This window comes from Novosphingobium sp. BF6 (assembly GCF_058273105.1).
On the sequence record NZ_CM177775.1, the window covers coordinates 1,168,360 to 1,279,342 of the forward strand.

Below are 110,983 nucleotides of genomic sequence, written 5' to 3' on the forward strand. Positions count from 1 at the left end.
GCCGAAGATTTCGCCGCGATCGCTGCGCCCGCCGCGAGCCGGACGCTCATCCCGCGAAACACCGTCGCGAGGACCACGGCCACGTCCGCCGTTCTCCTCCCGGCGACCGTCCTCGCGCCCGGCTCCGTCGGCGCCGCGCCGACCTCCGGGGCCTGAGCTGGCGTTATAGCGGCTGCCGGAGCCGGTGCGGTCGGGGCCACGGGAAGAGCCGCCATCGCGGTAGGAGCCGCCGCGCTTCGGGCCGCCGGACTTGAAAGGAGGTTTGGACATTCGCCCGCCCATACCTGTTGATCGCCGCTTCATCCAGCCTTCCCTTCGGGAAACCATGCGTTAGGGTCGCCGCCGGTTCGCTCACGATGGAGAAAACGGGATGTCTGAAGCCACTGCTGCCCCGAAACCCGGCTGGGGGGCGGTGATTCGCGCTTTGGGCAATCGCAAGACCGGCTTCATGGCTGTCTTCGGATTCGCGGCGGGTCTGCCCTATTCGCTGCTGCTCGGCACGCTCTATGCCTGGCTCTCCGACGCGCATGTCGATCTGGAGACGATGGGCGTGTTCTCGCTGATCGGGCTGGCCTATGCCTTCAAGTTCCTCTGGTCCCCGGCGCTCGACCGCATCGACCTGCCGGTGCTGCGCCGTCTCGGGCGGCGCAAGCAGTGGATCGTCACGGCGCAGGTGCTGCTGGGGATCATTCTGGTGACGCTGTCGCAGCTCGATCCGGTCGCAGCGCTGGGGCTGTTCTCGCTGCTTGCCGGGATCGGGGCTTTCGCCTCGGCCACCCAGGACATCGCCATCGACGCCTGGCGCGTGGACGTGGCGGACGAAGTGGCGACGATCGACATGCTCTCCACGGTCTTCCAGATGGGCTACCGCATCGCTGCACTGGTCGGCGGCGCGCTGGCGCTGATCCTGGCCGAGCGCATCGGCTGGACGGCGGTGTTCCTGGTCATGGGCCTGATCCTCGTGGTGGCGGGCGTGGTCTGCCTCTTCGCGCCCGATGCCGACGCCACCGCGCCGAGTGCCGAGGACCGCGACGAACTGCTCGAACTGCGCGAGGCGGGCCAGCTCAGCCCGCGTGTCCGCACGATCGCGCTGGCGCTGGTGGGCCTGCTCTGGGGCTGGGCGCTGGTGACGGTCGGCCTGTTCATGGTGCGCTCGCTCGGCAGCGATCCCGGCGCGCGCCCGGATGCCGTGGACTTCGTAGCGAAGACCGGGCCGCTGATCGTCGTCGCGACGATCATCCTGCCTGCCGCGATCGCCGCCGTGCTCGTCTATCTCCAGCGCAGCGGGCGCCATCTCCTGTCGGAGACTACTCCGCACCGGGGCACCGGCTCGCGCGCGGCGGACCATCTATACCGCGCGTTGATCCTGCCGCTGACCGAACTGGTCGGGCGCATGGGCTGGGGGCTCGTGCTGGCGCTGGCGCTGGTGCTGACCTACCGCCTTTGCGATTCGATCTGGGGCACGTTCGCCTATCCGTTCTATCTCGGCGAGCTGAAGTACACGAAGGACGAGGTGGCGATCGCCTCCAAGTTCTTCGGCGTCGGCGCGATCGTGCTGGGTCTGGCACTGGGCGGCACGCTGCTGACGGTGGTGGGCCGCATGGCGACGCTGACGCTGGGCGCCGTGCTCGCCGCCGCGACGAACCTGCTCTATGCCGACCTCGCGCTCGGTGGGGCACGCATGGCGGTGATCAGCGACGTGCTGGGTGTCAGCTGGCTGGTCGAGCAACTGGGCGGCCAGCCGCGTCTCGGCACGCTGATGGTCACGATCGGCATGGAGAATCTTGCGACCGGCATTGCCGGGGCGGCCTATATCGCCTGGCTCTCGTCGATCGTCTCGAAGGGCTACAGCGCCGTGCAATACGCCCTGCTGTCGTCGCTGACGCTGCTGGTCGGCACGCTGGGGCGCGGCGCGCTGGGCCAGCTCATCCAGGAGCAGGGCTATTACCGGATGTTCGTGCTCGTCACCTGGATCGGCACGATCGCGATCGTCCTGTGCCTGCTCGAATGGTGGCGGGTGGCCCGGAAGAAGCCCGTTTAATCCGGCACTTCGTCGTTGGCCTCAAGGACCACGCCCGAGAGATAGAGCGATCCCGCGATCAGCACGGGTAGCCCATCGTCCGGCAGGTCTGCGAGCGCGTCCGCCACGCTTTCGGCTGCAAGCGCTTCGGGGCCGAAGCTGGCCGGACCGTGGCAGTCGTGGCCGGGCACAGGCACTGCGCGGATGCTGGCGATGCTTGCAGCGAGAGGAGCGGTGAGGGCGCGCGGGTCCTTGTTCGCCAGCATGCCGATCACGAGATGGAGTTGCTTCCCCGCGAAATGGCGGGCGATGGCGAGGCCCGCGTCGGGATTGTGGCCGCCGTCGAGCCAGACCTCGCGGGCGCCGGCATGGCGGGTCAGCGGACCTGCGGAAAGGTGCTGAAGCCGGGCGGGCCAATGCGCGGTACGGATGCCCTCGGCCATGGCTTCGGGGGAGACCGTGACCCGGTCCTGATGGCGCAGGATGGCGACGGCCAGCGCGGCGTTCTCGGCCTGATGAGTGCCGGGCAGACCGGGCAGCGGCAGCGCGAGTTCGCCGTGACGGTCCGAATATTCGATCACGTCACCGACAGCCGCATCCCAGTCGCGCCCGCGCATGTGCAGCGGGGCTCCGGTATTGAGCGCGGCGCGCTCGATTTCGAGCGTGGCGCTTTCCGGATAGGCCAGCGTGACGAGCGGCGCCGGGCCGCGCACGATACCGGCCTTCTCGAAAGCGATGCGGGCGAGCGGTTCTTCCGGGGCGCCGTCCTCGGGGCGCAGCAGGAAGGCCTCGTGGTCGATGCCGAGCGTGACGATGCCGCAGGCCGCGGGATGGTCGAGGACATTGGTGGCGTCGAGTCGCCCGCCGAGGCCGACTTCGATCACGCAGGCATCCGCCGGTTCGCGGGCGAAGGCGAGGAAGATCGCCGCCGTCGTCACTTCGAAGAAGCTGGGGCCGAGGTCTTCGCCCGCGTCGAGCACTTCGCGCAGCAGGTCGGCCAGCATCTCGTCGGAGATCAGCTTGCCGCCGAGGCGGATGCGTTCGTTGTAGCGGACCAGATGCGGCTTGGTGGCGGAATGGACCTTCAGACCCTGCGCTTCGAGCATGAAGCGCAAGTAGGTGCAGGTCGATCCCTTGCCGTTGGTTCCGGCGACATGGAACGTCGGCGGCAGGCGCTTGTGCGGATCGCCGAGCCGTTCGAGCAGCGCGTGGATCGTCTCCAGCCCGAAGCGGCCCTGGGGAAGCGAGAGCGCTGCGAGGCGGTCAAGCTGGGCCTGAACGCGCGGGTCTTCGGAAACGGCGAAGTCTTTCATGGCATCCGTCCGGAAAAAGAACATCGCGGCAAGCCTTGGCGGCTGCCGCGATGTACGGAATTGCTGTGTCGTCATGCTTTGCGCAATGACGAAGTGGGATCAGCGCTCGGCGTGAACCGCTTCGGCCAGAGCCGAGGTCAGCGTGCGCAGATGCGCGGGCGCTTCGGTGCCGTGCTGCTTGACCAGATCGACCAGCGCCGAGCCGACGACCACGCCGTCCGCCACCTTGGCGATCGCGCTCGCCTGCTCGGGCGTACGCACGCCGAAGCCGACCGCGACGGGGATCGTGCTGGCCGCCTTGAGCTTCGCCACGGCGTCCTCGATCGAGCCCTGCGCCGCCTGCTGCATCCCGGTCACACCGGCGACCGAGACGTAGTAGAGGAAGCCCGAGGAGCCATCGAGCACGGCGGGAAGACGCGCGGCATCGGTGGTCGGGGTGGCAAGGCGGATCAGCGAGACGCTCTTGTCGCGCAGGGCGGGGCCGAGTTCGGCATCTTCCTCGGGCGGGATGTCGACGCAGATCACGCCGTCAACCCCGGCCTTGGCGCATTCCTCCGCGAACCAGTCCGCGCCGCGGGCGATCATCGGGTTGGCGTAGCCCATCAGCACCAGCGGCACTTGCGGATGGCGGGCGCGGAATTCGCTGGCCATGCGGAAGATGTCGGCGGTCTTCGTGCCCGCGTCGAGGCTGCGGATGTTCGCTTCCTGAATCGCCGGGCCATCTGCCATCGGATCGGTGAAGGGCATGCCGAGTTCGATCACGTCGGCGCCGCCTTCGACCAGCGCGTCGAGATTGGCGGCGGTGTCGCCGTCACCACCGGTGATGAAGCAGACGAGTGCAGGGCCTTTGGCGAATGCGGTTTCGAAGCGGGTCATCGATTAAAGCTCCACGCCCAGCGCTTCGGCGACGGTGAAGATGTCCTTGTCGCCGCGGCCCGAGACGTTGACGACGAGCAGCTTGTCCTCGTCCATTTCCGCCGTCAGCTGCGGGAGCGCGGCCAGCGCGTGCGAGCTTTCCAGCGCCGGGATGATGCCTTCCAGTTCGCAGCAAAGCTGGAACGCTTCGAGCGCCTGGGTATCGGTGATCGGCACGTAGTTCACGCGGCCGCTTTCATGCAGCCAGGAGTGCTCCGGCCCAAGCCCCGGATAGTCGAGACCGGCAGAGATCGAGTGCGCCTCGGTGATCTGGCCGTCCTCGTCCTGCAGCAGGTAGGTCTTGTTGCCGTGGAGGATGCCGGGCTTGCCGCCGGTGAGCGAGGCGGCGTGCTTGTCGGTGTCGATGCCGTGGCCCGCCGCTTCGATGCCGGTCATCCGGACTTCGGGATCGTCGAGGAAGGGGTGGAACAGGCCGATCGCGTTCGATCCGCCGCCTACCGCCGCTACCAGCATGTCGGGCAGGCGGCCTTCCTTTTCCAGCATCTGCTCGCGCGTTTCCTTGCCGATGATCGACTGGAAGTCGCGCACCAGTTCCGGATAGGGATGCGGGCCGGCAGCGGTGCCGATGATGTAGAAGGTGTCGTGGACGTTCGCGACCCAATAGCGCAGCGCGTCGTTCATCGAGTCCTTGAGGGACTGCGAGCCGCTCTCGCAGGAGATCACTTCCGCGCCCAGCAGCTTCATGCGGAACACATTGGGCTTCTGGCGCTCGATATCCTTGGCGCCCATGAAGATCTTGCAGGGCAGGCCGAAGCGCGCGGCGACGGTGGCCGTGGCGACGCCGTGCTGGCCCGCGCCGGTTTCGGCGATGATCTTGGTCTTGCCCATGCGGATCGCCAGCAGAATCTGGCCGATGCAGTTGTTGATCTTGTGCGCGCCGGTGTGGTTCAGTTCCTCGCGCTTGAAGTAGATCTTCGGGCCTTTCCCGACGGGGGCCTTGGCGCGGAAATAGTCGGTCATGCGCGGGGCGAAGTAGAGCGGGCTCGGGCGGCCCACGAAGTCCTTCATCAGCGCATCGAATTCCGCCCAGAACACCGGGTCCTGCTGTGCCTTGCGGTATTCCTTCTCGAGATCGAGAATCAGCGGCATCAGCGTTTCCGCTACGTAGCGCCCGCCGAACTGGCCGAAGTGGCCGGTCTCGTCGGGGAGCGTGCGAAAGCTGTTCACGGGCGTTTGGCTGGTCATGATCCGGCCGATTGGCAGAGCCGCGCGGTCAAGTCCAGCGCCTAACATCCGTTGGGATCGCCATGCCCTTTTTCAATTGCAAAGCTTGCAACAGGCATAACTGCATTGGCAAGATAGTGTCTGTAAGTGGCAGTTTCGTGACGTTTTCTCGTAATTATAAAATTTTCGTTCATCTGGGCGAAAGGTTTGGGGGAGCAGCGGGGCCTCCCCGGTGAGGGCCGGGAAAATACTGGAGTTTAAGAATATGCGTATTGCACTCGTTTCGCTCGCCGCGGTTGCTGCCGTGGCCGCCGCCACCCCCGCTCTGGCCAACGAAGCGCGCGTCGAAGCCCGCACCGGCATCATCTGGAACGGCAGCGACAGCGAAGCAGTCGGCGGCGTTGCAGTCGGTTACGACTACGACCTGGGCGAAAAGTTCTTCGTGGGCGTTGAAGGTTCGGCAGACAAGATCCTGGCCGACAACTACCGCGTTTCGTGGGGCGTCGGCGGCCGCGCCGGCTTCAAGGTCACCCCGACCACCAAGCTCTATGCCAACTCGACCTGGCAGTCGAAGTTCAGCAAGTACGGCAACAGCGCCGTTGCTGTCGGTGGCGGCGTTGAGCAGGCCCTGAACGACCGCTTCTACGGCAAGGTCGAATACAAGCACCTGCTGATCGGCGACCACACCCCCGACGCAGACGTCGGCCTGGTTGGCGTTGGCGTGAAGTTCTGATCGGATTTCGGCCCGACGCAGCTACCGAGTTCGTCGGGCCGAAGCCCGAATAAGGAATCCGCTCTGCAAGGAGCGTAAGCCAGGGAAGGGCGGTCTATGAGGGGCCGCCCTTTCTTGTTGTATAAGAGCCTCTCAGAAGTCCGAGGCGCTGCGCACGGCGCGGGCGAAGGCTTCGATACGGTTCAGGTCCTTGATCCCCGGTGCGCTTTCGACGCCCGATGAGGTGTCCACCAGCGGCGTGCCGGTAAGCCGGATGGCCTCCGCGACGTTCTCCGGGTTCAGCCCGCCGGCCAGTCCCCAGGCCACAGGGCCTTTCCAGTTCGCCACGAGCTTCCAGTCGAAGCTGAGGCCCATGCCGCCGGGCAGGGTTCCCTTGGGCGTCTTGGCATCGAACAGCACGAGATCGACGGCGCCCGCATAAGCGCTCGCCCGGGCAGCATCCTCCGCCGTCGCGACCGAGAGCGCCTTCCACACGGGAATGCCGAAGCGGGTGCGAAGCTGGGCTGCGCGTTCCGGCGTTTCGCTGCCGTGAAGCTGGAGCGTGTCGAGCCGGGCGCTGGCGACGGCCTCGGCAATCGCGGCATCATCGGCATCAACGAAGAGGCCGACCCGCCCGATCCGGCCTTGCGCGCGCTGCGAAAGCACGGCGGCCTCGGCGGGGGTGACGTTGCGGGGGCTCCTCGGAAAGAACACGAAACCGGCATGGGCGGCGCGCGCGCGAATCGCGGCTTCGAGGGATTCGGGAGTGCTTATCCCGCAGATCTTGATCGCCGCAGTTGGCATGGCGTGTTTCCGGCCTAGATTGCGATCCCGATGCAAGGGGACCGATGATGAACAGACTGGGCCGCTATCTAGTGCCATTTGCCGCCGCCGCAATGCTGGCGGGCTGCGGGGTGAAGGAGTCGTTCAAGGACGCCGAGGTCGAAGTCGGCAAGTTCCACCAGGCGCTGGACGCCGGTGACTTGCCCGCGATCTGGCAGCAGGCCGATCCGGAATTGCGACAGGGCGCACAGCGGGCGTCGCTTGAGAAGGTGCTGGATGCGGTGCACCGCAAGCTCGGGAAAGTGAAGGAAGCGAAGCAGGTGGGCTGGAATGCCAATGCCACCACCGGCGGGACCTTCGTCACCCTGACCTATCAGACGGCATTCGAGCACGGCTCGGGCGTCGAACAGTTCGTCTATCGCAAGGGTGACGAAGGCAAAGTTACCCTGACCGGATATGATATCCAGTCACAGGACATGATGCTCAACTGAGCGGGGGCGTCACGGCGCCAGTTCGAACTGGACCGTGACGTTGACGTTGGTTTCCAGTTCCCCGGCGGCGACCGGCGGAGCGGAAGCGAGCGAATCCATCGCGGCCTTGGCGCGGTACATGACCGGCACCGGCGCATAGCCGCCGCTTTCGCTGATCGAGACGATGCGGGTGACGTGCATTCCGGCGGCGCCTGCATAAAGGTCGGCGCGGGCGCGGGCGTCCTTGATCGCGGCGACGCGCGCTTCGTTCTGGGCAGCGTCGGGCTGGGACAGCGAGAAGTTGGGGCCGTTTACCTGATTCGCGCCGGCCTTGACGAGGGCGTCGATCACTTTGCCCATGTCGTCCAGCTTGCGCTGGCGCACGCCGACGGTGTTGCTCGCCTCGTAGCCGACGATCTCGCGGGGGCCATCGACATAGCTGCCGTCGGGCTGGCGCTTGGGCTGGGCATAGACCGGGTTCAGGCTGAGATTGCTAGTCTGGATGTCCTTGTCGGCCACGCCAGCGCGCTTCAGCGAGGCGATCACCTGGTTCATCCGCGTGGAATTGGCATTGAGCGCCTCGCTGGCCGTGGTGCCCTGCGTGGTGACGCCTGCCGAGAAGCTCGCCATGTCGGGCGTGCGGGTGGAGGAACCCTGGGCATTGACGGTCAGCAGGGTGTGCCCGGCGGCGATGGCGGGAACCAGGCCGGAGTCCTGGGCCATGGCCGGTACGGCCGCTGCCGAGACGATCGCGGCCGTGGTAACGGCAAGCAGGTTCAGGGAATTCATGAGGTCGCACTCTCCATTCGGCCATCCATTGGCCGGATCAACGATCTGGAGGGCGCGAGGTTGCCCGGCGCTGAACCGTGCATTTTGCGCTGTGAAAGGTTTGACCGACCGTCTTGCTGAAATAGCGACGGCAAAACCTTTCCCGTGATCCCCGCGAGGGCGGAAATCCGGCTTTTCTTGCACCGGACGCGAAGTCGCCAAGGCAGCGAGGCCCCCGCTTTCGCGGGGGCGACGATAATTGGTTTGTGTGCTTGAGTTTCGATTTGCCTGAGCGGCTAAGGTCAAAGCGTCGCTTCGATGGCGCGGGCAGCGGCCAGCGGGTCTTCGGCGCGGCTGATCGGGCGGCCGATGACGAGCACGCTGGCACCGGCATCGCGTGCGGCGCGCGGAGTCATGATGCGCTTCTGGTCGCCGTTGCCATCGGTGTCGGGACGCAGGCCGGGAACCACGAAGAAACCGTCCTTCCACTGCCGGTGCACCGCGCCGACTTCATGACCCGAGCAGACGATGCCGTCGAGACCTGCCGACTGGGCCAGTTCGGCCAGGCGCAGTGCCTGTTCGTGCGGCTCGGCCTGAACGCCGATGGCGTTGAGATCGCCGCCGTCGAGGCTGGTGAGCACGGTGACCGCCACGACCTTGGTGTTCTCGCCCGCCGCGGCCTTGGCGTCTTCCATCATCGCGCGGCCGCCCGCGGCGTGGATGGTGACGATCGAGGGTTCGAGGACGTGGATCGCCTGCATCGCGCCCGCCACGGTGTTCGGAATGTCGTGGAGCTTCAGGTCGAGGAAGATCGGCAGGCCCAGCTTGTGCAGTTCGTGCACGCCGTGATGGCCGTGGGCGCAGAAGAATTCGAGGCCGAGCTTGATCCCGCCGATATGCCCGGAAACCTTGCGGGCCAGCGCCTCGGCGGCATCGAGGCGGGGAAGGTCGAGGGCGAGATAGACGGGATTGCTGTTCATGGTCTCAGGATTCCGGGGAAGGTTCGGGAGTGGAGAGGGGCACCGAAACCGGCGCCTCGGGAACGGAGGACGGCACGCTGTTGGCCCGCAGCGAGTTTTCCAGGCTGGCGATGCGGCGCTGGAACCGCCAGCGCAGGGCGCGCAGGTAGAGCCAGACCGGCGCCATGCCGAGCACGAAGAAGACCAGCGCGACGAAGCCTACCGGCCACTGGAAGTGCATGTAGTTGGCACCGTCGAGGGGCCAGAAGTTCACGTCGACCCAGGTCCAGTTCATGACGATGAATGCGACCAGGATCGCGGTGATGGCGACCCACAGCACCGTGCGGACAATATTCATGTACCCTCCGGCAATTCCTGCACAATGGGTCGTGCAGCAAGACCTCGCAATCACGCCTGATGCTAAGCGCGATTGCGAGGCATGGGAAGTGTCGGAAAGGCGCTTAGTTCCCGAAAACGCGCGCGAAGATCGTGTCGACCTGCTTGAAGTGGTAATCGAGGTTAAACTTGTCCTCGATCACTTCGACCGGCAGCGCGGCGGTGACTTCCTCATCGGCCTTGAGCAGTTCGAGCAGCGAGAGCTGGCCGTCCGATTCCCAGACCTTCATCGCATTGCGCTGGACCAGACGGTACGACTGGTCGCGGGTCAGGCCGGCCTGGGTCAGTGCCAGCAGCACGCGCTGCGAGTGGACGAGACCGCCCATGCGGTCGAGGTTCTTCTGCATGCGCTCGGGATAGACGAGCAGCTTGTCGACCACGCCGGTCAGGCGGGCGAGTGCGAAATCGAGCGTGATCGTCGCGTCCGGGCCGATGAAGCGTTCGACCGAGGAGTGCGAGATATCGCGCTCGTGCCACAGCGCCACGTTCTCCATCGCCGGGGTCACCGACGAGCGGACGACACGGGCAAGGCCGGTCAGGTTTTCGGTCAGCACCGGGTTGCGCTTGTGCGGCATGGCCGACGAGCCCTTCTGGCCGGGCGCGAAATATTCTTCAGCCTCAAGCACTTCGGTGCGCTGCAGGTGGCGCACTTCGATGGCGAGGCGTTCGATCGAGCTGGCGATCACGCCCAGCACCGCGAAGAACATGGCGTGACGGTCGCGCGGGATGACCTGGGTGGAGACCGGCTCGACTTCGAGGCCCATCTTGTCGGCGACGTACTGTTCCACCGCCGGATCGACGTTGGCGAAGGTGCCGACAGCGCCCGAGATCGCGCAGGTGGCGATTTCCTCGCGGGCGGCGATCAGGCGCTTCCTGCAGCGCGCGAATTCGGCATAGGCTTCGGCCATCTTCAGGCCGAAGGTCACGGGCTCGGCATGGATGCCGTGGCTGCGGCCGATGGTGGGGGTGTACTTGTGTTCTTCGGCGCGGCGCTTGATCGCGGCGAGCAGGGCATCGAGGTCTTCCAGCAGGATGTCGGCAGCCTTGACCAGCTGGACGTTCAGCGTGGTGTCGAGCACGTCGGAGCTGGTCATGCCCTGATGCATGAAGCGCGCTTCGGGGCCGACCTGCTGGGCTACCCAGTCGAGGAAGGCGATGACGTCATGCTTGGTCACGGCTTCGATGGCGTCGATCGCGGCGACGTCGATCTTCGGGTTGGTGCCCCACCAGTCCCACAGCGCCTGTCCGGCGCTGGCGGGCACGGTGCCCATCTCGCCCATCTTCACGGCGGCGTGGGCCTCGATCTCGAACCAGATGCGGTAGCGGGCTTCAGGCTCCCAGATCGCGGTCATTGCGGGGCGGGCGTAACGGGGGACCATGTTCGACTCCTTGAGTGACCTTGAGGGGACCGGCTACTGCCTTGGCCTCTTGCCGAGAGCCGCTAGGGCGGGCTTGCGATAAAGGCAAGGGCGGGCAGGCCCGACTCGGCTGGAATCATCGCGCCGCGACGCGCTCGTTCTTGCGCAGGTTGACACGGTTTACACAGTACAGGGGACAAAAAAGTTTGCTTCTCTTCACGTCCTCCGACGCTTGCGAAAATCGGAACAGGACGGCGATAGGTTCTGTGCATGCGTGGCAGAATGTCAGGGCTAGCTGTTGTAGGAAAACGATTTTCCGTTTCTAAGGAGCCATTCGAAGCCTCACGCGCTTATCCGTGGACGGCCGAGGGGAGGCCGCACCGGCTCTCTTCGCAACAGAAAGGACCGCGATGCGACGCGCTCTTCTGACAATTCTCGCCATGACCCTGCCCCTGAGTGGCGCTCATGCGCAGGACATCAAGCTGGAGGAATTCGGCACCGACCTCGAACGTTTCCCCTATCCTTGGCCCGTCGCGCGCATGGAGGTGAAGCTGGGGGCCGAGGAAGCCTCGATGGCCTATATGGACGTCCAACCGGAGCAGCCGAACGGTCATGCGGTGGTCCTGCTCCACGGCAAGAACTTCTGCGGCGCCACCTGGGAGGATACTGCGAAGACCCTGCTCGCCGCGGGTTACCGGGTGCTGATTCCGGACCAGCTCGGCTTCTGCAAGTCCTCCAAGCCCGCTTCGGCGCAGTACAGCTTCGCGATGATGGCGGAGGTGACGCATCGGCTGATGGAGAAAGTCGGGCTGGAGAAGGCGATCGTGCTCGGCCATTCGACCGGGGGCATGCTCGGCCTGCGTTTCGCGCTGATGTATCCGCAGGCGGTCGAGCGGCTGGTACTGGTCAATCCGCTGGGACTGGTCGATTCGATGGCGGAGGGCGTGCCCTATGTTCCGCTCGACAAGCTGCTCGCCGCCGAGCGGGCCAAAGACTATGCCGCCATGCGGCAGTATCAGCTCGACACCTATTATCATGGCGACTGGAACCCGCGCTATGACCGCTGGGTGAAGATGCTCGCCGGGCAATATGCCACGCCGGATCAGGACGCGGCGGAATTGGCGCAGGCGAAGATTTCCGAAATGATCCTGACCCAACCGGTCAGCCACGAGTTCGGCAGGCTGGCGGTGCCCGTCACCCTGATGATCGGGATGAGGGACACGACGGTCTTCGGCAAAGGCCAGGCACCCGCCGAGATTCGCGGCAAGCTGATTTCGGTTCCGCAAGCCGCCCCGCAGGCAGCCGCCGCGATGCCCTCGGCGCGAATCGTCGAATTTCCCGATTACGGCCATTCGCCGCAAGTCGAGGCGCCGGAAGTCTTCGGCGCGAAGCTGCTGGCGATCCTGGCCTCGCCTGCGCCGTGATGGGCCTGCGCCGTGAAGGTGGGCCTCAGCGGCCCGCGACCAGCGCTCCCGGTATCGGGCTGCAACCGGGGCGGCGGGTGTCGGAGGCTTTCCAGCTGAGTTCGTAGGTCACGAGAAAGCCGTCGTGGTCGGAAAGCCGCGGGCTGCCCGGCCTGCCGTCGAACAGCGCCTCGACCCGGATCGGGCGAATCTGGACGCGGTCGCCGCTCCACAGGAACTGGAGGTCTTGGGTGTCCATCCACGGTTCGTCGCCGTCCCACGACATGCGCACGTCGCAGCCCGAGGCGGGGTCCTTGCAGATGCGATGGACCAGTTCGAGCGACTGATAGCGCGAGAAATTCTCCCAGCGCGGCTCGGAATGGCGCATGTTGAAATCGCCGCCGAAGATCACCGGAGTCGAGTCGTCATGGGTGCGGTCGATGAATTCGGAGGCTTCCAGCGCCTGCCGGTCGTGGGCGGCGAGGTTGCGCGGGGCGGGGGCCTTGGAAGCGCCGCGCGAATTCATATGGGTGTCGTAAACGTCGATCAGCGTGGGCACACCGGGAATGTCGATGCGGGCCAGCGCGATGCCCTTGTTAGCTAGGCAGTCGAATCCGGCGCAGGACTTGCGCCCATAGGCGCGCCGGTCGGTATCGACGATGGCATAGCGCGAGGCTATGGCAAGGCCGCTGCCGTAGACGTGGAGGCCAAGTTCGCCGCGCTTCCACCGGGACACGCCGGGCAGTTTCTCCTTGGTCGAACCGCGCGCGCGGGTGGTGCGATGCGGGCCGGATTCGATGGCGGGATAGCCGGAGGACCGCACTGCCTTCTTGGCCGGGTCTCCGAACATCTCCTGGAACAGCACAACATCGGGCGCGGTGCCCGCCCCGTGCATCTCGGAAAGGTGACGGCCGATTTCCATGAGTGAAGGCTTCCGGCCGCTGCGCGCGGGCCAGCCGAGGCCCTCGATATTGTAGCTCAGCACCGAAAGCGTGGTCGTGGCGTTCTGGCCGTCGGCGGAAAACGTGACCTTGGGGGGCAGCGCGGCATCGCAGGCAATACCGCGCGAGGGCGGGGAGACCGTGCTGCATCCCGCAGTCACGAGCAGGAGGCAGCCGCTGAGCAGCTTTGCGGCAGTGGGGAAGGCCCTTTTTACTCGATCGGTCGGTCGTCGTCGCATCGCGCCGCTTATACAGCGGTTTGCGCGGAAAGGGACGGGGGAATGGGCGAGGCGAAATCGATGCGGACTTCGCCTGTTACCTCACCATCCGGCGCGAAGCTGCGCTCGGCGATCAGGCCGCCGCCGCTGCGATGGACGGCAATGACCGTGCTGCACCGGGTGCCGTAGACCGGATTGCGGATGAAGACCGGGGCGAATCGCGGCTCCGGGCCATCCTCCGGGCGGGCCAGGCGAGGATCGGGCGTTTCGGCGCGCAAGGTATCCAGCAGCGAGACCGGATCGTCGGAACCTGCCGCGAGCCAATCCGCGACGGCCTGCTCGACTTGCAGGGTCTTGGGCCAGGGCAGGTCGAAGCCGCCGTTCGACAGGCCGTGGATGCCGGGCGTGAGAGGGCGCGATTCGATTTGCGGATAGTTGGTCAGGAACCGCGCCTGACCGGAGGCCACTTCGACGAGATTGAACGGGTTCATCGCTGTAAGCGATTCGGAGGTGCGGCTTTGCAGCAGGTCGGTGACGAGCTTCCCGCGCGAGGGTCTGCCCGGAACCGAGCCATCCGGCACACGGTAATTGGTGACGAGCACCATGCGACCTTCTGTCGAGACGCCCAGCCATGTCCCGCCGCCGAGGAGGTCGCGTCCGGCGATGATCGCGCTGCCGTCCTGCCATTGCGCGAGCGGCGCGGCGGGCCGGGCGTGGAACTCGTCGCGGTTTCCGGCGACGACGAGCGGCCAGTCCGGATGGGCTTGCCAGGCGACGGCGGCCACGCACATGTCAGATCAGGCCCTTGGCGCGCAGGCTGATATGGCCCTCGCGGCCGATGACGACATGGTCGTGCACGGAGACGCCGAGCAGGCGTCCGGCTTCGGCGATGCGGTTGGTCACGTCGATATCGGCACGGCTGGGTTCGGGGGAGCCTGAGGGGTGGTTGTGGAACATGATTACAGATTCGGCTAAGTGCTTTATAAACATTGGCTTTTTCTGTAATTGGCTTTGCCTTGGTGCCGGTTGTTGGTGGCGGTTTCAAATCGAACTCAGCCACGTTCCCGATAAGCCCCCGGGCGATTCGCCTCGTTCACTCTCGTACACTGGCAACGCACTTCACCGTATTCCGATCGTCCCATGCGTCAAGCTCCCGTTCCTCATACAGGACCGTCTTGCCAATCTTGGTGAACTTCGGGCCGATTCGCAGGCTCCGCCAATTCGCCAAGGTCCGGACCGAAACCAGCCCCCGGTACCGTTCGGCAACCTCGTCCTGAGTGAGGTAGTTCTTCTTGCTCATGCGACGCTCCATGCGCTTCCGTGTTGTCAATCTGACAACAGCACTAACAGGAACGCAACAGAACGAAAAGGGGGAGTCCGTGAACTCCCCTACAAACCTACTCCTGTTTGGAGCGCGCCAGCTCCTGATCGAGTTTCAAAATCAGCCCCATGTTCCGGTACTGGTTCAGGGTGCGCCAGCTGTCTCGCTTACCGGCGACGACAACCTTGTATTGCCAAGCGCCGCCCCGGCTCCGGCGATACTCCCGGCCGTTCAAGGCCAGCTCCACATAGAAGCCGGTCATGCGTCGAACCGCCCGTCCCATTCCCGGCGCAGGATGGGATCGGAGCGCGTCACGCCCGGCGCGTTGCCCATCGCATGATGTATGTCCTTCAGCGCGCTCCCCAGCGCGTTCTCAGCGGCCCGCAAGGCTGTTTCGCCCTTGGGATCGCGGCCGGTGGTGTGGAGGGCCATAGCCGTCTTCCCGGTAGTGAAGTCGTGGGACAGGTCCAGCAGCTCTTGGACGCCTGATTCGGTTTGCACGGCAACGCGCACGATGATGGCTTTCGGCTGGTGGCTCATGCTTCACCTGCCTTAGGCGCTGCCAGCAGCTCCGCGCGCAGCGCTTTGACAACCTTCAGCACGTTCGCCGGTACCGTCGCCTTCAGATGGCGCGTGTAGCGGTCCTGTGCTTCCTGATCGCTGACTGACAGCGAGCGTGGGCACTCTTCGGCCGCCGCCTCCATTTCCGCCAGCAGGTCCAGCACATCGAAATCAGGCTTGTCACCGGCTGGTGGCCGCCAGCGTTCCGCGCCGTCGTTGTGGGTATAGCCCAGCTGCTCCAGCGTGCCGATCGCCGCCCGCTCTCTGCTGATGCCCTTCACCGGCCAGACGCCCACCGGCGTGAGCGACAGAATGTTCACCGCCTCCTTCTTCACGTTGCCGTCCCGGGCAATCTCGTCCTGAATATGCAGGTAGTCCGTCATGTCGCGGACGGGGTGCAGGCGCTGCACGATGCCGCTCCACTCGTTGCGGCCGCGCGGGGTGTGTGCCCATGCCGCGTAAGCGAAGGTGTGCTCCAGCTCCGGCGGCGCAGCCTCGTCTGCCGGTACCGGCTCCAGCCGTTCCTCACGCTCTTCAACCTGACGCGGGACGATATGGGTGATGTCCACCGGCGCGGTGCCGTCCTTCAGGCGAACGACGATCACCGGCTGATTGCGCAAATCATCGAAGCTCGCCAGCTCCGGATTGCCGCGCGTCCACGATTCGCGGCGCATCGAATCCTTGCCCAGCACCGGGTAATACCAGACCGGCGTGTTGTGGGGGTATTGCTGGGCCGCGTAGGCCAGTGCTGCTTGTGGATCGTTACGTTGTGCCATTTCCTTTCCTCGGAAGTATGCGGCCGGTCGCGACGTCCACGTAGACGTCACTCTCAAACGGCCGGATTGTGTGTTTCGGTTTGGTCGGGCGCTCTTTCAGGTACGTGAGCTTGCCCGGAGTGTGGATCGCCACGTCTGACAGGTCGAACACGGCCGCAATCCGCTTGATGTCGTCCTGCAACCCCGCTTCAGCGGCGTGCTGCCAGACAGCCTCGCGGCCGCGCTCTTCCTTCATCGCTCGATTTTCTCCAGCAGCTGCGATAGCGCTGGCAATGTTTCATTGAGTGCGGCCACCAGCTCGACCTCGTTTAGCACGCGGTTCATTCGGCTGCTGTTGCGGCCCAGCTTGAACAGCACGCCTTCCAGCGCGCCCATGATGGCGCAGCGCTCTTTCCATGCGAGGATTTCGGCGGCTGGTGTAGCCTCCATAGGGGTAGGATCCACGCCCCAGCCATTCCCGTTCATGTAGCCGACCGGGTAGGCGTGACCACTGTAGGCTTGCCCGCCGACCTCGCGGCCGCTTTCCAGCATGAAGCGCTTGCCGCAGGTGGTCGCAAACTGCGACTTCATCACGCGGTCAACGGTTAGGGGGAGGATGGCGCGGCGCTCGTATCGCCAGCCGCCGTCGAGCTTCGTTTCCACCAGCACGGTGTCACCGGCCTTTAGGCCCGGGAAGCGTTGTTCGCTCATGTGTATTTACCGGATTGTGGGCGCTTGAAGCGCCTAAAAAGTTGCCAGCTGACTCCTGCAACAGCTGGCCCGTCGCTCCCTGTTTATATGGTGAGCGGTCAACATATCGACAGCGTTTATCTCGCTGCCGTTTTCATTTTAGGATTAGCCGTTTCTAAAATGCAAACGGTTTTTATCAGTGAATTGTGAGGATGCAGCGCCGCGCCCATTCCAGCCGGGCGTTCTCAATCTTCATCCCGTTGTTGCCGTGCAGATTGTACGTGCCCGGTTCATAGCCTCTCCGGATAAGCGCAAACCGCATCGGCCCGTCCACGATCTTGATGCCGCAGTACAGGCCTATCACCTCTGTGGGATCGCGCCTTGGACCAAGGAATGTGACCCAGCCATCCGTAAACGAGAGGGGGCTATCCGACGTGATGTAGCGAACCGCGATAGAGTCGTCCGGCACGCTGTCCGGGCAGGCTACGCGCTCCGCTTGGCCCTCCGGCACATACTCGATCAATCCTTCGCCGGTGTAGTAGGCAATGACGTCGCAGCGGCGGCCCTTCACCTTGGTTGGCTCGATACCGGCGTTCGCCAGCACCTCTGTGATAGGAAGGCTCAGGACGCGGGCCAGATTGGCCGCCTCTTCGAGCTGCATCTTACGTTTGCCGTCCAATGACCGGGACAGCGCGGCGGGCCAAACGTCCATTTGCTTGGCGACTTCACGGAGACTCAGCCGCTTATCGGCCATGTGATCCATGAAAAACTGTTTGTTTACCGGCACCTGATGCTCCTGCTTCGTGTGCTTCTGCACACAGGTCTATGACCCATGTTGTCAAAATGCAATCACCGTTGTTGATTTATGGTTCCTTTTTTGCGAACCTTGTTTTCATAATCACAACAGAGGCGCAGGTATGGAGATTGAAAATCTCGCGGAAATCCGGAACCCCGGGGCAATCAGCGGTCGCTCGCTGCGTGCCCTGAGGGAGGTACGCGGGGAACGTCTGGAAGATTTCTGGGGCGCGGTTGGCTACTCAACCTCACGCGGATCCGCCTACGAAACGGGAAGCCCGATTCCCGAGCACGTTAGACGGCTAATATTTCTGCATTATGTCGTTGGTATTCCAACTGATTTGCAAGGCTCCGGCGTGAAAGACCTCGCCACCGCTGTGGAAAACGGCAGCGCCCGGCGGCTGGAAGAAGCGCGCACGCTGATCGAGCAGCAACAGGAACTATTGGTTAAGAGCCTGACCGTACTGGGGGGAGGCAACGCGGTGCAACTATCTGAAGAGGATCAGCTTTTGGCTGATGTGAGAGGCTGGATTATCGAGCAGGAGAACGGCACAACGCTGGCCGCTGCCGCTCGTCAGTTCAGCGTCAGCCGCCCGCAGGCGCGCCGCGTGCTCAATCAACTGGTGTCCGAGGGGCTGCTGGAGAAGCCAGCGCGCGGCACCGACCACTACCCGGGGGTTTGATATGTCGTTTCTCGCGATCGTCTGTGTCGTCGGTGCCATTGGCACTCTGGTGTTCAACCTGTTCCCGATGGGCAAGCCAACGCATTCCGGTACCGCCCACGGCCGCCACGAGCCGCCGACCAAGTGGATGCAGGAGGCTTCCTTCTGGCTGGTGGTCCTGAACCCGGTGCGCATCGTGGGAGACGTGCTTCGCGGGTATTGCAGCTTTGGGGAGGCGTTCTGGCGCCTGTTCATGCTGGGCTTTGTTGGCGTGACCTTGTGGACCGCCGGTATTCTGATTTGGGTGGCGTCCAACGCCTAAGGAAGTTCGTGGCTGTACGAGTTATCTGGCGTGACGGGATGCAGCATCCGATCGTCACGCCGAGTATGCGGCAGTTGCCGAAAAAGGCCGTCATCTGGTGGGGTGACGCGATTATTTACATGAAGGACGGCTCGCGGCTGGAAAGCAGCTGGCACAGCCGCCGACCTATCACCACCGAACAGGCCAAAGAGGCCATGCGCGCCGTTGCGCGAGACATGATCGCAGATTTGGAAAACCCCGACGACGCCGCTGATGCCGGTTTCGTCATGCAGTGCCGATAATCACACAACCGAGGAAAGGAAATTGGAAGCTACCAAGCACACGTTCGTACTGAAAAAGACCGTCGCGATGTTCAACAAGCTGACAGGCAAGCGCCTGACAGAACGCGAGGGCGATACCTTCCTTGAGCTTTACGATTTCGTGGCCGGGTACGACGCGCCGGAGACGCCTGAAGAGCAGGCCGCCCCGATCGAGCTGACGCCGTGGCAGAAGGCCACCACCGAGACAGCCCAGCCCGAACCAGCGCCAGCAGCCCCAGCCGAGCCAGCCGCCGTATGGGTGCCGACTGAACCCGCCCAGCGCCCGGCAGTATGGGTAGATGGTCCGGAGCCGATTGCCTCTGCCGAAACTCTTGCCGCCGTCGCCAAAGCCGCGAACGCCAATCCCGAGCTGGTGGCCCAGCTGGTCGCCGTCGAAACCGCGCCAGCGCATCGCCCGCGCTTCACGTTCGAGCCACCAGCCGAACCGGCACCGGCACCGGCGGCTGGTCCGAAGTACGCGCCGCCACCGATCCGCACCGCCGACCGTGACCACATCCAAGGCTACGACTGGCAAATCGTGGTGCTGTGCCGTGAGAAGCGCGTGGACAACAGCTATATCGTTCACTTCGCCCACAAGCCGAAACAGGCGGAATTTAACGAGCATTACGGCCTGTTCGAGGCTCGCACGCACTACGTTCACCTCAACGAGCTGCGCGGCCGTGAGTGGGTAGGGATCACCCACAACTACAGCAGCCACTACGGCAAGCCGAACCCGAACCAGCAGCCCGGCCGCGACGTGTCCCAGCCGGTGACGTCGGACCCATGGGAAGAGCCGGAGAAGGGTTTCCGCATCCGCTACTACTCCGACGCGATCGGGGCGGTGCGCTTCCAGTACGTCGATAAGAAGCCGTCCGGCAGCGAAATGATGCACTTCCACCACACCAAATGCCTTGCCGTGGTTCAGGCGCGGCCAGTGGGGGACGCATGACCGAGCTACAGACAGAAGCCCGCGAAGCCGTGCTCTCGGCGCTGCGCAACGGCACATGGTTGGACGTGCCGTGGCTATCCGACCTCGTGAAAGAGCATGGCCTTACCGCCCTGTTGCAGGATCGGCCGGCCGATGACAAAACGACAACAGAAGCGAGTGTTGCGGCCGAGGAAGAAGGCCCGGGCTGGCCGGAGTGGGCGACGTGGCGACTGATTATGCCGTCCGTTCCGGACACTGCCGTTGTGTTCTTCACTCGCAGGCCCACGCGCCGGGAGCTGCTTGCCTTCGCGGCGGCCGCCCGGGTGGACGTGGACACATGCCGAGTTGAGGAACGAGTTTGAGTAATTGGACGGAGGAGCAGCTCGCAGCGCTGCAAACCAACCTGAAGAAGCGCAAGGAGGGGGCCGCCGCCCCCAAGCCCGACGGAAAGCAGAAAATGCAGGCGTTGGGCAGGCTGAAGACCGGCGAGAAGAACAAGACCGAACAGCGCTATGAGGACCATCTGGAGTGGCGAAAGCACAAGAAGGAGATCCTCTGGTACAAGTTCGAGGGCGTGAAACTCCGGCTGGCCGACAACACGTTCTACACCTGCGATTATTTCGTCATGCTGGCGAACGGCCAGCTGGAGGCCCACGAGGTTAAGGGCTTCTGGACGGATGACGCCCGGGTGAAGATCAAGGTGGCGGCCGAGCTATACCCTTTCCACTTCATCGCGGTGAAGGCGCAGACCAAAAAAGAGGGTGGCGGCTGGGAGTTGGAGTCTTTTTCGTGATTCGAGTGTTGTCAAAACAACAACGCTTCGTGCAGTATCGCAACGAGCGAATCGGTACCACCGGTTTGCAAAGGCATTGGCCGGGAACCAGCGTGAAGTAATTCTCACGCGGCAGGACGTGGAACTCCTGACCGGCAGGTGTTAATATCGACGGCAGCAACCGCCTTGCTGCGTAGTGTCCCTGTTCGTCTGGCTAATCGCCGTCGAACGAATGAACAGGGAGTTCCACCACTACGCAGCTTGGCGGTTTTTTATTGTGAGCTAATCATGAAAGGACCATGGGACGACATCTTAAAACCGGGTTTTCGTTGCCCGGAAGGCATTACACCTTTTCCGCTTGAGGCCCGGCTTATCCCGGTCGCAGGCGATCCCTCTGGCCTTCTCGATCCCGCGCCGCGCGTTCATGCCTACATGATAGCGGTCTACGCGGAGACGGGTCAGCCGCTCACCGTGAGCCACCTCATCCGGACACTGGGCAAACATCAGCAGCTGCACGGCGATAGCCCATGGGTTTACCGCTTCCGCAACTGGCCGCTGGAAAACCTCTATGACGCCTCGCTCCTGTACGAAGCCCCAGCCGGGGAGGTGCAGTCATGAGCGGCCCGTATCAGCTCGTTTATGCCGATCCGGCGTGGTCCTACGACAACAAGGGCACCCGGGGCAAAGCCGACAACCACTACCCGACCATGACGCTGGCGCAGATGAAGCGCTTGCCTGTCTGGGATCTGGCCGCGCCTGACGCCGTGCTCGCTATGTGGTGGGTGGGGCCGATGGAACGCGAAGCCCGGGCGCTGGCCGAGGCGTGGGACTTCAAGGTCAAGAACATGAAAATGTTCACATGGGCCAAGCTCAACCAGATGGCCGAGCGCGATTTCAACAAGGCGCTGGCCGCCGGTGCCGTTCCCGACTTCGCTGCCCTCATGCAGCTGCTGAACGCCAAAACCAAAATGGGCCTTGGCAACTACACCCGCGCCAACAGTGAGGACGTGCTGGTGGCCGTTCGCGGCAATGGGCTGGAGCGGCTGGCCGGGAACGTCAAACAGATGGTTTACGCCCCGATCGGCGCGCACAGCGCCAAACCTGACGAAGTGCGCCAGCGCCTCGATCGGCTCTATGGCCCGGACGTTTCCCGCATCGAGCTGTTTAGCCGCGGGGATGCGCCCGGCTGGCACCACTGGGGCAATCAGAACCCACGCAACGACGTCGAGCTGGTGATCCCATCGGCTCGCATCATCACCCATCACAATGACAATGCGCCGGTCGTCGCCGGTAAGGAATCTGCATGAGCAAGAGATTTGGCCGCAATCAGCGCCGCCGCGCCCGGGAAGAGGTTGCCAGCTGGAAGGAACAAAGCCGCCTGAAGGCTGGCTACCTGTTGAACGCCCGCCAGCAAGCCGACGAGCTGCGCGACACGATCCGCAAGCTGGAGCAGCGGCTGGACGACGCCAAGGCCGTGCTGGGCCAGAACCATCCGGTATTCGCGGCTGGCAGTGCGCAGCATCACCGTAACCCACCGGCGCTGACCTACCAGCACCGGCTACCCACCGGCCAGATTGCCAACATGGCGGTATTCGAGCTGGTGGCCCGGCCGGACGACGTGCGCGCCCAGATTCACCTGCACCTGTATGCCGGTAAGGCCCACGTCGGTTACGCCATCAGCGAGCACGCCTTGCACTCTGTGCCTGAGTACATCCTCGTGCGCCGCATCACCGAGGAAATGACCATGCTCGCCCTGTCCGAGATCCGGAGGGTCAAAGCATGAAGACGCTGATCCTTGGGCTGGTGCTGTTCGGTTTGGCTTGGCTCATCGGCCAGCCGCATCTGGTCTACGCATTTCTCGATTGGGCAACGGAGGCGCGGCTATGAGCCTGCTATTCAAATTTCGGCCGCTGGTCATCAATCCCGAGCTGGCCGAGCGCATTGGCCTGAATGAGGCGATCGTGCTCCAGCAGCTGAATTACTGGCTGACCGAGACAGAGAGCGGTGTGGAGTTTGAGGGCCGCCGGTGGGTCTATAACACGCACGAACAATGGGCGAACCAGTTCCCATTCTGGTCCGTCGATACCGTGAAACGCGCTCTCACCGTGCTGACGAAACAGGGCATCGTGATTGCCGAAAAGCTCCAGAAATCCCAGCGCATTCACACGAATTTCTACACCATCGACTTCGAGCATCCTGCACTCACCGATGAGGGCAATCTGCCCTCATCGAAGAGGGCAAAAGTTACCCCATCTGAAGAGGGCAAGTTGCCCTCATCGGCGGGGGCAAATTGCCCTGATGTGAAGAGGGCAAATTGCCCTGTTCTTCTTACAGAGATTACAACAGAGACTACTACAGAGATTACAACAGAGACTTCTCAACAAGGCGGGCGTGCGAAAAGCGTGCCTGCGGTGTTGTCAAAATCGAAACAGCCAGTTCAGGACGTCACTGCGGAGCTGGGCGATTTACCCAAATGGATCCCGGTCGAGGCTTGGGCCGCGTTCGTCGCCATGCGTGACGGCATGGGCAAGGCTGGCAGGCTCACCCCATACGCCGCCAAGCTCATCGTGAAGAAGCTGGAGCAGCTGCGCGATGCAGGCCATCCGCCCGGTGCCGTGCTGGAGCAATCCGTCATGAGCAACTGGAAGGGCGTCTTCCCGCTGAAGGGCGAAGCGGCTGGTGGTCGCCAGCAACAGCTCGAAACCCGCAACCGCGCCGCGATCGATGACTTCGTGAACGGAGGCCAAGGCTGATGGTCGAGGCTGACAAGCGCGAGTTCGCTGAAATCATGGGGGCCGTCATGGCCCTTTACGGCCGCGACGCCACCAAGCCGCTGCTGGGCTTGTACTTCAGCGCGCTGGCCGCTCACACCATGGAGCACATTCGGCAGGCCTTGGACCGGTGGGTGCGGGATCCCCAGCACGGCCAGTTCATGCCCAAGCCCGCCGAAATCATCCGGACGATCGAATACACCCACGGCAGCAACACGCCCCGCTGGCTCTCCGCAAACGAGGCATGGGCGCAGGCAATCCCGGCCATCAACGAGGCCGCCACCGTCGTGTGGACGCCGGAAACCGCGAAGGCGTGGCAGGTTGCCCGGCCGCTTTACGAGGACGGCGACAAGATCGGCGCGCGCATGGCGTTTATCCCGGCTTACGAGCGGCTGGTGGAGCAAGCCCGCATCGAGGGGAAAGAACCACAGTTCGAAATCAGCGCCGGTTGGGATCCCCAGCTGCGCATTGCCGCCGTCGAGAAGGCCCGCACGATCGGCCTGTTGCCACCGGCACGGCCTGAGCCGGTGCTGGCGCTGACCGGCCCGGAAGGGGAAGCCTTCACGCCGGAGCAGATGGACGAGAACAAAGCCCGCATGGCCGCCAGCCTGCGTGAGCTGGCCGAGAACCTGAAGGCGGCCGGAGAGCGCCGGGAACAGGAGGCGGCCGAGCGCCGCGCCCGGGAACGCCAAGAATTTGAGGATCGCAAGGCGGCCATGGTGGCCGAGGCCTTGGCACATTTCGAGAAGGAGCAGACGAACGATGCAGAAGGAATCGCTGGCGCAGATGAAGTTTCGCCACAAGCGGGAACAGGTGGCGGCGGCCAATCAGCACGCCATCCGGATGCAGGCCATGCGTGAAAGACATTTCAACGAGCTGATGCAATGCCCTGACCAAGCCGGGCGGAGCGGATAGTAATCACCGAACTCACAGGAGCGCCGCTAAGGCGCTCTTTTTGTTTTGCCGTGTGGTTGGGTGGGTACAGGCGAAAAAAAGCCGCTGCGGCCCGGAGGCTTCGCACAGCGGCGTGTTCGGTCGGTCGGCCTGGCCCTACTTCCGGGCGTGGCGCTCGTGGTATTCCAGAAGCGCCTTGCTGATCAGCTCGTCCTTGGAGAGGTCGGTCTGGGCCTTCAGCTCATCAAGCGCCTGCGCGGCTGGTGCCGCAAGCCACGTCTGTAGCGGTCTGTCACCGGCGGCGATGCGCTTGGCGCGGTAGGTCTTAACGTAATCGTAGTCGCGGCTCACTGGGGAACCTCAAGCACCGGCCGTCTGATCTGCACGTCGATGCAAATCGCGTCCGGGTCGGTGGTCTTCGCGCCGCTGATGCGTTCGCAGTCGGCCTTGGTGTTATGGATAATCATGTCCACCGGCTCGTCGCGGCAATCTTCCTCTGCCACCGGCCCACAGATGGCGATGACCAACATCCAGCCTGAAATTATCTCCATCATGCCGCGTTCCTCACTCGTTCCGGGTTGCCCAGCACCATGACCGGGCGACGGAACGCCATCGGGTCGTGCATGTTCACGCGCTTGGTGACGATACGGCGGGTGCGCGGCTTCAGCTGGTCATTGCTGACGCGGGAGCTTTCCCGGGAGCATTCCAGACAGGTGTTGTTGTTGGTCCGGCGGATCGTGCCGTGCTTCGGGTTGATGCTGCATACGCTGCCGTTGAAGTGCTTCATCCCAGCCGCAAGCGCTTCCTCGCGGGCGATGCCGATTTTCGTCTTCTGGCGGCCTTGGTTGTGTCGATTAGTCATGCTCACCTCGTGGGGCGGTCTGGATAAGGGTCCGGGCGGCGCGGGCCATGATTGCGTTCTCGCGTGACATATCGCCTGCTACCGCGTGGCACAGGTCGATCGCGTCGTTCAGCCAGCTCTGTTCACCCTCTGGCGCCGCAAAGCTGTCAGTGCCGAACAGGTTAGAGATTGCGTCGCACAGCTCCTGTGCCGATGGCTCGTCTTCCGGAGCGAGGCCCAGCGCCATGGTGACGCGGTTCAGGGTGTTATTGAGCTTGTTGCTCCGCGAGGCGGCCGTGCGGTGGCTCTCGACAAGGGCGCGGATTGTCTGCGGCAGATCGTCCGAATCCTGACCGTCTACACCGGCGGCGTCCAGCGCATCGTTGAACAGCTGGGCGAACTTCTCGACGGCGCGCGGCAGCTGGTTGAAGCGAATGCCCGGGACGGTGCTCTTGTCGCAAATCTCATCGAGCAGGGTGTGCAGCTGGGCATAGCCCTCTTTGGCGTTCTTGGTCGCCTCGTTCGCCGTCACCAGCTCCTTATCCAGCGTCTCGATGGTGCTATCACGCTCCCGCACTGCCAGATCACGGCCGGAGGCGAACTGTTGCAAGCCCACCATGCGCGGCTTCAGGTCGTCATAGCGCTCGATGCCGAAATGCACGCACAGCTCGTCCACCAGCTCGCGGAAGTTCACCTTAGTGCCCGGGTACTCGTGGCCCGCCACGTCGTCCGGATCCACCGGCGGTTGCGGCTGGTCCAGACGGGCGGCCACCAGCTCGAACAGCGCATCGAGGGACAGCTCTGCCGCTTCCGGGGCGAACTTGTCACGCAGGCTCATGATGAACGCGCCGCACTCGCCCAGCTGGGTTTCCAAGTGCGAAATCTGGCCGTTCTGGTCGCTCCACGTCACGGCGGCGCGTGCCAGCTCTTCAATCTGCTGGGCGGCCTGCATCATCATCTTGAGGGCCGGTGCCGCTTCAGGCGCGACGTTCTGCTGGCGCACGTAGTCACGCAGCTGGTGGGCGGAAATGATAGGGGTCTGGCTCATGGTTGCTCCTGTGCCCCCTTGCGGGGGCGGTTGTGTTGTTATGCGGACAATACTGCTGTCAAAATCGCAACAGCGACGACAAGCCAAAACGCGGCGCAGCCACCGATACAGGCCAGCCACATGTCACGTTTGATGTCTACGCGGTCGGGGTCGGCCCAGTTCTTGAAGCGCTTCAGGGTCAGTACGTTTTTCATGGTAGCTCCGGATTAGATTTTGTGTGCCCAGACTGCGATTGCGTCGCCTTCAGCGTTGGTACGGATGTCCCACAGGAACCAACCGTTGCCCGCTGGCTGGCGCAGCTCCCACAGGGCGAAGTGGTCCGGCTCTCCGTCGCGTTCGTCCGTCTCCGGGGCAATCAGGTAGTTCATGGTGTAATCGAGGCCGTTGGCGGCGAACCACTCGTTCAGCTCCGCGCCGTTCAGCTCGTCCGGGTGTGCCGGGTGCGTCCAGAAGCCAGCCGCGTCACGCTCCACCGTCACTGGCCCGATCGCCTCTTCTGCATCGAGCAGGCCCACGGTGGAAACGCGGGTCATCAAATCGGCCGGCCACATCAAAACCGCGCCGTGGTTCCAGCTGCGGCCAATCTCAATTTTCTTCACAGCAACGCTGGTACGCTGCCCCACAAAGCCCGGCTGGTGGCTGTCGATCGTCAGCACGTTCTGGCCGTGGCCTTTCGCTACTAGGTCGCGCAGCACGGACAGGGCGGTTTCTACGGTCATACTCATGGCAATATCCTTCAATGGGCCGCGCACCGGCGGCCGGGGGTTAGTCTTCTTCTTTGATGAAATCGCGGTACCGGGCTTTCACCTCGGCGGCCTCGCGCTCGTTCAGCTCGCGCACTTCAACCGGCTTGTACTGAAGCGTGGTGTAGTTGCGGCTATGCACCGTCAGGATGCGCAGCGGCTGGCCCACCTGAGGCTTCGCGCACAGCTTGGTTCCTACCCACACACGTTGCTGGCACGGCTGGCAGTCAATCACGCGGCCGTTCAGCACGAACCACGTCGTGAAGTCCTGCCCTTGGTCCTCCAAATCAATCAGGATGATTGGAGCGGGCTTCTTGGCGCGGCTCATTGGCCGTCACCCCAATGGCGAACGCGGCGGCTGTCCACGCAAATCTCCAGCATGGTTTCCTCGTCCTCACGGCCACGGCCAGAGGCCATCACGCCGACGCGAAGATCCACGATGTCATGGCGGTAAGGATTGCTGGCGTTGCCATCGGCCTCGTTCGGTACCGCGACCGCCAGCACTTCAGTGACAATCATCAGCGCGCCCTGAGAAGGCAGGCTGCGGTTACACAGGCCCGGCTTCCATTCGAGCACGTCATAGGCCTTGAACGGGCGGCTGGCCGGTTGCTCGAACAGGAACAGCGAGTGCGCGAGGCCGGTGGCATTGGACAGCTGTAGCTGGTGGGCCTTCTCTTCAGGCGTTGGCAGCTGGGCCAGCACGATGGCGCTATCCACGTCGAAGAAGTGCGCGACGTTCTCGCTGATCAGCGTGTCGAGGCCGTTGTCATCGTTGGCCTTCAGCTTGCTGCCAGCCGCGATAGCTTCGTACTGCTGGCCGGAGGTGAAGCCGTTCCAGCCTTCGCGGCAGATCAGGCTGATTGAGTTGAAACTCATTGCGTGCGCCAAGGCGCGGGCGAAAATGTGCTTATCCATGGGTGTTTACCTTCTGATTGTTGGCCCCGGTCGCCCGGGGCAGGGTCTTATTTCTGGAGAACGACGAGCTGGCCGCGCTCAAGCGCAATGCCGCGTGTCTGGGGGAGCTGGTTAAGCGCCCGCTGCGCGTCTTCGCGGTGGAAGTAGGAGCCGTGCTTGATGAGCTTGCCGTCTTCGCTCGCCATGCGGATCCCGACGACGTAGCGCTTGCCTACCGCGTGAGCGTCACACAGCGCATAGTGGTCTTTGAACAGCTTGCGCGCCTCGTTCAGTGGAATTGCATCAACTTCAGGTGCAAGAAACTCAACCACCACCGCTTGCAGCGCTTCAGGCGCGTCCTGAAAGCGGTATGTCTTGCGGTCCCACTCAACAAAGCGCGTGCCGTTCCAGTCAGCAATTGCAACTGGCTTACCGTCGTGGCGGGTGAACGAGTAATCCTTCACCAGCACTTCGTTGCGCTGGATGGCCGCGAAGAAGTCGGCCTCTTCCTGTGTCAGGAAATCGAACCGTTCGCCGTGGATGGCCTGCGAACCCGGGCGGAATACATCGACCACGAAGTTACGGGCATCGTCTGCGGCGTTGAAGAAAGGGCGCTCTGCCTTCTGGTGCTGGGTTGTCAGCGTGATTTCGAAGTGAGCGGCAGCGGCGCGGACCTCTGTAGAGGTGTGGAGGTACTTCGACGCCAGATAATTCAAAAGGGTTACTACAGCTGCGCGGTCTTGGACATTCATCAACCTTTCCTCGGTTAGTGCTTGTTTGTCTGTTTAACTACTGAGACACAATCTTATCATGTAAGAATCTTATCATGCAACTTTAGTTTGTATTTTAGGAATTACTTTAGAGGTGAGGGGCGGCAAATTGCCGCGCCGATCACGAGGTATTGCCTATCCAAGCACAGAAGCAGGTGCGCATGGCTCATTCCACGAGCATGGCGATGATGCGCGAAGCCGGTTCAGCGGAAAGGGCAAGCCCCAGCCAGAACCCGGTCATGTGCCGCCCGAGGATTCGGTGAGCTGTGCTCAATTCGTCGGCGAATTGCTCATCTGATGTGCAGTCGTTATAAGCAGTTAGGTCCGGCAGGTTATCCTTACCTAACCGCGCGTTCGAAAGCCGATAGCCGCCATGTGGCAGGCTTTCACGGTCCCATCGGACCACTTCGAGCGCGGTGTCAGCCAGTGTTTGCAATCTGGAACTCCCGTTTCTACAATCGCAACAGCGCGATCCGGGGCTTTAACTCCATGCGGATCGTGGGAGTCAACCCACCCACTTGTGAACAAGCCTATGCCAACTAAAAAAACGCCCTCAACGGCTAAGAAGCCGGGAGCGGCAAAGAAGAGATCGACAGCCACACCGAACAAGAAGGCGCTCACAGCGGACCAGCAGCGCTTTGTCGATGAATTACTATCCGACGACCATATGATTGGCTGGCGTGCTTACCAGCGCGCTTACCAGTGCTCTAGCCGCCGCTCCTGCGAACAGTCTGCCTCTCGCCTGTTGAGTTTGGTCAAGGTGCAGGAGGCCATTAGGAAGGGCATGGCCGAGCGCTCAGAGCGTATCAAGTACGGTCAGGATGAGCTGCTACGCCGTCTGGTGTTCATCGCCACCGCTGACCCTAACGAGATCGTCCACTACCGCCGCGATTGCTGCCGGTGCTGCCATGGCATCGAGCACAAGTACCAATGGCGCGACGAGGACGAATACGCACAGGCGCTCATTGCCGCCACCGAGAACGCGGACGAGGAAGACGACCGGCCTATCCCGACTAACGAAGGTGGCTACGGCTACGACCCCAAGCTCGCGCCGCATCCTGATTGCCCTAAGTGCGATGGCGATGGCTTCGGCCACATGCACGTCAACGACACGCGGTTCCTCTCTGGGCCTGCGCGCTTGCTCTATGCGGGCATGGAAATGACGAAGGAGGGCATCAAGCCCAAGATGCACGACCAGATGGCGGCCGCGCAGATGGTGGCGCGCCACCTTGGCATGTTCAACGACAAGCTGACGCTGAAGGGAGACGCGGAGAACCCGCTGGTTGCGCTGCTTCAGTCTCTACCCGGCGCAACGCTGAAGCCGGTGGACGACTAACGATGACGCGCGATCGTGCTTATCCTCTTCAGCTGCTTGCCGATGTCCGGCCACAGCTCGCGCAGCGTCAGCTGTCTGGTTGCCAGCTCCACCAGCCGCGATGTGCCGTCCTGTTCCCAGCTGTTGTACGTCTTGCGCGATACGCCCAGCTCTTCGGCCGCGCGCTCCTGCGTCCAGTTCAAATCCTTGCGCCACAGACGCAGCTCGTAACCGCCCATACCTACCCCCTTTCGATCTGGAAGAAATTGCACATCGTTCCCGGGGATTGTCGCACAGAAAGTAACGAAACTACTCATTTTGCACGTTTTGCGGGGGCATTCGATCATGGCTCTAGCGCTTAGGGAGGCTCCCCCAGCTCCGCAGCACACCCACGTACAGGCACAGGACGCACCGGCGACGGTATGCGTGCCGGTGCCGCTCGACTTCATTCCACAGACGCCCGCCGACCTGAAGGTGTGCCTCTCTGACCCGATGTGGCGCATTTGCTCCGGGCAGCTCTACAAAATCATGACCAAGGGCGACGACAACGACGACGACGACGATACGCTCGTGGTCCCGTTCAAGCCCAACCGTGCCCAGCGCAAGCTCCTGAAGCGGATGCACAGCCGCAATATCATCCTGAAGGCGCGCCAGCTGGGTTTCACCACGCTAATCTGTATCTTCTTCCTCGACTGCGCCTTGTTCCGCGCCGACATCCGCGCCGGTATCATCGCCCACGAAGAGGATGCGGCTAAGGCCATCTTCCGAGACAAGGTGAAGTTCGCCTATCTCAACCTCCCGGCCCACCTGCGCGCCGTCATGCCGCTGGCGCGTGACTCAGCAGAAGAACTGAAGTTCGGGCACAACAACAGCTCGATCCGCGTCTCCACCTCCATGCGTTCGGGCACCATGCAGTACCTGCATATCTCCGAGTTCGGGAAGATATGCGCCAAGCGCCCAGACAGGGCCGAGGAAGTGGTGCGAGGCTCTATCCCTGCCGTTCCTACCCGAGGCGGCATGTTGTTCATTGAGAGCACCGCAGAGGGCCGCGACGGGCATTTCTACAAGATGACCACCAAGGCCGAGCAGCTCGCAACGCTTGGCCGTCGTCTCACGCCTAAGGAGTACCGCTTCCACTTCTTCCCATGGTGGCAGGAGGCCAACTATCGGCTGGATCCTGAAGGCGTGGTTATCTCCCATGCCGACCATGAGTATTTCGACAAGATAGAAGGCATCATGGGGTGCTCAATCGACATCGAGCAGCGCGCATGGTGGATCAGCACCCGCGATAACGACTTCTCCGGCGAGGAAGAGTCGATGTGGCAGGAATACCCGTCCACACCGGCCGAGGCGTTTCAGGTGTCCAACAAGGGCTGCTACTATGCGGTCCAGATGGCGAAGGTGCGCAAAGACAAGCGCCTTACGCGGGTACCGTTCGAGCCGGGCTATCCGGTCAACACCTTCTGGGACATCGGCAACAGCGACGGTACCGCCATCTGGTTCCACCAGCAGGTTGGCGTGCAGCATCGCTTCATCCACTTCGAGGAAGGCTGGGGCGAGCCGTACTCCTATTTCGTGCGCAGGATGCAGGACTTCCAGCAGCAAACAGGCTGCATCTGGGGACGTCACTACCTACCCCACGACGGCAACCACGAGCGGCAGGGCGAGACGAACAACAACAGCCCACGCACCATGCTGGAGAACCTTGGCCTGCGTAAGATTGAGATCGTGCCGCGCGTCGAGGAGATACAGCACGGCATTCAAGCGACCCGCGATTACCTCGCGTCGTGCTGGTTCGATGAGGCGGGATGCAAGGAAGGCATCACCCATATCGAGAGCTACAAGAAGAAGTGGAGCGCACAGCTCCAGTGCTGGATGGATGAGCCGCTTCACGACGTCCATTCCGAAGCATCGGACGCCCTCAGGCAGGCCGCGCAGACCTTCACCAACACGCAGCATTCCAAGTCGCCAGCGGGCAAGCGCCCGAAGCGACGCAACACAGGCGGCATGGCCGCATAATGAGAGGTAGGCATGAGTTATCAGAGCAAATCAGGGCGACAGGAAGCGCAGAAGGGCATGGCAGGCGGCGCGTTCGTCATTGTCGTGGACACAGAGGGCAATCCGGTAGCGTTCGGCGGTGGCGGTGGCAGCACTGACCTTACCCCGCTTCTCGATCGCTATGGCGCTGTCAGTGGCAACCCGGCGGCCAACACCGTGCTGGGGCGTCTGTCCGACATCACCAAGGCAGTGAGCGCGCCCAAGTTCACCTATGTGCAGGCCCGCAGCGTCACCACGGCGGCAAACGGCACCGACTTCATCGCTTTCCCGAACCTTGGGGCAGAGATGCTGGACATCACGAACGACACAGGCGTGGACCTCGAATACAAGCGCAACAACGCCGCTGACACGTTCCCCATCCTCGCCGGGCAGTCTCGACTGATCACCGGCATCAGCAACGCCAATCAGGTGAGCATTCGCCGCACCGATACGGGCACCGCGCCGGTGAAAGTGAAGGGGGAGGTGTTCAAGCTATGACGATAGACGCCGTGAGAGGGCGATCCTTCACATCCAGCCATTCAGCGACCCGGGGCCGCGTAATCCCCTCGATCGACTTGCTGGCCGATGTGCTGGACCCACGCCTAACCTACACGCGCGCCGGTAATCTGATGTACTGGGCTGGTGACGGCAAGCTGAAGCAGGCGGCCGCGAACGTCTGGCCCATTGAGTACGTGGACGGGAGGAAGGCAGGACGCCACCAACCCGAGCCTGAGGCTACCAACTATCAGGTTTATGGCCGCGCTATTGGCGTGGAAGGCGGTACCCATGTTGTTCGCACCACACCCATGGACCCGGCAGCGGCTGGGGCACCGGACGGCGGGGCAATCGCACGCCTGCCGCTGGAGTGTGACAGCTTCTGTATCTCGCAGGACGTCGGTTCCGTGGATCTCGTGCCGGTCACGCTCTACCCCGGGCACCCGGCCAAGTGGTCGCGCATGGTGTTCCCTGTCACCACGACGCGGGAAAGCCGTCTGCGCACATGGATGGGCCGCAACAAGGCGAACGGGCCGCCGGTGGTGTATCTGACGCAGGGCGGCGCGATGAGCGTCAACGACTGGGCTATCTCGTATTTCACCAAGGCATATGACGATACCTCGTTCGTGGGCGGCCTCGTGCAGCTGGAGCGCGGGAAGGTGGCAACATCGCCTATTATCACTGAGGGCAGTGCTACAGCGGCGCGTTCAGCGGCCGCGCTGACGATTGCCACGGCGGGCGCCAGAGGTTGCCGTGTGGTCTACAGCAATGGCGATGTGGAGCCGTACTGGTTCGCGGCTGGGGCGACGTTCACGCTGCCCACCAGCACGCGCCACTGGGCCGAGCGGTATATGACCCGCATCGAATACTTCTGATTTCGTGGCTAAAGTGTTGTCAAAACGGCAACATATGGTGCATGACAACAACATAAGCGGTGACTTTATGGCTCATTACGATCTGGACTTAACTCAACCGGCCTTCAGCAAGGCCCGGGGCGAGCTGACTATCTACGGCGCGTGGCATGGCAAACGCCTGCGCCCATGCCTTGCTGTGCTGCCCACCTACCGCGCTGGCACGCCGCTGGTGATCGAGGTGGACGACGCTTGGCAGTGGAACCCGGACGACCCGGACGCAGACCCACGCCGCAATCTCCATCTGACGGCCGCGTTTCTGCGCGCCAATGGCATGGACGCCGCCAACCCCTTCACGGCCATGAAGGTGGCCTCGCTTGTTCACGACTACCTTGGCGACCTCCTGCGCATCCCTCCGAAGCCGGGCGAAACCATCGTTGTTGCCGATGCCATCCAGACCGACCGCAACAGCGGCAAGGTCACGCACCGGGAGATCATCCAACGTGTTTGATGACGAAATCAAAGCCAGCGGGATGGATTTTGCAAATGGCCGAGTAGACAGCACAGACCCCTATACCCGTATGCCGCAGCAGGACGGCAGCACGCGCGGTACCGATCGCCACAAGCTAGATAGTCCGGCCATGGAAGGCGCGCACCGTCGCCTTATCCGGCTCTATGAGGATGAGCTTGATCGCCAGTCTGAGAACCGCACGCAGATGGCGACGGACGAGGACTTTTACGACAACATCCAGTGGCGTGAGGAAGACGCCCGGGCGCTGAAGGACCGGGGGCAGGTGCCCTTGGTGTACAACGTCATCGCATCGAGCATCAACTGGGTGCTGGGTACCGAGAAGCGCGGCCGCACCGACTACAAGATCCTTCCCCGCCGCAAGGACGCGAGCAAGCCAGCCGAGCGCAAGACGCAGCTCATGAAGTACCTGAGCGACGTCAACATGACGCCGTTCCACCGTTCCCGCGCGTTCGAGGATAGCGCCAAGGTAGGTATCGGCTGGATTGAAACCGGCGTGCAGAACGAGGACGACGGCGAGCCTGTCTTCTCGCGCTACGAGAGCTGGCGCAACCTGTTGTGGGATAGCGCCTGCACCGAGAAAGACCTTAGCGACTGCCGCTATATCTTCCGCGTGAAGTGGGTGGACCTCGACATTGCAGAAGCGATGTTCCCCGACCGCATCGGCACCCTGCGCGCATCGTCTGCCGGTAATCAGGCCTATGGGCTGGATGAGCAGGGCGACGAGGCCATGGATAGCATGGAGAACCAGCTCAACGGTTACGCCTCGATCCGCAGCTACAACGACGGTTTCGAGCGTGGCCGCGTGCGTCTTATCGAGGTGTGGTACCGCAAGCCCTCGAACGTGAAGCGCATGGTGGGCGGTGACTTCTCCGGCGATCTGTTCGATGAGGCCAACCCATCGCCCGGCCACCAGCAGAGCATTGACGACGGCGAGGGCGTGCCCATGGATCGCCAGCTCATGCAGATGCACGTCGCCATCATGTGCAACGTGGGGATGCTCTACCACGCGCCGTCACCGTACCGGCACAACCAGTTCCCGTTTACGCCTATCTGGTGCTACCGTCGCGGCCGCGATGGCCTTCCCTACGGCATGATCCGTGGAATGCGCGACATGCAGGAGGACATCAACAAGCGCGCCTCCAAGGCTCTCCACATCCTGAGCACCAACAAGGTGATCATGGACGAGGGCGCGGTGGAAGACCTCGACGAGTTCGCGGAGGAAGTCTCCCGGCCGGACGCCATTCTCGTGAAGAAGAAGGGCTACGAGCTGACCATCAACGCCGAGCGCGAGCTTGCACCGGCGCACCTTGACCTGATGGGCCGCTCTATCTCGATGATTCAGACGCTCTCCGGAGTGACTGACGAGAACATGGGGCGCAGCACGAACGCCACCAGCGGACGGGCAATTACTGCGCGACAAGAGCAAGGAAGCATGACCACGGCGGGGATTTTCGATAATCTACGCTTCGCCGTACAAATCCACGGCCAGAAAGAGCTTTCGCTAATCGAGCAATTCTTCACCGAGCGTAAGCAGTTCCGTATCACCAACGCACGCGGCACCCCGGAATACATCGAGGTGAACGACGGTCTACCCGAGAACGACATTGTGCGTTCGAAGGCTGACTTCATCATCAGCGATGCAGACTGGCGCGCCAGCGTGCGGCAGGCCCAGACAGAAGAGCTGTTTGCTCTCCTTCAGCAGCTTGCACCGGTGGCCCCTCAGGTGGCGCTCGTGATGCTCGACCTCATCGTAGAGGGAATGGACATCACCAGCCGCGACGAGATCGTGAAGCGTATCCGTCAGGTTACGGGAATGCGCGATCCGGACGCCGAGGACATGACGCCGGAAGAGAAGGCAGCCGAGCAGGCCAAGCAGCAGGCCGAGCAGGCACAGGCAGAGCTTAACCAGCGCGCCATCATGGCGAAAATCGCCCTTGATGAGTCCAACGCCCAGAAGAACATGGCGGGCGTGGCTAAGGCGCAGGCAGACGCCAAGAAGGTGCTTGGCTCCCTTGCAGGCGAGAACGTCGCCACGCAGCTGGCAGCGCTTCAGGCAGCTATCGCGGCAATCTCCACGCCGGGCGCGGTGGGCGTTGCGGACGGCATCTTGCACGAATCTGGCTTTGTCTCCCGCACCGAAGAGGACGCGGCGACACAGGCGGCCGTCGAAGAGGCCCAGATGCAACAGCAGCAGCAACAGGAGCAGGCAGCACAGCAGCAACAACAGCAGCAGGCCGAGCAGGAACAGGCGGCCCAGCAGGAACAACAACCCGAGCAGGCGCAGGACGCAGGCTTACCCCAATTCCAACAGTGAGGACTAACTAATGGCACACGGATTATCACCTGAAGAGCTGGCAATGCTCACCCCTGAAGAGCTGGCAGGCCTCGAAGAGGACGACGAGGACGAAGAGCACGAAGAGGAAGAGCTGGACGAAACCCAGCCCCAGCCCAAGCCGGGCGAAGAGCAGCAGGAAGAAGAGCAGCCGAAGCCGGGCACCAAGCCGCAGGCCGAGGAAGAGCAGCCCAAGCCGGGCGAGCAGGAAGAGCAGGACGCACAGGCCGAGCGCCAGCGTACCCGCGTGCAGATGTTCCGCGCCGACGTGCCCGAGGACATCGAGACGCAGCGTACCGCCCTCGATGCTCGCTGGGATGAGCTGGCGACCAAGTTCGATGACGGTGACATCACCTTTGCCGAGTACAATCGCGGCATTCGTGACCTGAATACCGAACGCGGCAAGCTGGACCGTGCCGAGCTGAAGGCAGAGCTGGCGGCCGAGGCGAGCCAGAGCCGCACGCAGGAGGACTGGGCGAACCTGTGCGAGGATTTCGTGGGCGCCAATCCTATCATCGGCAAGAACGAAACCATGTGGAACGCCTTCGACGTCAAGCTGCGTCAGGTGACGGCTGCGACCATGGAAGCAGGCGGCCAGATCGGCCAGCGCGACTTGGAGAAGGCCTTCAAGCTCATGCAGGAGGATCTGGGCATCACCGTGCAGGAGCCAGCCCCGCAGCCGGGCAAGAAGAAGACGCCGGTGGACGTGCCGCCAACGCTGGGCAAGGTACCAGCCGCGCAGCAGAACGAAACCGACGACGGGAAGTATGCTCACCTCGACCGCTTGGCCGAGACGGATCCCGAGAAGTACGAGGCCGCGCTGTTGCGGATGTCCGACGCCGAGCGCGATGCTTACATGCAGGCGGGCTAAGGGGACATCATGCTGAAACACGACTTGCGCGTTGGTGAGACAATCGAGATTGGCGGGGCGAAGGTGACTTTGCAGCGCAAATCAGGGCAAAACGTGAGCCTTGTGATAGACGCGCCCCGCGACGTCCTGATCAAGCGTTCCCCGAAACCTCAATCAACACAGGAGGATATAGCGCCACAGCCCTAGCCATTAGCCGTGTGAACAGTGTTTGCATTCTGACAACACACGGCTGATAATCACAACACATAGCAGTGCTGCGCATGACGTGCGGTTTCAATCCCAACCACACCGCACGTTTTGAGGACTTAGCACTATGGGTCAAACCGTAATCCCCTTCGGTGATCCGAAGGCACAGAAGAAGTGGTCCGGCCAGCTCTTCGTGGAAACCACCAAGAAGAGCTACTTCGACCGTTTCGAAGGCACCAGCGACAACAGCGTCATTCAGCGTAAGACGGAGCTGGAATCCGATGCTGGCGACAAAATCCAATTCGACCTGTCCGTGCAGCTGCGCGGCAAGCCTACGGCCGGTGATGACCGTCTGAAGGGCAAGGAAGAAGCGCTGAAATTCTTCACCGACGAAGTTGTTATCGACCAGCTGCGTAAATCCGTTTCCGCAGGCGGTAAGATGACCCGTAAGCGTACCGCGCATGACCTGCGTAAGGTCGCCAAGGATCGTCTGTCCGACTACTGGGCGCAGTACATTGATGAGCTGAAATTCATCTACATGTCTGGCCTGCGCGGCGTGAACGAAGACTTCATTGAAGATTTCGATTACACCGGCCACGCAACCAACCCTCTCCGTCAGCCCGACGCACAGCACCTGCTGTTCGGTGGCGCTGCCACGTCCAAGGCGTCACTGACTGCCGACGACAAGATGAGCCGTACCACCATCGAACGTGCCACCACCAAGGCCCGTATGATGCGTGCGCGCGACCCGAAAACCGCGAACCTGCTGCCGATCACCGTTGGCGGCGAGAAGCACTACGTGGTGCTGATGTCTCCGTATCAGGAGTACGATCTGCGCAACGAAATCGGCGAGCGCGGCTGGCTGGAAGTGCAGAAGTCGGCGGCATCGGCTGAAGGCAAGGCTAACCCGATCTTCAAGGGCGGGCTGGGCATGATCAACAACGCCGTCCTGCACTCGCACGAGAGCGTTATCCGCATGAATGACTATGGCGCAGGCCAGAACACTCAGGCGGCGCGTGCGCTGATGCTTGGCCGTCAGGCAGCTGTCATTGCCTACGGTACCGCCGGTGGCCTTCGCTTCACTTGGAAGGAAGAGACGGACGACTTCGGCAACGAGCCGACCGTTGCAGCCGGTACCATCCTTGGAATCTCGAAGACCCGCTTCAACAAGCGCGATTTCGGCATTCTGACCATCGACACCGCAGCCAAAGACCCGAACGAGTAAGGAGGGTAGCTTAGATGGCACTCATTTCTACGCAGTACGCATCGGGCGTTAAGCCCACTTTCCGCCCGCAGACGGCAGGTGCAACCCACACGCAGCTGTTCATCGTGCCGATCCCGGCCGGTGGCTTCGCGCAGTACGACATTCTGGAGCTGGCCCAGCTGCCTCCGTATGCCCGTATCGTGGACGCACAGCTGATCTGGGTGGGCGCGCCGGTCGCCGGTGCAACCGCTGAAGTTGGCATCCTGTCCGGTGAGCCGGGCGAGCCTACCAACGAAGACGGCACCGTGCGCACCATGAGCAACGAGCTGTTCGCCGGTGGCTCTCTGGACGGCATTCAGCGCCTGTCCCGCACCGACGCCCTGCTGATTAAGAAGAGCGACCGCCCTCGTTCTATCGGCGTGAAGTTCAACGCGGTGATCCCATTCGCTGCGAATAAGCAAATCGGCCTCCAGCTGTCCTACGCACAGTAACGGCCTGCAACGGAAAGAGGGGCGCAAGCCCCTTTTTCTTGTCTCCATTGTTCCCGAGGTTTTCTCATGAAGATTGAATGCCTAATCATTCGCCCTACCGGCACCAAAGTAGAACTGGATGCGCCTAAGCGTACCTACCACTTCAAGCCCACCAGCGACGATGTACGCCATATCGCTGAAGTAGGCGAAGCCAGCCACGCGGCGCTGTTGCTGCGCATCCGTGAGGCCTATCGCGCGATCGACGGCGAAGCGGTGGCGCTGCCGGGCGAAGACGACACCAACCTTCCTACCCGCGTGCTGAACGGCTCGCAGGTGCATGATGCGCGCTACACCATCCACGGCGGCGACGAAATCGAGCTGGACGACCTTGTAGGCATGGCGTTCGATGATTCCGGCCTGAGCGAGGATGAATGGAACGAGCTGCCGGATCAGGAGCGTTACGAGTTCATCGACGCTACCCTTGTGGAGCTGCGCGGCGGCGAGCGCGAAGAGCAGAACCCACCAGCGCCAGAAGCACCGGCACCGGCTCCGGAAGCCCCAGCACCTGAAGCGCCAGCACCTGAAGCCCCGGCACCGCAGGGCCAGGCCGAGCAGCCAGCACCGGCACCAGCCGCACCGGCAGCGCCAGCCGCGCCAGTGACCCCGGCAGAGCCGACCAGCGAGGATCTGGCAAAGCTGCCGGAAGACGAGCTGCGCGAGCGCTTCAAGGCCAAGTTCGGTCGCTACCCGTCCAAGCAGATGAAGCCTGAGAACATCGTGGGCGCACTGGCCGAGGACGACGACTGATGAGGACGGCGCGCAAACTCTTTGAAGCAGCGGGCATCCTGCTGAACGATACAGGCGAGTTCACCGCGCGCCGCACTCCTTTGAGCGAGCTGTGCGACTGGCTGAACGACGGACTGACGGCGATCGTGCTCCAGAAGCCGAGTGCCACCGCACAGACCGTTACCCTTACCCTGAAGGAAGGCACGCTCCAGCAGCTGCCTGCCAAATACACCAGCATCTTGCGCCCAGTGCGCAACGTGCGCGGGGAGGCGTCCGATCGTCGCCCCCGCAAGGTGGTCACTGTGACCGCTGGCGAAACCATCAACGCGATTAAGCCAGACTGGCACGACAGTTACAGCGTTCCCTTCGCGCAGCAGGTGAAGCACTTCATCTACGACGAGGCGAACCCCAAGGCGTTCTACGTCTATCCCGGCAACGACGGCACCGGCTACCTCGAAGCGGTCCTGTCTGCCGTTCCCGCTGAAGTGAAGGCCACCGGCGACGTTCACGAGCTGGCGAGCTACGACGTGGCGATCCCGCTCGATGACGTCTATTTCGGCGCGCTGCTGGATTACGTCATGTACCGCGCCCGATCCAAGGATGCGCAGGAATCCGGCAACGCCCAGCGTGCAGGCCTCCACTACCAGCAGTTTGCCAACGCCCTTGGCATCAATGTGACCGTCGAAACGAACATGTCGCCTAACACCAAGGCGGGCGTGGGCGGCGGCGCTGTTGGAGTTACCCAATGATCCGCGACATTGAAGACCTTCTCCCCAAGCTGATGCAGTGGGCACCCGGATTGCCGGAGCCGACCGCGACAGAGCACGTCCGGGCCGCTGCCGTGGAGCTGTGCAAGCGCACCCGTTGCTGGCGCGACAACGACAAGTTCGAGGTTGCTGGCCGCTTCAACGATATTCCGGCCATCATGCCGTTCTCTGCCCTGTTCGAGATTGAGAGCCTGAGCTTTGACGGCATCACCCTCGATCCGCTGCCGTTCGACATCGAGCAGATGCGCGACGAGGACGCAGAAGGCCAGCCGCAGGGCTATACCCAGATGTGGCCGAACCGCATCGCGCTCTACCCGGGCGCGACCGGCACCGTGCGCGTCTCGATGTTCCTCGTGCCGTCCGACAACGCCGAGCAGCTCCCGCAATGGATGTTCGACCAATTCAGCGACGTCCTGACGTGGGGCGCGCTCTCTACCGCGCTTCTGTTGCCGAACCAGCCATTCACGAACCCGCAGCTGGCCGTGATGTTCGACGGCAAGTTCCAGCAGGCGCTCGATCGTAATTTCGCATTCCACAAGAAGGGGCAGCAGCGTGCGCGAGTCCGAACGAAACCCAGCTACCTCTGATGTAATCAGGGGTGTGAAGCTGGGGGCCGAGGATTTGCCCCTTTCTCAATACCGTTACGTGATCGACCTTGGCGCTACGCTCATGCAGCGCCGGTACAAGGCCACCACGGACGTTCTCGACTACAAGATCGACCTCATGGACCAGCTGGGCGAGGGCGAGGACGTCATTGCCTGCCGCGCGTGGGCTGATGCTGGCCCGCTGGCTCCAACCCGTCTCCTGTTCAATGACTACATCATGGTGCTGTGGCTCGCTGGCGGCGCTGGTGGAGCTGCGCGCGCGGCTGTCAGCATCGAAGCGACCACCAGCAAGGGCCGCGTGCTCATGCTGCACTTTGCCGTCGTGACCGATGGCGTCACCGTCTGGGTGGCGCGTATGACCGTCAGCGCCCCGGAGCGCGCCGTGGTGAGCGTGCGCACCCTTGGCGACAAGCCAGCCGACGAGAGCGAACCGGCCATCACCGTGACACCGGCGGCGCTGGCGTTCCCGGGCTTCTACTACGGCGGCGTAAGCGACCCGCAGACCGTCACCGTCAAGAACACCGGCAAGGTGCCCGTCCGTTTCTTCGGGATCACCGCCAGCGGCCGGTACCGCCAGACCAACGACAGCGATATGCGGCTGGAACCGGGCCAGAGCCTCACCATCAGCGTGACCTTTGCCCCGCTCTTGGGCGCGCCCATGAACGGCCAGCTGGAAATCGACATCGGGAACGGGCCGCAGAGCTACGTCACCCTGACCGGCTCCGTCACCACCAGCTCACGCCTGCACACCAGCGGCTCGCAGATCGTGGACGCCAACAACAAGCCGGTGCGCCTGCGTTCGGTGAACTGGTTCGGGGCTGAAAGCGACCTTTACATGCCGCATGGCCTGTGGGCGCGCGGGTACAAGGAAATCATCGACCAGATCCGGGCCATGGGCTTCAACTGCATCCGCCTGCCGTTCTCCGGCGACGTCTGCAACACGACCCAGATGCCCAAGCCCAACACCATGCAGGCGGCGGGCAATGCCGACATCATCGCCGCGACCGCGATCGGCGTGCTTGATGCCATCATCGGCTACTGCGCGGAGAAATCCGTTTACGTCATCCTCGACCACCACCGGCGCACAGCTGGCAGCGGCGCGGACGGCTCGCCGGTGGATGCCACCTATACGCTGGACAAGTGGCTTGCGAGCTGGCGCTTCATGGCGAACCGCTACGCCCTCAACGAGTGGGTAATCGGGGCCGACGTCCACAACGAGCCGCACGATCTGGAGTGGGACCAGTGGGCCGGGTACGCGGAGCAGGCAGGCGATGCCATCCACGCTATCCAATCGCAGTGGATCATCTTCGTGCAGGGCGTGGCGAGCTATAAGGGCGTGGGCGCATGGTGGGGCGGCCAGCTGGCAGGCGTTGCCGATCGGCCGGTGAAGCTCAAGCAGCGCGACCACCTCGCATACTCCCCGCACGAGTACGGCCAGAGTGTCGGCAAGCAGTCGTGGCTGGCCGACACCAGCGGCACTTACCCGGTGGGCTGGCCCTTCAACCTCTACGCCATCTGGCGCGAGCGCTGGGGCTTCATCTTCGAGCAGGCGCTGGCGCCAATCTGGATCGGTGAGTTCGGCGGGCACTTCGGCGTGGACGGCAACGGCAAGCTGGGCGTGGTCGCGAACGCGGAATACGAGGCCCAGTGGCTCTATCACCTTGAGCTGTACATGAACGGCGACTTCGAGGGCGACGGCCGCAGCCACCTGCAAGCCGGGCAGCAAGGCATGTCCTTTGCCTATTGGTCCTTCAACCCCAACAGCGGCGACACCGGCGGGCTTGTCCGTGACGACTGGAAGACGCCGCAAACCTTCAAACTCAGACTACTGGAGCCATTAATGGCGGGAATTTCACTCGACTATCTGACGTCGCTCGATCCCTTGGCGGCGGGCAGCGTGGGCGATGCGGATCTGACCCTCATCAACCACGAAGGGAAGGACTTCTCCATGCGCATCAGCGAAGTGGTGAAGTTCATGCAGGGCCGCATGTACGCGGTGGACTCGATCCACTGGTTCCGCACCAAGGTTGACCCGAACACCATCTATCCGGGCCAGAAGTGGATGCGCGTCAATCTGCCGAACCGCACCGTGAGGCTTGCGGCCAACGACGGATCGGACGTCGGCACCACCGGCGGCAGTGATAGCATTCAGCTGGCGGCCGGGCAGATGCCGCAGCACGGCCACTCTGTGAACATCAACACCAGCTCAACCGACCTTGGAACCAAGCAGACATCGGACGACGGCCAGCACGCCCATGGCGGCGTTCCGAGCCGTGCCGGTCCTTGGCAGATCGGCGGGAACCAGAACACCAAGTTTAGCTACAACACGCTTGGCGAAACTGACGCAGCAGGCCAGCACCACCACACAGTCTACATTGGTCCGCACGCCCACAACGTGAGCGGCGTAACCGGTAATTCGGGCAACGGTCAGCCCATTGATGTGACCAACTCATATGTAAAATTGGCGGCTTGGTACCGCGTTTCTTAAAAAGGAAAATCTATGTCTCAAAACTTAACCGGCTCTACTACTGCGCTGTTTGTTGTCAAATTGTCAGCGCCCGTTGCTGAACCGGTAACTGTGGCTTGGCAGACGGAAGATGGCAGCGCCCGCGCTGGTATCGACTATCAGGCCGCAGCTGGCACCATCGTGTTCGCCCCGGGCGAGACGCAGAAGGGCATCGACGTTGTTGTGTTGGGCCGCGAAGATGGCTCCACCGGCGACGGCCTGACCTTCTATGTTCGCGTGAAGCCGCCGGTGAACGCCGTGCTGCTGGATGAGCTGAACGAGTGCCGCATCACCGTTGAAACGGACGACGGCGTTGTTACCACTTCGCTGGTGGTCGCAACCGGCCCACGCGGCAAGAAAGGCGATCCGGGCCTGTCTGCCTACGAGCTGGCGAAGAGCCAAGGCTATCAGGGCAGCTTGACCGACTGGCTGGGCGCGGCTGGCGTGCAGGCGGTTGTCATGGCTTCACAGGCCGCCGCGAACGCTGAAGAGCAGCTCGATCGCTCATTCCGCTTTGCGCCGGGTAACAAGGTTCCCGAGTTGCCTCCGATCGAGCAGATGGAGGGCAAGGTAGTCGTAATTCAAAACGGCCGGCCGATGGGTATGGAGGCAAGCAACAACGATGCGCTGGGCCTCGCGACCAACCTTGGCAAGGCTACCGGCTCCGCAATGGTGGGCCATACCGACAAGCTCGACGGCAAGGCCAAGACCGTTGCCGAAACCCTCGACAACACCGCAGACGCCCTGAACGCGACCCTGCAAGCGGCTGGCACCTTCGAGGCTGGCGTGCAGGAGCTGGCACGCTCCAATCAGGTTGTCTGGGACGAAAGCACCCAATCATATTTCTACTGGACGGGCGCTTTCCCTAAAGCGGTTCCGGCCGGTTCTTCCCCTACCAGCGCTGGCGGTACCGGCGCGGGCAAATGGATGTCGGTAGGCAGTGAGGTGCTGCGCGCTGCGCTCTCCCACGCAACCGGCCTTAGCCAGATCGGCGGCTTCGAGAGCTTTGCGGACCTTCGCGGTACCCAGCCTGCCTATGACGGCCAGATCGTCCAGCTCATCAGCTGGAACGAAGGCCAATACGCGGGCGGCGACCGCTTTGTTGGCCGTCTCACCAAGCTGGCCGACGACGGCGGCATGGTGGCCTCTGCTGGTGGCAACTGGCACTGGAAGCGCCTGAAGGACATGCACGAGCTGGACGTGCTCGACTTCGGCGCGGTGATGGATGGCAAGACCGATGACATGCCCGCGGTTAAAGCGATGTACGCATCAACCCGCGCGATCGCAGTCGCCAACCCTGTAGGCATCCGCCTGCCAGCTGGTGAAATCGGCCTGTCCGGCACGCTGGACCTGTCCGCAGCGGCCGAGCAACCCATGTTCCGCCTGAAAGGCCCGGACATTGATTTCGGTGTGGTACCGCTGACGAAGATCCGCCCGCTCGATACCACCAGCACCGTGCCGCTGTTCCAGCTGAACGCGCGCCGTCTGGAAGTGACCGGCCTTCACATCGACACCGGCAGCAATCTCGCCAACACCAAGCCGTTCCTCAAGAACGTGTGTGGTCGCGGTGAGTACGTGCGCGTGAAGTGTATGCGCGTGAACAACTCCGCAGGCCTGACCTTCAGCCTGCTGGACACCATCGACACCAAGTTCGAGCAAATCTACTGCTACGGCATTTCCGCTGGCTTCCTCCAGACCGGCTGGACCAACGGCGAGCCGGGCGCGTGGGACCATCCGACCGCTATCGAGATTGCCAACGCCAACTTCTCCGGCACCAAGAACGTGGAGCCGCTGCGCATGGTCCGCGCCGCGCAGTCGCTGATGCGCAACGTGTGGTTCTCTGAAAACGACTACTCGTTCGACATTTCGCAGGGCGGCTGGGTGCTCGATACCGTCATCCAAGAGGCCAGCAAATACCCGGCCAAGACCAAGTACGCGAAGATGATCCGCATCAACTGCCGCTTTGCGCAGGGCGCGGGCCTTGATGACGAGGGCACCACCTTTGACCCGGCCATGGACCAAGGCAAGCCGATCCCGTCGTGGGTTACGAACGCGATGGATCAGGGCGTCATCAAGATTAGCGAGTTGGGTAGCTCCTTCACCGGCCTGTCTACCGCCTTCAACTACTCGGACACCGTGCTGACCAACACCACCGGCGCGGCCAAGTGGGTAGAGATTGGCCGTGTGACCTTGCAGGAACGCGGACGCACCTGCCGCATGAGACTGCTGGGCACCTCAGGCTGGGACAACGCAGCGGGCAATCTGCCGGTGCCGGGCGCTACTGCCTTCGGCGGCGGTGAGGCGGAAATCTTCATTGAAGCCAAGAACACCGCATCAGCGGACACCTCCGCTATCGAGCTGCACTGGTTCGGCACCGGCGCTTGCCCGATCTCCGATGTGAAGTACGTGCGCAGCTGGTCGAACTACACCGTGTACGTGAAGATGGCCCCGTACTGCGTCACGGCCGCGCTGTTCATCGACAGCAACGGCAAGCCACGCGAAACCACCGGCGCGCCGTTCTATACCCGCATCACCAATGCCGACGTCGCAGACATCAACGCGGTGGCAGGCATCAAGACGGCCGCCTCGCGCTGGAACATCAGCCGTGGCGACTACAACAACAACGGCCTTGGCATGGACCTCGATAACGGCGAGCTGCTGATTTACACCAAGGCCAAGGCGACCACCGGCGCGGCCACGTTCATCCCGGTCATGCTGAACGGCGAGCAGTATTACCTTCAGGCGACGGACAAATTCGCGACCCGTACCCCGTATTACAACTTCGCTGATCTGCCACGCCCGCAGGATTACGTGTATTGTCAGGTGCTATGCCCGAACACGGCAAAAAGCCCATCAATGCAGATGCTTTATTCCAACGGCTACCGCTGGATTTACGCCTCTGACCCGGGCACCGCTGTTGCGCAGATCGCAGATGGCGCGGCGCTCATCCACTAACAGGAACAGATAATGACTATCTCAATTCATCAGGCGCTCAACACCTCGACCCAGTTTGGCGACTTCGGCGTCAGCTCCGGCGCAGTCGAGCAAAGCCAAGAGGTGAGCTATACCGTTCGCCGGATCGAGGACTTCGACAACAAGATGGCTACGGCCGTCTTTTCGGTGGTGATCGGTGAGCTGGCCGTGGCGGAGCCTTACCGCTTCATGTTTGCCTATTCGGGCGAGGGCAACCCGTTCGAGCAGGCCGAACCGGCGCTGAAAGCGTTCTTGGAAAAGCAGGCCAAAGAGGCCGCGATGCAGGGCGTTGAAGTGACCGAAAAACAGGCGGCGGAAACGTCTGAACCCGCGTCCGAAGCCGCGCCTGAAGTGTTGTCAAATTAGTAATGCAGGTTCGCAAATAGCAACATATAATCAATCGGCCGGGGTGGTCCCGGCCCTCTAATGGAGAAAGGAAAATGGTTGCAGCAGTTAACGTAACAGTGAGCGCGATTGACGACATCCCAGCTGGTGATCTGCAAGGCGTCCTGAACCAGATTTACGGCAAAGCGCAGTACGCTGCGAACACCGTAGGCGCGGTACAGGGCACCGCTCAGTGGGCAGCTGACACCGCTGGCGCGCTGTCTGGTACCGTTCAATATGCCGCCGATAAGGCCGGTTTCTTGGACTACCATCTGCGCCAGATCGCAGCTGCGGTTGGTTACACCGTCCCAGCTGAAGACGCGGCCGCTAAAGAAGCGCCAGCGTCGTAATCGGTAGTCGTTCCCCTTTCAGGCAACACCACAAGCCCCCGTTTGGGGGCTTTTTTCTATCGGAGCACTTATGGCACGTAATGCAGTCTTTACGGTCACGCTCTCTGAACCTTCCGCGAAGCAGGTAACAGTTGATTACCGCACGGTCGATTTCACAGCCACAGCGCCGGAAGACTTCACCGCGCTATCTGGCCGCCTGATTTTCGAGCCGGGAGAAGTGAGCAAGACCGTATCAGTACCCGTCAATGACAACATCGCCGGTGAACCCGCCGAGCGGTTCATTCTCACGCTATTCAACCCCCAGAACGCCGACGTGGCGCGCATTGATGGCTATTGCGACATCCCCGCTGGTGGCAACGCCGAGGGCGAAACCGGCAACGGCCCGCTGGTGCTCGCAGGCCTCATCACTAACTCGTTCCACAACGAAATGGGGCGAGGGGGCTACTTCCACGCCTATTCCGGCACCTCCGAAGGCCAGAGCATCGGGATCGAGGGATCCTTGCTGGCCGCGCGCCTGCTGGCGACCGGCACCGAGGAAGAGACGAAGGCGGCCGCATGGTACCGCCAGAACGGCCTCAACATGCTGGATGCCATGGGCAACGGCTCGCCAAACGGCCCCATGCTGCGCCAGCCGATCCCGTCTGACGTGAACACCATCACCCTGTTGCACTGGCTGTTCGCGGCGCGCGGCGATTTCCAGTCGCAGACCATCCACTACGATACGAAGGCGTCACCGGTTGGTGGCAAGCTGACGATCGCGGCCAAGGACGTGTTTCGCGTCTGGATGGTTTACCCGGCCACCAGCTACCTGCTGTACAACTCGCCGTTCTCCCCGACTTACGACAACACCGCACCGGCCGGTGACACCTCCGTGCGCCTCACAGAGGCCAACTGGACCAACAAGGACGGCCAGCTGGTGATCACCTTGCCCGCCGGTGCCGACAACACCGTGCCGAGCTGGAATGTCGTCTACGGCACGCAAAACGGCCAGATCATCAAGCAGGGCCAAGCCTATGAGGCCTATCCGGACTGGACGGTCATCGAGCCGAGCTATTCCGCGTGCGCGCCTGATACCTTCCGCTGGTTCGAGTACGCGATGTCGCTGGCGATCAGCGCCGATACGCGCGGCGGCAAGGCGGCCGACTGGAGCAAGCTGCGCGCGGCCATGCGCCGTACAGCCGTTCGCGGCCAGTCGATCACCGACCTTCGCGAAATCATCAAGCCAATGCCCCAGTTCGACGCGATCCCCCTGCGCGGTGAGCCGTCCGGCATGTTTTGTTGGTCCGACCATCCCGACGCCCAGCCGCCAAGCGCAGAGCAGCAGGCCAAGGGCGCTAACTCGGAATGGATCGGCTATAACTTCTGGACCCGCGTGGGCGGTACCGGCGGTGCAACGCGCCCGGGCGAGTTCGCTTGGTCGCCTGAGGTAATCGGGCAGGCGTCCCCAGCTGGTGACGTGTTCAACGGCGGCTTGCGTGCCGTGGTACCGGCCGTAACGGACGGCAAAGGCAGACGACAGGTGCAGATCGGGCGCGGGTTTAACGACTCGTGGCGCGTGAAGACGGCCTATCAGGATGCCGACCAGTTCATGTTTCTGGCGATCTCCCTGAAGGCGCAGCGCATTCTGAACAAGCTGGTGGGCAAGCTCTACGTCTACGCCTCTTCCACCAAGTTCTATGACGGCCAGACCCGCTGGTATGCCGACGTCACCGACTATGCCGCGCTGAAGTCGGACGGCTCCCTTTGCTATCTCCTGATCCCGCGCACGGACTTCAAGCGCAAGGACAGCGACAACGCCGTGCTGCCCGCCGGTACCACGTTCGAGAGCTTCGGTATCTCCAGTGACCTCTCACTGGGCTACGAAATGACGATCGTTGCCATGCGGCTGGTGGGTGGCGCCAGCGAGGCGGCCGTTAAAGCCGACATGGCCCGGGCGGTGGCGGGCGCGCCCATGCCGTTCTTCCCCGGCGCGATGCCCTTCGCCATCAACGCGGACACCGCCAAACAGCAGTTTGTGGGCTGGAACGGTTCGCCCTTCCACGGCTACCAGCTGCCGGACTTCTGGTACTTCATCAACGATGACGCCCAAGCCGTTCACCCCGGGCTGAAGGCCGACCGTCTGCCGGTGGCCGGAGCTGACGGGGCACTGAGCTACCCCATCAAGGGCACCACCTACCTGAACACCGTCAAGACACCGGCGGCCATGCTGTGCGAGCAGCAATTGCTGTTCCTGAAGGCGGCGGCCGACAAGTGGGTAGCGGACGGCGGCACCCGGGGCGGCTTCGCTCACACCTTCGTGCTGAACACCCCGGCGCGCCAGAGCATCGGCAACCCGACCCCGCACACTTGGGTGTACACGAACGACGATCCCAACACCCGCTGGGCTGGCTACATGCTGCGCGTCGTGGAGAGCTGCGCGCGGCTGGTTCACCTGTCCAAATCGCTCCCCGCGTTCGAGGACGCCAACCAGCTGGCGCTGACGCTCGCCACCGATAGCGTGGCCCTCATCAACGGGATTTGGCCGGACCTGAACGGGCAGCGCGTCGTGACCGCCGGTAAGGAAACGATGGTCTACGGTTTTGCCACCGACTTTGACGATCCCCGCAAAGGCCCACCAGCTCGCCTCTATGAGGAACCGCATTCCGCCGCGCTGCTGCTGCGCGCCTGCATGTGGCTGAAGCTCTCCGGCAAACTGTCCGCTGCGCAGGCTATGATTGTGAACAGCGTGGGCAAGCGCTGCTGGGACTATCTGGAGCTGGTTTACCGCCGCGACGAGGGCGACGCCATGCGCTTCACTTGGGCGACCAAGAACGCGACCACCGAGCAAAACTGGTTCGGCTTCTGGCATTTTGAGATCGTCGCCTCGCTCTCCTACCTGCTTCAGAACCCCGGCGGCCTGCCGGACGGCGTAGACGCGGCCACCATGCGCAAGCGGCTGGTGGAAACCCAATCATGGCTTGAGAAAAACGTGAGGTAACAATGACTGTCCTATTGAAAAACAACGCCCGCAGCACGCTCGCGACCGCCATTTCATCGGTGGATACGCTGATCCGCGTGCGCGTGGGGCACGGCGATATGTTCCCCAAACCCGCCACCGAGGAAGAGTGGTTCCCGCTCGCGATCGAGGACGAGAGCGGAAACATCGAGATTGTCCGGGCCTTCGCCCGCAATGGCGATGCCGTCTCCGTCCAGCGTGCGGCCGAGGGCACACAGGCCCGCTCTTTCATCGCCGGTGTGGCCGTCGAGCTGCGTCTGACCGCTGGCGCGCTGGCTGACCTGAACGGGAAGGGCGCAGCCTCCAAGGTGCTCGTGTCCGTCCATGACGCGAATCTGGAGGGCTGATGATTCGAGTTTCATCTTTCGCGGGAGAAATCCCGCGCCTTATCCCCCGCCTGCTGCAAGAGAACTACGCGCAGGTGGCGCAGAACACGAAGCTGGAGAACGGCGCGCTGTTGCCTATCAGGCGCGGCCGGTTCGTCACCACAATGCCGACCGACTGCAAGGCGGTCTACAAGGCTGGCGATGACTGGCTGGGCTGGCCGGTGCGCGTCAACGTCGAGCCGGGACCGGTGGCAACCGATCGCCTCTACGTCACCGGCGACGGCAAGCCCAAGCTGCTGGTGGGCGGCCTGACCTACGACCTTGCGGTACCGCGCCCGGCCAACAAGCTGACGGCCACCGTCACCGGCACGCCGAACAATGACCTCTCATCCACGGTGATCTTCTCGTACACCTACGTCACCGAGTTTGACGAAGAGAGCGAACCGGCCGACCTCGCGATCGGCGTGCTGTGGTCGCCGGGCCTGCCGGTCACGCTGTCCGGCTTCCGGTTGCCGGTGGCCGGGCGCGCCATCAACCGCCAGCGCATCTACCGATCGCAGACGTCGAGCCTTGGCGATACCACGCTGTATTTCGTGGCAGAACGGCCGGTCACGGCGGCGAACTTTGCCTATACCGATACCAGCTACCCCATGAGCGAGCCGCTTGCCGCAGGCGACTACAACGCCCCTCCGGACGGCCTCACCGGCCTGACTTCGCTTCCCAACGGCATGATGGCCGCATTCGTCGGCAAGAAGGTCTACTTCAGCGAGCCATACCGCCCGCACGCATGGCCGGAAAAGTACATCCTGACCGTGGATTACAACGTCGTGGGCCTCGCCGCGTTCGGATCCTCGCTGGCCGTGCTCACCGATGGGATGCCCTACGTCATGCAGGGCACCGCGCCCGACAACATGGTTTCGGAGCGTATCGAGGTGAATCTGCCGTGCCTCACCGCCGCTGGCATCGTGGATCTGGGCTATTCGGTGGCCTACCCATCGACCAACGGCCTTGTGACGCTGGGCAGCTCCGGCGCGGCCGTCGCGTCCGGCCAGCTCTTCACGCAGGACCAATGGCAAAGCATGTCGCCCGCCTCGTTCGTGGCCGGGCAGTTCTCCGGCCGGTACATGGCAAGCTATGACTACGTGGACGCGCTGGGCAAGCAGCAGCGCGGGATGCTGATCATCGACCTGTCCGGCTCCCAGCCGTTCCTCGTGCGCGCCAGCGACGACGCCGACGCCATGTTCTACGAGCTGGGCACCGGCAAGCTGTTCATCGTGCGCAACAAGCGCGAGGTGTACGAGTGGGACGCTATCAGCGAGCTGTTCGGGGAGCAGCTTTGGCGCTCGAAGCAGTTCATCCTGCCTACCGAGACAAACTTCGCCGTCATCATGGTGGAAGGCGAGGACGCCTTTACCGCCGACCAGCGCGCCCAGATTCAGGCCAAGAACGCGGCCATTCGTGCCCGCAACCGCGCCCGCATCGAGCAGGGCGAAACCGGCGGGGCAATCAACGACATGGCGCTCAACGCGCTGCCGCTGGCCGGGAGCTTGCTGGAGCCGGTGCAGAGCGACGAACCCACGTTTTCCGCGACCGTTTACGCGGACGGCCGGGCAGTCGCGACCGTGTACCACCTGAACCGCGTGCTGCCGCTGCCGGGCGGCTTCACCGCGCGCCGGTGGGAAATCGAGATCCGGGGCAACCAGATGGTGACAGGCATCAGCATTGGTTACTCCGCAACTGAATTTGCAGGGGGCTGATATGGCGCAGTACCTGACCACCAGCGAGTTCCAGCGCTGGAAAGAGATTATCGAAGTGCTGGCCGGGATGCGCGGCGAGGCAGGAAAGCACGCCCTGAGGCAAGGGACCGTCGCCAACCTGCAAGAGCTGATTTCGGGCCTGCGCACGTCGGCTGGCTCGCTCACCACGTCCCTGAAGGGCATCAGCGATGCGATTTCAGCGGCGGAAGGCTCGATCGTCGGCACGCAGGACAATATCAACGACCTCCAGCAGCACGCCGGGCGGCTGGATAGCGGCCTCTCCGGGCTGTCGCAGGAGCTGCAAACCGCCTTGCAGCAGCTGGGCCAGCTCAACCGCGAGCTGGACGCGGCCGAGCAGAGCATCAACACCACCAAGCAGCAGGCACAGCAGACCGCGAGCGCGCTTCAGGAGATCCGCTTGGGCGCGGTATCGGTCAACGTGCCTACCCAGACCTCCGGCCAGATCTCCGGCGCGCCAACGGCCGCAGACTTCAACAAGCTGGTGGCTGACATTGCCGGTGCGCTGGCCGCGATAGGCCAGTTAAAAAGCGCCGTGGACTGACCTTCTGCCTGTTTATCTGTTGCCGTTTTATCTATGATGTTGTCAGAACGGCAACAGAGCGAAATGGGCATGAATGGTTTGGTTTACACCGAGGAAGATCGCCTAGTGGCGTGGGCTTCCGAGATTATCGGATTTGAACCGCGCGACGACGTAAAGGCGATGGGCTGGCAGGTAGACGGTGCTTTGCGCGCCGTGTGCCTCTGGGACGGCTTCTCAAAGTGTGACTGCAACATCCATGTAGCGAGTGACGGGGGAGCCAATTGGCTCTCTCGTTCCTTTCTGGCCCACGCCTTTCTGCATCCGTTCGTACAGTGGAACATGCGGCGCGTAACCGCCCTCGTTCCCGCAAAAAACGCTGATGCGCTGCGCTTCGACCTGCACCTTGGCTTCACGCAGGAGGGCGTCATCCGTCATGCACTCCCCAACGACGATATAATCCTTCTCGGGATGCTGCGCGAGGACTGCCGCTACATTCCACAGAGATACAGGAGATAACCATGCACGCAGAGATCCCTATGGTTCTCACGGTGCTGGCGGCCTTGTTTCTGCTTTCGCGGCCCCAGTTCCCTCAATTCGCGCTCGCTTTCGCGGGCTTTGATGATTTCCACCAACCACACGAACCCGAGCGCAAGCCTTGGGAAGAGTTCATGCTGTTCAAGAAGGGCAGCTCCAAGGCACCCGCGCCCGATCCCAACATCGGTAAAGCCGCGCTGAAGGAGGCCGAGCTGGGCGAGGAATGGCTCAAGTTCGCCCGGGAGCAGTACGGCGTTGCCAACGACCGGCAGGCCGAGCAGGACAAGATTGCGAACGAAGTCACCAACCAGCAGCTGACCAACTCGCGCACCGCCCAGCAGTGGGCGACCGAGGACCGCGCCCGCTACAAGGACACGTTCCAGCCGCTGCAAGATGACTTCATCAGCACGGCCAAAAACTGGGACAGCAAGGAGCGGCAGGACAAGCTGGCGGCCGAGGCGAAGGCCGACGTCATCAACAATGCTGCACAGCAGCGCGGCGCGTCACAGCGCAACATGGCATCCATGGGCGTCAGCCCTACCAGCGGCCGGTTCGCTGGCGTCGATCGCGCCGGTGAGAACGCCACCACGCTGGCCGCAGCCGGTGCCGAGAACCAGTCACGCAACGCTGTCCGCAAGGAAGGCGTAGCGATGAAGGCCGACGCGGTGAACATGGGCAACGGGCTGGCGGTGAACCCGGCCAACTCGCTGGGCATGTCCACGTCCGGCAGCGCGGCCGCGATGGGTACCACCAGCGGCAACAACGCACAGGCGGCTGGCAACGCGCAGATCATGGGCAACGGCTATCAGGCGGCGATGTCCGGCTATGGCAATCAGGCCTCGATCCTGAACCAGCAGTACAGCAATCAGCTCTCCGCATGGCAGACCCAGCAGCAGGCGAACGCGGCATCGAGCGCGGGCCTGTTCGGCGGGATCGGCAACCTTGCGGGCATGGGCCTGTCTGCGTGGATGTCGTCTTCCAAGGACTTCAAAGAGGACAAGCGCGAAGCGGGCAGCGGCCTCGATGCGATCAACTCGATGCCGGTGGAAGAGTGGAAGTACAAGGACGGTATCGAGGACGGCGGCCAGCACATCGGCGTCTACGCCGAGGACTTCCAGAAGGCGACCGGCAAGGGCGACGGCAAGACGATCCCGGTTGTCGATGCCATGGGCGTGACCATGAAGGCGGTGCAGGAGCTGTCTGCCAAGGTCGATAAGCTCGCCGGTGTGGGCATGTCCCCGCGTACCCGCCCCAAGGCCAAGCCTAAACTGAAGGAGGCCGCCTAATGGCTGACGCAGGGGCAGGACTGGGCGCGTTCGCCGGTGGCATGGCGAACGGCTACAGCATGGCGAACCAGATGCGCGCAACCCGCGAGGAAGAGCGCCGGATCCGCGAAGACAGCGAGCGCCGTCAGGAAGAGGAACGCCGCAAGCGCGAGGAAGAGGCGGCACGACAGCAACAGCAGCAACAGCAGCAGCCCAGCCTTAGCCCAAGCCAAGGCAAATCGCTGTTCGACAAGTTCAGCGGCAGCGGTTCGGCAGCTGGTGGAGAGAATGCCGGTACCGCGTTGTCCGGATCCTCTGCCGCAGCCGGAGAAGGCACCGGCGCTATGGGAATGCCCACCAGCTATACCGCCTACGCGGGCGGCGCTGGTGCGGCTGGCGCTGGCAGCGCTGCCGGTGCCGGTGCCGGGGCTGGCTCGTTCGCTGGCAGTTCGGCGGCCCTGAGCGCTGGCGGCACCGGCGCAATGGGCATGTCCACCGGCTACGGCGCTTACGCGGCTGGTACCGCAGCGAGCAGCGCGGGCGGCATCAGCGCAGGGATGGGCGCTGGAATGGGTACGTCGGTTGGCGCTGGCATGGGCGGAAGTGCGGCAGCTGGTGGGGGCGCGGCGGCCGGTGGCCTGTTCGGCGGCGGTGCCGCTGCCGGTGGTGGTGCCGCAGCTGGCGGCGCGAGTGGATCGACTGCCGCAGCTGGCGGCGTGGCCGCGTCTGGCCCTTGGGGCTGGATCGCCGCTGCCATCGCTTCCAACGAAATCTCTGCACACAACGGCGGGTACCGTCGCAACGGCTGGCAGGGCGCGAAGGATCTGATTGGCGGCAAGGTCATGGAGCAGGACGCTAACCAGCGCTTCTCCAAGTATCTGGGCGGCTATGACGACGACAAAACCGGCCTGATGCACGACGCGGGCGCGTTCCAAGAGTTCAACACGCTCGATTTCAAGAACGGCTCCAAGAAAATCACAAACGGCGGCACCCCTAACCGCATCATTCACGGCATCAAGAAAATCTTCAGTTGAGGTAACAATGGCAAATTTCGGGATCGGATTGGGGGCGTTCCTCAATGGCGTGTCGAACGGCGCGAAAGTTTATTCTGATATTCAGGACAACGTATCGAAGCAGGAGCTGCGCCGCGCGCAGATGGATGATTACCGGCAGGAACGCGCCGATAAGCAGGCATACCGCCAAACCGCGCAGCAGGGCATGGACGAGGCCAAGGCGAACACCGACGGCCAAGTCGATAACGTCATGAACTACTACATGCGCAACACCGCGCCCAAGCTCCAGCAGCACTGGATGGAGACGGGCGACGTCCAGAAGGCCGAGGTATTCGGCAAGTGGATCCAGAGCGAGAACGTGCAGCAGGGGATGCGCTACAGCGCTGGCATGATGCGCGCCGCCTACACCGGTGACGCGGACAGCTTCGCCAAGAACATGGTCGCGGCCTACAACCAACCGGGCTACTTCGATGACGGTTTCGAGGCCACCGGCGCGCAGGTGCTGCGCGATAAGTCGGGCAACGCCTCCGGTATGGAAATCAAGCTCAAGAACCAGAAGACCGGCGAAGAGACGACGCACACCTTCAACAACATGGAGGACGTCTACAAGATGGCGCAGCAATTCAGCTCGCCGGACGCCGTGTTCACGCAAGGCATGAACGAGCTGAAGACCGCGCAGGCCACGCGCGCCGAATTGGCGAAGGAGCAACGGGGCTGGGGGATGAAGGTCGCAGAGAAGCAGCTCGACCACGGCTACCGCGTGCAGGAGAAGTCAACCGACCACAATTTCCGCGTGGCAGAAGACAACAACAACTCGCAGCTGCGACAGGCTGAAGAAAGAGTGAAGGCAGAAACCGGCAGCGGCAGCACCAAGATTCGCGATGCACAGGCCACTATTACGATGCTGCGCGCGAACGGCTGGACTGATGACGACGTGCGCAAGAACATGCCCGCCATCCTTGGCGTTGAGAACCGTACACGCCCAGATAGCTCTCGTGTCGATGATTACGTTAAGATGATGGGCGCCAACGACCCTAAGTTCCTGCGCCTTTCGCAGGATGAGCAGATCAAACAGGCGCGTCAGTACATCAAGAAAGTGGATAGCCTGAACGACACCGGCGGCGGCCAAGGCCTGCCGACCCGCAGCGGCGGCGGGCAACCCCAGCAGGGCGCGGGGATGCCGTTCTACGATCGCAAGACCAACCAAATCATTTACCGTTGAGGACGAAACGTGCCACGTAACTCTCTCCAGTCTCCGCTTGAGACGGTTCTCTCTGAGACGCCGACCTACGGATTGCCTGCCGGTTTCGAGGAAGCCACTCGAAAAGCCGAACAGTCAGCCTTCACCAGCCCGGCAGCTTCTGCCGGTGCCGGTGGCGGCCGTCGCGGCACCGCGGATTATTCCAAGGGCGTGCCCTTCCAGTCGGAATTTGAAGCAGCCTCGCGCCGCTATGGCGTGCCCGTCAATGTGTTGATGGGCTTTGCCGAGCAGGAATCGAGCTTCAACCCCACCGCGCTTGGCTCGCCTACCGAGTGGGGCCGCGCGAAAGGCCTGATGCAGTACCTCGACAGCACCGCGTCAGCCATGGGCATCAACCCCTATGACCCGGCCCAGTCGATCGACGCCGCTGCCCGCCAGCTGCGCGACCGCCTGAGCAAGGGCTACTCCATGCAGGAAGCCGTTCAGGCACACTTCGGCGGCGACGATCGCCGCAAGTGGGGACCAAAGACCCTAGCCTATGGCCGTGAAGTGCTGGCCCGCGCCGATCGCTTCGGCGGTATCAAGGTGAATGCGGCCCCAACCGGCCAGCAGCAGCCGCTGCCGGGCGGTGACTATCCACCAGCCCAGAGCGCCATGGAGAACATGGGGCAGTCGGAGCTGCGTTCTAACGCCATTCGCCGCCAGCACGTCCTGAGCGAGCTGAACGCCGACGAGAAGGACCGCTACCGCCCGCTTTCCGCTGAAGAAATCCAGCAGATCCAGCAGGCACAGGCCGCCGGTAAGTCAGAGGTGAAATTCAACGGCAACCCGACCGCGATCCGCATCCCGGGCGTGGAAGGGCTGGCAGGTGCGCAGCCGCAGGCCAAGCAGCCGGAGAAGAAGAGCGAAAGCTGGTGGGATTGGGGCGTCAACGTCGCAACGGACGCCGGTACCGCGCTTTCGGCTGGTTTGAACACTGCCGCGATGGACGCCAAAGAGCTGGTGAGCCGCATCCCTGTAGTGGGCAAGCCGATCGTGAACGCGGCCGACCGCTTCGACCGCTGGAACACCGGCAAGAGCAGCGACCAGCTGTTCAAGGACTGGGAGCACGCCGACGAGAAGCGCTTCACCCCGTCCATGGTCGCCGCGCGCAAGAAGTCGTGGGTGGTTGAGCCGGGCGACGATCTGGGCGACGGCACCAAAGCCACCGGCTACAGCTTTGGCCCGGCATGGTCCGACCCGCGCGCGTACATGTCCGGCATCCTCGAAAGCCTGCCGGAAATGGCGATCACCATGGGCGGTTCCGGCCGTCTGGCGACAGCTGCCTACAAGGGCGCACTGCGCCGTGGCGCGACCCGCGAAGCAGCTGCCCGCGTTGCAGCCCGCACCGCTACCGTTGCCGGTGGCGTGCTGGAGGGTGGTTTGGGCGGCGCGGCATCGGCTCGCCAGATCCGCGAAGAAATCAACGGCATGACCAAGGAGCAGCTGAAGGACAGCCAAGCCCTTCAGGACATCATGCACGCTGACCCGTCCAAGACGTTCGAGCAGGCCCGTTCCGAGCTGGCCGAAAGCTCCGCATCCAAGGCCTTCGTGCTGGCGGGCGTGGGTACCGGCATGTTCGGTGGTATGGGCGACCGTGCCCTCGCGAAAATCATCACCAACGGCGCTGGCGGCCGTCTGAAATCAGCCCTTACCGGCGCGATCGGCGAAGGCCTGTTCGAGGAAGTTCCGCAGTCTGCCCTTCAGCAGATGGGCGAGAACTACGCCATGCAGGACGCGGACCCGAGCCGCCGCCTGATGCAGGGCGTTGCCAACCAAGCGGCTGGTGGTTTGGCCGTGGGCGGCCTCATGGGTGCAGGCATGGGCGCAGCTGCCCCGCATGTCCGCAACAGTGACGAAGCGGGGGAAGGTGCCCCGACTGACGAAGCGCCGCCTTCAAGCGGTCCAGACATTCCGACTGTCAATTTTGGTGATGACGGCCCGCCTCCGGGTTACGAGGGCGAGTGGGAGAACGGTAGCCCCATCATCGAGATCAAAAGCGGTTCAGACCGTCCCGCCCAGACCGGCGAACGGACCCCGGACGCGCCAGCCCCCTCCGGTCCTATGGGCCGCGCAATGCAGAGCGCAGCGCCGGAAACGGCTGTTGATACCGCTCATCCGGCCGACGTGGCCGACGCAGCCGCGCAGCAGTGGCTGGGCGCGCCGGGCGACATCGCCACCTTCAGCCCGGCCGAGGATCCGGAAAGCCACTACACCGTGACGATCGAACGCTATCAGGGCGGTGACGTCATGGCGCGTGGTGAAGACGGCTCGCTGATGCAGCTGGGCCGCGACGAGGTTGTGCCGCACTCAATCCAGAAGCCGGATCAGGCCTCAAATGAGGGAGCAAAACAGGAAGTAGCCCCGCAGGATGACCAACTTGCGCAGGTGCAGGACGCCATCGACCAGATGCCAGCCGCCAAGAAGGAAACCCCGGCACCGGCGCGCGCACCTGTTGTGCAGGAAGAGCGCCCGCAGGAGCGGACCCTTGCCGACCTGAGCGAGGAAGAGCTGCGCGGCCGCATGAAGTATCTGGCCCAGCAGGCTAAAAATAGCGGCTGGGATAAGCGTCTCACCCAAGAACGTCGCCGCGTGGAGGCGGCAATCAATGCCAAGGTCAACGAACGTGAAAATGCCACCGGCGCAGGCCTCGAACAGCCAGCTTCTGAAGTTCCTGTTACGGGCGAAGCTGATCAGCAACGACCAGTACATAGCAGCGTGGAAGGCACTGAACGCGCTGAAGCGGAACCCGCAGACGCAGCTGCCGGACGAACTGACGGACGTGTGGGAGAAGATGCACCTGCTACGCAGGCCGGTCCTGTCAACGATGCTGCACTGACCGGCGCGGACAACAAGCCCAAGTGGTTCACCACGGCCGAGAAGGCCGAAGGCCATATCGCCAAGAAGAAACTGACCGGATACCGCGTCCAGCAGGTTGGCCCGCAGCGCTTCGAGATCCACCGCGAAGCCGCCGCAGAGCAAACCCCTGTGCAGCGCCAGGCCGAGCAGCAGGAAACTCCGGCCGGTGACGTTGGCCAAGCACCAAAAGCAGCGAAAAAATCTACCACGCCATTCGCGAACCGCTCGCGCAAGCTGGTGGGCGCTGAAGGCTCTACCGTGTCGCCATCCGGTGACGTGGGCTATGCCAAGGGCGGCGAGCAGTACCGCATCACCCAGATCGAGAAGAACGGCACCGTTCATCTTGAGAACGTCGCCACCGGCGGCGGTACCTCGATCACCCGCGCCGAAATGGAAAGCGGCCGCAGCCGTAACCTGAGCTGGAACACTCCGGAGGCCGCGCCGTCTTCTGTTGCCCCGAGTGTTGCTGAAACAACAACGCCAGCGGCGCCAGCGCAACAGTCTGGCCGTGATTGGCAGCGCTTCGACGATGAGAGCGGCACGCTGTTGGTTCCGCGCGAGCAGATGCCGCAGATTAAGGGCGAGCACCGTGGCGCGATGGTCAACTTCCTGAACGCGCGCGGCATCGAGCACGAGGAAATGACCGTCAACCCGGACACCCTCAAGCCGACGCAGGCCGACTACTCACAGGCCAAGGTAGCCGCAGCCGTCGAGCGCAACAGCGACCGCGCGATCCTCGTGGCCGACGACGGCCAGATTATTGACGGCCATCATCAGTGGCTGGCGAAGAAGGAGCTGGGCGAGCCGATCCGCGTCATCCACCTGAAAGCGCCGGTGCTCGATGTGCTTCAGGCGGCGCACGACTTCCCAAGCTCCACGGTCGATACCACCAGCGCGACAGAACCGGCCAAAACCGAGATAGAAGCGCCAAAAGTTGCACCAAAAGCGCAAGAAACTGCACCGGAAGCCGCGAAAACCGAACCACAGCGCGACGAAGCCGTGCAGGCGAAGGATTCCGAGCGCTTTGCCGAGAACAAGCTGTTCACCACCGATCGCGTGGCGGCAGCGCGTGCCCGCATGAAGAAGAAGTTCGGCCAGCTCAACAGCGGCATGGACCCGGAAATGCTGATCGACGGCATGACCATCGCAGGCGCGTACATCGAGAGCGGTATGCGCAAGTTCTCCGACTACGCGAAAGCCATGGTCGAGGACTTCGGCGGCGGCGTGAAGCCTTACCTCCTCTCCTTCTGGGAAGGTGCGCGTAACTACCCGGGCCTCGAAACCGAGGGCATGACCAGCGTTGCCGACAGCGCGGCCGAGCACAAAGCCCTGCTGGCACCGGCAGACACCCAGACCCCGGAAGTTGGCGAAGTGGCGAAGGCTCCAGCCAAGCGCACCCGCAAGACCGGCAAAGCGGCCGACATGGCGCTGACCGATGATTGGGGCGTCGATCACATCGACGGCTACGGCGAATCCACCAGCGGCCGCGAAACCGGCAGCGATCTGAAAGACGCCTTCCTGAAGGAAACCCGCCAGTACCTGAATGCGGTAGCGGACGCGCTGGAGAACACCGGCTTTACCCCGACCAAGAACGCCAAGGGCAAGTTCGTGGGCGCGGTGAACGTGAACGCGGGCGGCGATGCTGTCTCCGGTGACGTCTCGCTGGCGATGGATGGCCCGAACGGCCACGGCGTTTACGTCACGATCGGCGGTAGCTCGCTGCGCGGCGCGGTGCCGACCACCATCAGCGGCGTGGGCATCATGTACCGTGCGACCACCGCGCAGGATCGCACCGGCGCGCGCAACACGAACCAGTGGGCACCGGTCCACATGTCGGCAACCGACCTTGCCAACATGGTGCGCGAGCACGTCGAGCAGGTTGCCGAGCGCGATACCGCTTATGCCGAGCAGACTGCCCGCAACGAAGAACGCCGCCGCATGGCGGATCAGGCTCGCAATACCGGCGGCCTCGATGATATGGTTTCGCAATTCGACAGTGAGGTAACACCGAATGAATCTCGACAACTGGGTGAGCCAAGCCAAGGCGCACTGGAAGGAGCACCAGCCGACAGCGTACAGCCAGCTTCAGGCCAGCGGGCAGCTGAACAAGGCACTGAGGGACGCGGCGGAAACGACGCACGAGGAAATGACGCAGCTGGAAGAAGCGGGCCTGAGCAATCAGGAAGCGTGGGAAATGGTGCGCGAGAGGTACCTGTTTCCGCCGGAGGAAGCCGGACTGCCGGACAGCGAGCCGATGGAGAGCGGGCGCGCGATGCAGGAAACGATGCAGATCCTCAACCAGCAGGACGAGGACGAGCTGACCGCCTGAAGCCTGCCGCCGGTACCCCGGCACAGGAACGCGCCGCTGCGCTCTTCACGATCGACCCGGAGAGCATCGGCAAGGGCGGCGCTAAGACCAAGTACCGCAACAACGTCGCGGCGATCCGCCTCCTGAAGGATCTGGAAACCTCCGGACGACAGGCGACCGCCGCAGAGCAGCAAACCCTTTCGCAGTACGTCGGCTGGGGCGGCATTCCGCAGGCCTTCATGCGCGACGACAAGACCAGCTCGAAGGGCTGGGAGAAGGAAGCCGCCGAGCTGCGCGAGCTTCTGACCGATGCCGAGTACGACGCGGCCAGCGCCTCCACCCGTAACGCCCATTACACCAGCCCGCAGATCGTCGCGGGCATGTGGAAGGCTATGGAGCGTCTGGGCTTCAAGGGCGGCCGCCTGCTGGAGCCATCCGTGGGCGTGGGCAACTTCTTCGGCCTGATGCCGCAGGGCGTGCGCAGCGCGTCCCAGCTGCATGGCGTCGAGCTGGACCACATCACGTCCGGCATTGCTGCCCAGCTCTACCCGGAGGCGAAGATCGCCCGCATGGGCTATCAGGAATACACCATTCCAGATGGCTACTTTGACGCGGCGATCGGCAACCCGCCGTTCGGCTCCGAAAAGCTCTATGACGGCAAGCGCAAAGACCTGTCCGGCTTCTCCATTCACAACTACTTCTTTGCCCGTACCGTGGACGCGCTGCGCCCGGGCGGCATCATGCCGATGGTTGTCACGAACCGCTTCCTCGATGGGGCCAACGACAAAGCCCGCCAGTACATCGCAGACCGCGCCGATCTGGTGGGAGCTATCCGCCTGCCTAATGACGCCTTCGCGGCCAACGCCGGTACCGAGGTAACGACGGACATCATTATCCTGCGCAAGCGCGCGCCGGGCGAAGCCTCCAACGGCGTGAAATGGCTCGAAACCAGCGATTTCAAGGACGCGCAGGGCAACACCGTGCCGCTGAACGAGTATTTCCACGGCAACCCGGACAATATGCTGGGCGAGTTCGGCGCGTTCGGCACCATGTACCGCAAGGGAGATACGGCGCTGGTGGCCCGCGACGGCCAGAACACCCAGCAGCTGCTTGATGCAGCAATCGCCCGCCTGCCGGAGAACATCATGTCACCGGCCGTCGAGCTGAAGCCGGAAACCCGGGAGACGGTGAAGGCAGAGCACGCCCGCGTAGGCTCCATGTTCATCGACGCCGAGGGCCGCGTAATGCTGCGCGGTGAGGACGTCATGGGCGAGCGCACCGGCGAGGCTGTGAACTTCCCGAGCGTGAAAGCACAGGAGCGCGTCACCGGCATGATCCGCGTGCGTGATGCCCTGTCACGTCTGCGCCAGTCGCAGCTCTCCAACACCGCCACCGATGCCGCGATCGAGCAGGCCCGCAGCGCCCTGAACAAGGTCTATGACAAGTTCACTGCCGCCCATGGCCCGCTTAACCTCGACGTCAACAAGCGCCTGTTCCGCGACGATCCGACGTGGCCGCAGATTTCCGCGCTTGAAGACGGTTTCGACCGTGGCATTTCCCCGGCCGTCGCCAAGAAAACCGGCGAAGAGGCCCGCAAGCCATCGGCCAAGAAGGCGGCCATCTTCTCCAAGCGCACCCAGCAGCCTTACGCGCCGGTGACGTCTGCCAGCACCGCGAAAGACGCGCTGGTAGCATCGCTGGCCGAGCGCGGCCGCGTGGATATGGACCTCATGCGCGACCTGTACGGCAAGACCGAACAGGCCATCACCGGCGAGCTGGGCGATCTGCTATTCAACGCCCCGGGCAGCGGCTGGCAGACCCGCGAAGAGTACCTGTCCGGCAACGTGAAGAAGAAACTGGCGCAGGCCCGCGCGGCCGCCCAGACCGATCCCGCGTTTGCCCGCAACGTCGAAGCGCTGGAGGCTGTGCAGCCGAAGGACATCGAGGCGGTGGACATCAACGTGAAGCCCGGCTCCGCGTGGGTACCGGCCGACACCATGCAGGCGTTCGCCAACCACATCACCGAAGGCACCGGCGCGAAGGCGTTCTTCAACAAGCTCACCGCGCGTTGGTCCTTCCCGGGCCTGACCGCCAGCAGCTCCGCGACCGCCCGTTACGGCACCGGCCGCATGGGCGTTGGTGCGATCCTCGAAGCCGCTGCCGCACAGAAGGCCGTGCAGGTTTACGACCAGCATCAGGACGGCTCTCGCACGCTGAACGAGACGGAAACCCAGCTCGCCAACGACAAGGCCAATCTGGTTAAGCAGGAGTGGGACCGCTGGATCTGGGGCGACGACGCGCGCCGCCAGAGCCTGTCCCGCCTCTACAACGACCAGTTCAACACCGACGTGCCGCGCGAGTTCGACGGCGCACACCTGACCTTCCCGGGCAAGGTGAGCGACGACATCGTGCGTCTGCGCCCGCACCAGAGCAATTTCGTCTGGCGCGTAGTGCAGGGCGGTACCTCGCTGGCCGACCACGTTGTTGGTGCCGGTAAGACCTTCTCGCTGGTGGCCTCCATCATGGAGCTGCGCCGTCTGGGCCTCGCCCGCAAGCCGGTGCTGACCGTGCCGAACCACCTTGTCGGCCAGTGGGCCGCCGACTTCCTGAAGCTCTACCCGGGCGCCAACGTGCTGGCCGCCTCCAAGGCTGACTTCGAGAAGGGCAAGCGCCAGCGCCTGTTTGCCCGCATCGCCACCGGCGATTGGGACGTGGTGATCGTCGCGCACTCATCGTTCGGCAAGGTCCAGATGGACCCGCATCTGGAAGCCGACTTCATCAAGGAGGAAATTCGCGACCTGACCGACTCGATCCAGCAGATTGAGCAGGCCGAGGGCAAGCGCACCCGCAACGTGAAGCAGGCGCAGGACCGCAAAACCCGTCTCGAAGAGAAGCTGAAAAAGCTCATCGACGCGGAGCGCAAGGACAACAGCCTCTATTGGTCCGAGCTGGGCATTGATGCGCTGGCCGTGGACGAGTTCCACGAGTTCAAGAACCTCGCATTCACCACCGGCATGAGGAACGTCGCTGGCCTTGGCAACCCGACTGGGAGCCAGAAGGCCATGGATATGTACATGAAGATCCGCCACGTCCTGAGCGTGACCGGCGGGCGCAACGTCATCACGGCCACCGGTACGCCAATCAGCAACACCATGGCTGAGATGTACACCATGCAGCGCTACATGGATTACGACACCCTCAAGGATCAGGGCTTGTCGCACTTCGATGCGTGGGCGCGCATGTTCGGGGAGGTAGTGACCGATTGGGAGCTGTCCCCGTCCGGCCAGTACAAGATGAACAGCCGCTTCGCGAAGTTCGTCAACATGCCGGAGCTGATGCAGCGCTACACCTCGTTTGCGGACGTCGTGAACCGCGACGACATCAACCGTATGTTGGCCGCGCAGGGCAAACGCCTGCCGGTGCCGAAACTGGCCGGTGGCAAGCCGCAGAACGTCGTGGTGCCGCGCTCGAACGAACAGGCCGAGTACATCGGGGAGCCGACCACCGACGCGAACGGCATGGAGGTTTACCCGGAAGGCTCGCTCGTGTGGCGCGCCGAGAACCTGCCGAAGAAGCCCGAGAAGGGCGCGGACAACATGCTCAAAATCATGTCGGACGCCCGTAAGGCAGCGCTGGATATGCGTCTCATCGACCCGAGCTACCCGGACAACCCGGATAGCAAGGTCAACCACGCGGCTGGCCGCATCAAGGCTATCTATGACGAGTGGCACGCCGATCGCGGCACGCAGCTGGTGTTTATCGACCTCTCCACGCCTAAGGGCGCGAAGGCGGCCGAGAGCGCCCGTATTCGTGACATCATCGCCCGTTCCGAGAGCGACGACGTTGCGGTGGCCGAAGCCGCGCAGAGCGAGCTGGATAAGCTGTCTCCGGATGAGCTGCTGGCGCTCGATGGCGATTTCTCGGTTTACGATGACCTGAAGCAGAAGCTGATCGACCGTGGCATTCCGGAGGCCGAGATTGCCTTCATCCACGACGCCAACACCGAGCTTCAGAAAGAAGAGCTGTTCGGCAAGGTCCGCACCGGCCGCACCCGCGTCCTGTTCGGCTCCACCGCGAAGATGGGCGCAGGCATGAACGTGCAGAACAGGCTGGTGGCTCTCCACCACCTCGACGCGCCGTGGCGTCCGTCCGACCTCGAACAGCGCGAGGGCCGTATCATTCGACAGGGCAACGAGCTGTACGACCGCGACCCGGACAACTTCGAGGTGCGCGTGAACCGCTACGCCACGAAGCAGACTCTCGATAGCCGCATGTGGCAGACCATCGAGAGCAAGGCGAACTTCATCGAGCAGGTGCGCAAGGGCAACACCGGCACCCGCGAGATCGAGGACATCGGCGGCGAAGCGGCCAACGCGGCAGAAATGAAGGCGGCCAGCTCCGGCAACCCGCTCATTCTGGAAGAAATGACCCTGCGCCAGAAGGTGAGAACGCTGGAAAACGAGCGAGTCGCACACGACCGCGACCAGTTCCGGATCCGCGACCGCATCGGCATGGAAGAGGGCAACGTGCGCACCATCGAGCGCCACTTGCGCGAGCTGCGCGAGGACGCCGCGCGCGAGCTGCCTGCCAAATTCGCCGTAGAGATTGGCGGCCAGACCTTCGACAAACGCGCTGATGCCGGTGAGGCCATTCTGGCCGTTGCCGCGAACATGGAACGCGAAGGCATCAACGACCAGCCGATCGGCAACTATGGCGGCTTCAGCCTGCACCTTGACCGCGTATCGGCCGAGCGCTTCATTCTGTCCGCGAACGGCGCTGGCAGCTATGAGACGAAGCTGGAGCTGGGCAACGACGCCCAAGGCCTCGCCACCCGTCTGGCAAATTCGGTTCGCGACCTCGACGCCGCGATCGAGAAGATGGAGACGGCCAAGGCGACCGCCCAGAAGGCTATCCCGGCCCTGAAAGAGCAGGTGAAGGCATGGTCGAAGGTCGAGCAGCTGGAGGACACCGCACGCCGCCACGGCGAGGTGATCGAGCAGCTGAAGCCGAAGAAGCAAACGGCTGACCAGAGTGTTGCTGAAAACGCATCAGGCAAGCCAGAACAGCAATACAACGATCTGACCGAGGAAACCGGCGGCGAGTTCGCGGCCGCGTTCCTCAACGAGCTGGCCGCTCATGACGATCTGTTCCAGTACCCGCGCTCTACGGCATATACCCTGCAAGGCGTGCTGGATGAAATCGCCCCGGGCGCGAAAGCCGGTCCGTTCATGGAGATCCTGAACGATGACACGGCAGAGCCGACCGGACAGAGCATGGCCTATGTCAACGTAGAGGGTGGAGCGCGCGCCAAGATTTTCCGCGAGGAAAAGCAAATCTGGCTTGATGTTTCCGACTTGAAGGAAGGGCAACGCGGCGCAGCGATCTATCAGGCCGTGGCGGACTACGCTTATAACCACCACCTGACCTTCATTGGCGACCCGGAAGGCCTGACCGACGTGGCAGCTCGCCGCCGTACCGAGGCTATGCTTTCGTCTGCACTGAAGCACGGCACGACCCGCCACCTTGCGCCTCATGAAAAGCAGCTGAAGGGCGTTCCAGCCGAAGGCATCCCACCTTTGAAGTGGATCGAGGGCAACGACTTGGGTAACATCGTGAGCCTGATTGAAACCTCAATCGCCAATATCATTAGCCAGACGCCGAGGATTGAACGTGCTCGCTACGATTTCAGAACAAGAACCTTCCGAAACGGTGAAGGCCAGCCCATTTCTGATGCAATGTTTGCAAGCTGGGCTTCCCATCCAAGAGCTAGAGCGGCGCGTGCTGGGAGCACAACGCTTAAAAGAGCGGTATTGCTCAATACCCTTTTACGCACGGAAAGCGGAGCGCGACCCGGATTATTGGCACAAGTTCTTCACGAGTGGCGTCAACCTCTAAACGCCTCTCTCGTAGACACGTTCTACGACTGGACGAACGACCAACCTTACCAACGCCTCCCACAAGGCAACCGCATCCAGCTGGCCGCGCGTCTGCGCAAGCTGGAGCAAATGCACGCCCTTGGGCAGATCACCCCAGAAGAGTACAGCCAGCGCGTCGGTGACATTGCCGACTGGCTGGAAGGCCGCACCATGGAGAACGCTGCAAAGCGTGCCTTCGCGGAGCGCCAGCGCGGCACCGACCTTGTACTGGAACGCCTGCACCGTGCCCGCCGTCGTGGCGAGCTTTCTGAGCACGCCGCCGACATCGCGATCTGGGCGCTGAACCAGAACCCGCAGCTGGCCGACGAGCTGGGTATCTCGATCCGCGAGAAGGGCGGAAGCCGCTACGACCGCGCCGAGCGTATCGCTCACCTGATGTCGGGCAACATGCGCGACACCACGCCTATCCATGAAATCCTTCACCACACCGAACGCATGATGCCGCCGGAAGTGCAGGAGGGGATCGCGGCCGAGTACAACAAGGCTTGGAAGCGCGCCTATGACAAGGCTTCTCCGGAGCTGCGCGCCGCCCTCGATGCTATGCGCCTTGCCGCGTTTGGCGATCGTGCGGCCCGCGAAGCGACCATGAAGAACTTCGCCAACGGCACGCTGGATTACCACCAGCACTATCAGCTGACCAACGCATCGGAATACTGGGCAGTGAACGCCGCCGAAATCATGGCCTCGCGTTTCGTGGCAAGCCAAGGCGGCTGGATCGCCCGCGCTCGCCAGTGGTTGCGTGAGTTCGCCCAGAAGGCGCGCGGCTGGTTCGGCCTGTCTTCCAACGCTGCTGTGATTCGCGGATTGCAGGCTGTGACCAACGGCGACGGCACGTTCCAGAGCCGTGACATGCTGGGCATTCACCCGACCGCCGATCGGCCGGCCGATTTGAACGACTATGCCGACATGCCGAAACACGACAGCGGAATGCCGCCTCGTCCTAACATTCCAACGCCAAAAATGGACCGCGAGAAGATCCGCAGCTGGTGGGATGGCTTCAAGGATGCAGTGAAGAACGCCCCGAGCGACCTCACCACGCAGGCGATGCAGAAGGGCTTGGGTGCCTTGCCTATGCGGCCGCTCATCACCGAGCTGGGCAAGAACATGCCAGCCGCGCTGGATTACATGCGCCTGAAGCAGAGCATGGATGCCATGCGTTCAGACTGGCACGCCAAGACCGATAAGGTCGCGCAGAGCTGGCTGAAGTACCGCGTGCGCCATCCGATCGAGAACAGCGAGCTGATGGACCTCATGCACGAATCTACCCGCGCGCAGGTTGATCCGTCCGAGCGCTTCGCCCCGCTGATGTCCGACCGCGACCGCGACGCCCTGCGCGTGGCCGCGTCCGGCAGCGACAAGGAAAACCAGCTGCTGAAGAAAGCGGCCAGCGATAAGAAGCGCCGCGAGGCCTACCGTTCGCTGGAGGCACGCTTCAAAAAGCTCTCTCCGCAGGCGCAGGAAATCTTCACGCAGGTTCGAGACAGCTACACCTCCATGGCCGACGCCTACGAGGCCGTTCTCATGCAGAACATGGAAAAGGCCATCAACGTGCGCATCACGAAGGCCGAACGCGACCACAAGCACGAGATGGAGCGGATCCGAGACGAAGCGCTGGAAGGCGAAGAGCTGGAACAGGCCGTGAAGGAGGCCAACCGCGCGCTGCGCGCTGCCAAGACCAAGATTGCTTGGAACCGCAAAGCCCGCATCACGCAGCTGCGCCAGCAGTTCGAGACGGAACGCCTTGCCGGGCCGTATTTCCCGCTGGCTCGCTTCGGCAATCTGTTCGTGACCGTGCGCGAGAAGGAAACCGGCCATGTTGTGTCGTTCTCCCGCTTCGAGCACGCCCGCGACCAGCGCCGCTTCACCAAGCTGATGCAGGCCAAGCCGGAGTACGACGTGGAGATCGGCGCGCTGGACGACACCGCAGCCGTCCGCAAAGCTATCGATCCGAACTTTGTGGCCGACGTTGAAGACATCCTTCAAGACCTCCCGGGCGCCGAGAAGGCCAAGGATGAGGTGTGGCAGCGCTACCTTGAGAGCCTGCCGGATATGTCCGTGCGTAAAAACCGCATTCACCGTCTGGGCCGTGACGGCTTCGACGCTGACGCCCTGCGCGCGTTCGGCTCCGGCATGTTCCACGGCTCGCACCAGCTGGCCCGTCTGGCTCACTCCTTCGATATGCAGGAGGCTATCGAGCAGGCCCGCGAGGAAGCCCGCTATGCAGGCGATCCGACCCGTGACGCGCTGGTGGTGAACGAAATGGCGAAGCGCCACGAGTTCGTAATGAACCCGACCGGCGGCCCGATCTCGCAGACCGTCACGCAGGCGGCCTTCGTCTACGCGCTGGCCGGTTCACCTAAGGCGGCTGTCATGAACCTGTTCCAAACCGCGATCATGGGCGTGCCGATGCTGGCGGCCTACGACGGTGCGCGCCTGAACAGCTTCGCCCGCGCCGCTACGGAGCTGAACAAGGCGCTGCTGGACTTCACGCGCGGCGGTGGCTTCGCGGAGCGCTCCAAGGGGCTGACCCCGGACGAGCAGGCGGCCATGAAGCAGGGCTACAACATCGGGATTATCGACCGTACCCAGTCACACGATCTGGCGGGCATCGGTGAAACCGGCGTTGAGTACAAGCCGTTCCGCACCAAGGTGATGAACGTCCTTGGCTGGGGCTTCCATCACTCCGAACGCCTCAACCGCGAAGTGACCTATCTGGCGGCCTACCGCATGGCCCGCAAGAAGGGGGAGGGCCACCAGCAGGCAATCAACACCGCTGGCGATCTGACGTGGAAGACGCACTTCGACTATCAGAACACCTCGCGCCCGCGCTGGATGCACGGCGACGTCGCCAAGGCGGTGCTGGTGTTCCGTAACTTCCAAGTGAACATGCTCTATCGCCTGTTCCGCGACACCCATCAGGCTATCCATGCTGACGGGCCGCAGGCCAAGCGTGAGGCGCTGACGCAGCTGGCTGGCGTCACCGGCATGATGATGCTGAATGCTGGCGTGACCGGCACTTGGCTGTTCGGGCTGGCGATCATGATGGCCGGGCTATTCACCGACGACGGCGACGATCCGGAAGTGGAGCTGAAGAAGGCCATGGTGGGCGCGCTGGGGCCAATGATGGGCGGTATCATCCTCGACGGCGTTCCGGGCTACGCGACCGGCACCAGCCTGTCTGGTTCGGTAGGTATGCCGGATCTGTGGTGGCGCTCTTCCGGCCGCGAGCTGGAAGGCAAGGACGAGTACCAATACTGGCTCATGCAGACGCTGGGCGCTGCCCCGTCGATGCTGGAAACGGTAGTGCGCGGCTATGGCTTGGTGAAAGAGGGCCAGACCTATCGCGGCATCGAGACGATGATGCCGAAGATGATCAAAGACCCGATGCGTGCGATTCGCTTCAACAACGAAGGCGCGACCAACCTGCGCGGCGACAAGGTGGCCGACGTGGATTGGAAGGACATCACCAAGCAGGCGCTGGGCTTCACCCCGGCGCGGCTGGCCGAGCAGTACGCCATCAACAACGCCAACTACAACAAACAGCAGCACATCACCGGCGAGCGCAAAAAGCTCATCGACCGCTACTGGAAGGCTGGCGAGAAGGGCGACGACGCGGCGCAGGACACCTTGCTGGATGAAATCGACGCCTTCAACGACAAGTACCCGGAACAGGTCATCAACGGCCGCAGCCTCACCAACTCCGCTAAGGTCCGTGGCAAGAACGCGGATCAGGCCACCGGTGGGATGCGCTACAACAGCAAGCTCCGGGATCGCCTGTTGGAGGAGCAAGCGCCGTCGATTTACGGCAGCGAGAACGAGGACGAGGAGGAGTAAGCCCGAACCCTGAGATAAAGCCCTGCTTCGGCGGGGCTTTTCTTTGGCTGCGCGTTGTTAAAATGAAAACTACGGGCCTATAATCGCAACAAATCAATACGGCGCATGACGTGCCACCAACACAAGGTGAGCACTCATGTCTCAAACTCTGTCCGAACAGGACTTCATCAAAGCCGCGACCGAGCTGAACGCGCCGCTATCCGCCGTAAAGGCTGTGGCGACCGTGGAGAGCAACGGGAACGGCTTTCTCTCCGGCGGCCGCCCTAAGGTCCAGTACGAACCGCACGTCATGTTCGAGCGCCTTACCAAGGCATTCGGCAGCGCCCGCGCCGAGGCCGAGCTGGGCAAGCATCCCGACCTCGTTGCCCGGGCGGCTGGCAGCTATCAGAGCCTCGAAAAAGAGAACGCCGACATGGAGCGCGCCGGGAAGGTCATAGACCGCACCTGCGCCCTTGAAGCGGCCAGCTGGGGCGCATTTCAGATCATGGGCTACCACTGGGTGACGTGTGGCTTCGCCTCGCTTCAGGCCTTCATCAACGCCCAGTACACCGCGCAAGGCCAGCTCGATACGTTCGTGCGCTTCATCAAGGCTGACGCGCGCCTGCTGAACGCCCTTCGCCGCAAAGAGTGGGCCACCTTCGCCCGGATCTACAACGGCAAGGGCTACGCCAAGAACAAGTACGACACCAAGATGGCTGATGCTGATCGCCACTTCCGGGGGGCGTAATGGATGACATGACCCCTCCGGGCGGCCTGTGGGCTGGCCTTGGCGTTGCCATCACCGGCCTTGTGGGCGGTGCCTTCTGGCTCATTCAAAAGATTTCCAGCGGTTCGGTCGATCGTGCAGGCGACCGGGCTGAAGTCAACATTATCGCGGTGCTTCAGGGAGAGCGGGACAAGTGGCAAGAGCTTTACACGACGTCCGAAGCAGAGAAGCGCCAATATTTTCAGCAACTCATGGAAGCCAGCTCGCAGGTTAGCTTACTGACGGAAAAAGTTTCCGGACTGACCGAGCAAGTAGAGGCGCTGAAAAGTGAGATTGAGCGCCTTAAACTCGCGCTGGAGACTAACCGATGACCCACCACAAAACAGGAAAATCATGCCCGGCACCTAAATCACCATGGAAGCAATGGGGGACGTGGGGGCTGTTGAGCTTCCTCGTTCTATCTGGGGGCATCGGCGGTGCCTCCATTACTCAATACGTCGTTTCGAAGGACGCCCACGAGCAAATCGCGGCGGTGAAAGCCGCCTACGATGAGGCGGGAAAAACCCGCCTTCAGGCTCTTTCCCTGTGCCTGCGCCAGACCACCGGCGCGGCCAATGCCGCAGCCAGCGCCGCGACCGATGCGGCCAACAAGGCTGAAGCCGCCCAGCAATCCGCCGACAAGGCCGCCGCAGCCGTCACCGGCCAGCCCACCAGCACGGACCTACCGCAATGAACCCAATCACCGCCCTTGTGCCCATGAAAGCCAAATTACAGGCCGCGATCGTCGCTGCCGTTCTGCTGGTGGCCGTTGGAGCCGGTGCCGGTGTGACGTGGTGGATCCTCTCTATCACCCACGGCCGCGACGTCGCCCAGCTCAAGCAGAGCCATGCCGACGATCGCGCGCAGTGGGAGGCCGACAAGGCCGCCATATCCAAGCAGGCGCAACAGGACACCGCCGCCGCTATCAACCGCATGAAGGCCGCACAGGATGCGCTGGCGCTTCTCGATGCAACCACATCGAAGGAACTGGCCGATGCCGAACGTGAAAACAATGATCTGCGCACTGCTGTTGCCGCTGGCGATAAGCGGGTGCGCATCCTCGCGGCGAACCTCGCCACAGCCCAGCTTACAGCCCGTCAGCGCGCCTCAGGCGGAAGTGGGAGCGCCAGCGGCGTGGGCGATGGAGCCGCACTCGAACTCTCTGCCGCTGCTGGACAGCGTGTTCTCGATCTCCGCGCCGGAATCATCCGCGACCAAGCCAAAATAGATTACCTGCAAGGCTACGTCCGCGACGTGGTGAAGCAGTGCAAGCGATAGTTTAGCCTTTACGCCGCCTGTCCCCTCGTTACTCCGGGGGCGACAGGTGAAGCGTTCGAAGGTGGGCAATGATTTCTCTAATTTTCATGTCTCTTGCGTCGATGGATGCGAACGTCGTTTCGTTCCGGCACGACTATGCCCTCGTCGGCTGGCGTCAGTGCATCGTGCTTGCAGCTGAAGAGCTGAAGGAGAACCCGGAGCTGAAAGACATGGACGAAGGCGTGCTCGAACTCGCCAAAGCGCGGTGCGAGAATATGGCGGCCGACTACCGCAACACGGTGCCCGATTACCTCATGCTTTTTGGGCGTAAGAAAGGGCTGAACCGGTCAGCACAAGAAGCGCTGGCTAAGACGATGCTCCCCGAATACGTGAGCAAGATGGAGCAATCCCTCACGCTCACCGGCGAGGCAGGGCCGATACCGCAGGACTAACAAAAAGCCCCGGAGCATCCCCCGGGGCTTTTTTTATGCGGCCGCCACAACCTTCAGCCGGGCTTTGCGGTGCTTATCGAGCACGCCTCGAATGAACTTGTCCCATATGTCCATCGCCTCGCGCTTCTCCGGCATATAGCTGTACCGGTCATAGTGCCGCGAGCTGACGTCCTGCCGGGTGTGGTTCTGAAGCCGGTCCCTGATTTCCTGCGTCAGGCCAGCTTTGCCTCCCAGCGTCTTCCACGTCCGTCGCATATCGCGGTTCGTCACCAGCGGGATCTGGCCGCGCTCGCGCTGGCGCCAGAGGAAGGCGTAGAGGGTAGCGTGAGACACAGGGCGCTCCGGATCCTTCTGCATCGGGAAGAACCAGCCGTGCTCGTTCGGCTCCAGACTGGATAGCAGCTCGTAGGCCAAGCTGGGGAGGGGGATGCAGTGCGGCTTGCCGTTCTTCGTCTTGCTCCAGTCGATGAGCTTTTCCTTGCGGTCGAACTGGTCCTTATGGAGCGAGCTGATCTCCTGCACGCGCTGGCCGGTGAGCATCAGGAGCTTGATGGCGTTGAGATAGGGCTGGTAGCAAATCGCGTCCGGCTGCTGGAGCCAGAACCAGAGCTTTGCGTATTCCGGTTCGCGCAGCCAGCGCGTGCCCACGACCTTCGGTTCGGTGGGGATCGAGGCGGCCGGGTTGTGAACGAGCTTGAACCGGCGCGGGCTGGCCGAGCGGTAATCCAGCTCCGACTTTAGCCCCCACTGGAACGCCGAGCGAATGTAGCTCCGGACGTGATCGGCCATGGAGTTGGCACCGCGCTCGAAGATTGGCCGGATGACGTTCAGCACGTCCTCTGGCTCGATGTCCCGGGCAAGGCGGTTGCGGCCCAGCTCGTCGGTGATTTTATCCAGACCCTTCTTGGCCTCGACGTAGCTCATTTTCTTCTGGGCGCGCAGGTGCTCGATATAGCCGTCGAACAGGTCGCCCACGGTGCCCGGCCGCGTGTCGCCCTGCACCTTGATCGATGCGCCCTTGTTGATGGCGCTGGAGTAGTCGCGTTCGAAGATTTCGCGGGCGGCCGCTAGGCCAAGGTGCGGGTAGTCGCCCATCTTGGAGAGGGTGCGCTTGTTCTCCCTCCACTGCTGCGCATACCAGACCGCCGTGACGCGGGACGGCATGGGCTTGAGGATGAGCACGAGGCGGCCAACGCCCCGGCCTTCACCGTCTGCCAGCGAGGCCTGCTTGCGGCTCTTTTCCACCCTCTTGATGGCGTTGCGGATCTGTCCGTCAGTGAGTGCGGGCATCGGCTCAAGCCTCCGTTTTCACAACGGCCGGTGCCGAAAGGACAACACTCGCGGCAAACAAAAGCGGCGCACGATCGAGTGTTCCGGATGCCCCGGCGAGGGTGCTGGTGCGGCTGGCCGTCGCGCTGCTGGCGATCGAGCTGGTGGAGGTTGCCGCCGGTGCGGCTGGTGCGCCGGTGGTGGCGCGGGTGCTGTCCCAGATGGGTGCGGCTGTCATTGTCGCAGTCTCCAAATTCGCGAAATCGTTGGTGGCGGTTAGCTGGTGCCGAAAGATAGCTAACTGGTGCCGGTAGTGGTGCCGGTATGCCCGACATGGCGGTTTTATTGATCGGATACCGCCACCAGTCAATAGGCCTAAAAAACAACGGGAAACAGCGGGTTTGAGCGTGAATGAACGTGAACGAAAATATGGTGCTAGGGTGATTGTGGACGAGAATCAGGGCGGTGGCGCCGATGTCGAGCGCGCGGCGAATCACTTCGCGCGGATGGATCGCGGCTTCGTCGATGGAGCCGTCGCCGACGAGTTCGTCGAGGATCAGCATGTTCTTGGCATTGAGATAGAGCACCCGCACCCGCTCGCGCGTGAGGTGAGCCATGTCGATCGTCAGGTAGTCGATCAGCGCCTGCCAGGAACCGATCACCGGCGCCTCGCGCACTTTCTGGCGGGCAAGGCGGGTGGCGGCGACGGTCACGACTTTCAGCGCGGCCACGGTGGCCTCGCCCATGCCGGGGTGGCCCTCCAGGGTGCGCGGATCGGCCTGGAACACGCCGGCCAGCGAGCCGAAGCGCTGGATCAGGCTGCGGGCCAGCGGCTTCATGTCGCGGCGGGGAACCGCCTGCATCAGCAGGAGTTCGATGACCTCGTGATCCCCCAGCGCTTCCGCCCCGCCGTCCAGCAGACGCTTGCGCAGCCTCGTCCTATGCCCGCTAGGGTCATTTCCTGCATCGCCCCGCACATCCGGAGCCGCATCGGCAGGTTCATCGAAGAGACTGTTGCGGTCGGGCATAACGTGCGCAGACAATTGCCTTTCCCGAGCGGCGAGCGCAAGTGAAGGACCGAATGCCGCAGGAGCATGACGAACCTACCGCATCGGCGGATCTATCGCTGCCGCGCCGCAAGCGCAGGCGGGCGATTGCGCTCGCCCTGCTCACGAGTGCGGCTCTCGGGCTGGGCGCCGTGTGGTTCCTGCGCGAGGATATCGCCGAGAACCTGATTTCGGGCGAACTGGCGAAGCTGGGCCTTCCGGCGACTTACGAGATCGAGGAAGTGGGACCGACCGAGCAGGTGGTCCGCAACCTCGTGATCGGCGATCCGAAGCATCCGGACCTCACGATTGCCGAGCTGCGCGTCGCCACGCGTCTCAACTGGGGCTGGCCGGGAATCGGGCGGATCACGGTGATTCGCCCGCGCCTGTTCGGTTCGCTTCATGGCGGCAAGTTCAGTCTCGGCTCGCTCGACAAGCTGATGGAGCCTAGCGGCGAGACCAAGGACTATGCGCTGCCCGATTACGATGTCTCCGTTGTCGACGGGCGGGCGCTGATCGAGAGCGACTATGGCCGGATCGCCGCGAAACTGGGGGGCGAGGGCGGCCTGCGCGGAGGCTTCAAGGGCGAACTCGCTGCGCTGTCGCCGCGTCTGGCGGTCGGAGGCTGCGAGGCGGGACGGACGACGCTTTACGGCAAGCTGCGCGTGTCCGACGGCAGGCCGCGCTTCACCGGCGCGTTGCGGCTGGCCGGTCTCGCCTGTCCGCAGCAATCGCTGAAACTCGCGCAGAGTGGCGCGCAGCTCGACGTCACGCTGGACCGCCTGCTGGACGGTGCCGAAGGCAAGCTCGGCCTCGATGCTGGTGCGGGTTCGTTCGCGGCGAATCGCCTCTCGGGCCTGACCGGATCGGGGCGCTTTACGTTCCGCAAGGCCGCGCTGAATGCGCAGTTCGAAGCCAAGGCGCGCGGGCTGGCCACGCCGCAGGCCCGGCTGGCCGAACTCGGGTTCGACGGGCGGATGCGGGCGAGCGCCGGTTTCGCCCATTTCGATCTCGACGGCGATGTGACGGGCCGGGACCTCGCACTGGGCGAATCGGTGAACGCGCTGCTCGCAGGCGCCGAGAAGTCCGGCGAGGGCACGCTGGCAGCACCGATCCTGCGACAGGTCCGCACGGCGCTCGCTCGCGAGACGCGCGGCAGCAGGCTCGACGCCAGCCTCGTCTTGCGGCGCGAGGACGGGCGTATGAGCCTTGTCCTGCCGCGTGGGCACTTGCGCGGCGGCAGCGGCTCCTCGCTGCTCGACCTGTCGAAAGTGCAGGCGGTGTTCGGCGCGCGCCGTCCGGTCGTCACCGGCAACTTCGCCAGCGGTGGGCGGGGTTTGCCGAACGTGACCGGCCGCATGGAGAGCGACGCGCGTGGGCGTCTCGCGCTCCAAATCGAGATGGCGGAGTATCGCGCGGGCGATTCGCGCCTCGCCGTGCCTCGTTTCGCGCTGACCCAGACTCCCGACGGCGCTATGCATTTCACCGGCGAGACGCGGCTTTCCGGCGCGCTGCCGGGCGGTTCGGCGCAGAACCTGGTGCTGCCCGTCGATGGCCGCTGGAGCGCCGACGGCACGCTTGCGGTTTGGCCGAATTGCACGAAGATCGGCTTCGACCGTCTCGCTTTTGCCAATCTCACGCTCGACCGGCGGACGTTGCAGGTCTGCCCGGCACCGGCGCAGGCGATCCTGCGCAGTCGGGGGCAGGGCTTCGATATCGCGGCGGGCGTTCCCGCGCTCGACGTGTCGGGACGGCTGGGTGAGACGCCGATTCGCATCGCCAGCGGTCCGCTCGGCTATGCCCAGCTGGCGGGCAGGCCCGGCGCACTGACTGCCAAGGCCATCGACGTCAGCCTCGGCCCGCAGGAGGCGCCGTCGCGGTTCCGGCTCGCCACGCTCGACGCACAAGTGGGCAAGGATATCGGCGGGGCCTTCGACGAAGCCGACATTGCGCTGGCCGCGGTGCCGCTCGATCTCAAGCAGACGGCCGGAAATTGGCGCTATTCCGGCGGTGTGCTGAGCATCGACCAGGCGCGCTTCACCCTCGTCGATCGCCAGCCAGTGCCGCGTTTCCAGCCGCTGGTCGCCCGTGACGGCACGCTGCGGCTTGAAAACAACGTGATCACCGCGCAGGCCGTGATGCGCGAGCCGAAGAGCGACCGCGAGGTGGTTCGCACCGATATCGTCCATGATCTCGGCAATGCGAGCGGCCATGCCGATCTTGCCGTGTCGGGAATCACCTTCGACAAGGACCTGCAGGCCGAAGCGCTGTCGCCGCTGCTGCTGGGCATCGTCTCGAACCTCCAAGGGGAGGTTCACGGCGGCGGGCGAATCGACTGGAACGAAAAGGGCGTGACCAGCAAGGGGCGTTTCGCCACCGATGCTCTTGATTTCGCGGCCCCCTTCGGCCCGGTGAAGGGACTGACCGGGGAAGTCGTGTTCACCGATTTGCTCGGCCTCGTGACCGCGCCCGACCAGAAACTGAAGATCGCCTCGATCAATCCCGGTATCGAGGTGAACGACGGCGAACTCTCGTTCCAGATGGAGCCGGGCTTCCTGCTGCGCCTCAACGGCGCAAGTTGGCCGTTCATGGCGGGCACGCTCACGCTCGATCCGGCGACCATGCGAATCGGCGTGGCCGAGACGCGGCACTACAAGCTCAACGTAAAGGGGCTGGATGCCGCAACGTTCGTGCAGCACCTCGAACTCACCAATATCAGCGCCAGCGGCGTGTTCGACGGCGAAGTGCCGATGGTCTTCGACGAGCAGGGCGGGCGCATCGTCGACGGCTACCTCGCCTCGCGCGATCCGGGCGGCAGCGTCAGCTATCTCGGCGCGCTGACATACAAGGATCTCTCGGCGATGGGCAATTTTGCCTTCGGTGCGCTGAAATCGCTCCAATACAAGCACATGGAGATCGGTCTCGGCGGTTCGCTGGCAGGCGACATCTTCACGCGGCTGAGCTTCGACGGGCTGAGCCAGGGCGAGACGGCGCAGCGCAACTTCCTTACCCGCCAGATCGCCAAGCTGCCGATCCGCTTCATCGTCAAGATCAAGGCGCCGTTCTTCAGCCTGTTCGGCTCGATGCGCTCGCTTTACGATCCCACTTACGTCACCGACCCGCGCACCCTTGGGATCCAGAACGGCACGCCTTTCGTAGTGCCGCCCTCATCTTCGCCCCTACCTTTGCTGGCGCCCGACTCGGTTCGTCCCGCGCCAGCCACCATTCAGCCTCCAGTCAGCGAGAATAACCCATGAAGGCCCTGGAATTGACCGGAAGCGTTCCGGCTGCGACAAGCCCGGCCATGATGAGCCAGGCACAATACGACCCGCAGCGGAAGGGTTTCCGGTTCGGTGGGCGCGCCGTTTGCGCCGCGATGCTGGTGCTGGGTTTCGGATCGGCGCTGGGGGGCTGCGTGAACGTATCCGCTCCGGACAAGCCGATCGTTATCGAACTCAACATCAACATCAGGCAGGAAGTGATCTATCGGCTCTCCCAGGACGCGGAGAACACGATCAAGGAAAACGAAGGCGTATTCTGATGAGCAAGATCCGTTTGAACAGCTTCGTGACCCTTTGCGGTGCAGCCGCCCTGGCGTTTGGCGCCGGAAGCGCCGCACTGGCGCAGGAAGGCCGCGACCCGGCCTATGCCGCCGCGCGCGCCGCAGGGCAGGTCGGCGAGCAGAAGGACGGCTATCTGGGCGTGATCGGCAACGCTTCCGCCGACGTCCGCGCCATGGTCCGCGATCTCAACAACAAGCGCCGCGCCATCTATACCGAGAAGGCCGCGGGCAAGAGCACGATCGAGGAATATGCCTTCGCCACGGCCTGCCGCCTGATCGCGCAGACCCAGCCGGGCGAAAAGTACCAGGCGACCGACGGTTCGTGGAAGGTTCGCGGCGCCGGAGCGCCCGATCGCGATGCGCGCTGCCCCTGAGGGCCGGGCTTCCCGGATTCGTCGATTTCCGGGGAGCGATAAATGCACGATAACAAAAAAGAGCGGTCGGGATTTCCGGCCGCTCTTTTTTGTATGGCAAATGCCTGACGCGCGGATGACCGGAAACCGACTAAGTCCTCTGCGGCTTGACGTCGAAGGCGGGGGGAGGCGACAGGGCTGCGCCTTGCGGCGATTTTTTCTTCGCCATCGTCCTTGCGGTATTGTCCGAGCATTACCATTTCCGAGACCTGTTCGGGACTTGGGCACACGGCGCGGCGTGTGAACAACTGTTGCCGCGCGTGTCCCCTCATGGTTGACTCGGGAAGGACCCCACCCTAAGGGGTCGGCGCCCTCGGCGGGCAGCCGTTGAACGCGTCATTACGTTCCTATTCGATTGAGGAGGAGCCGGGACATGAACGACGAGCCGTCCGCACGGGACCCTGTCGGCGAGGATGCGCGCCTCGATTCGCTGGACGATCGGCTGAAAGCCCTTCGCGAGCGGGAAGCGCAGCGTCAGAAGCCGGTCGCGGGTGCGGAAACCGACGATGCCTATCGTGCCGGTAACCGCGTCCTGGCCGACTTGCTCGGTGGGGTTGCCGGTGGTCTGTTCCTTGGCTGGGTGATCGATCACTTTGCTGGAACATCGCCCTGGGGTCTGATGGTGATGATGTTCGCAGGAATATTCGTCGCCTTCAGGAACATTATCAGGAATTCGAACCGGCGCCCGGATTGACCCGAAAGGGATGAGCAGGGGCGCTGTCGTTCATTGGCGACAGGGATATTCGCGTGGCAGCCGAAGCGAAGGTCGATCCGATGCACCAGTTCAGCATCCAGCCGTTGTTCGGCTCGGAAGGCTGGAGCATCGCCGGTTACAACATCGCCTTCACCAACAGCACGCTGTGGATGGCGATCGCCGCCGTGACGCTGGCGTTCTTCGTTGCCGGCGGCATGAAGCGCCAGCTCGTGCCCGGCCGCTGGCAGATGGCCGTCGAAAGCTTCACCGGCTTCATCGACGGAATGCTGGCCGCCAACGTCGGCCCCGGCGGCAAGAAGTACGTTCCGTACATCTTCTCGCTGTTCATGTTCATTCTTTTCGCGAACTTCCTCGGCCTGCTGCCGCTGGGTGTGATCGGCCTCCATGCCTTCACCTTCACCAGCCACTTCTCGGCCACGGGCGTTCTGGCGGTGCTGTCCTTCGCGATCGTCCTGATCGTCGGTTTCGCGAAGCACAAGCTGCACTTCTTCTCGCTGTTCGTGCCGCACGGCACTCCGGTGATCATGATCCCGCTGATCTTCTGCGTGGAACTGATCTCGTTCCTGGTGCGCCCGTTCAGCCTCGGCCTGCGTCTTTTCGTCGCGATGATGGCCGGTCACGTTCTTCTTGAGGTTCTTTCGAGCTTCGTCATCAGTTCCGGCAATGCCGGCATCGGCCTCTTCGCCATCGCCGGTCTGCCCAGCTTCATCCTGATGGTCGGCATCTGCGCTCTCGAGCTGCTGGTTGCAGGCATCCAGGCCTACGTTTTCGCACTTCTCACTTGCGTCTATCTGAACGACGCAGAGAACCTTCACTGATTTTCAGTCTCACTCGAGTTTTCCAAAGGGAGTTTTTGAAATGGACGCAGAAGCTGCAAAGCTGCTTGGTGCCGGTCTCGCTGCTATCGGTTGCGGCCTCGCCTCGATCGGCGTGGGTAGCGTTTTCGCCAAGTTCCTCGAAGGCGCGCTGCGCAATCCGGGCGCCGCTGACGCCCAGCAGGGCCGCCTCTTCATCGGCTTCGCCGGCGCCGAACTTCTCGGCCTGCTGTCGTTCGTCGTTGCCGCGCTGCTGATCTTCGCCTGATCGCGCGCACTGATCCCCTCCGGCTGCCCGAACCCTTTGGTTGGGCGGCCGGAGAGGACGCAAGAATTCTACCGGCCACTTCGAGACAGGGCTGACCCATGCCTCAGATCGCACAGCTAGCCGCGACCTATTCCAGCCAGATCTTCTGGATGCTGATCTTCTTCGGCTTCACGTTCTTCGTCGTCGGACGGGGAATGGTTCCCAAGGTCATGGATACGGTTGCGCAGCGCGACAAGCAGATTGCCGACGACCTCGCCGCTGCCGAGCGCGCCCGCGCCCAGGCCGATGCGGAGGAGGAAGCCTGGCGCACGCGTGAGAACGCCAACCGCGCCGAGGCGCAGGCCCTGATCGCGGAAGCCCGCGCCAAGGCCGCTGCCGTCACGACCGAGCGTCTCGCGACCGCCCAGGTGGCCATCGACGCCACGCTCGCCGAAGCCGAAACCCGCATCTCCGAGGCGCGCCGTTCGGCCGCCGCCGAGATCGAGGACGTCGCCGCCGACGCCACTCGCGATATCGTCAGCCGCATTGCGGGTCTGACGCTCGACGACGGCGCGGTACGTTCCGCCGTGAAGGAGAACCTGGTCCATGGCTGAGAACACTGAGCTGACCACTGCCGACACGACTGTAGCCGAGGGCACGTCCCACGAAGCTGCGGAAATGGCCGGAACCCAGGCTGGTACCGAGCATCACGCCGAACCGCTGCTGCTGGGCGTCGCCCCGCCGGTCGCGGTCGTCAGCGCCTCGATGCTGGTGCTCATCGCGATCATGGTCTGGAAGGGCCTGCCGAAGATGATCTCCGGCGGCCTCGACGGCAAGATCGCCGAGATCAAGGCCCAGCTCGAAGAGGCGAAGACCCTGCGTGCCGAGGCGGAAGCCCTGCGCAAGGAATATGCTGACAAGATCGCCGGTGCCGAAAAGGACGCCGCCGCTCTGCTCGATCATGCTCGCCACGAAGCGGAGACGATCGTCGCCAAGGCCCAGGCCGACACGACCGAGGTCATCGCCCGCCGCGAGAAGATGGCCCAGGACAAGATCGGCGCTGTCGAACGTGCTGCCGTGACCGAACTGCGCCAGCAGGCTGCGGCTGCCGCCGCTGCGGCTGCCGGTGGCCTGATCAAGGCCAACCACTCGGCCGATGCCGACAAGGCGCTGATCGATCAGGCGATCGCCGGTATCTGATCCCTTTCGGATCGGCTACGAAGCAAATAGGCCTCCGTGCGCTGCACGGGGGCTTTTTTGTGTGCCGATAAGGGTCATGTTCGCTCCGGTCGCGATCCGGAGTTGACGGGCGATGCAATTGAGATCAGAGCGACGTCCGCGCAGCCTATGTTGCTGCGGTGTTTCAGGAAGCGAGGACATGTCAAGCGACAGTTCCAGTAGGACCGCACGCCCCAAGGGCGCTGGCTAGTTCTCGCTGGCCATCGTCCGCCCGGGTCGTGCGGACGAAAGGTTTGAAGATGGTGAACGACCTCCTCGCCGGCGTGACCGCCGGTGCCCGTCCCGCCAAGAGCGGGCTCTACATTGCCGATATCGTCGAGATGCTCCAGGCGCTGGCGCCCGAGGCCGCTGCCGCCAAGCTCGGCCGCATGGCCGACGTGCGCGCGGTGGCCGTGCTCGACCGTCCCGAATTCACGGCGGCCAGCGAAGTCCTGCCGCTGTTGCCGTTGCCGCGCGCGGTGCATCTGGTCGCCCAGATGGCCGAGGACCGCGCTGCCGATGTGCTGGCCGAAATGGACGAGGACGTTGCCGCCCAGATCCTGGGCGCGCTCGCACCCGATGTGCGCACCTCGCTGCGCAGCCTGCTGGCCTGGCCGGAAGACAGCGCGGGCGGCATGATGACCACCGAATTCGTCGCCGCGCGGGTCTCGGCCAGCGTGGCGGACGTGCTCGATCTCATCCGCACCGTCGAGCGTAGCCGCGAGACGGTCTATTCGGTGTTCCTGCTCGACGAACGCGGCCGCCTCGACGCAACGATTTCGCTGCGCCGCCTGATAGCCGCCGCGCCCGATTCGCCCGCGATCGACCTCGCCCGGGACCGCGAGCCGGTGACGGTGACGCCCGCCACCGACCGCGAGGTGGTCGCCGATCTCATTCGCCGTCACGACCTGCTGGCCCTGCCGGTGGTCGATGGGGCGGGACGCCCGCTCGGTATCGTCACGGTGGACGACGTTCTGGATGCGCTGGTGGCCGAGCATACCGAGGACGTGCAGAAGTTCGGCGGCGTCGAGGCGCTCGACCGGCCCTACCTCGAAACCGGCTTCTTCGAGATGATCCGCAAGCGGGCCGGGTGGCTAAGCGTGCTGTTCCTCTCGGAAATGCTGACCGCCAGCGCCATGCAGCACTTCGAGGACGAACTCGCCCGCGCGGTGGTGCTCACCCTGTTCATCCCGCTCATCATGAGCTCGGGCGGCAACAGCGGCAGCCAGGCGACCTCGCTGATCATCCGGGCGCTGGCGATGGGGCAGGTGCGCCCGCGGGACTGGTGGCGCGTGGCGCTGCGCGAACTGCCCGCGGGCCTGGTGCTGGGGGGCATCCTCGGTACCGTCGGCTTCGTGCGGATCGCCGCGTGGCAGGCGCTGGGGTTCTACGACTACGGCAGCCACTGGGTGCTGATCGCCACGACCGTTTCGGCCGGGCTGGTGGGTATCGTGACGTTCGGTTCGCTGGCGGGTTCGATGCTGCCGTTCCTCCTCCAGAAGCTGCGCTTCGACCCGGCCAGCGCCTCGGCGCCGTTCGTGGCGACATTGGTGGATGTCACGGGGCTGGTGATCTACTTCACGATCGCCCTTGCCATTCTCTCGGGAACGCTGCTCTAGGGCCGCGCAATCTAACGAAAGGACCGCCGCCATGGCATTCACCGCGAAGATCCTGCTGCTCGGCTCGGGCGAACTGGGGCGCGAATTCGTGATCTCGGCCAAGCGGCTGGGCTGCGAAGTCGTGGCCTGCGACGCCTATGAAGGCGCGCCCGCCATGCAGGTCGCGGACGGGTTCGAGGTATTCTCGATGCTGGACGGCGAGCGCCTGCGCGCCGCAATCGAGAAGCACAGGCCCAATTTCATCGTCCCCGAGGTCGAGGCGATCCGCACCGAAGTCCTCGCCGAAGTCGAGGCGGAGGGCTTTTGCGTCGTGCCTTCCGCGCGCGCCACGCAGATGACGATGAACCGCGATGCCATCCGCGAAGTCGCCGCCGTCGAACTCGGCCTGCGCACCTCGCGCTATCGCTATGCCGAGAGCCTCGAAGAAGTGCTCGCCGGCGCCGAGCACACGGGTCTGCCCTGCGTCATCAAGCCGGTCATGTCCTCGTCCGGCAAGGGCCAGAGCACGGTGCGCGATTCCGCGGATCTGGAGAAGGCCTGGGACTACGCCGTCGCCAACATGCGCGGCGACCGCAAGCGGGTGATCGTCGAGGAATTCGTCGCCTTCGACTACGAGATCACCCTGCTGACAGTGCGCAGCCGCGAGGGCGTGTCGTTCTGCCCGCCGATCGGCCACCGCCAGGAACGCGGCGACTATCAGGAATCGTGGCAGCCGACGCCGATGGCGCCTGCCGCCATCGCCGCCGCGCAGGACATGGCGCGCAAGGTGGTGGACGATCTCGGCGGCTACGGCCTGTTCGGCGTCGAGTTCTTCGTGAAGGGCGAGGAAGTGATCTTCTCCGAACTCTCGCCGCGTCCGCACGATACCGGCATGGTCACGCTGATCTCGCAGAACCTTTCCGAGTTCGACCTCCACGCGCGGGCGATCCTCGGTCTGCCGATCCCGGAAGTGACGCTTCATGGGCCGAGCGCCTCGGCGGTGATCCTGGCCGACCGAGACAGCGATTCCTTCGCCTGTGAAGGTCTTGCAGAGGCTTTGGCGACGCCGGGGGCGCAAATGGACCTGCGCATCTTCGCCAAGCCCGTGACGCGGCCCTATCGTCGCATGGGCGTCGCTCTGGCGCTGGCGGAGGACACCGATACCGCCCGCAGGGTGGCAGCGGAGGGGGCGGGCAAGGTCCGCATCGTCTACAAATAAGGGAAAGGGGGGCTGCCTGCCCCCCCTTTTCTTATCAGAAGGTGTTCTTGGCTTCGCGCAGGGTCGCGAAGGTCTCGACGGCATTGCCGCCGCCCCAGCGGGCCTGAAGCGCGGGATCATCGGCGCGCAGGAACGGATTGGTCAGGAGTTCGCGGCCGAGCTTGGTCGGAACGGTGGGCAGTCCGGCCGCGCGGGCGCGCTCGATATCGCGGGCATAGGCGGCCAGTTCCTCGTTCTCGGGATCGGCATGGACCGCGAATTTCGCATTCGCCGCCGTATACTCGTGCGCGCAGTAGAGCATCGTATCGACCGGCAGGGCCTTGATGCGCTGGAGGCTCTCCCAGAACTGCGCGGGCTGGCCTTCGAACATGCGCCCGCAGCCGAGCGCGAAGACCGAATCGCCGACGAAGGCGATATGCGCGCCGGGCAGGTAATAGGCGCAGTGGCCCAGGGTATGGCCGCCGACATCGATCACCTTTGCCTTCCAGTCGCCCAGCATGACCACGTCGCCCTGGTCGACGCGGCGATCGACGCCCTCGATCTTCCCGGCATCGCCTTCGGGGGCGATGACCGTGCAGCCGGTGGCGGCCTTGATGGCGCCGTTGCCGCCCGCATGGTCCGGGTGCCAGTGGGTGTTCCAGATATGGGTGATCTGCCAGCCCTTGTGCGCGGCCTGGTGCAGATATTCGTCGGCGTCCGGCGTGTCGATGCAGGCGGTCTGGCCGCTCGCGGGATCGTGCAGCAGGTAGCCGTAATTATCGCTGAGGCAGGGGAACTGGTGGACTTCGAGCATGGGATCTCTCCTTGCGGAAGGATTTAGGCGCTCGGTCGGGGCAGGGGAAGAGGATTGGGAAAAAGCAAAAGCCCGCCTGGATTTCTCCGGACGGGCTTTTGTTGGTTCACCTGACGGTGAAGCCCGAACTGTTCTTACGAACGGTTCTTGAGGGCTTCGCCAAGGATGTCGCCGAGCGAAGCGCCCGAGTCCGACGAACCGTACTGTTCCACGGCTTCCTTCTCTTCGGCCAGCTGGCGGGCCTTGACCGAGAAGTTCGGCTTCTTCGAACGATCGAAGCCGGTGACCATGGCGTCGAGCTTCTGGCCGACCTGGAAGCGGTCGGGGCGCTGCTCGTCGCGGTCGCGGCCGAGGTCCGAACGCTTGATGAAGCCGGTGGCGCCATCGTCGCCAGCCTGGACTTCCAGGCCGCCGTCGCGGACTTCGAGAACGGTGACGGTGACGACTTCGTTGCGACGCAGCGAGCTGCCGCCGGTCGCGGCAACGCCGCCAGCGGCCGGAGCGCCACGCTCAAGCTGCTTCATGCCGAGGCTGATGCGTTCCTTCTCGACGTCGACGTCGAGAACCACGGCCGAAACCTGCTCGCCCTTGCGGTGCAGAGCCAGCGCGTCCTCGCCCGAGATGCCCCAGGCGATGTCCGACATGTGAACCATGCCGTCGACGTCGCCGTCGAGACCGATGAACAGGCCGAATTCGGTAGCGTTCTTGACTTCGCCTTCAACCTGCGAACCGACGGGGTGCTTCTCGGCGAAGGCTTCCCAGGGGTTCTGCTGAGCCTGCTTGAGGCCGAGCGAGATGCGGCGCTTGTCCGAATCGACTTCGAGAACGACCACTTCGACTTCCTGCGAGGTCGAGACGATCTTGCCGGGGTGGACGTTCTTCTTGGTCCAGGACATTTCCGAAACGTGGACGAGGCCCTCGATGCCGGCTTCCAGTTCCACGAAGGCACCGTATTCGGTGATGTTCGTGACGGTGCCCGACAGCTTGGCGCCGACCGGGTACTTGACGGCTGCGCCTTCCCACGGATCGCTTTCCAGCTGCTTCATGCCGAGGCTGATGCGCTGGGTGTCCTGGTTGATGCGGATGATCTGGACCTTCACGGTGTCGCCGATGGCGATCACTTCGCTCGGGTGGTTGACGCGCTTGTAGCTCATGTCGGTGACATGGAGCAGGCCGTCGATGCCGCCGAGGTCAACGAACGCACCGTAGTCGGTGATGTTCTTGACGACGCCTTCGATGACCTGGCCTTCGCTCAGCTTGTCGATCAGCTCGCTGCGCTGTTCGGCGCGCGTTTCTTCGAGGACGGCGCGACGCGACACGACGATATTGCCGCGGCGACGGTCCATCTTCAGAATCTGGAAGGGCTGCGGCACATCCATCAGCGGGGTGACGTCGCGCACGGGGCGGATGTCGACCTGCGAGCCGGGGAGGAACGCAACGGCGCCGTCGAGGTCGACGGTGAAGCCGCCCTTGACGCGGCCGAAGATCACGCCTTCGACGCGCTTGCCTTCACCGAATTCGTTTTCGAGCTTGTCCCAGGCGGCTTCGCGGCGTGCGCGGTCGCGCGACAGCATCGCTTCACCGTCGGCGTTCTCGACGCGGTCGACGTAAACTTCGACTTCGTCACCGACCTTGAGACCATGCTCGCCTTCGCCACGGGCGAATTCGCGCAGGGCAACGCGGCCCTCGCTCTTCAGGCCCACGTCGATGACGGCCTTGTCGTTTTCGATGGCAGTGACGGTACCCTTGACGACGCGGCCTTCGAAACCGTCGTCGGCGACGCCGCCGAGCTGGTCGTCAAGCATCTTCGCGAAATCGTCGCGGGTGGGATTGGCAGAAGTAGCCATTAAAGGTTTAATCCTGTTTAGTTCTTTCCGGCCAGGCGGTTTTATCCGCCGGTCTTTCCTCCGCGCTTCGCACCATGCGAGGCCCGGGCCAAAAGGGCCGAACCGCCGTAGGGGCCGGATGCCGTCCACGGCGTCCTTCAAACCTTGCGGTTCTCCAGACCGGCGGCCCCTACGCCCATGAGGGGCGAAATGCAAGAAAATTGGCGGATACGACGTGGTTTCGTCGCATTGCAAAGCCGGTCGATCTGAGGTGTCCGGCGACCCTGTTGGTCAATTCAGGCGGGTTCGGCCGAGCGGGTCAGGAGACCCGCAGGGCGTCCACGGCGGCGATGGCGGCGGCGATGGCTTCCTCGCGCTTCAGTTCGGAGGTGTCGATCTCGATGGCATCGGCGGCGGCCACCAGCGGTGCGTCCTTGCGATTGCGGTCGCGTTCGTCACGTGCGGCGAGGTCGGCGGTGATCGCTTCCAGAGTGACGTCGCGGCCATGGGCCTGCATTTCGAGGAAGCGGCGCTGGGCGCGGGCCTCGACCGAGGCGATCACGAACAGCTTGGCTTCGGCCTCCGGCGCGATCACCGTGCCGATGTCGCGTCCGTCCAGCACGGCGCCGCCGGGCTGGGTGGCGAAGGCGTGCTGGCGTTCGTAGAGCGCCTGGCGCACCGTGGGGTGGATCGAGACCCGGCTTGCCAGGCCGCCGCTGGCTTCGGAGCGCAGTTCGGGATCTGCCAGCAGGCCCTCGGGAAAGGCGCAAGCGGCAAGGGCATCCACGGGATCGTCCGGATTGCCGCCGTCAAGGAAGCACTGGCGGCCGACCGCGCGATAGAGCAGGCCGGTGTCGAGGTGGGGCAGTCCGAAATGGTGGGCGAGGGCCTTGGCGATAGTGCCTTTGCCCGAAGCGGTGGGTCCGTCTACGGCGATAATCATCGCGGGGTCATGGCGGCTTGGCGCGCTCAGTGCAAGGTCGTGCGTTCCGGCGCGGCGGGCGGCTTGCGGCGCGAAAGCATGGCTTTCACCAGGCCCCAGCCGGCGATGACCGCCCAGAGCGCTTCCATGGCGATCGAGGGCAGGTTGACGTTCACCATCAGCGAGATCAGCAGCAGCACGGCGCCTGCAAAGTTTAGGCCGTGCTGGAGGTAGCGGTTCGGTTCGTCCTCGTAGGTGATGTAGGCATAGGCGAGAATGCAGCATGCCGTGCCGATGAAGCCGAGGATATTGCTGATCGATTCCGGCAAGTCGAGTATCATGGAGGCTCCTGCGCAGGGATGACGACGTGCCATCCCTGCGCAGAATGCCCTTATCCGGCGAGGGAGGCCAGCAGGTCCTCGAAATTGGGGAAGCTGGTGGCGATCGGGCGGGTGTCGTCCACTTCCACGCCGCCGCTGCTGACGAGCCCCGCGACCGCCATAGACATGGCGATGCGGTGGTCGAGGTGGGTGGTGACTTGCGCATCGGCGGCGGTGCCGGGCAGCGGGGTGCCGCCGGTGCCGGTGATGACGAGGCCGTCCTCGCGCTCTTCGATTCCGGCTCCGGCCAGCGTCAGCGCGGCGGCCATGGCGGAGAGGCGATCCGATTCCTTCACGCGCAGCTCGTCGAGGCCGCTGGTGACGGTGACGCCCTCGGCCAGCGAGGCGGCGACGAAAAGGACGGGGAATTCGTCGATCATGGCGGGCGCGATGGCGGGATCGACTTCGATGCCCTTGAGGGCCGAGTGCCTGACCAGCAGGTCCGCCACCGGCTCGCCGCCGATTTCGCGTTCGTTCAGGAACTCGATCTGGCCGCCCATCTGGCGCAGCACTTCGACAAGCCCGGCGCGGGTGGGGTTGAGGCCGACGTTCTCGATCACGACTTCGCTGCCCGGCGTCACCAGCGCGGCAACGATGAAGAAGGCCGCCGAGGAGGGGTCACCCGGTACGTCGATCACTTGCGGCTTCAGTTCGGCCTCACCCTTGATGGTGATGACGCGGGTGCCGTCCGCTTCCACGGTGACGGAGAGATCGGCGCCGAAGCCCTTGAGCATGCGTTCGGAGTGGTCGCGGGTCGGCACCGGCTCGATCACCGTGGTCGTGCCGGGCGTGTTGAGGCCGGCGAGCAGGATGGCGCTCTTCACCTGCGCGGAGGCGACCGGCAGGCGGTAGGTGATCGGCACGGCAGGCGAGGCGCCGCGCACGATCAGGGGAAGGCGACCACCTTCACTCGCTTCGAAGCTGGCGCCCATTTCCGAAAGCGGATCGATCACGCGGCCCATCGGGCGCTTGGATAGCGAGGCGTCGCCGGTGAAGCTGACATTGATCGGATGGCTGGCGACAAGGCCCATCAGGAGGCGCGTCGAGGTTCCGGAGTTGCCCATGTCCACCGGGCCTTCGGGTTGGAGCAGGGCGCCGACGCCGACGCCGTTCACGCGCCATTCGCCGTCACCGACGCGTTCCACGCTGGCTCCCATGGCGCGCATGGCGGCGGCGGTGGCCAGCACGTCCTCGCCTTCCAGCAGGCCGGTCACGCGGGTTTCGCCCACGGCCAGCGCGCCCAGCATGATCGAGCGATGACTGATCGACTTGTCGCCCGGCACGCGAATCCTGCCTTTCAGCGGTCCTGCAGGCAGGAAACGGCGAGGGCGCATGGGTGTGGTGGTGTCGTGGCTCACGGGCGTGCTTCTTTCGAGGCTGGAAGGCTGCAAAATCGCCGGGCTTTTGACAGCGGGTGCGGCCTATGGCAAGGCGCGCGCCCTGATGTAACCGGAGCGCTTGATTTTGCGTTCCGTCACTCCCATCAAGACACGGAATTCTCGCCCGTACTCTTCGGGCGCGCAGTATGAGGACATTTCATGGCAAAGCCTGAGTGGGGCGCCAAGCACGGCTGCCCGAAATGCGGCACCCGCTTCTACGACCTGGGCAAGGACGACCCGGTCACCTGCATCGAGTGCGGCCATTCGTGGAACCCGGAGCCGGTGCTGAAGTCCAAGCAGCCGATTCCCTATGAGGAAATCCAGAAGAAGGAAGCCGTCGAGACCGAGGATGCGGATCTCGCCGATGACGATCTGGATATCGACGAAGACGGCGATTCGCCGGACAACGACGTCGATCTCGGCGGTGACGACGATCTCGGCATCGGCGGCGGCGACGATGACGGCGACCGCGACGAGTAAGTCTCGGGACCGATCCGTTTCAGGAAAGGGCGCGGCGCTTCGGCGACCGCGCCCTTTCTTCTTGCGGTTGGAACCTACCTCCAGTCCCGCTCAGGCAGAGCTTGTCGAAGCCCCCTGAGGCGCGGCGCGAGGCCTCCATTCTTCGACAGCCTCAGGATGAGCGGGGGTGGATGGAGAAGAGCGGTGGAAGGCGTTTCCGGCCTCCGTCCAAAAAATGACAGGCTCGTGAAAATTTCCTCTTGCCAGCCCGGATAACCCCATCTAGAGGGCGGCCTCCCAAGCGGAGGCGCAAGCCGAAACGCGGGAAACGGATCGAACCTCCCAGGTCGATCCGCTGAAATGATTGGGGCCTTAGCTCAGCTGGGAGAGCGCCTGCATGGCATGCAGGAGGTCAGCGGTTCGATCCCGCTAGGCTCCACCATTTCTTACGAAACGGCCTTTCAAAGTCAGCTTCGATCGGCTATTTCGACATATCAGTTTCGCGGGAACGCGATACGCTGGCCGACGAGGTTTCGTCCGCCGGCGTTTTTCGCATAAGGTTTCCGTTACGCCGGTCAGCGAGGTTTCGCCCACCGGCGTTTTTGGCGTTCTGGCTGGCCTTGTTGCCCGCCAAAAGTGGAGTTAGGCATGTTCGACAGCCTTTCGGATCGTCTTGGTGGCGTTTTCGACAAGCTGCGTGGCCGCGGCGCGCTCAAGGAGCAGGACGTCCGCGATGCCATGCGCGAAGTGCGCATCGCGCTCCTCGAAGCCGATGTCGCGCTCCCCGTCGTGCGCCGCTTCATCGACCAGGTTACCGAAAAGGCTGTCGGCCAGTCGGTGCTGCGCTCGGTCACGCCCGGCCAGCAGGTCGTCAAGATCGTCAATGACGCGCTGATCGAGATGCTCGGCGGCGAAGAGACCGCCGAACTCGATCTCAACGCCGCGCCGCCGGTCGTCATCATGATGGTCGGCCTTCAGGGTTCGGGCAAGACCACCAGCACCGCCAAGATCGCCCGCCTCCTTCGCGAGAAGCAGGGCAAGAAGGTCCTGATGGCCTCGCTGGACGTCAACCGTCCGGCCGCGCAGGAACAGCTTCGCGTGCTGGGCGAGCAGGTCGGCGTCGCCACCCTGCCGATCATCGCCGGGCAGCAGCCGACCGAGATCGCCACCCGCGCGATGCAGTCCGCCAGGCTTCAGGCCGTGGACGTGCTGCTGCTCGACACTGCCGGCCGTCTCCACGTCGATACCCAGCTCATGGACGAGATGAAGGCGGTTGCCGCCATCTCGAACCCCCGTGAAACGCTGCTCGTGGTCGACTCGCTGACGGGTCAGGACGCGGTCAACGTCGCGCAGTCGTTCTCCGGCGAAGTCGACCTCACCGGCGTCGTGCTCACCCGCATGGACGGTGACGCGCGCGGCGGTGCGGCGCTGTCGATGCGGGCCGTCACCGGCAAGCCGATCAAGTTCGCGGGTACCGGCGAGAAGATGGAGGCTCTTGAGGTCTTCCACCCCAGCCGCGTCGCCAACCGCATCCTCGGCATGGGCGACATCGTCTCCATCGTCGAAAAGGCGGCGGAAGCGGTCAAGATCGAGGACGCAGAAGCGCTGGCGAAGCGCATGGAGCAGGGCAAGTTCGACATGAACGACCTGCGCATGCAGCTTGGCCAGATGCAGAAGATGGGCGGCCTTGGCGCGCTGGCGGGCATGATGCCGGGCATGAAGAAGGCCAAGGCGGCAATGGCTGCTTCGGGCATGGACGACCGCGTTCTGCTGCGCATGGATGCGATCATCGGTTCGATGACGCAGAAGGAGCGCGTCAACCCGGCGCTGCTCAATGCCAAGCGCAAGATCCGCGTCGCCAACGGTTCGGGCACCAATGTTCAGGACGTCAACAAGCTGCTGAAAATGCACCAGGAGATGTCCAAGGCCATGAAGCAGATCAAGAAGATGGGCGGCCTCAAGGGGCTGGCCGCGATGTTCGGCAAGGGCGGTCTCGATGCTGCCATGCCGGGCCTTGGCGGTGGCGGTGCCGGCGGTATGCCGGGCCTCGGTGGCCCCGATCTCGGCAAGTTTCTTAAGAAGTAATTTTTGAAGATTTGAAGGAAAGGTAGAGCAATGTCCGTTTCGATCCGTCTGTCGCGCGGTGGCGCGAAGAAGCGTCCTTACTACAAGATCGTCGTCTCCAACTCGCGCGCTCCGCGCGACGGCAAGTATCTTGAGCAGGTCGGCACCTACAACCCGATCCTCGCCAAGGACGACGAAAACCGCGTCCGTCTGGTCGAAGACCGCGTGCGTTACTGGCTCGGCGTTGGCGCCCAGCCGACCGACCGCGTTGCCCGCCTGCTCGACAAGGCCGGTATCAAGGAACGCGCCGCCACCGTGAACGCCAAGAAGGGCGAGCCGGGCCAGAAGGCCAAGGACCGCGCTGAAGAGCGTGCCGAGAAGCTGCGCGAAGCTGAAGAAGCGGCTGCCGCTGCTGCTGCCGCTCCGGCCGCTGAAGAAGCGCCTGCTGAAGCAGCCGCCGAGGAATCGACCGAAGCCTAAGCTTCAGGTCGGATCCAGATGGCTGGTCAAGACCGCCCCGTCACGCTTGCTGCCGTTAGCGGCGCGCACGGCGTGACGGGCGAGGTTCGCCTCAAGCTGTTCGGTGAAGGCGTGGCGGCGCTCAAGCGCTACCGCGCCTTCAACGATTCCACCCTGACGCTCGCCAAGCTGCGCGATGACGGCAAGGGCGGCGCGATTGCGCGTTTCGAGGAAGTGCCGGATCGCACGGCTGCCGAGAAGCTGCGCGGTACCGCGCTCACCGTTCCGCGCGCGTCGATGCCGGAACTGGAGGAAGGCGAGTACTATCACGCCGACCTTCTCGGGCTGCGTGCCGTCTCCGATGCGGGCGACGAACTCGGCACCTGCATCGCGGTCGAGAACTTCGGCGCGGGTGACGTGATCGAGATCGAGCGTCCGGCAGGCGAGGATGGCAAACGGCGCCGTTTCATGGTGCCCATGACTCCCGCCGCCGTACCCGAGTGGGATCACGAACGGTTGGTCATCACCGCCGTCTTCGCGGAAGAATAAGGAAAGGCCGTCCCTCGGGGCGGCCTTTCTGCTTTCAGGCGAGGGCGGCCTGGGTGCAAGAACGCGCCGCTTCCAGAGGCGATTGCGGGCAGTCGATGGCGAGCACCAGCGGCGCCACCATGCCAAGGCTTGCCCCGGCGAGAATGCCGCCGACGACGCCGAGCGTGGTCAGGCGGGCCTTGCGGGCCAGCGGCGATTCCGCTTTGCGCTGCCGGGGGGCCCGGCGCCGAAATCGAGCCGCGATCCTTTCTGCCAATCCGGCCATTTCGTGATCGAGCCCTTCGGAAAACCGGTCATGCCCGGCGTTCCATTGCTGCATGAAGTGTTGATCCTGCATTGTCCGGTTCCTCCATCGGATGTCCGGAATCTGGCCGATCCTGCCCGCCCGCGCCAACAAAGCCTCTGGCGAAGGCTATAAGGCAGCCTTATCATGCGGGGATGGACCGCCTGCCGCCCCTGACTGCCATCCGCGCCTTCGAGGCCGCCGGTCGGCACGAGAACTTCTCGCGCGCCGCCGAGGAACTGGGCATGACGCAGGCGGCGGTTTCCTATCAGATCCGCCAGCTCGAAGACCGTGTCGGCAAGCCGCTGTTCGTGCGCAAGAAGGGCAGGGTGCATCTCTCCGACGCGGGGCGGCGCCTGCTGCCCGCGCTGAGCGGTGCCTTCATCGCCATGACCGACGCTTTCGCGTCCATTCGCAGCGAGGACGAGGATGTTCTGGCCATCAACGCTTCCGTCTCGTTGGGCGCAAGCTGGCTGAGCACGCGCATCGGGCGCTTTCAGCTTCGCCATCCGGATATCGCGGTCCGCATGTCGCTTTCGAACGAAGTGATCGACTTCGCGATATCGAACGACGATGTCGCCATTCGTGGCGGCGTCGGGCCATGGGAAGGGCTCCGCAGCGAGTTCCTGTTCCGACAGCACTATTCGCCGATCTGCTCGCCGGAGTTTCTTGAGCGGCATCGCATCAGGCAGCCGGAAGATCTGCTGACGGTCGAGCGTTTCGCGCCCAACGATCCCTGGTGGAATGCCTGGTTCGCGGTTGCGGGTGTCGGGCAACTGCCCGCGCCCTCGCGGCGGGGCTTCATGTTCGACAACCAGCTACAGGAAGGCAGCGCGGCGCGCGAAGGTTTCGGCGTGGCGCTGATGACCCCACTGATCTGGCGGGAGGATCTGGAGGCCGGTCGCCTCGTGCAGCCTTTCGAAACGATGTACCTGCCCGGCACCGCGCATTGGATGGTCCATCCCGAGAACCGCGTGGGTGTCCGCAAGATCGAACGCCTGCGCGAATGGTTCCGCGACGAGATCGCGCGCGATCGTGCTTTCCTGCCTCCCGAAGTCTGGGAACCGCTCTGAAAGGCGCAATTCCGGCGCTTCCCCCTTGCCGCAGGCGCCGAATTGGGCTTTGCGCGGGGGCATGACTTTCAACGCTACCGTCCTCACCCTCTATCCGGAGATGTTCCCCGGCACGCTCGGCATCAGCCTGGCGGGCAGGGCGCTGGCGGAGGGCAAATGGGCCATGAACCCCGTCCACATCCGCGACTTCACGAGCGACAAGCACCGCACCGTGGACGATACGCCCGCAGGGGGCGGCGCCGGCATGGTGCTCAAGGTCGACGTGCTGGCCGCGGCGATCGACCATGCCCGTTCGATCAATCCCGATGCGCCAATCATCGCGATGACGCCGCGCGGCAAACCGATCTCGCAGGCGCGCGTGCGCGAACTGGCGCAGGGTTCCGGCGTCACGATCCTGTGCGGCCGGTTCGAAGGTTTCGACGAGCGCATCTTCGAAGGCCGCGACGTCGAGGAGATGTCGGTCGGCGATGCGGTGCTTTCGGGCGGCGAACCCGCGGCAATCCTGCTGTTAGATGCTTGCATTCGGCTGCTTCCCGGCGTAATGGGCGCGGCTTCCAGCGGGACCGAGGAATCGTTCGAGGACGGTCTTCTCGAATACCCGCAGTTTACCCGACCCACCGAGTGGGAAGGGCGCACGATCCCTGAAGTGCTGCGATCGGGGGATCATGCGAAAATCGCCGCCTGGCGGAAACGACAGGCGGAGGAAGATACACGGTCACGCAGGCCGGACCTTTGGGAACGTCGCAGTGACGTTCGGGGCCAGTCTGCCTCTGGTGCGCGGCGCAAAAACGAGGACTTAGGTTCATGAACCTGATTCAGCAGATCGAGGCCGAGGAAATTGCCAAGGCCGCCAAGGATATCCCGACCTTCCGTCCGGGCGACACCGTCCGCGTCGGCGTGAAGGTGGTTGAAGGCACCCGTACCCGCGTCCAGGCTTACGAAGGCGTGTGCATCGCGCGTTCGAACCGTGGCATGGGTTCGAACTTCACCGTCCGCAAGATGAGCTTCGGTGAAGGCGTGGAGCGCGTATTCCCGCTCTACTCGCCGAACATCGATTCGATCACCGTTGTCCGTCGCGGCGTCGTGCGTCGTGCGAAGCTGTACTACCTGCGTGGTCGTACCGGCAAGCGCGCCCGTATCGCCGAGCGCCGGGTCAACGACGCCAAGGCATAAGCTTTGGCCGATTGTCCGGCTCGCAAGGGCCGGACAGCCTGAGAGGCGGTTCGATTTCGAACCGCCTTTTTTGCGCCCTGTGCGTGCCTGTCCGGATTCGTTTCTCGGCCGGGACCGTCTCTGGGAATGTCGAGGCCTTTAACGCGGTCTTTACCAAGTTGAATCCATTCGACGAATCGTTTGGCAGCGGCCGAAAGGCGCCTTGTCGTCGTTTCGTTACAAAGCGCTCGGCACCATCTCGGCAGCGGCCAGCATTCAGGCGCGTGCAATGCTGCATCGCACAATTCAGAAATCGTCATCTGATTGGCGGAAAAACGCGATAAACTGCCACTTTTGGCTTTGTTTAGGCTTTGACACCGTGGGGAAAACCCGCTCAATTCCGTCCGTTTCGAGGCGAGTCCGAATATCCCATCGCATCCTTCCATTGAAAGCCTAGGGGGTTCCCATAATGAACAAGAACGATCTCATCAGCGCCGTCGCGGACACGAGCGGTCTTACCCGTAGCGACGCCACCAAGGCTGTCGAAGGCGTGTTCGAAGCCATCACCGGCGCGCTGAAGTCGGGTGACGAAGTCCGCCTCGTCGGTTTCGGCACCTTCTCGGTCGCCAAGCGCAAGGCCTCGACCGGCCGTAACCCGCGCACCGGCGAGCCGATGGAAATCAAGGCTTCGGCTCAGCCGAAGTTCAAGGCCGGCAAGGGCCTCAAGGACGCTGTCAACTAAGCATCCTTGCAGCCTGCTTCGCCTCGCAGGTTGAAAAGATTACGCCGCGCCGACCATAAGGTCGGCGCGGCGTTTTTCGTTTGGTAGAAGCAAAGTGCGGCCGGCGATCAGGGCGTCAACTTGACCAGCGCCGTGGGTGCGGCCGGTGTGCGCGGGTTGATCTTCCAGACCAGCGCTCTCCCGCCAGGTGCCGCGACCGGCCCTTCATCGGTGTTGTTGGCCAGGATTTCGCCGTCGGTCGTCAGGGTGAAGGTGCCGTCGGCGTCGACGGTGCTGTCCGACGTGTCGCCGCCCTTGTCGTTGGCGAAGCCGCTCATCATGGCGCCCATGCCCGCAGCGCCGCCCTGGGGGCCGAATGCAGGAGCATCGAAGCGCACCGAGCCGTCCCGCCGCAGCGAAAGCTGGACGAAAGCATTGCTCATCGCAAAGCCTTCGATGGTCGGGAAGGCGAAGTCGTGATCGAGCCGGCCGGTCATGGTGAAGTCGACGTCGAACTTGCCGTCGCCCACGTAATCAACCTTGTTCCAACCGACCTGACGGCGCAGCTTTTCGGCGATCTGTTCGCCGGCCCTGGGATCGCTGGGATCGAGGCCGCCAAGCAGCATCTGCGACGCCTCGGCATCGCTCTTCTTCTTTTGCTCGTTCGATTTTTCCCAGTCCGCCTTCTGCTGGGCGAGTTCTTCCTCGGTGCAGGGGCGTTCGTTGTAGTCGTCGTCGTGGCAGGCGTCGGGCTCGAAGGGCTTGGGCTTGGATGCCTTGAGCGGCACCATCACGATCTCGCCCGCGTAGCGGAACGTGAACGTGCGATTCTTGCGCAAGTCGAGCGTGGACGTGAACTTGCCCGGTGCGAATATGCAGGCCGCTGCCAGCAGGGCGAGGGCGGTGACGCCCAGCCCCGCCAGAAGGCGGCGTCCCCAAGGACGCCGTTCGGTGCGATTCATGATGGGTGCCCCCTCTGATGTTGGATTATGCAGGCCGGGTTGCGGCGGCGTAGAGCGCGATGGCGGCAGCGTTGCTGACGTTGAGGCTCTCCATGGCGTCGCTGATCGGCAGTTTGGCGATGGCGTCGCAGTGCTGGACGATGTTGTGGCGCATGCCGTCGCCTTCGGCTCCGAGCACGAGCGCGACCGGACCTGCGGGCAGGGCCTCGCCAAGCGTAGACTGGGCTTCGCCGTCGAGACCGATTCGCCAGTAGCCCGCTTCGGCGATCTCTTCGAGCGCACGCGCGAGGTTCACGACGCGGACCCAGGGCAGCACTTCCAGCGCGCCCGAGGCGCTCTTGGCCAGCGTGCCCGATTCGGGCGGCGCGTGGCGGTCCTGCGTGACGATGGCGCAGGCGTTGAAGGCGGCCGCCGAACGCATGATGGCGCCGACGTTGTGGGGATCGGTCACCTGATCGAGCACGACGACGGGGCGCGAGGGATCGCCGTCCAGCACGTCGTCGATGAAGATATCATCGAGCGGCGCACATTCGAGCACGAGGCCCTGATGCGGTGCGTCGCGGGCGACGAGGCGGGCGAGGTCGGCGGGCTGTGCCCATTCCACCGGGAAATCGGTGGGCAGTTCGCCGTCGAGTGATTCGACGCCTTCGCGAGTCGCCCAGAGCTTGCGGTGGCTGCGATTCGGATTTTTGAGCGCGGCCTCGACGGCGTGGCGGCCCCAGAGGCGAACCATGCCGGTGCTCGCACGCCCGCTGCCACGGCCGTTCTTCATCCGGCCTGCGCGGCCGCGCAGCGGTTTCCCGGAGCGGCCGCCTTCGCGGTCACCGTCTTGCCGGTCGCTACGATTGGTCATGAAAATTGTCCTTATTCGAAAAAACTATGCCGCTCCTGCCATTCCCCCCATTGACAGGCAAGGCCGGGTTCTACATAGGCGCGCTCCTCGGCAGCGAGGCTCTGGTTTCGGAGCTTCAACACAACGGGTCTTTCGATAGAGAGACCCCCGCCAGTAATTGGTGTGGACAGGTGGCCGAGTGGTTAAAGGCAGCAGACTGTAAATCTGCCCGTGCAAGCGTACGCTGGTTCGAATCCAGCCCTGTCCACCACCGGTTCTCTTCAAAAGAGCATTCCCTTCGGGGACCCCGGACCTTATCCCCGTCACGAAATATCCCCGCCAGTCTCGGCGAATGGGAACGCAGCGCGCCTCCCGGCATTGCGGGGGCGGTGCACAGTGACTAGAGGACGGTGATGCCCGGAGAAATTCTCGATAATCAGGGACGCGGCGAAGCGTCCTGGAGCTGGCCTTCCGTTCATCCGGAAGGTCGCAAGTTCGGCGCCATCGCAGGCGTTGTCGCGCTGATCGGCTGGATCGTGTTCGGGCCGCTCGTCGGCCTGCCGCTCGCCCTGCTGACCTACTGCGTGCTGGCGTTCTTCCGCGATCCCGTGCGCGTGACGCCGCAGGACGACCGCTATATCGTGGCTCCGGCCGACGGTCTGGTGACGCTGATCGGCAAAGTCGCTCCCCCGCGCGAACTGACGGTCGAGGATGGCAGCGGCTCGCAGCCGATGCCTGCCGAGCCGGTGACGCGCATCTCGATCTTCATGAGCGTGTTCGACGTTCACATCAATCGCAGCCCGATCAGCGGCACGGTGCGCCGGGTGATCTACATTCCGGGCAAGTTCCTCAATGCCGACCTCGACAAGGCCAGCGAAGAGAACGAACGCCAGCACATCCTGGTCGAGCGCGGCGACGGCCTGCGCGTCTGCTTCACGCAGATCGCCGGTCTGGTGGCGCGCCGTATCGTGCCGTTCGTGAAGCCGGGCGACATGATCGCCGCCGGCCAGCGCATCGGCCTGATCCGCTTCGGCAGCCGCGTCGACGTCTACCTTCCCGCCGGGGTCGAGCCGAAAGTGCTCATGGGCCAGCGCATCGTCGCCGGTGAGACGGTGCTGGCCGAACTCGGCTCGGCACCGGTAATCGAGGGTATCGCGCAGTGAGCGGCGAGCCCGGCGGAATTCGGGGTGATGCAGGGGAGGGCGCCGTGGAGAGCGACGGCCAGCGCCTGCGTCGCCGCCTGGCCGGCGGGCTGCCGATGCGCGTTTTCGTTCCCAATGCCATTACCGCCGCCGCGCTCTGCTCGGGCCTGACCGGCATCCGCTTTGCGATCGGCGGCGACTATCAGCGGGCCGTCCAGGCGATCATTCTGGCGGGCCTGCTCGACGGCATCGACGGCCGCGCCGCGCGCCTGCTGAAAGCGCAGACGCGGTTTGGTGCGGAACTGGACAGCCTGGCCGATTCGATCTCGTTCGGCGTTGCACCTGCGCTGATCGTCTATCTCTGGACCTTGCACCAGCTTCCCAGCATGGGCTGGATCGCCGCGCTGGCCTTTGCGATCTGCTGCGTGCTGCGCCTCGCGCGCTTCAATTCTCGACTCGACGAACTGGACCAGCCACACAAGGAAGCCGGTTTCCTGACCGGCGTACCCGCGCCGCTCGGCGCGGGGCTGGCGTTCCTGCCGATCTATCTCTGGATCGCGACCGGCGTATCCGAATTCGCCAATCCGATCGCGGTCGGCGTGTGGATGGTGCTCGTCGCTGTGCTGATGATTTCCAGCCTGCCGACACTGGGCTGGTCCCGCATGCGCCCGCCTCCGAGCATGCGCCTTGGCGTGCTCGCCCTCGTGGGCCTGACCGTCGCCGCGCTGCTGACCGAGCCGTGGTACACGCTGGCGGCTATCACCATCGTCTATCTGGTGCTGATTCCGATCGGAATCGCCGCTTATGCGAAATTCAGGCGGCGAGTTCCGCTCCAGCCTCGAGTCCAGGCCACTCCAGGCCAGGCCTTTCCGCTGCATTCCACTGGGGATGACGGCGAGGACGCGCCGGGCGGTCCTTTCTGAGTATGGCGAGCGCGGGCAGGGGCACGCGCTCCGCCGTCTTCCACACTATTGTCAGCGATTCGTCGCAGGAGCGGAGCTGCGCCGGGAGGGCACGGGCGGTACCGAGATGGCGTCGCCAGCTTGCAGCGATGACCTGGGCAGAGACCAGTGCGGCCACGGCGAAGAGACAGGCGGCAAAAGCAGTCATGACCGTTCCTTTCGAACCATCGTCCATGATCCCGGTATTTTCCGTGATCCCGACGGGGGCGGCATCCGCTGCCCCTGTGGAGAGCTTGTGGAAAATTCAGAATCGTTCTATTAATGTTCCTGTGATGCAGTTGTTCTCAATTTGTTCTCTTGCTGTCAAGCTGAAAACCTTGGGCGTGCGGAACCGGCTGTCAGGCAAGCAAGGAGCATCGGCATGAGCGGGGAAGCGCGGAGCGCGCTGGCGGATTTGGAAGGGCTGCGCGACTGGTGCGAGGCGAACCAGTTCGAGATCGAGGAAGTCGATTCCGAGGAACTCGTTCTCACCGATCAGGAGACGGGCAGCGTCTGGTCCGTATTCGGCGTCGACGAATGGATCCAGATCAAAGGTCTCGTGCTCGAGGAGGTGGAGCCGGGTCCGGCGCTGTGCCTGACGTTGGCGCGGCTCCATGACCGTCTGCTGGGATGCCGGTTCTCGATCGATGCACAGCACGGTCTGATCATCATCGTCGATCTTATGCCGTCATGCCGTTCCGGGGAGGCTATCGCCGAGGCCATCATGCAGATGCAGGCAATCATCGATCACACGAGCGACCTGATCGAGGATGCCATCGCCAATGAAGTCGCTGCCGACGACCGGACGATCGATCACGCCTTCAGACTGGAAGGCTCCCGGCGCCTGCACTAGCCATGGCTCAGGCCGGGTAGTGACGGGTGGATTTGCCGGAACGCCTTATCGGAAAATGTGCGGGGCCTGAGGACGGTTCACGATCTCCACGTTTCCGGATCTTGCTTACTGTCGAACCTGCCCTTCCGACGGTCGTGGATCGATGCTGCAGATCCCGGAAGGCGGGAACCACGCCCAGCCAGGCGATGAAAAGCGTCCTGACGGCCATGGCGGCGGCGATTCCGAACAGGATGGATATAACGGCATTCATGGGCTGCGTCCCTGGCCTGTGTCCTCTCCCCCGAAAGGTCTTGCTTGATGGAGTCCCGCGAGACCTGTCGTGAAGCTCTTCCGAGGCGACCGCTCGCTGGGGATTACCCTGTGGAAAAGCAGTGGGACGGCTGTTGGTTTCCGGTGGGAAACCGCGCTTTCCCGGCTCTGCGACGAACCGCCTCGGTAAAACGCCGGATCGCGGATCAGATTGGGGCTGGCCTTTTTCTAGGAATATCGCTAAGGGCGGCCCCGCTCGACGAACGATACCGAATTGGCGGTATTCGGCGACTCGGGCAATCCACATGGAAAGCGCACATACCGGTGCTTTGACGGTCGGGTTTCCCCTCCGCCAGGTTCCTGCTTTCCAGAGGCTCAACCGGAAAGGAATTCTATTATGGCGGCACCCGTCGTCACCATGTCGCAGCTCATCGAAGCCGGCGCACACTTCGGTCACCAGACCCACCGCTGGAACCCGCGCATGAAGCCGTACATCTTCGGCGCGCGCAACGGCATCCACATCATCGACCTGTCGCAGACCGTGCCGCTCTTCGCGCGCGCTCTCGAATTCGTGCAGTCGACCGTCCAGGCCGGTGGCAAGGTGCTCTTCGTCGGCACCAAGCGCCAGGCTCAGGAGCCGATCGCCCAGGCCGCCCGCGCCTGCGGCCAGCACTTCGTCAACCACCGCTGGCTGGGCGGCATGCTCACCAACTGGAAGACCATCTCGGGTTCGATCAAGCGCTTCAAGGCTCTTGAAGAGCAGCTCGCCGGCGACACCGCAGGCCTGACCAAGAAGGAAGTCCTTCAGCTCACCCGCGAGCGTGACAAGCTGGAACTGTCGCTCGGCGGTATCCGCGACATGGGCGGCATCCCGGACGTGATGTTCGTGATCGACGCCAACAAGGAAGAGCTGGCGATCAAGGAAGCCAACGTTCTCGGCATCCCGGTCGTCGCCGTGCTCGACACCAACGTGAACCCGCAGGGCATCGCCTTCCCGATCCCGGGCAACGACGACGCCAGCCGCGCCGTGCGCCTGTACTGCGAAGCGATCGCTCAGGCCGCCACCAAGGGTGGTCGTGACGCGCTCGTGAACAGCGGTGCCGACATCGGCGCCATGGACGTGCCGGTTGCCGAAGAGACCGTCGAGGCCTGATAGGTCCGGCGACGACTTTTTCGTCATGGAATTGTCGCGCGCCGGGTCCAATGGGCCTGGCGCGCGTTTCATTTCCGGGTCGCGGGTGCGGCCTGGGCATTTCAAAGGCCGTGATATTCGGCCCCACCAAAGCAAAAGGATTTGAGCGATGGCTTACACCGCCGCTGACGTGAAGAACCTGCGCGAGCGCACCGGCGCCGGCATGATGGACTGCAAGAAGGCCCTCGACGAAACCGGTGGCGATCTCGAAGCCGCCGTCGACGCGCTGCGCGCGCGCGGTCTGGCCGCTGCCGCCAAGAAGTCGAGCCGTACGGCTGCCGAAGGTCTGGTCGGCGTTGCCGTCACCGGCACCAAGGGCGTTGCCGTCGAAGTGAACTCGGAAACGGACTTCGTTGCGAAGAACGACCAGTTCCAGGACTTCGTCCGCAAGACCACCGAAGTCGCTCTCGGCGTTGCTGGCAACGACGTGGAAGCCCTCAAGGCTGCTGCCTATCCGGGCGGCGGCACCGTTGGCGACGCGCTGACCAACAACGTCGCGACCATCGGCGAGAACCAGCAGGTTCGCCGCCTGAAGACCGTCGAAGTCGCTCAGGGCCTCGTCGTTCCCTACATGCACAACGCCGCTGCGCCGAACCTCGGCAAGATCGGCGTGCTCGTCGCTCTCGAATCAGAAGCTTCGGCTGACGTTCTCGAAGCGCTTGGCAAGCAGATCGCGATGCACATCGCCGCTGCCTTCCCGCTGGCCCTCAACGCCGACGATCTCGATGCCGAGCTGATCGCTCGCGAGCGCAAGATCGCCGAAGAAAAGGCTGCCGAATCGGGCAAGCCGGAAGCCGTGCAGGCCAAGATGGTTGACGGCGCGATCGCCAAGTACGCCAAGGAAAACGCTCTGCTTTCGCAGGTCTTCGTCATGGACAACAAGACCCCGATCCAGCAGGTCGTCGACCAGGCCGGTAAGGACGCCGGTGCCAAGATCGTGCTGAAGGACTACGTCCGCTTCCAGCTCGGCGAAGGCATCGAAAAGGAAGTCACCGACTTCGCAGCCGAAGTGGCTGCTGCTGTCGCCGGCTGATCCTTTACGGATACCGAACAAGAAAAGGGCCGGGGAGCTTAGGCTTCCCGGCCCTTTTTGCTGGCTGCCAGAGCCGCGTCAGTACGCGGCGGTGAACCGGGCGCGGCTGTGCTTGTGGGCTTCGAGCTCGTCGACCATGGCGATGGCATAGTCGGCGAAGCTGATCCTGCTTTCGCCGCTCTCGTCGGTGACGAGCTGGTCGGTGCCGGGGCGATAGGTACCGGTACGCGGACCTTCGAAGATCAGCGCGGCGGGCGAGAAGAACGTCCAGTCCACGTCGTCGATCTGCCTGAGCGCGTCGAGGAAGGTGATGCCGCCCATCGCGAAGGGCTTCCATTCCTCGGGGAACTCGGGCGAATCGATCAGGCGCTGGCCCGGCGCGACTTCGAGGCTGGCGGCGCCGCCGGTGACGAGCAGTCGCGGCACTCCGGCCTTGCGGATCGCGGAAAGCAGGGTTTCGGCGGAGATGTCGAAGTGCAGGGCGCTGATCACCGCATCGCTGCCCGCGATGAGCGCGGCGAGGGCCTCGGGGTCGGAAGCGTCTCCCGTTTTCGCGGTCACGCCGTCGATGGCCGGGATTTTTTCGGGATTGCGGGCGATGGCGAGAACGTCGTGGCCGCGCGCTGCGGCTTCCCTGACAATTTCCGATCCGGCGCGGCCGCTGGCGCCGAGGACTGCAATCTTCATTCCGATTACTCCACTGGTTTCCAATAGTGACCAAGTGTGGCATGGTGTGCGCCTATGCAAGAAGGCACTTTCATCGCACCGGGTTACCCGGAGGAAACCGGCGGCAGGCAGCCGGACGTCTATGCCGCGAACTGCCCGACCCGGCAGCTGCTCGACCGCATTGCCGACAAATGGAGCGTGCTGATCCTGACGACGCTCGGTATGGACGAGATGCGCTTCAATGCGCTGAAACGCCGGATCGACGGAATCTCGCAGAAGATGCTGAGTCAGACCTTGCGCTCCCTGGAGCGCGACGGGCTGGTCGCGCGCCATGTCGTGCCGACCGTGCCGGTAACGGTCAGCTATGCGATCACGCCGCTCGGCAGCGAACTGATCGCGGCGCTTCAGGCGATGATCGACTGGGCCGAGCGGCGCATGGTCGATGTCACGCTCTCGCAACTCGCCTACGATGTGCGGGAAAAGGAGTTGGCGGCACTGTCCTTTTGAGTGTCGAAGTTCATTTGCGATATTGAAACGATATAACATTACGATAAGGCGCGCGGAATGAACCGTTCCGATGTCCCAGCCGCGCCGCGTCCGCGTATCGTCGCTATCGATGCCCTGCGGGGGCTCGTCATGCCGCTGATGCTTGTCGATCATACCCGCGAGTTCTTTTACCTCGATCGGCAGGTGTCCGATCCGATGGACCTCGACGCCACCGATCCGGCCCTGTTCTTCACACGGCTTGCGGCGCATCTGTGCGCACCGGTCTTCGTGGCGCTGACCGGGGTTTCGGCATGGCTCCATGCGCGCGGGAATGCGGCAAAGGCGAGCGCGTTTCTCGCCAGGCGCGGCCTGTTCCTGATCGTGCTGGAAGTGACTCTGGTGAATTTCGCCTGGACCTTCGATCCGGCGCCCAAGACCTACTTCCTCCAGGTGATCTGGGCGATCGGGCTGTCGATGCTGGTGCTGGCGGCGCTGGTCCGCCTGCCGCGGGCCGGAGTCATCTCTCTCGGCGCGGTGCTGGTTCTGGGGCACAATCTCCTCGACGGAATCGTGGTCGATCCCCAGGCGGTGGGGCATGCGCTCTGGGCGATCCTGCACCAGCGCGACCTGATCCTGCTACCCTGGGGCGCCGCCGCGCGCACCTCCTATCCGGTGCTGCCGTGGATCGGCACGATGGCGCTGGGCTATGCCGCCGGGCCGTGGTTCGCCCGCGATAGCGATCCCGAAGCACGGGGCAGGGCACTGATCCTGTTCGCGGCGGTCAGCCTCGCTGCCTTCGGAATCCTGCGTGCGGCGACGGATTATGGCGACACGCAGGTCTGGGACCTGACCGGGAAGGCCACGCGCGACGCCATGGCCTTCGTGAACCTCACGAAGTATCCGGCTTCGGCCTGTTTCCTGCTGCTTACCTTGGGGATCGGTGCGCTTCTGCTCCATGTCTTCGAGCGGGCGGACAGGGAGGGGCGCAGCCGGGTGATCCGCTGGCTGGCGGTGCTCGGCGGAGCGCCGCTGTTCTTCTATATCCTGCACCTCTATCTGCTTCACACCGGGAACCGGATCGCCGGTGCGGTGGTGGGCGGATCGGGCCTGCTCAGCGTGCCTTCGGTGGGCTGGATCTGGGCGCTTGCGGTGCTCGTGGCCGTGCCCTGCTGGTTCGCCACCCAGCGCTTCGGCGCGATCAAGCGCGCCAGTTCCGCCTGGTGGATGCGCTATCTCTGACGGGGTAGGGCGGCTTTCCGTGGCGGGTACCCGACGCTCATCCACAAGCTCGCCCCTTGGCAAGCCGCCCGCGCGCTCCTAAAGCCGGGCGAAATGCCCAGAGGAGATTGTGCGGCCATGAGTTCTTCCCCCTACAAGCGCGTCCTTCTCAAGCTGTCGGGCGAAGTCTTGATGGGAAGCCAGCAGTTCGGGATCGATCCGGATTTCGTCGCCGAACTTGCCAAGGAAGTGAAGGCGGCCAAGGAGACCGGCCTGGAGGTCTGCCTCGTCATCGGCGGCGGCAATATCTTCCGCGGCATGGCCGGTGCCGCGCGCGGCATGGACCGGGCGCAGGCCGACTACATGGGCATGCTGGCCACTGTCATGAATGCGCTGGCGATGCAGAACGCGCTGGAGCAGCTCGGCGTCGAGACCCGCGTGCAGTCCGCCGTGCAGATGGACCAGGTCTGCGAGCCGGTGATCCGCCGCCGCGCCGAGCGTCACCTTGAAAAGGGCCGCGTGGTGATCTTCGCCGCCGGCGTCGGCGCGCCTTACTTCACCACCGATTCGGGTGCTGCCTTGCGCGCCGCCGAAATGCGCTGCGACGCCCTGCTCAAGGGCACCAGTGTGGACGGCGTCTACGACAGCGATCCCAAGACCAATCCGGACGCCAAGCGTTACGATTCGGTCGATTACGACACTGTCCTCGCCGACAATCTGAAGGTGATGGACGCTTCCGCCGTGGCGCTCTGCCGCGACAACGCAATCCCGATCGTCGTGTTCTCGATCCGCGAGAAGGGCAATCTTGCCACCGTTCTCGCGGGCGGCGGCACCAAGACGATCGTCCAGAAAGGAGCCTGATTCATGGCCAAGTACGACAAGGCGGACCTCGAACGCCGCATGACCGGCGCGATCGAAGCGCTCAAGCACGACCTCTCGGGCCTGCGCACCGGCCGCGCCAATACCGCGCTGCTGGAGCCGATCATGGTCACCGTCTACGGTGCCAACACCCCGATCACCCAGGTCGCGACGATCTCGGCCCCCGAACCGCGCATGCTTTCGGTGCAGGTCTGGGACAAGTCGAACATCGGCCCTGTGGAAAAGGCGATCCGTTCGGCCGGACTCGGTCTCAACCCGATCAACGACGGCAACACCCTGCGCCTGCCGATCCCGGATCTGACCGAGGAGCGCCGCAAGGAACTCGCCAAGCTCGCCGGTTCCTACGCCGAGAAGGCCCGCGTCGCCATTCGCAACGTGCGCCGCGACGGTATCGAGAACCTCAAGGCCGACGAGAAGAAGAAGGAAATCTCGGAAGACGAGCGCAAGCGCGGCGAAACCGAAGTCCAGAAGCTGACCGACGACATGATCAAGCAGCTCGACGACGTCTTCGGCGCCAAGGAAAAGGAAATCCTCGGCAAGTGAGGCCTTGCGGCGCCGGCTTGAGGACCCTCTGATGGCGAAGAGCGAACCCGTTTCCGCGCGTCACGTTGCCATCATCATGGATGGCAACGGCCGCTGGGCGAAGAAACGCCACCTGCCGCGCGTGCTGGGCCACCAGCGCGGCGTGGAGGCGGTGCGCCGCGTCGTGCGCGGCGCGCGCGAGATGGGATTGGAAGCGCTGACGCTCTACGCCTTCTCCACCGAGAACTGGCGGCGGCCGGAGGAAGAGGTCTCCGACCTCATGAGCCTGATGAAGCGCTTCATCCTCTCCGACCTCGACGAGTTCGCGGCGGCTGGCGTGCGGCTGAAGATCATCGGCGACTATAAGGCGTTCAAGCCCGATGTCGTCGAACTGATCGAAGGCGCGGTGGCGAAGACTGCTGCCAATACCGGCACCACGCTGGCCGTGGCGCTGAACTACGGTTCGCAGGACGAGATCGCTCGCGCTGCCACCAAGGCGGCGGCCAAGGGGCCGATCACGCCGGAAACCATCGCGGCCGAACTGGATACGGCGGACCTGCCGCCGCTCGATCTGGTGATCCGCACTTCAGGCGAAGTGCGCCTGTCGAACTTCCTGCTCTGGCAGGCGGCCTATGCCGAAATGCTGTTCACCGAAGTGCTATGGCCGGACTTCACCGCCGAGCATCTGCGTCAGGCGCTTGAAGATTTCACCGCCCGCGAGAGGCGCTATGGCGGACGTTGATCCCCCCAGGAAGAAGTCCGACCTCAAGGTGCGGACGGTTTCGGCAGCGGTCATGCTGGTCGTGGCCGGTGGGGCGCTCTGGCTGGGCGGGGTGGTCTGGACCGCTTTCGTTTGCGCCGTGGCGCTCGGCGTGCTGTGGGAGTGGGTCCGGCTCGCACGCAGCGGCACCCAGCATCCCGGCGAGCGCGCCGCGTTCAATTTCGGCGGCATGCTCTATGTCGGGATCGGCGCGGCGATGCTGCTGTTCCTGCGCAACCCGGCCTTCAGTCTCGCGCCGCTGCTGACGGTGCTGCTGGCAGTGATCGGCGTAGATGTCGGCGCCTACTTCACCGGGCGCAGCCTCGGCGGCCCGAAGATCGCGCCGTCGATCAGCCCGTCCAAGACCTGGTCCGGCCTGCTCGGCGGCGTGCTCGGCGCGACGCTGGTGCTGTTCGGTGCCGCGCGGTTCTGGCAGGAGGGGCTGCTTTCGGTCCATCCTCAGGGTAATGCCGCAGACGCACCTGCCTGCTTCGGCATGCAGCCCTGCTGGTATCTGACCGCAAACGCGCTGCCGCTTTTCACGACCTGCCTGCTCACCGGCATTCTCGTCGCCGTCTGCGCGCAGGCGGGCGATTTCTTCGAAAGCTGGATGAAGCGTCGCGCCGGGGTGAAGGACTCAGGCAACTTCATTCCCGGCCACGGCGGTTTCTTCGACCGTCTCGACGGCTTGCTGGCGGTGCTTTTCGTGCTAGGCCTGATGATCCTCTTCCAGCCACGATGACGACCATGCGCACCATTTCCGTTCTCGGAGCCACAGGCTCCATCGGCGCATCGACGCTGGACCTCGTTCGCCGCAATCCGGCGGACTGGCGCGTCGCCGCGCTGACCGCCA

116 protein-coding genes, 2 tRNA genes and 2 pseudogenes (2 of these 120 running past the window's edge) are annotated in these 110,983 nt (G+C 63.6%); 78 read left to right on the forward strand and 42 right to left on the reverse strand.

All coding sequences use genetic code 11. From position 1 onward, the window contains the following. A protein-coding gene (locus AC4D6D_RS05750; RefSeq protein ID WP_491326850.1) for a pseudouridine synthase crosses the window boundary here: on the reverse strand, positions 1-270 show its beginning. It extends 1,065 nt beyond the left edge of the window; the window shows 270 of its 1,335 coding nt (coding positions 1-270); the start codon lies at positions 268-270; its stop codon lies beyond the left edge, outside the window. A 100-nt stretch (positions 271-370) separates the two neighbouring features. Here AC4D6D_RS05750 and AC4D6D_RS05755 point away from each other — a divergent pair, with 100 nt between their 5' ends. Continuing rightward, positions 371-2,041, forward strand: coding sequence for an AmpG family muropeptide MFS transporter (locus AC4D6D_RS05755; protein WP_491326851.1), 1,671 nt, complete (start codon positions 371-373; stop codon positions 2,039-2,041). Here the strand turns inward: AC4D6D_RS05755 and AC4D6D_RS05760 are convergent. From AC4D6D_RS05760 to trpB, 3 genes are all read right to left on the reverse strand, one after another. Continuing rightward, positions 2,038-3,333 carry a bifunctional folylpolyglutamate synthase/dihydrofolate synthase gene (locus AC4D6D_RS05760; protein WP_491326852.1) on the reverse strand — a complete coding sequence of 432 codons (1,296 nt, stop codon included), beginning with the start codon at positions 3,331-3,333 and terminating at the stop codon, positions 2,038-2,040. The two genes, AC4D6D_RS05755 and AC4D6D_RS05760, sit on opposite strands and share 4 nt — an antisense overlap. 99 nt (positions 3,334-3,432) lie before the next feature. Then, positions 3,433-4,209 (reverse strand): tryptophan synthase subunit alpha, encoded by a 777-nt coding sequence (gene trpA / locus AC4D6D_RS05765; RefSeq protein ID WP_491326853.1) that lies wholly within the window; start codon positions 4,207-4,209, stop codon positions 3,433-3,435. 3 nt (positions 4,210-4,212) lie between these two features. Continuing rightward, positions 4,213-5,454 (reverse strand): tryptophan synthase subunit beta, encoded by a 1,242-nt coding sequence (gene trpB, locus AC4D6D_RS05770; RefSeq protein WP_491326854.1) that lies wholly within the window; start codon positions 5,452-5,454, stop codon positions 4,213-4,215. 244 nt (positions 5,455-5,698) lie between these two features. Here trpB and AC4D6D_RS05775 point away from each other — a divergent pair, with 244 nt between their 5' ends. Beyond that, positions 5,699-6,166 (forward strand): outer membrane protein, encoded by a 468-nt coding sequence (locus AC4D6D_RS05775; protein ID WP_491326855.1) that lies wholly within the window; start codon positions 5,699-5,701, stop codon positions 6,164-6,166. A 132-nt stretch (positions 6,167-6,298) separates the two neighbouring features. Here AC4D6D_RS05775 and AC4D6D_RS05780 read toward each other — a convergent pair whose 3' ends face one another. Further along, positions 6,299-6,949, reverse strand: a complete 651-nt coding sequence (locus AC4D6D_RS05780) for a phosphoribosylanthranilate isomerase (RefSeq protein ID WP_491326856.1) — start codon at positions 6,947-6,949, stop codon at positions 6,299-6,301. Positions 6,950-6,993: 44 nt separating this feature from the next. Here AC4D6D_RS05780 and AC4D6D_RS05785 point away from each other — a divergent pair, with 44 nt between their 5' ends. Next, positions 6,994-7,419: a DUF4019 domain-containing protein gene (locus AC4D6D_RS05785; RefSeq protein WP_491326857.1), complete on the forward strand. Its 426-nt coding sequence runs from the start codon at positions 6,994-6,996 to the stop codon at positions 7,417-7,419. A gap of 9 nt (positions 7,420-7,428) precedes the next feature. On the opposite strand, the gene AC4D6D_RS05790 is transcribed toward AC4D6D_RS05785, so the two are convergent. From AC4D6D_RS05790 to purB, 4 genes are all read right to left on the reverse strand, one after another. Then, on the reverse strand, positions 7,429-8,187 hold the full coding sequence (locus tag AC4D6D_RS05790; protein ID WP_491326858.1) for an SIMPL domain-containing protein: 759 nt from the start codon (positions 8,185-8,187) through the stop codon (positions 7,429-7,431). Between the two features lie 281 nt (positions 8,188-8,468). Beyond that, complete coding sequence (pyrF, locus tag AC4D6D_RS05795) at positions 8,469-9,146, reverse strand: orotidine-5'-phosphate decarboxylase (RefSeq protein ID WP_147219239.1); 678 nt, start codon at positions 9,144-9,146, stop codon at positions 8,469-8,471. Between the two features lie 4 nt (positions 9,147-9,150). Beyond that, the gene (locus AC4D6D_RS05800; protein WP_147219241.1) at positions 9,151-9,483 is read right to left on the reverse strand and encodes a LapA family protein; all 333 of its coding nucleotides are present in this window, start codon (positions 9,481-9,483) and stop codon (positions 9,151-9,153) included. Between the two features lie 103 nt (positions 9,484-9,586). Further along, positions 9,587-10,900 (reverse strand): adenylosuccinate lyase, encoded by a 1,314-nt coding sequence (purB, locus tag AC4D6D_RS05805; RefSeq protein WP_147219243.1) that lies wholly within the window; start codon positions 10,898-10,900, stop codon positions 9,587-9,589. A 389-nt stretch (positions 10,901-11,289) separates the two neighbouring features. Between purB and AC4D6D_RS05810 the strand changes: the two genes are divergently transcribed. After that, positions 11,290-12,303: an alpha/beta fold hydrolase gene (locus AC4D6D_RS05810; protein ID WP_491326859.1), complete on the forward strand. Its 1,014-nt coding sequence runs from the start codon at positions 11,290-11,292 to the stop codon at positions 12,301-12,303. Between the two features lie 25 nt (positions 12,304-12,328). On the opposite strand, the gene AC4D6D_RS05815 is transcribed toward AC4D6D_RS05810, so the two are convergent. From AC4D6D_RS05815 to AC4D6D_RS05860, 10 genes and pseudogenes are all read right to left on the reverse strand, one after another. Next, entirely contained in the window at positions 12,329-13,462 is a 1,134-nt protein-coding gene (locus AC4D6D_RS05815) for an endonuclease/exonuclease/phosphatase family protein (RefSeq protein WP_491326860.1), read from the reverse strand. Positions 13,463-13,470: 8 nt separating this feature from the next. After that, on the reverse strand, positions 13,471-14,232 hold the full coding sequence (locus AC4D6D_RS05820) for an NRDE family protein (protein WP_491326861.1): 762 nt from the start codon (positions 14,230-14,232) through the stop codon (positions 13,471-13,473). 1 nt (position 14,233) lies between these two features. Continuing rightward, positions 14,234-14,401: pseudogene (locus AC4D6D_RS05825) on the reverse strand (JAB domain-containing protein); the annotation flags it as partial. 133 nt (positions 14,402-14,534) lie between these two features. Next, positions 14,535-14,741, reverse strand: a complete 207-nt coding sequence (locus AC4D6D_RS05830) for a helix-turn-helix transcriptional regulator (protein ID WP_491326862.1) — start codon at positions 14,739-14,741, stop codon at positions 14,535-14,537. A 97-nt stretch (positions 14,742-14,838) separates the two neighbouring features. Further along, the gene (locus tag AC4D6D_RS05835; protein WP_491326863.1) at positions 14,839-15,024 is read right to left on the reverse strand and encodes a hypothetical protein; all 186 of its coding nucleotides are present in this window, start codon (positions 15,022-15,024) and stop codon (positions 14,839-14,841) included. Next, a complete protein-coding gene (locus AC4D6D_RS05840) occupies positions 15,021-15,302 on the reverse strand; it encodes a hypothetical protein (RefSeq protein ID WP_491326864.1) in 282 nt (93 codons plus the stop codon). The genes AC4D6D_RS05835 and AC4D6D_RS05840 overlap by 4 nt, the downstream gene beginning before the upstream one ends. Beyond that, positions 15,299-16,099 carry a hypothetical protein gene (locus AC4D6D_RS05845; RefSeq protein WP_491326865.1) on the reverse strand — a complete coding sequence of 267 codons (801 nt, stop codon included), beginning with the start codon at positions 16,097-16,099 and terminating at the stop codon, positions 15,299-15,301. Before AC4D6D_RS05845 ends, AC4D6D_RS05840 begins: the two co-directional genes overlap by 4 nt. Further along, a complete protein-coding gene (locus AC4D6D_RS05850; protein WP_491326866.1) occupies positions 16,086-16,334 on the reverse strand; it encodes a hypothetical protein in 249 nt (82 codons plus the stop codon). The genes AC4D6D_RS05845 and AC4D6D_RS05850 overlap by 14 nt, the downstream gene beginning before the upstream one ends. Next, complete coding sequence (locus tag AC4D6D_RS05855) at positions 16,331-16,789, reverse strand: hypothetical protein (RefSeq protein WP_491326867.1); 459 nt, start codon at positions 16,787-16,789, stop codon at positions 16,331-16,333. Before AC4D6D_RS05855 ends, AC4D6D_RS05850 begins: the two co-directional genes overlap by 4 nt. Before the next feature lie 175 nt (positions 16,790-16,964). Next, complete coding sequence (locus tag AC4D6D_RS05860) at positions 16,965-17,585, reverse strand: helix-turn-helix domain-containing protein (RefSeq protein WP_491326868.1); 621 nt, start codon at positions 17,583-17,585, stop codon at positions 16,965-16,967. A 100-nt stretch (positions 17,586-17,685) separates the two neighbouring features. Here AC4D6D_RS05860 and AC4D6D_RS05865 point away from each other — a divergent pair, with 100 nt between their 5' ends. The 11 genes from AC4D6D_RS05865 to AC4D6D_RS05915 all read left to right on the forward strand — a co-directional run bounded on the left by AC4D6D_RS05865 (position 17,686) and on the right by AC4D6D_RS05915 (position 24,177). Next, positions 17,686-18,246: a helix-turn-helix domain-containing protein gene (locus tag AC4D6D_RS05865; protein WP_491326869.1), complete on the forward strand. Its 561-nt coding sequence runs from the start codon at positions 17,686-17,688 to the stop codon at positions 18,244-18,246. A gap of 1 nt (position 18,247) precedes the next feature. Next, positions 18,248-18,547, forward strand: coding sequence for a hypothetical protein (locus AC4D6D_RS05870; RefSeq protein ID WP_491326870.1), 300 nt, complete (start codon positions 18,248-18,250; stop codon positions 18,545-18,547). Positions 18,548-18,585: 38 nt separating this feature from the next. Continuing rightward, on the forward strand, positions 18,586-18,828 hold the full coding sequence (locus AC4D6D_RS05875) for a hypothetical protein (protein ID WP_491326871.1): 243 nt from the start codon (positions 18,586-18,588) through the stop codon (positions 18,826-18,828). A 22-nt stretch (positions 18,829-18,850) separates the two neighbouring features. Continuing rightward, positions 18,851-19,795, forward strand: a complete 945-nt coding sequence (locus tag AC4D6D_RS05880; protein ID WP_491326872.1) for a hypothetical protein — start codon at positions 18,851-18,853, stop codon at positions 19,793-19,795. Further along, the gene (locus AC4D6D_RS05885) at positions 19,792-20,136 is read left to right on the forward strand and encodes a hypothetical protein (RefSeq protein ID WP_491326873.1); all 345 of its coding nucleotides are present in this window, start codon (positions 19,792-19,794) and stop codon (positions 20,134-20,136) included. The genes AC4D6D_RS05880 and AC4D6D_RS05885 overlap by 4 nt, the downstream gene beginning before the upstream one ends. Then, a complete protein-coding gene (locus AC4D6D_RS05890; protein ID WP_491326874.1) occupies positions 20,133-20,567 on the forward strand; it encodes a hypothetical protein in 435 nt (144 codons plus the stop codon). Before AC4D6D_RS05885 ends, AC4D6D_RS05890 begins: the two co-directional genes overlap by 4 nt. Positions 20,568-20,834: 267 nt before the next feature. Beyond that, positions 20,835-21,164 carry a hypothetical protein gene (locus tag AC4D6D_RS05895; RefSeq protein WP_491326875.1) on the forward strand — a complete coding sequence of 110 codons (330 nt, stop codon included), beginning with the start codon at positions 20,835-20,837 and terminating at the stop codon, positions 21,162-21,164. Then, positions 21,161-21,853: an MT-A70 family methyltransferase gene (locus AC4D6D_RS05900; protein ID WP_491326876.1), complete on the forward strand. Its 693-nt coding sequence runs from the start codon at positions 21,161-21,163 to the stop codon at positions 21,851-21,853. Before AC4D6D_RS05895 ends, AC4D6D_RS05900 begins: the two co-directional genes overlap by 4 nt. Further along, a complete protein-coding gene (locus AC4D6D_RS05905; protein WP_491326877.1) occupies positions 21,850-22,329 on the forward strand; it encodes a hypothetical protein in 480 nt (159 codons plus the stop codon). Before AC4D6D_RS05900 ends, AC4D6D_RS05905 begins: the two co-directional genes overlap by 4 nt. A 100-nt stretch (positions 22,330-22,429) precedes the next feature. Next, positions 22,430-23,299, forward strand: coding sequence for a phage replication initiator YdaU family protein (locus AC4D6D_RS05910; protein ID WP_491326878.1), 870 nt, complete (start codon positions 22,430-22,432; stop codon positions 23,297-23,299). Continuing rightward, a complete protein-coding gene (locus AC4D6D_RS05915; RefSeq protein WP_491326879.1) occupies positions 23,299-24,177 on the forward strand; it encodes a hypothetical protein in 879 nt (292 codons plus the stop codon). The genes AC4D6D_RS05910 and AC4D6D_RS05915 overlap by 1 nt, the downstream gene beginning before the upstream one ends. 190 nt (positions 24,178-24,367) lie before the next feature. Here AC4D6D_RS05915 and AC4D6D_RS05920 read toward each other — a convergent pair whose 3' ends face one another. The 10 genes from AC4D6D_RS05920 to AC4D6D_RS05965 form a co-directional block, all read right to left on the reverse strand. Beyond that, the gene (locus tag AC4D6D_RS05920) at positions 24,368-24,562 is read right to left on the reverse strand and encodes a hypothetical protein (RefSeq protein WP_491326880.1); all 195 of its coding nucleotides are present in this window, start codon (positions 24,560-24,562) and stop codon (positions 24,368-24,370) included. Beyond that, positions 24,559-24,765 (reverse strand): hypothetical protein, encoded by a 207-nt coding sequence (locus tag AC4D6D_RS05925; RefSeq protein ID WP_491326881.1) that lies wholly within the window; start codon positions 24,763-24,765, stop codon positions 24,559-24,561. Before AC4D6D_RS05925 ends, AC4D6D_RS05920 begins: the two co-directional genes overlap by 4 nt. Further along, positions 24,762-25,073, reverse strand: a complete 312-nt coding sequence (locus AC4D6D_RS05930) for a hypothetical protein (RefSeq protein WP_491326882.1) — start codon at positions 25,071-25,073, stop codon at positions 24,762-24,764. Before AC4D6D_RS05930 ends, AC4D6D_RS05925 begins: the two co-directional genes overlap by 4 nt. After that, positions 25,066-26,100, reverse strand: a complete 1,035-nt coding sequence (locus AC4D6D_RS05935; RefSeq protein WP_491326883.1) for a hypothetical protein — start codon at positions 26,098-26,100, stop codon at positions 25,066-25,068. Before AC4D6D_RS05935 ends, AC4D6D_RS05930 begins: the two co-directional genes overlap by 8 nt. Positions 26,101-26,138: 38 nt before the next feature. Next, positions 26,139-26,294, reverse strand: coding sequence for a hypothetical protein (locus AC4D6D_RS05940; RefSeq protein ID WP_491326884.1), 156 nt, complete (start codon positions 26,292-26,294; stop codon positions 26,139-26,141). A gap of 12 nt (positions 26,295-26,306) precedes the next feature. Then, complete coding sequence (locus tag AC4D6D_RS05945) at positions 26,307-26,825, reverse strand: hypothetical protein (RefSeq protein ID WP_491326885.1); 519 nt, start codon at positions 26,823-26,825, stop codon at positions 26,307-26,309. A 40-nt stretch (positions 26,826-26,865) separates the two neighbouring features. Further along, positions 26,866-27,171 (reverse strand): hypothetical protein, encoded by a 306-nt coding sequence (locus tag AC4D6D_RS05950; protein ID WP_491326886.1) that lies wholly within the window; start codon positions 27,169-27,171, stop codon positions 26,866-26,868. Then, entirely contained in the window at positions 27,168-27,719 is a 552-nt protein-coding gene (locus tag AC4D6D_RS05955; protein WP_491326887.1) for a hypothetical protein, read from the reverse strand. Before AC4D6D_RS05955 ends, AC4D6D_RS05950 begins: the two co-directional genes overlap by 4 nt. 86 nt (positions 27,720-27,805) lie before the next feature. Continuing rightward, entirely contained in the window at positions 27,806-28,489 is a 684-nt protein-coding gene (locus AC4D6D_RS05960) for a hypothetical protein (protein WP_491326888.1), read from the reverse strand. Between the two features lie 184 nt (positions 28,490-28,673). Continuing rightward, positions 28,674-28,943 (reverse strand): hypothetical protein, encoded by a 270-nt coding sequence (locus AC4D6D_RS05965; protein WP_491326889.1) that lies wholly within the window; start codon positions 28,941-28,943, stop codon positions 28,674-28,676. 84 nt (positions 28,944-29,027) lie between these two features. On the opposite strand from AC4D6D_RS05965, the gene AC4D6D_RS05970 reads away from it, so the two are divergent. Continuing rightward, positions 29,028-29,843 carry a terminase small subunit gene (locus AC4D6D_RS05970; RefSeq protein ID WP_491326890.1) on the forward strand — a complete coding sequence of 272 codons (816 nt, stop codon included), beginning with the start codon at positions 29,028-29,030 and terminating at the stop codon, positions 29,841-29,843. On the opposite strand, the gene AC4D6D_RS05975 is transcribed toward AC4D6D_RS05970, so the two are convergent. Further along, on the reverse strand, positions 29,840-30,061 hold the full coding sequence (locus AC4D6D_RS05975) for a helix-turn-helix transcriptional regulator (RefSeq protein WP_491326891.1): 222 nt from the start codon (positions 30,059-30,061) through the stop codon (positions 29,840-29,842). The genes AC4D6D_RS05970 and AC4D6D_RS05975 overlap by 4 nt on opposite strands. 106 nt (positions 30,062-30,167) lie before the next feature. Between AC4D6D_RS05975 and AC4D6D_RS05980 the strand changes: the two genes are divergently transcribed. The 29 genes from AC4D6D_RS05980 to AC4D6D_RS06120 all read left to right on the forward strand — a co-directional run bounded on the left by AC4D6D_RS05980 (position 30,168) and on the right by AC4D6D_RS06120 (position 74,233). Continuing rightward, positions 30,168-31,841, forward strand: a complete 1,674-nt coding sequence (locus tag AC4D6D_RS05980; protein ID WP_491326892.1) for a terminase large subunit — start codon at positions 30,168-30,170, stop codon at positions 31,839-31,841. A 12-nt stretch (positions 31,842-31,853) separates the two neighbouring features. Beyond that, entirely contained in the window at positions 31,854-32,357 is a 504-nt protein-coding gene (locus tag AC4D6D_RS05985; protein WP_491326893.1) for a hypothetical protein, read from the forward strand. A 77-nt stretch (positions 32,358-32,434) separates the two neighbouring features. Further along, positions 32,435-33,229 carry a hypothetical protein gene (locus AC4D6D_RS05990; protein ID WP_491326894.1) on the forward strand — a complete coding sequence of 265 codons (795 nt, stop codon included), beginning with the start codon at positions 32,435-32,437 and terminating at the stop codon, positions 33,227-33,229. A 34-nt stretch (positions 33,230-33,263) separates the two neighbouring features. Continuing rightward, positions 33,264-33,716 carry a hypothetical protein gene (locus AC4D6D_RS05995; protein WP_491326895.1) on the forward strand — a complete coding sequence of 151 codons (453 nt, stop codon included), beginning with the start codon at positions 33,264-33,266 and terminating at the stop codon, positions 33,714-33,716. Then, the gene (locus tag AC4D6D_RS06000) at positions 33,709-36,051 is read left to right on the forward strand and encodes a portal protein (protein WP_491326896.1); all 2,343 of its coding nucleotides are present in this window, start codon (positions 33,709-33,711) and stop codon (positions 36,049-36,051) included. The genes AC4D6D_RS05995 and AC4D6D_RS06000 overlap by 8 nt, the downstream gene beginning before the upstream one ends. A gap of 43 nt (positions 36,052-36,094) precedes the next feature. Beyond that, a complete protein-coding gene (locus AC4D6D_RS06005) occupies positions 36,095-36,940 on the forward strand; it encodes a hypothetical protein (RefSeq protein ID WP_491326897.1) in 846 nt (281 codons plus the stop codon). A 313-nt stretch (positions 36,941-37,253) separates the two neighbouring features. Further along, positions 37,254-38,351 carry a N4-gp56 family major capsid protein gene (locus AC4D6D_RS06010; RefSeq protein ID WP_491326898.1) on the forward strand — a complete coding sequence of 366 codons (1,098 nt, stop codon included), beginning with the start codon at positions 37,254-37,256 and terminating at the stop codon, positions 38,349-38,351. A 14-nt stretch (positions 38,352-38,365) separates the two neighbouring features. Continuing rightward, positions 38,366-38,821, forward strand: a complete 456-nt coding sequence (locus AC4D6D_RS06015; protein WP_491326899.1) for a hypothetical protein — start codon at positions 38,366-38,368, stop codon at positions 38,819-38,821. A gap of 66 nt (positions 38,822-38,887) precedes the next feature. After that, positions 38,888-39,607 carry a hypothetical protein gene (locus AC4D6D_RS06020; protein ID WP_491326900.1) on the forward strand — a complete coding sequence of 240 codons (720 nt, stop codon included), beginning with the start codon at positions 38,888-38,890 and terminating at the stop codon, positions 39,605-39,607. Continuing rightward, the gene (locus AC4D6D_RS06025) at positions 39,607-40,335 is read left to right on the forward strand and encodes a phage adaptor protein (RefSeq protein ID WP_491326901.1); all 729 of its coding nucleotides are present in this window, start codon (positions 39,607-39,609) and stop codon (positions 40,333-40,335) included. Before AC4D6D_RS06020 ends, AC4D6D_RS06025 begins: the two co-directional genes overlap by 1 nt. Further along, positions 40,332-40,940, forward strand: a complete 609-nt coding sequence (locus tag AC4D6D_RS06030) for a phage adaptor protein (protein ID WP_491326902.1) — start codon at positions 40,332-40,334, stop codon at positions 40,938-40,940. The genes AC4D6D_RS06025 and AC4D6D_RS06030 overlap by 4 nt, the downstream gene beginning before the upstream one ends. Positions 40,941-40,998: 58 nt before the next feature. Further along, the gene (locus AC4D6D_RS06035) at positions 40,999-43,446 is read left to right on the forward strand and encodes a cellulase family glycosylhydrolase (protein WP_491326903.1); all 2,448 of its coding nucleotides are present in this window, start codon (positions 40,999-41,001) and stop codon (positions 43,444-43,446) included. A 12-nt stretch (positions 43,447-43,458) separates the two neighbouring features. Continuing rightward, positions 43,459-46,419 carry a tail fiber/spike domain-containing protein gene (locus AC4D6D_RS06040; RefSeq protein ID WP_491326904.1) on the forward strand — a complete coding sequence of 987 codons (2,961 nt, stop codon included), beginning with the start codon at positions 43,459-43,461 and terminating at the stop codon, positions 46,417-46,419. Between the two features lie 12 nt (positions 46,420-46,431). Further along, positions 46,432-46,803, forward strand: a complete 372-nt coding sequence (locus tag AC4D6D_RS06045; protein WP_491326905.1) for a hypothetical protein — start codon at positions 46,432-46,434, stop codon at positions 46,801-46,803. A 74-nt stretch (positions 46,804-46,877) separates the two neighbouring features. Next, positions 46,878-47,171: a hypothetical protein gene (locus AC4D6D_RS06050; RefSeq protein ID WP_491326906.1), complete on the forward strand. Its 294-nt coding sequence runs from the start codon at positions 46,878-46,880 to the stop codon at positions 47,169-47,171. A 70-nt stretch (positions 47,172-47,241) separates the two neighbouring features. Beyond that, entirely contained in the window at positions 47,242-50,148 is a 2,907-nt protein-coding gene (locus tag AC4D6D_RS06055) for a Calx-beta domain-containing protein (protein WP_491326907.1), read from the forward strand. 14 nt (positions 50,149-50,162) lie between these two features. Next, the gene (locus AC4D6D_RS06060; RefSeq protein WP_491326908.1) at positions 50,163-50,513 is read left to right on the forward strand and encodes a hypothetical protein; all 351 of its coding nucleotides are present in this window, start codon (positions 50,163-50,165) and stop codon (positions 50,511-50,513) included. Further along, complete coding sequence (locus AC4D6D_RS06065) at positions 50,513-52,249, forward strand: hypothetical protein (protein WP_491326909.1); 1,737 nt, start codon at positions 50,513-50,515, stop codon at positions 52,247-52,249. The genes AC4D6D_RS06060 and AC4D6D_RS06065 overlap by 1 nt, the downstream gene beginning before the upstream one ends. A 1-nt stretch (position 52,250) precedes the next feature. Then, positions 52,251-52,811, forward strand: coding sequence for a hypothetical protein (locus tag AC4D6D_RS06070; protein ID WP_491326910.1), 561 nt, complete (start codon positions 52,251-52,253; stop codon positions 52,809-52,811). Between the two features lie 33 nt (positions 52,812-52,844). Further along, a complete protein-coding gene (locus AC4D6D_RS06075; RefSeq protein WP_491326911.1) occupies positions 52,845-53,306 on the forward strand; it encodes a hypothetical protein in 462 nt (153 codons plus the stop codon). Positions 53,307-53,308: 2 nt separating this feature from the next. Continuing rightward, complete coding sequence (locus AC4D6D_RS06080) at positions 53,309-54,610, forward strand: tail fiber domain-containing protein (RefSeq protein ID WP_491326912.1); 1,302 nt, start codon at positions 53,309-53,311, stop codon at positions 54,608-54,610. After that, complete coding sequence (locus AC4D6D_RS06085; RefSeq protein WP_491326913.1) at positions 54,610-55,623, forward strand: hypothetical protein; 1,014 nt, start codon at positions 54,610-54,612, stop codon at positions 55,621-55,623. The genes AC4D6D_RS06080 and AC4D6D_RS06085 overlap by 1 nt, the downstream gene beginning before the upstream one ends. A 7-nt stretch (positions 55,624-55,630) precedes the next feature. Then, a complete protein-coding gene (locus tag AC4D6D_RS06090; protein WP_491326914.1) occupies positions 55,631-56,824 on the forward strand; it encodes a hypothetical protein in 1,194 nt (397 codons plus the stop codon). A 72-nt stretch (positions 56,825-56,896) separates the two neighbouring features. Further along, positions 56,897-71,779 (forward strand): PLxRFG domain-containing protein, encoded by a 14,883-nt coding sequence (locus AC4D6D_RS06095; protein WP_491326915.1) that lies wholly within the window; start codon positions 56,897-56,899, stop codon positions 71,777-71,779. A 136-nt stretch (positions 71,780-71,915) separates the two neighbouring features. After that, entirely contained in the window at positions 71,916-72,506 is a 591-nt protein-coding gene (locus AC4D6D_RS06100; protein ID WP_491326916.1) for an N-acetylmuramidase family protein, read from the forward strand. Next, the gene (locus AC4D6D_RS06105) at positions 72,506-72,856 is read left to right on the forward strand and encodes a hypothetical protein (RefSeq protein ID WP_491326917.1); all 351 of its coding nucleotides are present in this window, start codon (positions 72,506-72,508) and stop codon (positions 72,854-72,856) included. Before AC4D6D_RS06100 ends, AC4D6D_RS06105 begins: the two co-directional genes overlap by 1 nt. Continuing rightward, complete coding sequence (locus tag AC4D6D_RS06110; protein ID WP_491326918.1) at positions 72,853-73,218, forward strand: hypothetical protein; 366 nt, start codon at positions 72,853-72,855, stop codon at positions 73,216-73,218. Before AC4D6D_RS06105 ends, AC4D6D_RS06110 begins: the two co-directional genes overlap by 4 nt. Next, entirely contained in the window at positions 73,215-73,802 is a 588-nt protein-coding gene (locus AC4D6D_RS06115) for a lysis system i-spanin subunit Rz (RefSeq protein WP_491326919.1), read from the forward strand. The genes AC4D6D_RS06110 and AC4D6D_RS06115 overlap by 4 nt, the downstream gene beginning before the upstream one ends. Before the next feature lie 101 nt (positions 73,803-73,903). Next, a complete protein-coding gene (locus AC4D6D_RS06120; protein WP_491326920.1) occupies positions 73,904-74,233 on the forward strand; it encodes a hypothetical protein in 330 nt (109 codons plus the stop codon). Between the two features lie 33 nt (positions 74,234-74,266). Here the strand turns inward: AC4D6D_RS06120 and AC4D6D_RS06125 are convergent, their stop codons facing one another. The 3 genes and pseudogenes from AC4D6D_RS06125 to AC4D6D_RS06135 form a co-directional block, all read right to left on the reverse strand. Next, positions 74,267-75,523: a tyrosine-type recombinase/integrase gene (locus AC4D6D_RS06125; protein WP_491326921.1), complete on the reverse strand. Its 1,257-nt coding sequence runs from the start codon at positions 75,521-75,523 to the stop codon at positions 74,267-74,269. Between the two features lie 4 nt (positions 75,524-75,527). Then, positions 75,528-75,740: a hypothetical protein gene (locus AC4D6D_RS06130; protein WP_491327271.1), complete on the reverse strand. Its 213-nt coding sequence runs from the start codon at positions 75,738-75,740 to the stop codon at positions 75,528-75,530. Between the two features lie 196 nt (positions 75,741-75,936). Beyond that, positions 75,937-76,530 (reverse strand): annotated as a pseudogene (locus tag AC4D6D_RS06135) (JAB domain-containing protein); the annotation flags it as partial. Positions 76,531-76,571: 41 nt separating this feature from the next. On the opposite strand from AC4D6D_RS06135, the gene AC4D6D_RS06140 reads away from it, so the two are divergent. From AC4D6D_RS06140 to purT, 10 genes are all read left to right on the forward strand, one after another. Continuing rightward, positions 76,572-79,805, forward strand: a complete 3,234-nt coding sequence (locus tag AC4D6D_RS06140; RefSeq protein ID WP_491326922.1) for an intermembrane phospholipid transport protein YdbH family protein — start codon at positions 76,572-76,574, stop codon at positions 79,803-79,805. A 47-nt stretch (positions 79,806-79,852) separates the two neighbouring features. After that, positions 79,853-80,089, forward strand: coding sequence for a YnbE family lipoprotein (locus tag AC4D6D_RS06145; protein WP_491326923.1), 237 nt, complete (start codon positions 79,853-79,855; stop codon positions 80,087-80,089). Continuing rightward, the gene (locus AC4D6D_RS06150; RefSeq protein ID WP_147219252.1) at positions 80,089-80,484 is read left to right on the forward strand and encodes a YdbL family probable chaperone protein; all 396 of its coding nucleotides are present in this window, start codon (positions 80,089-80,091) and stop codon (positions 80,482-80,484) included. The genes AC4D6D_RS06145 and AC4D6D_RS06150 overlap by 1 nt, the downstream gene beginning before the upstream one ends. 412 nt (positions 80,485-80,896) lie before the next feature. After that, complete coding sequence (locus tag AC4D6D_RS06155; RefSeq protein ID WP_147219254.1) at positions 80,897-81,217, forward strand: AtpZ/AtpI family protein; 321 nt, start codon at positions 80,897-80,899, stop codon at positions 81,215-81,217. Positions 81,218-81,270: 53 nt separating this feature from the next. After that, a complete protein-coding gene (locus AC4D6D_RS06160) occupies positions 81,271-82,056 on the forward strand; it encodes a F0F1 ATP synthase subunit A (RefSeq protein WP_021233351.1) in 786 nt (261 codons plus the stop codon). 40 nt (positions 82,057-82,096) lie between these two features. After that, complete coding sequence (locus tag AC4D6D_RS06165; protein WP_007013775.1) at positions 82,097-82,321, forward strand: F0F1 ATP synthase subunit C; 225 nt, start codon at positions 82,097-82,099, stop codon at positions 82,319-82,321. A 98-nt stretch (positions 82,322-82,419) separates the two neighbouring features. Beyond that, complete coding sequence (locus AC4D6D_RS06170) at positions 82,420-82,914, forward strand: F0F1 ATP synthase subunit B family protein (RefSeq protein ID WP_147219256.1); 495 nt, start codon at positions 82,420-82,422, stop codon at positions 82,912-82,914. Beyond that, complete coding sequence (locus tag AC4D6D_RS06175; RefSeq protein ID WP_491326924.1) at positions 82,907-83,500, forward strand: F0F1 ATP synthase subunit B family protein; 594 nt, start codon at positions 82,907-82,909, stop codon at positions 83,498-83,500. The genes AC4D6D_RS06170 and AC4D6D_RS06175 overlap by 8 nt, the downstream gene beginning before the upstream one ends. Positions 83,501-83,778: 278 nt before the next feature. Next, positions 83,779-85,137 (forward strand): magnesium transporter, encoded by a 1,359-nt coding sequence (mgtE, locus tag AC4D6D_RS06180; protein WP_491326925.1) that lies wholly within the window; start codon positions 83,779-83,781, stop codon positions 85,135-85,137. Between the two features lie 31 nt (positions 85,138-85,168). Continuing rightward, positions 85,169-86,335, forward strand: a complete 1,167-nt coding sequence (gene purT, locus AC4D6D_RS06185; RefSeq protein ID WP_491326926.1) for a formate-dependent phosphoribosylglycinamide formyltransferase — start codon at positions 85,169-85,171, stop codon at positions 86,333-86,335. A gap of 34 nt (positions 86,336-86,369) precedes the next feature. On the opposite strand, the gene gloB is transcribed toward purT, so the two are convergent. From gloB to aroA, 5 genes are all read right to left on the reverse strand, one after another. Beyond that, positions 86,370-87,128 carry a hydroxyacylglutathione hydrolase gene (gloB, locus tag AC4D6D_RS06190; RefSeq protein WP_491326927.1) on the reverse strand — a complete coding sequence of 253 codons (759 nt, stop codon included), beginning with the start codon at positions 87,126-87,128 and terminating at the stop codon, positions 86,370-86,372. Positions 87,129-87,262: 134 nt separating this feature from the next. Next, on the reverse strand, positions 87,263-88,975 hold the full coding sequence (gene rpsA, locus AC4D6D_RS06195) for a 30S ribosomal protein S1 (protein WP_021233345.1): 1,713 nt from the start codon (positions 88,973-88,975) through the stop codon (positions 87,263-87,265). 298 nt (positions 88,976-89,273) lie between these two features. After that, on the reverse strand, positions 89,274-89,897 hold the full coding sequence (locus AC4D6D_RS06200) for a (d)CMP kinase (RefSeq protein ID WP_465146751.1): 624 nt from the start codon (positions 89,895-89,897) through the stop codon (positions 89,274-89,276). Positions 89,898-89,923: 26 nt separating this feature from the next. After that, positions 89,924-90,217, reverse strand: a complete 294-nt coding sequence (locus tag AC4D6D_RS06205; protein ID WP_491326928.1) for a CBU_0592 family membrane protein — start codon at positions 90,215-90,217, stop codon at positions 89,924-89,926. 50 nt (positions 90,218-90,267) lie between these two features. Continuing rightward, positions 90,268-91,590 carry a 3-phosphoshikimate 1-carboxyvinyltransferase gene (aroA, locus tag AC4D6D_RS06210; protein ID WP_491327210.1) on the reverse strand — a complete coding sequence of 441 codons (1,323 nt, stop codon included), beginning with the start codon at positions 91,588-91,590 and terminating at the stop codon, positions 90,268-90,270. A 204-nt stretch (positions 91,591-91,794) separates the two neighbouring features. Here aroA and AC4D6D_RS06215 point away from each other — a divergent pair, with 204 nt between their 5' ends. The 5 genes from AC4D6D_RS06215 (at position 91,795) to rimM (ending at position 95,166) form a co-directional block, all read left to right on the forward strand. Continuing rightward, positions 91,795-92,115, forward strand: coding sequence for a TIGR02300 family protein (locus AC4D6D_RS06215; protein WP_147219269.1), 321 nt, complete (start codon positions 91,795-91,797; stop codon positions 92,113-92,115). 345 nt (positions 92,116-92,460) lie between these two features. Then, positions 92,461-92,536: transfer RNA gene (locus tag AC4D6D_RS06220), tRNA-Ala, on the forward strand. A gap of 206 nt (positions 92,537-92,742) precedes the next feature. Continuing rightward, positions 92,743-94,179: a signal recognition particle protein gene (gene ffh / locus AC4D6D_RS06225; protein WP_147219271.1), complete on the forward strand. Its 1,437-nt coding sequence runs from the start codon at positions 92,743-92,745 to the stop codon at positions 94,177-94,179. 30 nt (positions 94,180-94,209) lie between these two features. Continuing rightward, positions 94,210-94,638, forward strand: a complete 429-nt coding sequence (gene rpsP, locus AC4D6D_RS06230; RefSeq protein ID WP_021232297.1) for a 30S ribosomal protein S16 — start codon at positions 94,210-94,212, stop codon at positions 94,636-94,638. Positions 94,639-94,656: 18 nt separating this feature from the next. Continuing rightward, the gene (rimM, locus tag AC4D6D_RS06235; protein ID WP_491326929.1) at positions 94,657-95,166 is read left to right on the forward strand and encodes a ribosome maturation factor RimM; all 510 of its coding nucleotides are present in this window, start codon (positions 94,657-94,659) and stop codon (positions 95,164-95,166) included. Between the two features lie 34 nt (positions 95,167-95,200). Here rimM and AC4D6D_RS06240 read toward each other — a convergent pair whose 3' ends face one another. Beyond that, a complete protein-coding gene (locus AC4D6D_RS06240) occupies positions 95,201-95,503 on the reverse strand; it encodes a hypothetical protein (RefSeq protein ID WP_491326930.1) in 303 nt (100 codons plus the stop codon). A 101-nt stretch (positions 95,504-95,604) separates the two neighbouring features. On the opposite strand from AC4D6D_RS06240, the gene AC4D6D_RS06245 reads away from it, so the two are divergent. From AC4D6D_RS06245 to AC4D6D_RS06260, 4 genes are all read left to right on the forward strand, one after another. Further along, complete coding sequence (locus AC4D6D_RS06245; protein ID WP_491326931.1) at positions 95,605-96,522, forward strand: LysR substrate-binding domain-containing protein; 918 nt, start codon at positions 95,605-95,607, stop codon at positions 96,520-96,522. Positions 96,523-96,583: 61 nt separating this feature from the next. Further along, on the forward strand, positions 96,584-97,330 hold the full coding sequence (gene trmD, locus AC4D6D_RS06250) for a tRNA (guanosine(37)-N1)-methyltransferase TrmD (RefSeq protein ID WP_491326932.1): 747 nt from the start codon (positions 96,584-96,586) through the stop codon (positions 97,328-97,330). Continuing rightward, entirely contained in the window at positions 97,327-97,695 is a 369-nt protein-coding gene (gene rplS / locus AC4D6D_RS06255; RefSeq protein WP_147219281.1) for a 50S ribosomal protein L19, read from the forward strand. The genes trmD and rplS overlap by 4 nt, the downstream gene beginning before the upstream one ends. 448 nt (positions 97,696-98,143) lie before the next feature. Continuing rightward, the gene (locus tag AC4D6D_RS06260) at positions 98,144-98,416 is read left to right on the forward strand and encodes an HU family DNA-binding protein (RefSeq protein ID WP_147219283.1); all 273 of its coding nucleotides are present in this window, start codon (positions 98,144-98,146) and stop codon (positions 98,414-98,416) included. 107 nt (positions 98,417-98,523) lie between these two features. On the opposite strand, the gene AC4D6D_RS06265 is transcribed toward AC4D6D_RS06260, so the two are convergent. Further along, positions 98,524-99,357 (reverse strand): hypothetical protein, encoded by an 834-nt coding sequence (locus AC4D6D_RS06265; protein WP_491326933.1) that lies wholly within the window; start codon positions 99,355-99,357, stop codon positions 98,524-98,526. Positions 99,358-99,382: 25 nt separating this feature from the next. Continuing rightward, positions 99,383-100,210, reverse strand: coding sequence for a TrmH family RNA methyltransferase (locus AC4D6D_RS06270; RefSeq protein ID WP_465146759.1), 828 nt, complete (start codon positions 100,208-100,210; stop codon positions 99,383-99,385). 164 nt (positions 100,211-100,374) lie between these two features. Between AC4D6D_RS06270 and AC4D6D_RS06275 the strand changes: the two genes are divergently transcribed. From AC4D6D_RS06275 to tsf, 7 genes are all read left to right on the forward strand, one after another. Further along, a tRNA-Tyr gene (locus AC4D6D_RS06275) sits at positions 100,375-100,460 on the forward strand. 142 nt (positions 100,461-100,602) lie between these two features. Beyond that, on the forward strand, positions 100,603-101,352 hold the full coding sequence (locus AC4D6D_RS06280; protein ID WP_147219289.1) for a phosphatidylserine decarboxylase: 750 nt from the start codon (positions 100,603-100,605) through the stop codon (positions 101,350-101,352). A 95-nt stretch (positions 101,353-101,447) separates the two neighbouring features. Continuing rightward, the gene (gene pssA / locus AC4D6D_RS06285; protein ID WP_491327211.1) at positions 101,448-102,254 is read left to right on the forward strand and encodes a CDP-diacylglycerol--serine O-phosphatidyltransferase; all 807 of its coding nucleotides are present in this window, start codon (positions 101,448-101,450) and stop codon (positions 102,252-102,254) included. A gap of 128 nt (positions 102,255-102,382) precedes the next feature. Beyond that, the gene (locus AC4D6D_RS06290) at positions 102,383-102,658 is read left to right on the forward strand and encodes a hypothetical protein (RefSeq protein WP_491326934.1); all 276 of its coding nucleotides are present in this window, start codon (positions 102,383-102,385) and stop codon (positions 102,656-102,658) included. Next, the gene (locus AC4D6D_RS06295) at positions 102,655-103,125 is read left to right on the forward strand and encodes a hypothetical protein (protein WP_491326935.1); all 471 of its coding nucleotides are present in this window, start codon (positions 102,655-102,657) and stop codon (positions 103,123-103,125) included. Before AC4D6D_RS06290 ends, AC4D6D_RS06295 begins: the two co-directional genes overlap by 4 nt. 646 nt (positions 103,126-103,771) lie before the next feature. Next, entirely contained in the window at positions 103,772-104,527 is a 756-nt protein-coding gene (gene rpsB / locus AC4D6D_RS06300) for a 30S ribosomal protein S2 (protein ID WP_147219297.1), read from the forward strand. 148 nt (positions 104,528-104,675) lie between these two features. Beyond that, positions 104,676-105,599, forward strand: a complete 924-nt coding sequence (gene tsf, locus AC4D6D_RS06305; RefSeq protein ID WP_147219298.1) for a translation elongation factor Ts — start codon at positions 104,676-104,678, stop codon at positions 105,597-105,599. Between the two features lie 78 nt (positions 105,600-105,677). On the opposite strand, the gene AC4D6D_RS06310 is transcribed toward tsf, so the two are convergent. After that, positions 105,678-106,286 carry an NAD(P)-dependent oxidoreductase gene (locus AC4D6D_RS06310; RefSeq protein ID WP_491326936.1) on the reverse strand — a complete coding sequence of 203 codons (609 nt, stop codon included), beginning with the start codon at positions 106,284-106,286 and terminating at the stop codon, positions 105,678-105,680. A 54-nt stretch (positions 106,287-106,340) separates the two neighbouring features. On the opposite strand from AC4D6D_RS06310, the gene AC4D6D_RS06315 reads away from it, so the two are divergent. The 7 genes from AC4D6D_RS06315 to AC4D6D_RS06345 form a co-directional block, all read left to right on the forward strand. After that, positions 106,341-106,772 (forward strand): winged helix-turn-helix transcriptional regulator, encoded by a 432-nt coding sequence (locus AC4D6D_RS06315; RefSeq protein WP_491326937.1) that lies wholly within the window; start codon positions 106,341-106,343, stop codon positions 106,770-106,772. Positions 106,773-106,829: 57 nt separating this feature from the next. Further along, positions 106,830-107,990: an acetyltransferase domain-containing protein gene (locus tag AC4D6D_RS06320; protein WP_491326938.1), complete on the forward strand. Its 1,161-nt coding sequence runs from the start codon at positions 106,830-106,832 to the stop codon at positions 107,988-107,990. A gap of 117 nt (positions 107,991-108,107) precedes the next feature. Continuing rightward, entirely contained in the window at positions 108,108-108,830 is a 723-nt protein-coding gene (gene pyrH / locus AC4D6D_RS06325) for a UMP kinase (protein WP_491326939.1), read from the forward strand. 3 nt (positions 108,831-108,833) lie between these two features. Further along, positions 108,834-109,391 (forward strand): ribosome recycling factor, encoded by a 558-nt coding sequence (gene frr, locus AC4D6D_RS06330; protein ID WP_147219313.1) that lies wholly within the window; start codon positions 108,834-108,836, stop codon positions 109,389-109,391. Between the two features lie 31 nt (positions 109,392-109,422). Beyond that, on the forward strand, positions 109,423-110,112 hold the full coding sequence (uppS, locus tag AC4D6D_RS06335; RefSeq protein WP_491326940.1) for a polyprenyl diphosphate synthase: 690 nt from the start codon (positions 109,423-109,425) through the stop codon (positions 110,110-110,112). Continuing rightward, positions 110,099-110,872, forward strand: coding sequence for a phosphatidate cytidylyltransferase (locus AC4D6D_RS06340; RefSeq protein ID WP_491326941.1), 774 nt, complete (start codon positions 110,099-110,101; stop codon positions 110,870-110,872). The genes uppS and AC4D6D_RS06340 overlap by 14 nt, the downstream gene beginning before the upstream one ends. Positions 110,873-110,877: 5 nt before the next feature. Continuing rightward, positions 110,878-110,983, forward strand: the beginning of a protein-coding gene (locus AC4D6D_RS06345; RefSeq protein ID WP_491327212.1) for a 1-deoxy-D-xylulose-5-phosphate reductoisomerase. The gene runs 1,046 nt beyond the window's last position; only the first 106 of its 1,152 coding nucleotides appear in the window; it begins with the start codon at positions 110,878-110,880; its stop codon lies beyond the right edge, outside the window.

Bases quoted from the DNA above. Each gene is read 5' to 3' on its own strand.
- AC4D6D_RS06295 (WP_491326935.1), top strand. From the start codon at position 102,655: ATGAGCGGGGAAGCGCGGAGCGCGCTGGCGGATTTGGAAGGGCTGCGC.
- mgtE (WP_491326925.1), top strand. From the start codon at position 83,779: ATGGTGAACGACCTCCTCGCCGGCGTGACCGCCGGTGCCCGTCCCGCC.
- AC4D6D_RS06105 (WP_491326917.1), top strand. From the start codon at position 72,506: ATGGATGACATGACCCCTCCGGGCGGCCTGTGGGCTGGCCTTGGCGTT.
- AC4D6D_RS05855 (WP_491326867.1), bottom strand. From the start codon at position 16,789: ATGAGCGAACAACGCTTCCCGGGCCTAAAGGCCGGTGACACCGTGCTG.
- trmD (WP_491326932.1), top strand. From the start codon at position 96,584: ATGACTTTCAACGCTACCGTCCTCACCCTCTATCCGGAGATGTTCCCC.
- AC4D6D_RS06240 (WP_491326930.1), bottom strand. From the start codon at position 95,503: ATGCAGGATCAACACTTCATGCAGCAATGGAACGCCGGGCATGACCGG.
- AC4D6D_RS06120 (WP_491326920.1), top strand. From the start codon at position 73,904: ATGGATGCGAACGTCGTTTCGTTCCGGCACGACTATGCCCTCGTCGGC.
- rpsB (WP_147219297.1), top strand. From the start codon at position 103,772: ATGGCGGCACCCGTCGTCACCATGTCGCAGCTCATCGAAGCCGGCGCA.
- frr (WP_147219313.1), top strand. From the start codon at position 108,834: ATGGCCAAGTACGACAAGGCGGACCTCGAACGCCGCATGACCGGCGCG.
- AC4D6D_RS05810 (WP_491326859.1), top strand. From the start codon at position 11,290: ATGCGACGCGCTCTTCTGACAATTCTCGCCATGACCCTGCCCCTGAGT.
- AC4D6D_RS06100 (WP_491326916.1), top strand. From the start codon at position 71,916: ATGTCTCAAACTCTGTCCGAACAGGACTTCATCAAAGCCGCGACCGAG.
- AC4D6D_RS06245 (WP_491326931.1), top strand. From the start codon at position 95,605: ATGGACCGCCTGCCGCCCCTGACTGCCATCCGCGCCTTCGAGGCCGCC.
- AC4D6D_RS05925 (WP_491326881.1), bottom strand. From the start codon at position 24,765: ATGATGGAGATAATTTCAGGCTGGATGTTGGTCATCGCCATCTGTGGG.
- AC4D6D_RS06115 (WP_491326919.1), top strand. From the start codon at position 73,215: ATGAACCCAATCACCGCCCTTGTGCCCATGAAAGCCAAATTACAGGCC.
- AC4D6D_RS05760 (WP_491326852.1), bottom strand. From the start codon at position 3,333: ATGAAAGACTTCGCCGTTTCCGAAGACCCGCGCGTTCAGGCCCAGCTT.
- rimM (WP_491326929.1), top strand. From the start codon at position 94,657: ATGGCTGGTCAAGACCGCCCCGTCACGCTTGCTGCCGTTAGCGGCGCG.
- rplS (WP_147219281.1), top strand. From the start codon at position 97,327: ATGAACCTGATTCAGCAGATCGAGGCCGAGGAAATTGCCAAGGCCGCC.
- AC4D6D_RS05975 (WP_491326891.1), bottom strand. From the start codon at position 30,061: ATGGGCGGTTACGAGCTGCGTCTGTGGCGCAAGGATTTGAACTGGACG.
- rpsP (WP_021232297.1), top strand. From the start codon at position 94,210: ATGTCCGTTTCGATCCGTCTGTCGCGCGGTGGCGCGAAGAAGCGTCCT.
- AC4D6D_RS06205 (WP_491326928.1), bottom strand. From the start codon at position 90,217: ATGATACTCGACTTGCCGGAATCGATCAGCAATATCCTCGGCTTCATC.
- AC4D6D_RS06005 (WP_491326897.1), top strand. From the start codon at position 36,095: ATGCTCACCCCTGAAGAGCTGGCAGGCCTCGAAGAGGACGACGAGGAC.
- AC4D6D_RS06075 (WP_491326911.1), top strand. From the start codon at position 52,845: ATGATGTTGTCAGAACGGCAACAGAGCGAAATGGGCATGAATGGTTTG.
- AC4D6D_RS05790 (WP_491326858.1), bottom strand. From the start codon at position 8,187: ATGAATTCCCTGAACCTGCTTGCCGTTACCACGGCCGCGATCGTCTCG.
- AC4D6D_RS06315 (WP_491326937.1), top strand. From the start codon at position 106,341: ATGCAAGAAGGCACTTTCATCGCACCGGGTTACCCGGAGGAAACCGGC.
- AC4D6D_RS05870 (WP_491326870.1), top strand. From the start codon at position 18,248: ATGTCGTTTCTCGCGATCGTCTGTGTCGTCGGTGCCATTGGCACTCTG.
- AC4D6D_RS06010 (WP_491326898.1), top strand. From the start codon at position 37,254: ATGGGTCAAACCGTAATCCCCTTCGGTGATCCGAAGGCACAGAAGAAG.
- AC4D6D_RS06310 (WP_491326936.1), bottom strand. From the start codon at position 106,286: ATGAAGATTGCAGTCCTCGGCGCCAGCGGCCGCGCCGGATCGGAAATT.
- AC4D6D_RS05945 (WP_491326885.1), bottom strand. From the start codon at position 26,825: ATGAGTATGACCGTAGAAACCGCCCTGTCCGTGCTGCGCGACCTAGTA.
- AC4D6D_RS06110 (WP_491326918.1), top strand. From the start codon at position 72,853: ATGACCCACCACAAAACAGGAAAATCATGCCCGGCACCTAAATCACCA.
- AC4D6D_RS05845 (WP_491326865.1), bottom strand. From the start codon at position 16,099: ATGGCACAACGTAACGATCCACAAGCAGCACTGGCCTACGCGGCCCAG.
- trpB (WP_491326854.1), bottom strand. From the start codon at position 5,454: ATGACCAGCCAAACGCCCGTGAACAGCTTTCGCACGCTCCCCGACGAG.
- AC4D6D_RS06085 (WP_491326913.1), top strand. From the start codon at position 54,610: ATGGCTGACGCAGGGGCAGGACTGGGCGCGTTCGCCGGTGGCATGGCG.
- AC4D6D_RS06260 (WP_147219283.1), top strand. From the start codon at position 98,144: ATGAACAAGAACGATCTCATCAGCGCCGTCGCGGACACGAGCGGTCTT.
- AC4D6D_RS05930 (WP_491326882.1), bottom strand. From the start codon at position 25,073: ATGACTAATCGACACAACCAAGGCCGCCAGAAGACGAAAATCGGCATC.
- AC4D6D_RS05780 (WP_491326856.1), bottom strand. From the start codon at position 6,949: ATGCCAACTGCGGCGATCAAGATCTGCGGGATAAGCACTCCCGAATCC.
- AC4D6D_RS05775 (WP_491326855.1), top strand. From the start codon at position 5,699: ATGCGTATTGCACTCGTTTCGCTCGCCGCGGTTGCTGCCGTGGCCGCC.
- AC4D6D_RS06200 (WP_465146751.1), bottom strand. From the start codon at position 89,897: ATGATTATCGCCGTAGACGGACCCACCGCTTCGGGCAAAGGCACTATC.
- AC4D6D_RS06175 (WP_491326924.1), top strand. From the start codon at position 82,907: ATGGCTGAGAACACTGAGCTGACCACTGCCGACACGACTGTAGCCGAG.
- AC4D6D_RS05865 (WP_491326869.1), top strand. From the start codon at position 17,686: ATGGAGATTGAAAATCTCGCGGAAATCCGGAACCCCGGGGCAATCAGC.
- AC4D6D_RS05840 (WP_491326864.1), bottom strand. From the start codon at position 15,302: ATGAGCCACCAGCCGAAAGCCATCATCGTGCGCGTTGCCGTGCAAACC.
- AC4D6D_RS05835 (WP_491326863.1), bottom strand. From the start codon at position 15,024: ATGACCGGCTTCTATGTGGAGCTGGCCTTGAACGGCCGGGAGTATCGC.
- AC4D6D_RS06165 (WP_007013775.1), top strand. From the start codon at position 82,097: ATGGACGCAGAAGCTGCAAAGCTGCTTGGTGCCGGTCTCGCTGCTATC.
- AC4D6D_RS05935 (WP_491326883.1), bottom strand. From the start codon at position 26,100: ATGAGCCAGACCCCTATCATTTCCGCCCACCAGCTGCGTGACTACGTG.
- AC4D6D_RS06025 (WP_491326901.1), top strand. From the start codon at position 39,607: ATGAGGACGGCGCGCAAACTCTTTGAAGCAGCGGGCATCCTGCTGAAC.
- AC4D6D_RS06125 (WP_491326921.1), bottom strand. From the start codon at position 75,523: ATGCCCGCACTCACTGACGGACAGATCCGCAACGCCATCAAGAGGGTG.
- pyrH (WP_491326939.1), top strand. From the start codon at position 108,108: ATGAGTTCTTCCCCCTACAAGCGCGTCCTTCTCAAGCTGTCGGGCGAA.
- AC4D6D_RS05755 (WP_491326851.1), top strand. From the start codon at position 371: ATGTCTGAAGCCACTGCTGCCCCGAAACCCGGCTGGGGGGCGGTGATT.
- AC4D6D_RS05905 (WP_491326877.1), top strand. From the start codon at position 21,850: ATGAGCAAGAGATTTGGCCGCAATCAGCGCCGCCGCGCCCGGGAAGAG.
- AC4D6D_RS05885 (WP_491326873.1), top strand. From the start codon at position 19,792: ATGACCGAGCTACAGACAGAAGCCCGCGAAGCCGTGCTCTCGGCGCTG.
- AC4D6D_RS06130 (WP_491327271.1), bottom strand. From the start codon at position 75,740: ATGACAGCCGCACCCATCTGGGACAGCACCCGCGCCACCACCGGCGCA.
- AC4D6D_RS06290 (WP_491326934.1), top strand. From the start codon at position 102,383: ATGACCTGGGCAGAGACCAGTGCGGCCACGGCGAAGAGACAGGCGGCA.
- AC4D6D_RS06070 (WP_491326910.1), top strand. From the start codon at position 52,251: ATGGCGCAGTACCTGACCACCAGCGAGTTCCAGCGCTGGAAAGAGATT.
- AC4D6D_RS05915 (WP_491326879.1), top strand. From the start codon at position 23,299: ATGGTCGAGGCTGACAAGCGCGAGTTCGCTGAAATCATGGGGGCCGTC.
- AC4D6D_RS06320 (WP_491326938.1), top strand. From the start codon at position 106,830: ATGAACCGTTCCGATGTCCCAGCCGCGCCGCGTCCGCGTATCGTCGCT.
- AC4D6D_RS06065 (WP_491326909.1), top strand. From the start codon at position 50,513: ATGATTCGAGTTTCATCTTTCGCGGGAGAAATCCCGCGCCTTATCCCC.
- AC4D6D_RS06145 (WP_491326923.1), top strand. From the start codon at position 79,853: ATGATGAGCCAGGCACAATACGACCCGCAGCGGAAGGGTTTCCGGTTC.
- purB (WP_147219243.1), bottom strand. From the start codon at position 10,900: ATGGTCCCCCGTTACGCCCGCCCCGCAATGACCGCGATCTGGGAGCCT.
- AC4D6D_RS05960 (WP_491326888.1), bottom strand. From the start codon at position 28,489: ATGAATGTCCAAGACCGCGCAGCTGTAGTAACCCTTTTGAATTATCTG.
- AC4D6D_RS06080 (WP_491326912.1), top strand. From the start codon at position 53,309: ATGCACGCAGAGATCCCTATGGTTCTCACGGTGCTGGCGGCCTTGTTT.
- AC4D6D_RS05910 (WP_491326878.1), top strand. From the start codon at position 22,430: ATGAGCCTGCTATTCAAATTTCGGCCGCTGGTCATCAATCCCGAGCTG.
- AC4D6D_RS06020 (WP_491326900.1), top strand. From the start codon at position 38,888: ATGAAGATTGAATGCCTAATCATTCGCCCTACCGGCACCAAAGTAGAA.
- uppS (WP_491326940.1), top strand. From the start codon at position 109,423: ATGGCGAAGAGCGAACCCGTTTCCGCGCGTCACGTTGCCATCATCATG.
- AC4D6D_RS06265 (WP_491326933.1), bottom strand. From the start codon at position 99,357: ATGAATCGCACCGAACGGCGTCCTTGGGGACGCCGCCTTCTGGCGGGG.
- AC4D6D_RS05785 (WP_491326857.1), top strand. From the start codon at position 6,994: ATGATGAACAGACTGGGCCGCTATCTAGTGCCATTTGCCGCCGCCGCA.
- AC4D6D_RS06015 (WP_491326899.1), top strand. From the start codon at position 38,366: ATGGCACTCATTTCTACGCAGTACGCATCGGGCGTTAAGCCCACTTTC.
- aroA (WP_491327210.1), bottom strand. From the start codon at position 91,590: ATGCGCCCTCGCCGTTTCCTGCCTGCAGGACCGCTGAAAGGCAGGATT.
- AC4D6D_RS05940 (WP_491326884.1), bottom strand. From the start codon at position 26,294: ATGAAAAACGTACTGACCCTGAAGCGCTTCAAGAACTGGGCCGACCCC.
- AC4D6D_RS05830 (WP_491326862.1), bottom strand. From the start codon at position 14,741: ATGAGCAAGAAGAACTACCTCACTCAGGACGAGGTTGCCGAACGGTAC.
- AC4D6D_RS06170 (WP_147219256.1), top strand. From the start codon at position 82,420: ATGCCTCAGATCGCACAGCTAGCCGCGACCTATTCCAGCCAGATCTTC.
- AC4D6D_RS05815 (WP_491326860.1), bottom strand. From the start codon at position 13,462: ATGCGACGACGACCGACCGATCGAGTAAAAAGGGCCTTCCCCACTGCC.
- ffh (WP_147219271.1), top strand. From the start codon at position 92,743: ATGTTCGACAGCCTTTCGGATCGTCTTGGTGGCGTTTTCGACAAGCTG.
- AC4D6D_RS05850 (WP_491326866.1), bottom strand. From the start codon at position 16,334: ATGAAGGAAGAGCGCGGCCGCGAGGCTGTCTGGCAGCACGCCGCTGAA.
- AC4D6D_RS06215 (WP_147219269.1), top strand. From the start codon at position 91,795: ATGGCAAAGCCTGAGTGGGGCGCCAAGCACGGCTGCCCGAAATGCGGC.
- AC4D6D_RS06270 (WP_465146759.1), bottom strand. From the start codon at position 100,210: ATGACCAATCGTAGCGACCGGCAAGACGGTGACCGCGAAGGCGGCCGC.
- AC4D6D_RS05820 (WP_491326861.1), bottom strand. From the start codon at position 14,232: ATGTGCGTGGCCGCCGTCGCCTGGCAAGCCCATCCGGACTGGCCGCTC.
- AC4D6D_RS06045 (WP_491326905.1), top strand. From the start codon at position 46,432: ATGACTATCTCAATTCATCAGGCGCTCAACACCTCGACCCAGTTTGGC.
- purT (WP_491326926.1), top strand. From the start codon at position 85,169: ATGGCATTCACCGCGAAGATCCTGCTGCTCGGCTCGGGCGAACTGGGG.
- AC4D6D_RS06030 (WP_491326902.1), top strand. From the start codon at position 40,332: ATGATCCGCGACATTGAAGACCTTCTCCCCAAGCTGATGCAGTGGGCA.
- AC4D6D_RS06150 (WP_147219252.1), top strand. From the start codon at position 80,089: ATGAGCAAGATCCGTTTGAACAGCTTCGTGACCCTTTGCGGTGCAGCC.
- AC4D6D_RS05800 (WP_147219241.1), bottom strand. From the start codon at position 9,483: ATGAATATTGTCCGCACGGTGCTGTGGGTCGCCATCACCGCGATCCTG.
- AC4D6D_RS05985 (WP_491326893.1), top strand. From the start codon at position 31,854: ATGAGTTATCAGAGCAAATCAGGGCGACAGGAAGCGCAGAAGGGCATG.
- AC4D6D_RS05955 (WP_491326887.1), bottom strand. From the start codon at position 27,719: ATGAGTTTCAACTCAATCAGCCTGATCTGCCGCGAAGGCTGGAACGGC.
- AC4D6D_RS05950 (WP_491326886.1), bottom strand. From the start codon at position 27,171: ATGAGCCGCGCCAAGAAGCCCGCTCCAATCATCCTGATTGATTTGGAG.
- AC4D6D_RS06155 (WP_147219254.1), top strand. From the start codon at position 80,897: ATGAACGACGAGCCGTCCGCACGGGACCCTGTCGGCGAGGATGCGCGC.
- AC4D6D_RS05875 (WP_491326871.1), top strand. From the start codon at position 18,586: ATGCAGCATCCGATCGTCACGCCGAGTATGCGGCAGTTGCCGAAAAAG.
- gloB (WP_491326927.1), bottom strand. From the start codon at position 87,128: ATGCTCGAAGTCCACCAGTTCCCCTGCCTCAGCGATAATTACGGCTAC.
- pyrF (WP_147219239.1), bottom strand. From the start codon at position 9,146: ATGAACAGCAATCCCGTCTATCTCGCCCTCGACCTTCCCCGCCTCGAT.
- trpA (WP_491326853.1), bottom strand. From the start codon at position 4,209: ATGACCCGCTTCGAAACCGCATTCGCCAAAGGCCCTGCACTCGTCTGC.
- AC4D6D_RS06090 (WP_491326914.1), top strand. From the start codon at position 55,631: ATGGCAAATTTCGGGATCGGATTGGGGGCGTTCCTCAATGGCGTGTCG.
- AC4D6D_RS06280 (WP_147219289.1), top strand. From the start codon at position 100,603: ATGCCCGGAGAAATTCTCGATAATCAGGGACGCGGCGAAGCGTCCTGG.
- AC4D6D_RS06040 (WP_491326904.1), top strand. From the start codon at position 43,459: ATGTCTCAAAACTTAACCGGCTCTACTACTGCGCTGTTTGTTGTCAAA.
- AC4D6D_RS05980 (WP_491326892.1), top strand. From the start codon at position 30,168: ATGGCTCTAGCGCTTAGGGAGGCTCCCCCAGCTCCGCAGCACACCCAC.
- pssA (WP_491327211.1), top strand. From the start codon at position 101,448: ATGCGCGTTTTCGTTCCCAATGCCATTACCGCCGCCGCGCTCTGCTCG.
- rpsA (WP_021233345.1), bottom strand. From the start codon at position 88,975: ATGGCTACTTCTGCCAATCCCACCCGCGACGATTTCGCGAAGATGCTT.
- AC4D6D_RS06055 (WP_491326907.1), top strand. From the start codon at position 47,242: ATGGCACGTAATGCAGTCTTTACGGTCACGCTCTCTGAACCTTCCGCG.
- AC4D6D_RS05900 (WP_491326876.1), top strand. From the start codon at position 21,161: ATGAGCGGCCCGTATCAGCTCGTTTATGCCGATCCGGCGTGGTCCTAC.
- AC4D6D_RS06050 (WP_491326906.1), top strand. From the start codon at position 46,878: ATGGTTGCAGCAGTTAACGTAACAGTGAGCGCGATTGACGACATCCCA.
- AC4D6D_RS06340 (WP_491326941.1), top strand. From the start codon at position 110,099: ATGGCGGACGTTGATCCCCCCAGGAAGAAGTCCGACCTCAAGGTGCGG.
- tsf (WP_147219298.1), top strand. From the start codon at position 104,676: ATGGCTTACACCGCCGCTGACGTGAAGAACCTGCGCGAGCGCACCGGC.
- AC4D6D_RS05895 (WP_491326875.1), top strand. From the start codon at position 20,835: ATGAAAGGACCATGGGACGACATCTTAAAACCGGGTTTTCGTTGCCCG.
- AC4D6D_RS05995 (WP_491326895.1), top strand. From the start codon at position 33,264: ATGGTGCATGACAACAACATAAGCGGTGACTTTATGGCTCATTACGAT.